Raw genomic sequence first — 114,997 nt, forward strand, 5'->3', positions numbered from 1 at the left:
CGTTGAGTCTATCGGTTTCCGGAGAGCCGATCTCGCCGACGTCCCATTGTCTCGGGCTCACCTGGGGATCTACTGGGCAGGGTCCGGGGCCGGCTCGACCGGCGGAGGCATCACCGACGTGCGCGACGTGCGCGTTCCCGCCCGCCCGAGCATCGACGGCGATGGCGCCGAGGCCTCCAGCGCCGCCGCGAAGTCCTCGCCAGGAATGCGCAGCGCGCGACACTCGGTGCCCGCCACGACCGTCGCCGAGCGCACGGTGCGGCCGAGCAGACCGAGCTCTCCCACATACCCCGGCGCTTCGACATCCGGCAGGTCGACCGCGACGCCGTCGTCGCGCACGGCGCTGACGGTGAGGATGCCCGTCTCGAGCACCCACAGGGCATCCGACGGCTCTCCCTGCCTGATGAGCACGGTGCCGCTCGGCACGTCCTGCTCCTCGGCGCTCTCGGCGAGATGCTCGATGACGCTTCGGGGTGCGCCGGCGAACAGGTCGAGCTGGTCGAGTGTGCGGGTGATCGGCTCCAGCCGCTCCGCCCGCCGCGCGACGTCAGCATCCAGGCGCAGCAGCACCGGCAGGCCGAACAGGGCGAGGATCGGGAACCCGAGACCGATGATGCCGAATGCCCACGCGAGCCCGAACTGTGCGAACAGCACGCTGGCCAGCACCGAGGCGAGCACCGCGCTGGCGAGGATCAGCACGTCGAGCGTGCCGAGCACGCGCCCCAGCACGTCTCGCGGCAGGTCGCGCTGCAGCGTGGTGAACGCGATCACGTCGACGATGACCATGCCGACGCCCGAGATCACCTGCAACCCCACTGCCCCGACCACGGAACCGGCGAAGACGCTCAGCCAGAGCGGCACGCACTGGATGAAGATCGCCACTGTGATCAGCGCCGCGAGCCGCTTCGATGCCGCGAGCCGCTGCGCGATACCCGCCACGATGACGCTGCCGAGCGCGTTCGCGGCCAGCAGCACCGCGTATCCGGTCTCATCGCTGCCCAGGTGCTGCGCCAGCGCCGGCATGAGCACGTTGGCCGAGTTGGCCGCCGCAGAGTCGATGATCAGGAAGATCGTGAGCACGAGGGCCTTGTGGTGCTTCGCGAGGGTGCGCACTCCCGAGACCCACTGCGTGAAGGCGCCGCCACCGGGCTCGGCGCTGCCCCTCGAATGCACGCGCAGGCGATGGTAGATCAGCGCCGCGACGATGAAGCTCGCGGCGTTGACCAGCACACCCCACACCGGTTCTCCGAGCAGCAGCAGCAGACCGCCGACCCCGGGGCCGATGACGACGATGACGCTCTCCAACAGGGCGAACAGGGCGTTCGCGGCCACGAGGTCGGACTCCGGCACGACCTCGGGGATCAGCGCCCCCGAAGCCGGGCGCACCGGAGCGCACACCGCCGTGAGCACCGCGGCGGCGAGCAGCAGCATCCACAGCGGCGCCTCGACCCAGACGATGACCGCGACCCCGACCGTGACGGCGGATGCCAGCCACGCACTGACCATGAGCACGAGTCGCCGGTCGTATCGGTCGGCGAGCACACCGGCGTATCCGCCGACCAGCACCCCGACCACCCAGCGCACGGTGACCAGCGCCGTGACCCAGCCCGCCGACTGCGTGCGGGTGAAGACGTATGCGATGAGCACCACGTTGTACGACCACGACGCGCCGCCGTCGACGATGAACGAGAGTGCGAGAAGGCGCAGATCTCGATGCTTGAGTGCAGCGGTGAAACGAGGCTTCGCCTGTTCGGCCCCCGCTGCGGCCTGACCACTGGACATACCCGGCACCCCACATGCCGACAGGTGACGTCCGCGCGAGATGATTTGCGGACAACGCAGATCATAGACCCGCCCGCGCCCGCCGTACAGTGATTTCTGCGCAGCGCCTCAGAGCGGGTTCAGCGCGGGTTCAGAGCAGCGTGCGCAGGGCCGTCGCCAACCCGCCATCCTCGACGACGCCGGTCAGCTCACCCGCGGCAGCCTGCACCTCGTCGACCGCCTGCCCCATCGCGACAGCGCGCCCGCCGCCGGACAGCGCCCACTCGAACATGCCGAGGTCGTTGCGTCCATCGCCGGCGACCAGCACGCGATCGCGCGGCACGTCGAGGTGGGCGCGCACGCGCTCGAGCGCCGTGCCCTTGTCGACGCCCTGCGGCGCGATGTCGAGCCACGCCGTCCAGCCGATCGCGTAGGACACCTCGTTGAGACCCGCCTCGGCGACGACGCGCTCGAAGTCCGCCTCATCGTGCTGAGGCGAGACGACGACGATGCGCGATACGGGCTGAGCTCCCAGCTCTTCGAAGCTCACCTGTCGGCCGCCGTCGAGCGTCCAGTCGTCCATCTGGGCCGTGTAGAGGCGCTGTCCTGAGCCGAGCTCGACCATGTAGTTCGCCTCGGGCAGTCGCGCGCCGAGCAGCCCGAGCACGGTCGCCGGATCGAACACCTCGACATGCCAGCGCTGCCACTCGCCGTCCACGCGGCGCATGGTGACCGCGCCGTTCGAGCACACGGCGAACTCGGCGGTGAGCCCGAGCATCTGCTCGATGTGCCGCGTGCCCGTCCAGCTGCGCCCGGTGGCGAGCATGACCTCGCGGCCTGTTTCGCGCACCTCGGCGATGGCCTCGAGCACTCCGGGGCTGAGCGACTCGTCCTGCAGAATGATGGTGCCGTCGATATCCAGCCCGACGAGGCCCTGAGCGGTCACTCGGCTCCCTCGTCGGCAGCATCCTGCGCGGTGTCCGCATCGGCGACCCACCCCAGCGGACGCAGCACCTCGAGCCCACCAAGGTACGGCCGCAGCACCTCGGGAACCATCACGGATCCGTCGGCCTGCTGGTGGGTCTCGAGCAGTGCGACGATCCAGCGGGTGGTCGCCAGCGTGCCGTTCAGCGTCGCGACGTTCGCGGTCTTGACCTTCTCGCCCTGGGCATCGGGTGAGGCCTCAGGGCGGTACCGCACGTCGAGACGGCGGGCCTGATACGTCGTGCAGTTCGAGGTCGAGGTCAGCTCGCGGAACGCGCCCTGGGTCGGCACCCACGCCTCGATGTCGAACTTGCGCGCCGCGCTCGAGCCGAGGTCACCGGCGGCGACATCGATCACGCGGTACGACAGCCCGAGTGCGGTCAGCATCTCCTCCTGCAGCGCGACGAGGCGGTCGTGCTCGGCCTCGGCGGCCTCCGGCGTCGTGTAGACGAACATCTCGAGCTTGTTGAACTGGTGCACGCGGATGATGCCGCGGGTGTCCTTGCCGTACGAACCGGCTTCGCTCCGGTAGCAGGTCGACCAGCCCGCGTAGCGCAGCGCTCCGGCGTCGAGATCGACGATCTCGTCCTTGTGGTAGCCGGCCAGCGGCACTTCGCTGGTGCCGACGAGGTACATGTCCTGCGCCTCGAGACGGTAGACCTCATCGGCGTGCTCGCCGAGGAAGCCGGTGCCCTGCATGATCTCTGGGCGCACGAGCGTCGGCACGATCATCGGCGTGAAGCCGTTCGCGAGCGCCTTGTCGAGCGCGAGGTTCATCAGCGCGATCTCCAGACGCGCGCCGATCCCCTTGAGGAAGTAGAAGCGCGCGCCCGACACCTTCGCGCCGCGCTCCATGTCGATCGCGCCGAGCAGTTCGCCGAGTTCGAGGTGGTCGCGCGGCTCGAAGTCGTAGGTCGGGATGTCGCCGACGCGGCGCAGCTCGACGAAGTTCTCCTCGCCGCCGGCGGGGACGCCGTCGATGATGACGTTCTCGATGCGCTCGAGAGCGGATGCTGCCGCCTCGGCAGCCGCGCCGGCATCCTGCTGCGCCTGCTTGACGCGGTCGGCGAGCTGCTTGGCCTGCGCGACGAGCGCGGCCTTCTCCTCTTTCGGCGCCTTGGCGACGAGCTTGCCGAACGCATTCTGCTCGGCGCGCAGCTCTTCGAACGCGGTGAGGGCAGTGCGGCGCGATCGATCCGACTCGATCGCTGCGTCGACGGTGTCGGGCGCGTTGCCGCGCGCGATCTGTGAGCGGCGGACGAGCTCAGGCTCATCACGGAGAAGGGCGAGATCGATCATGCTGCCAGTCTATCCAGCGCCCTCCGGCGCGGTTCTGACACCGTGCAGTTCAGTCGCGGCGTCGTAGAGTGGCCGCATGACAGCATCCGAGGGCGACTCGCGCCACGCGGCCCTCGTACTCAATCCCATCAAGGTCGACGCGCAGCGCCTGCGCACGGCCCTGACCGCCAGGTCGAAGATGCACGACTGGGCGCCGCCGCGCATCTACGAGACGACGATCGAGGATCCGGGCGTGGAAGCGGCTCGCGCCGCGCTCGCCGACGGTGCGTCGGCTGTGCTGGTGGCCGGCGGCGACGGCACGGTGCGCGCCGTGTCCGAGGCGATGGCGGGCAGTGACATCCCGTTCGGTATCCTGCCCGGCGGCACCGGCAACCTGTTCGCCCGCAACCTGTCTCTGCCCCTGACGCAGCCCGAGACGATGATGGATGCTGTCTTCACCGGCTTCACGCACGCCATCGACATGGGATGGGCAGCCCTCACCCGCGCCGACGGCACCAAGGAGGAGCACGGCTTCGTGGTGCTCGCCGGCATGGGGCTCGACGCCGACATGATCGCCAACACGAATCCCGATCTCAAGAAGTCCGTCGGCTGGGTCGCGTATCTCGATGGTGCGGCGCGCTCGCTGCCGGGGGCGAAGCCGTTTCGGATCGTGTTCCAGGTCGACGATGGAAAGTTGCACTCGGCGAAGGTGCAGAGCATGCTGTTCGCCAACTGCGGCGCACTGCCTGCCGGCATCGCGCTGATGCCGGACGCCTCCTTGGATGACGGGCGCATGGACGTGGCGGTCATCCAGCCGAGCGGACCGCTCGGCTGGCTGGGGCTGTGGCGCAAGATCTGGTGGGACAACTCGGTGCTGCGGCGCAGCCGCGCGGGCAGGCTCGTGCTGGAGCGCCGCGGACGTGACGCCTCGATCCGCTATCTCGCCGGTCGCACCGCCGAGGCTGCGATGGTCTCTCCGACCTCGATCGAACTGGACGGCGACGAGTTCGGCATGGCCGTGCGGATGGCCTGTCGCGTACAGCAGGGGGCCCTGCTGATGGTGCTGCCCGCCGGGCACAACACGTCGAACTTCTGACCAGGCGGATGTCCGTTATCAGTCGAGTACGGCGACCTTGCCATCGAGGTTGTCGCCGACGAGGGTGAGCTCGAACGGCCCGTCCTCGTGCTCCTTAGGCAGCAGGATCGTCGTCACCCGCGGTGCGAGGTCCATCGTGCACACGCGGTCGGTGGATTTGAACGTGACGGTTGCGCCGGCATCCGACTGCTCGAGATCGGAGATGATCGGCGGGCAGGTCGACGACCCCCACGTCAGCAGCGCGATCCCGCCGTCTTCGAACCAGCCGGCCGACGGCGTCTGCTCACTGCTCCCCTGGGGCGCCTCGGCCAGACCGTCGACGTCGACATCCGCCGACCGTGCACCGTAGGCGACGGCCAGTTCGACCTCCTTGGTCACATCGACGCCGTCCGGCACGCCGACGAACGCCGCGCGCGGCACGAGGTCGCCGGTGCAGGCCTTCTCGGTGCCGTTCACCAGCGTCACCGAGATCGTCTGTCCGTCTGCTTGGACGGATTCGACCACGGGAACGCAGGTCGATGAGCCCCACGTGACGACCGCGATGCCGCGCCCGCCGTCCAGCCATGCCGCTTCGACCTCATTGAGGTTCGGGTCGGCGCCAGGAGGGGTGGTGGTCTTGCCACCGTCCGCCTTGCTGGTCGGCGCGACCGCTCCTGGCGTCGCGGTGCATCCGGCGACGAGCAGCGCCGCACCCGCAATCGCGAGAGCGGACAGGGCGAGGCGCAGCCGAGAGGAGGTCATGGCTTCAGGGTAGCGGGGCATCGGGTCATCGTCGGGAGCCTTGAGCCGTCGAATTGCCACCCTGTTCCTCGTATTCCACCTCATGTCGCACCGAAGACCGATGCTCAGCCGATGACCGCGACGGTGCCGTCGAGGTTGCCGCCCACGAGCGTGAGTTCGAACGGCGCGCCCCGATCGGCAGGTTCCGGGAGCAGTATCGGCGTCACGCGCGGTGCGTAGTCCATCGTGCACATGTCCGTCGTCGTCCCGAGAGTGACCGTAGCTCCCGCATCCGACATCCGGACATCGCCGACCTCCGGCACGCACGAACTCGACCCCCAGGTCAGCAGCACGATGCCGTCGTCACCGAACCACCCGGCGGACGCGCCCTGAGCGCCGGTGCCATCGGGGCGCTCTTCGAGCGCGCTCAGCCGCAGGGTCTCAGAGGCCGTGCCGCCTTCGACCTTCACCGCCACGTCCTTCGTGACATCGACGCCCTCCGGGACGCCGATCATGTCGGCTCGTGGCCCGAGATCCGCATCACAGCCCTTGCTGGCCTCGGGCGAGCCCGTCAGAGTCACGGTGATGGTCTGGCCATCGGCGGTGGCGTCGACCTGTGCAGGGCGACACGCAGGCGTGGACGAGCCCCAGGTCACGATCCCGATCGCCCGTCCGTCGTCGAGCCAGGCAGCGTCGAGATGGTCGGGCATGACGTCGGCGTGATCGTGTGATGCGGGCGCCGAGTCCGCCCCGCTGGTGGGAGCGGGGGATGCCGGCGACGACGCGCATCCGGTGGCCAGCAGGGCCACGGCGGCGAGCGCGATGGCGGTCGGCAGGGCACGGAGTCGAGAAGGGCTCATACCCGTCAGTGTCGCGCGTGCGGGGAACGTCTCAGCGTGGGATCGCCGCAGGGCTCATTTCGGGGCTCACTGCAGCGCGGAAGTGAGCCGCGCGAGGTTGTCGAGCACCGTGGAGCGCAGCGGCTGCTGCATCCACTCCTCGAGCGTGAGCTCGCGGCTGAGGTCGCGGTACTCGTCTTCGAGCACGCGCATCTCCTCGACGAATTCCTCGCCACGCACGAGCATCGACACCTCCATGTTCAGACCGAACGAGCGCATGTCCATGTTGCTCGACCCGATCACCGCGACCTGGTCATCGATCGTGAGGCTCTTGGTGTGCAGGATGTACGGCTTCGGGTACAGCCAGATGCGGACGCCGGCGCGCAGCAGTGCCTCGTAGTAGCTGCGCTGCGCGTGATAGACCATCGCCTGATCGCCCTGCTCCGAGACGAACAGCTCCACCTTCACTCCACGATCGACCGCAGCGGTCACCGCCAGCAGCAGCGCCTCATCTGGCACGAAGTACGGACTGACCATCATGATGCGATCGGTGGCGGCGTACAGCAGCCCGAGGAACAGTCGCAGATTGTTCTCGGCCTCGAACCCTGGTCCGGACGGCACGATCTGGCAGTCGAGGTCACCCGTGCCCGATTCGACCCTGGTGATGTCGATGCCGTCTGGAACCCGATCCGTCTCGGCGTAGTAGTCGCTCAAGAACACGGCATTCAGGCTCGACACCACTGGCCCGTCGACGCGCACCATCAGGTCGACCCAGTGCAGCCCCTGCTTGATGTTCTTGGGCAGGTTGTACGTCGAATCGGTGACGTTCTGCGAGCCGAGGAAGCCGGACCGGCCGTCGATGACCAGCAGCTTGCGGTGATTACGCAGATCAGGGCGCTGGATGCGGCCGCGCAGCGGCTGCACTGGCAGCATCAGATGCCAGTCGGCACCCATGGCGTCCAGCCGCTTCAGGGTCTCGCGGTAACGCGGCTTCCAGCGGTTGGCCCAGTAGTCGAGCAGCACGCGCACCGGGATGCCTCGGGCTGCGACATCTTCCAGCGCGCGGAAGAAGTTGTCGGTCGTGGCGTCGGTCTGCAGGATGTAGAACTCCACGTGCACGTAGTCCTGCGCCGTGCGGATCTCCTCCGCCATGGCATCCAGGGACTCCTCGTAATCGCTGATCAGGTGCACGCCGTTGTCGCCGGAAAGCGGCAGTGCGCCGAGGTGCTTGTTCATCGCGACCAACGGCGGGAACCATCCTGGGGCGTCAGGACGCAGCGTTCCGAAGTGCAGATAGCTGGCAGTGTCGGAGATGTACTCGTTGATCTGCTCCTGCTTGCGGCGACGCGCGCGCGGCAGCTTGGGATTGCCGATCAGCAGGAACAGCAGCACGCCGAGGACAGGGATGAAGAAGATGGCCAGCAGCCAGGCCATCGCCGAGGTGGGCTTGCGGTTGCGCGGCACGACGATGACCGCGACAACGCGCACGGTGAGGTCGACGATGAGATAGCCGAGCGTCAACCACCATGGCCAGGACTGCGTGTTCACGCACGTACCCCCGTCCGATCCCTACGGATCAGCGTAGCCGCAGCCCGGACATTCGGCGGCAGCGGCGGAAGGGTGAGTCAGGCGTGTGGAGGCAGTCCGCGCGCGGCGCGCTCTTCGGCTTCGATCTGGGAGTACACCTTGCGCTCGGTGCGGTCGAACCGCAGGATCCCGCGGAGCACGATCACGAAGACGATGCTCACGCCGATGGTCGGCAGAATCGACCACGCCGCCGCGACCCAGAAGTTGTCCATGCCTCTATCGTACGCCCCGCGTCTGTGCGCTCCTCCTGCACCGATGGACGGATCCGCGCAGTTGTCCCCAGAAGCTGGGAATCACGCCTTCGCGCGTCTGCAGCGTTCGCCACACTCGCCTCATGACAACCATCATCCACGCGACAGATCCCACCGAGTTCCTCGGTATCGTCCCGGCGCTGGCCGGCTTCACTCCGCGGCAGAGCCTGGTCATGCTGCCCTTCCACGGCGCGCGCACGCAGGGTGCCATGCGCGTCGACCTGCCCGACACCGAGGTCGATCACGATGCGTTCGCCGAGGCAGCACTGCAGGCGCTGCTGCAGGTGCGCGACGTCGATGCGGTTGCCCTCGTCGTCTACACCGACGATGCTCCGCAGCGCATCCCCGACGGCATCCTGCTGCCGTATCTGACCACAGCCGAAGTGCTGGTCGAGGTCGCGCATCAGGCCGGGCTGCGCATCGTGGAGTCGCTGTGCGTGACTCCCGACGGCTGGGCCGACTACCTGGACGAGGAGCCCGTGGTGCGGCCGCTCGATGGCATCCACCCGCCCGCTGACCTGCCCGGAATCGGCGATGTCAGCGGCGATCAGACCGCGGGGGCCGCACTGCCAGCCAGCGACCTGGTCGCGCGCGAGCACGTGGGCAGGGCGCTGCGTGAACTGGAGGACACCCTGGACGGGCACCAGCAGAGCCGTTCGCCGCTGAGCGCCACGCAGAATCCGATGGCGCTGATGATGGCCGACGAGCTGCTCGATGACCTCCCGCACTTCGCCGAGGGCCTGCTGGAGAGCCCCTCGGATGACGACGCCTACGCCTGTGCGGCGCTGCTGTGGTGTCTGAGCCGACCATCGCTGCGCGACGCGATCCTGGTGCAGTGGGCCACCGACCTCGATTTCGGCCGCAGAGCCCTGGACGCGCAGATGCGGTTCTCGGGTGGTCGCGAGGCGGTTCCGGATGCCATCGGGAAGGTGTTCCTCGGACGGGGACCACGTCCTGATCCCGACCGCCTTGGCTGCGCGCTGCAGGTGGTGCGCTCTGCCGCCGCCCGCGCTCCACGCGATGCGAAGGCCGGTGCGCTCACCGCCGCTGCGTGGCTGGCGTGGGCGCTGGGTCGCTCATCGCACGCGGGCGAGTACGTCGATCAGGCGCTCGCGATCGAACCTGGGCACAGCATGGCGTCGCTGATCTCGACCATGCTGGCCGCGGCGGTGCTGCCGGAATGGGCGCTGCAGCGGGCCTGACCGCTACTTGACCAGCGGGCTCACTTCACCAGCGGGAAGAGGATCGTCTCGCGGATGCCGAGGCCGGTGATCGCCATCAGCAGACGGTCGATTCCCATTCCCATGCCACCCGACGGCGGCATGCCGTGCTCGAGTGCTCGCAGGAACTCCTCGTCCACCGGCATCGCCTCGACATCGCCGCGGGCGGCCAGCTTCGCCTGCTCGACGAAGCGCTCCCGCTGGATGACGGGGTCGACCAGCTCGGAGTAGCCGGTGGCCAGCTCGAAGCCGCGGATGTACAGGTCCCACTTCTCGACGACACCGGCGATCGAGCGGTGCTCACGCACCAGCGGAGAGGTGTCGACAGGGAAGTCCATCACGAAGGTCGGACGCACCAGGTCGACCTTCACGAAGTGCTCCCACAGCTCCTCGACCAGCTTGCCGTGCGTGGGGTGCGGCGGGATGTCGACGCCGTTGGCCTCGGCGAACGCGATGAGCTCCTCGACCGAGTCCTGCGGGGTGACGGTGCGGCCCGAGACCTCAGACAGCGAGTCGTACATCGAGACGCGGTCCCACTCGCCACCGAGGTCGTACTCGGTGCCGTCTGCCCAGGTGACGGTGGTGGAGCCGGCGACGGCGATCGCGGCGTTCTGCACGAGTTCCTGGGTCAGCGCGGCCATCTGGTTGTAGTCGCCGTAGGCCTGATAGGCCTCGAGCATCGCGAACTCGGGGCTGTGCGTGGAGTCGGCGCCCTCGTTGCGGAAGTTGCGGTTGATCTCGTACACCCGCTCGATGCCGCCGACGACGGCGCGCTTCAGGTACAACTCGGGTGCGATGCGCAGGAACAGCTCGGTGTCGAACGCGTTCGAGTGGGTGATGAAGGGGCGAGCGGATGCCCCGCCGTGCTGCACCTGCAGCATGGGCGTCTCGACCTCGAGGTACTCGTGCGAGGTGAACGTCGATCGCAGGCTGGCGTTCACGGCGGCGCGGGCGCGCACGGTCGTGCGTGCCTGGTCGCGCACGATCAGGTCGAGGAAGCGACTGCGCACGCGCGTCTCCTCGTTCAGGTCGCCGTAGACGTTCGGCAGCGGCAGGATCGCCTTCGACGCGATCTGCCACTCGTCGACCATGATCGACAGCTCGCCGCGGCGGCTGGAGATGACCTCGCCGTGCACGAACACGTGGTCGCCGAGGTCGACGAGCTCCTTCCAGGCTGCCAGCAACTCGTCGCCGACGTTCGCCAGCGACACCATCGCTTGGATGCGCGAGCCGTCGCCGGCCTGCAGAGTGGCGAAGCAGAGCTTTCCGGTGTTGCGGCTGAACACCACACGACCCGCGATGCCCACGATCAGGCCGGTCTGCGTGTCGGGCTCCAGCTCGCCGTACTCGGCGCGCAGCGCCGGGATGCTGTGCGTGACGGGCACGCCCACCGGGAACGCGCCGCCACCGGCATCCGATCGATTCGCGATCAGCTTGTCGCGCTTCGCGAGCCGCACCGCCTTCTGCTCAAAGACATCGTCCTCGAGGGTGGACGAGGGGTTCGGCGCAGACGCGTCAGTCATGGGTGGGGCTCCTTGAAGAAAATCGTCTCCAGTCTACCGACGAGCCCGCCTGTGCCCCGAGCCCACGGTGCGCGCAGGCTAGCCTTCTCAGCATGCGTCGATTCGTGGCCCTCCTCGCGCTCACCCTCGGCATGCTCGCGGTGCTGCTGCCGGCATCCGCCTCTGCCGACGTGAACGACTTCTCGTACTCGTCCTGGGACGCGCGCTACGACCTCTCGCTCGACGACGAGGGGCGATCGGTCGCGCACGTCACCGAGACCCTGGTGGCCGAGTTCCCCGAATTCGACCAGAACAAGGGCATCGTGCGCGGCTACCCCGAGCGGTACGAGGGCGCCGGCCTCAGCCTGGAGATCGTGTCAGTGACGGATGCCGAAGGCCGGGCGGTCCCGTTCGAGACCGAGTCGGAGGACGGCATGCTGCTGGTGCTCACCGGCACCGACGACTACGTGCACGGCTCGACCACCTATGTGATCGAGTACACGATGCGCGACTTCATGATCACCGGCGCCGGTTCGGGCAACGACGAGTTCTACTGGGACCTGCTGCCCGTCGACAGCACGCAGAACATCGGTCGGTTCCGCGCCGACATCGCCCTCTCCGACGAGCTGGCCGACGGGCTCACCGGCGATGTCGCCTGCTACCAGGGCCGCCAGGGCAGCACCGAGACCTGCACGCTCGATGGGCCACGCGCCGAGGAAGGCGCACACGTGTTCGCTGTCACCTCCGGCGAGCGCGCCGCCGGTGACGGGGTGACCGTCGCGATCGGATTCACCGCCGGCACCGTGACGCAGCCGCCCGCTCGGCAGCCGGATGCAGTCGCCGACTTCGGCCCTGCGGCGCTCGCGGCGGGGGCCGTCGCCCTGGCGGGCGGCGCGTGGGCGTCGTTCGCCGTCTTCGTGCGTCGTCGCCGCACGGCGACGGGCATCGTCGTCGCACAATTCGACGTGCCTGAGGACATGCCCCCACTGGTCGCGGCGCCGCTGATCCCCGGTGCGCCGCACCCGATCCCCGCACAGCTCGTGCACCTCGCCGTGGGCGGCGCGATCCGTCTCGAGGATGAGCAGGGCAGCGACCGCCCGGCCGTGCGGCTGATCGATCGCGGCGCTGCTGTCACCCCTTTGGACCAGGCGACGGTGGATGCTGTCTTCACCGGCGACACCACGATGCGCACGATCCCCCGCAAGAGCACGAAGTTCGCCAAGCGGATGGCGAAGCTCGTGAGTGCAGGCACCAAGGAGGCGGCTGCGCGCGGCTGGACGACCAAGGAGCGCAGTCGCGCCGCGATGGTATTCGGTTGGGCGGCGATCGCGGTGTTCGCGGCGTCGGTCGTGATGCTGATCTGGGCGGCCACCCGCGACCGTGACCTGCTCCCCCTCGGCATCGTCGCCGTCGTGATGACATTCGTTGTCGTGCCGATCACGTCGTTCGCGGCCTTCGGCAAGCACACGGTGTTGACCCGTGCCGGTGCAGAGCAGCACGAGTACCTGCTGGGTGTGAAGGAGTTCATCCGGGTCGCCGAGACGGATCGCCTGCGGATGCTGCAGTCGTATCAGGGCGCCGAGCGGCGCAGCGACGGCGCGGTCGATGTGGTGCACCTGTACGAGAAGCTGCTCCCCTACGCCATGCTGTTCGGCGAGGAGAAGAGCTGGGGCAAAGTGCTCGACACCGCCTACTCGGATGCCGGTGACGGACCGAGCTGGATCAACGTGGCCGTCGGCGTCTCGCTCACCTCACGCCTGTCGAACTACTCGTCATCGGTGACCGCTTCGGCCACGTACACCCCGGCATCGAGCTCAGCAGGCGGATCGACCGGCGGCGGCTTCTCTGGTGGCGGCGGAGGCGGCGGATTCTCCGGCGGACGGTGATGCCAGGGACCTGGGCTGGCCGAAGGTGGCGGGCCCCGCGCCCCCGCCGCTCCTGCTCGCCCGCAGCCCTTCCGCGAGTCTGTTGCCCGGGATGCCTTTCGACGGTCGACCCCCCGGCTCGCCAGACAGATCCAACCCGCGCCATCGGTCGGGGATGCTGTCCGACGGTGGAAGCAGGCTCTGAACAGACAGATCCATCCCGCGCTCCGAGATCCGGCGGGCGCTACTGCGTCGACCGTGTCCGCTCAGAGGCCGGGCGGCAGCGCGAGGGGGTCGGATTCGTCGCGCAGCGCGCGCTCGACAGCCGACGACACCAGCGCCGAGAGGTAGCCGCCCGGGTTCTCGACACCGATGCCGCGCAGCAGCCCGGTCGCCTGCTGCACGATCGAGCGTGAGAACTCGGATGCTGTCGCGATGGCCTCCGCGTAGGCGCCACGATCCTGCTCGGCGATGACCACCGGCTCGCAGCCCATCTCGACGGCGAGCGCCTGTGCGATCGGCAGCACCGCTGCCGGTGCTGTGACCCCGGCGAACGAGGCCTGCAACTGACGCAGGTCGACAGAGGTGCCGTTGAACGTGATCGCCGGATGCACCGCCAGCGGGATCGCGCCACACTCGGCGGCGGGGCGCAGCACGTCGGTGCCGTAACCGGGGTCGGTGTGCAGCACGAGCTGCCCCACCTGCCAGCCACCGATGTCGGCGATGCCCTGCACGAGGCCGGGCAGCTCGTCGTGTGGCACGGCGATCACGACCAGTTCGCTGCGGCGCACCACCTCGATCGCGTCGAGCGCCGGAACCCCTGGCAGCACGGCGGCTGCGCGGTCGTCGTCCGAACCGCTCGTGATGCCGGTGATGGCGTGGCCGACGCCGGCGAGCGCTGCCCCGATGACGGGGCCGACCTTGCCCGCACCGATGATTCCGACACCAAGGCGTCCTGGTGCGACCACGTCAGCCCTGCCCGGGGTGCGACGAAGGCGGCGCAGGCGCGACAGGCGCGGGAGCTGCAGGCGGCGCGGGCGGCGCAGCCGCGGGCGCCACAGCGGGCGGCGTGGGTGCGGTCATCACGGCGGGCGGAGCAACCGGTGCATGCCCGAAGTCCTCGGCCCAGCGGTGACTGTGGTCGCTGGTGACAGCATCCACCGCCGCTCGGGCGACCTCGTTGATCAGCGCCTGCGCGTCGGCGCGGTCGAGCGCTGACAGCGTGGCCGATACCGGGCCCGTGACGGTGTGCGCCTGCATCGATGCGACGTTCTGTGCGCGCGAGATCGGCCCCTGGGCGATCGAGAGCCCCTGCAGTCGAGCGAGGGGGAAGACCGCAAGCTGACGCCACATCCAGCCCTTGCGCAGCAGCAGCCCGCCAGGCACGAGTGTCCAGCCGTGCCGCTTCCAGCTGAACGGGTGACGCCATGCAGCGCGGCGCGGAACGGTGTGGAACGGGTCGTCAGCGCCTCCGCCGATGACGCCGTGTTCCCACAGGTGCGCGAGCTGCTCGGCGGTGATGTCGGGGATGATCAGACCGAGCACCCGCTCGACGTCGGCACGCTTGCCGACAGGCAGCACGATGTTGAACTGCTGCGCGCTGCCGGACTGCGATTGGGTGGCCGACTTGCCCGACATGCGGTTGATCCGCACGGTCCACCAGCCGAACGGACGCCACAGCAGCGATTGCGACACCGAGACGGCGAAGATGCGTCCGGGCGGCAGCGTCTCGGTGGTGGTCGTCAGCAGGCCGAAGGTGAGTCGGATGCCATCGCGCGTCGGCGCGATCGAGTACCGCAGCGAACGGGCGATCTGTGCCCAGGTGATGCCGACGATCGCGATGATCAGCGGGATGCCCATGCCGAGGGAGATCCCGATCATCGCGATGACGATCTCGGTTCCTGCCTCGCCGTCTGCCGTCATGCCGTAGAACGCGGCCGCCATCGTGACGACGTAGATCGCGCCGAAGAAGAGCACCCACAGCACGGCCGACACCAGCTGCGAGCCGACCAGTCGACCGGTGGGGATCTTGACGACGCTCTCAGGAGCGACGTCCGAGAGGTCGACGCCTTCGATGAGTCCGGAGACCCCGGCGTTCATCGAGCCGACCAGCTGCTCGCGCCTGGTTCCCGCCGCCTGCGGCGCCGTACCGCCTGCTGCCACCAGGCGCGCCGAGCGCGCTCCGGAGGCGAGGCGCAGGATGTCGGTGCGCACGGCTTCGGCCTTCGCCGTCGCGAGGTACTCCAGGTCGACGTTCGAGTCGGCCCCGGCACCGACGACCTCGACCTTGGCCAGGCCGATGAGTCGTGCGGGGAAGGGACGGGTCAGGTTCACGCCCTGCACCCGGTCCAGCGGCGCGCGGCGCTGCGAGCGGAACAGCAGCCCCTTGCGCACCTCGACGTGCGACCCGGTGATGCGGAACTGATGGAAGCGCCACATCACCCAGAAGCCGGCGATGAACAGCAGAACCACCCCCGCGACGATGAGCAGCACGAGCAGGATGAGGTTGTTCGCGAGCACCCAGTCGATCGGGTCCCCAGGGATCTCGGTGTACGCGGCCTCTTCGGGCGCGAAGCGCTGTACGAAGAAGTTGATGATCCGATCCCGCATGTTCGAGATCACGATGCCCGCGACGATGATGAGCACGAACCCGCCCTTGAACAGGGGGGTGAGCGGGTGCATCCGGTGCCATTCGCCGTCGGCGAGGCTCGACGATCCGCCGTCAGGCAGAACGTCCGGCGCCGGGGGTGAACCGGGAACGGGTGAGGTGGGGATGCTCACAGGCCGGTCCGCCTGGTCTCTGCGACCTCGATCAGGGTGTCGCGCAGTGCTTCCGCGGCGGGCTGGGTGAGGCCGGGGATCTGCACGCCGGTGGTGGCGGCTGCCGTCACCATCTTCAGCTGCGAGATGCCGAACGCGCGGTCAAGCGGTCCGTGGGTGATGTCGACGAGCTGCAGACGACCGTAGGGCACCGCGACCATGCGCTGCCAGAGGATGCCGCGGCGGAAGACGACGTCGTCGGCGCGCAGCATGTAGCCGATCGCCTTCGCCTGCCGCGGCAGGATCACCATGGTGATCAGGGTGATGACGATGACGATGCTGCCGGGGATCCACGCCCACATCTGATCGAAGCCCAGCGCGAGCACGAGCATCGCCGCCAGCACGACGACGACCAGGATCGTGTTCTGCAGCATCTGCGACACGACGTAGCGCGGTGAGATCTGGTGCCAGGAGCCGTCCAGCGCCAGCGCCGACGAGCTGCGCGGCGTGCGCAGCGCCTCGTACGTGCCCTCATCGAGCGCCGGTGCGGGCGTCGGAGCGGAGGCGTGCGCGGGAGGCGCGGCCGGAGCCGGCGCAGGCGGCGCAGCAACCGGAGGGGCGTCCGGGGCCGGCGCGGCAGCAGGGGGCACCGGAGCGGGCGGCGCAGCCGTCACCGGAGCGGATGCCGGAGCAGGCGGTGCCGGGGGCGCAGCGGGCGGCACCGGTGGAACCCCGTACGGGTTCGAGTCACTCGGCGGGGGCGTCTGGCTTTCGGTCATCAGGATCCTTCGGCAGCGTGCAGAACTGTTCCGCGATGAGCGCGACCCCGACCAGCACAAGCGCGCTGACGACGAGGGCGATCATCGCCACCAACGACCCTACCGGCGCAGGTACCGGACGGGTCGACAGGAACACCAGCAGTCCGCCGCCGAATCCGGCGAGGATGGCACCGAGCAGGCTGGATGCCCGCGCCAGCGTCGCCGCGCGCAACGCGCGGAACGGATCGATGCGCGTACCGCCCCGCGTGCTTCGCCGCACCGGCCAAGCCAGCACGAACACGGCGAGGGCGATCAGCAGCACCAGCACGGGCAGGAACGGCGAGGGGGTGAACGTGGCCCGTCCGTTGATGGTCAGCAGATGATCGAAGCCGAATCCGGCGCCAGCGCCCAGCAGCGCGAGCACGGCGAGCACCGAGAACGACGTGCGCTTCAAAGCTCTGCGCCCTTCAGTCTGCGCACCAGGTCGTCGACCCGGCCGAAGCCTGGCAGCACAGCATCCGCGTCGACGCTCAGCCAGGGCTCGAGGACGAACAGCCGCTCCGCGGCGCGCGGGTGCGGCACCATCAGGTGCTCCGCGTCGCTCTCGAAGTCGCCGTAGGCGATCAGGTCGAGATCAAGCGTGCGATCGTCCCAGCGCTCCTGGCGCACCCGCCCCTGCTCCTCTTCGACGGCGTGCAGCATGCCCAGCAGCACCGAGGGAGCCAGCCGGGTGGTCATCAGCGCGACGGCATTCAGATACGGCGGGGCGTCGGGGTCGGGTCCGTCGAGCTTCACGGCGACAGTCTCGATCGGCTCGGACATGACCAGGTCGTCCACGAGCGGCAGGCGCCGCAGGCGCTCGGCTGCTGCGCGCAGCATCTCGCCGCGGTCGCCCTCGTTGGAACCGAGGGCGATGACGGCGACCTCGGGCTGCCGTCCCGGTCGCGGGTCGGGCATCTCGGGCAGGTGGGTCAGGCGGCGATCCATCAGGCCCGTCCCCGGTTCACCGTCACCGAGACGTCCGAGAACGTCTGCGCGATCGGGGCGTGCGGCTTGTGCACCGTGACCTTGACGTGCTTCACCCGGTCGTCCTCGAGAACGGCATCCGCGATGCGCGCGGCGAGCTTCTCGATGAGGTTCACCGGCTCCCCCGCGACGATCTCGGCGACGCGATCGGCGAGTTCGCCGTAGTGCACGGTGTCGGCGACGTCATCGGATGCGGCAGCGCTTGCCAGCGGCAGGCCGAGGGTCAGGTCGATCGTGAACTCCTGGCCGTCGCGACGCTCGTGGTCGAAAACGCCGTGGTAGCCGAACACCGTCAGCCCGGTCAGGGTGATCTCGTCGAGGAAGTCCATGTCAGTCTGCATCCCGTTCATCTCCCCGTGTGCCGTCCCAGGCCCCCGCGATCGCCAGCGCGTCGCGGGTGCCGGCGACGTCGTGCACGCGCACCGCCCAGACGCCGGCGCGCGCGGCCAGGGCGCTCGTGACAGCGGTCGCGAGGTCGCGGCGCTGCTCGGTCACATCCCCGTCTGCTCCGCCGAGGGTGTCGGCGAGGAACCGCTTGCGCGAGGTGCCGATCAGCACGCGGTGGCCGAGCGCGGCGATGTCGTCGAGGTCGCGGAGCACGTCCCAGTTCTGCCCACCCGACTTCGCGAATCCGATGCCGGGGTCGACGATCACGCGGAACGGTGCGATCCCCGCTGCGGCGGCCGCGGAGACGCGCTCACGCAGCTCGGACGCTACCTCGCGCGCGACCCGGGCGTACTGGGCACGCGCGTACATGTCGGACGACGGTCCGCGCCAGTGCCCGATGGCCACGTCGGCGTCCAGATCGGCGATCGCCGACAGCATCCGATCATCGGCGAGACCGCCGGAGACGTCGTTGACGATCCGCGCACCCGCGCGCACGGCGGCGACGGCTGTGTCGGCGTTGAGCGTGTCGATGGAGGTGGGGATGCCGGCGTCGGTCAGCGCCTCGATGACCGGCAGCACGCGTGCCTGCTCGACCGCGGTGGGCACGCGCTCGGCTCCTGGGCGGGTGGACTCGCCGCCGACGTCGATGACGCCGGCGCCCTGCGCGCGCAGTAGCCGGGCATGGGCGACGGCGCGGTCGGGGTCGGCGTACCGGCCACCGTCGCTGAACGAGTCGGGCGTGACGTTGAGGATGCCCCAGATCGCGGTCATCCCTGCACCCCCGAGCCGGCGGAGGGGCCGATGAGCGAGATCAGCTCGGCGCGGGCGATCGGCTCGGTGTAGACGCCGCGCGCGGCGATCGTGACGGTGGATGCCAGAGGCTGGCGCCCCCCGCGCATTGTCACGCACCCGTGCGAGGCGTCCAGCACGACGAGCACGCCGCGGGTGTCGAGGTTCTCGGCGATGGCATCCGCGATCTGCTCCCCTAGGCGCTCCTGCACCTGCGGGCGGGTGGCGAGCGTCTCGACGACCTTCACCAGCGCACCCAGCCCGACCACCTGCTCGCCCGGCAGGTACGCGAGATGCGCGACGCCCGCGAACGGCAGCAGATGGTGCTCGCAGACCGAGCGGAACCGGATGTCGCGCAGCAGGACGGCACCGGAGGGCAGCGTGTCAGGGGCGGGGCCCCGCGAGACGCTGATGGTGCGCTCGAGATGCACGGCAGGGTCTTCGCTGACGCCGGCGAAGAACTCCGCGTACAGCTCGGCCATGCGGGCAGGGGTCTGCTTCAGCCCAGGACGGTCAGGGTCCTCGCCGATCGCCTTGAGCAGTTCACGGGTGAGCCGCTCGACGCGGACCTTGTCGACGCTCACGTCAGGCCGTCGCCGGTCGAGCCTGTCCGCCGGTGGCCTGCGCAACAGAGGTGCGAGTGGCTCCGCCATCAGCCGTCTGCGCGGCGATGCCCTGATCGGCGCGGCGCGGCACGTCGATGGGAGGCAGGGTCGAGACGGGGCGCTCGGCGCTGGAGAGCCACAGCGGGCGCTCTGGCAGCTTGCGCACCTCGGTGAAGATCTCGGCGATCCGGTTGTGGTCGAGGGTCTCCTCCTCGAGCAGGGCGAGAGCCAGGCGGTCGAGGATGTCGCGGTTCGCGCTGATCACCTTGTACGCCTCGTCGTGCGCCTGCTCGATGAGACCGCGCACCTGCTCGTCGACGCGCTCGGCGATGGTCTCGGAGTACTCGCGTCCGCGGCCCATGTCACGACCCGCGAACGGCTCACCGCCCTCGGAGCCGAGCTTCACAGGGCCGAGCTCAGTGGTCATGCCGTACTCGATGACCATCTTGCGGGCGATGCTGGTCGCCTTCTCGATGTCGTTCGACGCACCGGTGGTCGGGTCGTGGAAGACGAGCTCCTCGGCGACGCGCCCGCCCATGGCGTAGGTCAGCTGGTCCTGCAGCTCGTTGCGGGTGACGGAGTACTTGTCGTCCACCGGCATCACCATCGTGTAGCCGAGCGCCTTGCCGCGAGGCAGGATCGTGATCTTGGTGACCGGGTCGGTGTAGTTCATCGCCGCCGCGGCGAGGGCATGGCCACCCTCGTGGTACGCGGTGATGAGCTTCTCCTTGTCCTTCATGACCCTGGTGCGGCGCTGCGGGCCGGCGATCACACGGTCGATGGCCTCGTCGAGAGCGCGGTTGTCGACCAGCTGCGCGTTCGAGCGGGCCGTGAGTAGTGCCGCCTCGTTGAGGACATTGGCCAGGTCTGCGCCGGTGAACCCGGGGGTCTTGCGCGCGACGACCTCGAGATCGACGGACTGTGCGAGGGGCTTGCCCTTGGCGTGCACCTCGAGGATCTGCTGGCGGCCCTTCATGTCAGGGGCGTCGACGCCGATCTGGCGGTCGAAGCGGCCAGGGCGCAACAGTGCGGGGTCGAGGATGTCGGGACGGTTGGTCGCCGCGATGACGATGACGTTCGCGTTCGGGTCGAAGCCGTCCATCTCGACGAGCATCTGGTTCAGCGTCTGCTCGCGCTCGTCGTTGCCGCCGCCCATGCCGGCGCCACGGTGCCGGCCGACTGCATCGATCTCGTCGATGAAGATGATCGCGGGAGCGTTCTCCTTGGCCTGGTTGAACAGGTCGCGCACACGCGAGGCGCCGACGCCGACGAACATCTCGACGAAGTCAGAACCAGAGATCGAGTAGAACGGCGCGCCGGCCTCGCCGGCGACGGCGCGGGCGAGCAGCGTCTTTCCGGTTCCGGGAGGGCCGTACAGCAGCACGCCCTTCGGGATGCGGGCGCCGATCGCCTGGAACTTGGCCGGGTCCTGCAGGAACTCCTTGATTTCGTGGAGCTCTTCGATGGCCTCGTCGGCACCGGCGACGTCGGCGAAGGTGACCGTCGGGGTCTCCTTGTTGACGAGCTTGGCCTTCGACTTGCCGAACTGCATGACCTTGCTGCCGCCGCCCTGCATGGACGAGAGCAGCCACCAGAACAGCAGGCCGAGCAGCACCAGCGGCAGCAGCAGCGAGAGGAATCCGTCGAACCAGGTGGCGCGGGGCACGACGTCGTTCACGTCGGCGGCCTTGATGTCGGTGGCGTCGATCGCCTCGACGACCTGATCAGCACGGGCCTCGACATAGTAGAACTGCACGCTCTTGGAGCCCTCGAACTCCTTCGAGAGCGTGAGGTCGACCCGCTGGTCTCCGTCGGTGTTGATGACTTCTGTGACCGTCTTGCCGCCGAGCAGATCCAGACCCTGCTGCACCGTGATCTGCTTCGGTGCGGACAGGTTCGAGATCAGCAGGAAGCCGGCGAACAGCAGTACGCCGATCAACGCGATGTAGATCAGCGGATTCTTGGAGACCTTCTTGACATCCATGGTGCGTTCAGCGTACCGCCCGCGCGCTAGGGGGCCGCTGTACGTTCACCGATGGCGTAGCCCTCAGCTGTAGATGTGCGGCGCCAGCACGGCGACGTCGCGCAGGTTGCGGTACCGCTCGGCGTAGTCGAGGCCGTAGCCGACGACGAACTCCACCGGGATGTCGAAGCCGACGTACTTGCAGTCGATCTCGACCTTCGCGGCCTCGGGCTTGCGCAGCAGGGCGAGCACCTCGATCGACTCCGCACCGCGGGATTCGAAGTTCTCAAGCAGCCAGCTCAAGGTCAGGCCCGAGTCGATGATGTCCTCGACGATGAGCACGTGCTTGCCGTGCAGGTCAGTGTCGAGGTCCTTGCGGATCTGCACGACACCGCTGGACTTGGTGCTCGCTCCGTAGCTGGAGACGGCCATCCAGTCCATCGGAGCGTGGAAGGGCAGGGCCCGAGCGAAGTCGGCCATCACCATGACAGCGCCCTTGAGCACACCCACCAGCAGCAGATCCTTGCCCTCGTAGTCAGCGGCCACGCGCAGGGCGAGCTCCTCGAGCTTCGCTTTGATCTGCTCCTCGGTGACGAGGATCTGGTTGAGGTCGTCCTGGATTTCCGCAGCGCGCATGCGAAGAGTCTAGATCGGATGCCAGTGGCATCCCCTCCAAACAGACCAGCAGCGCACTACTCTGAGCAGCAGGAGCGGGCGAGCGCCCGCGGGGAAGAAGGATGACATGGACCTCGACGCGATCCTCAAGCAGGTGCCGATCGATGACATCGCGGAGCGCTTCGGCGTCAGCCAGGACGTCGCGCGCCAGGCGGTGGAAGAGGGCGGCGCTGCCCTTCTCGGCGGACTGGCGAAGAATGCAGAGACCCCCGAGGGCTCTTCGGCGATTGAGCAGGCGCTGAGCCGCCACGAAGGCTTCACCGGGGCATCCAAGGTCGACGACATCGACGCCGCTGACGGCGAGAAGATCGTCAAGCACGTGTTCGGCGGCAAGGAGGAGGAGGTCGTCAACACCCTCACCTCGTCCGAGAAGACGGCCGGCGGCATCGACTTCGGCAAGCTGCTGCCCGTGCTCGCGCCGATCATCATGGGCCTGATCGCCAACGCCAACAAGGGCAAGAGCGCCGGTGGCGGTGGCGGAATCGGCGACCTCATCGGCGGTCTGTTCGGTGGCGGTGGCGGCAGCGCCCAGGGTGCCGGCGGCGGAATCGGCGACATTCTCGGCGGCCTGCTCGGCGGCGGTGGCCAGGGCGGCTCCGGTGGGGGCGGCATCGGCGACATCCTCGGCGGCCTGCTGGGCGGCAAGAAGTAAGAATCGGATGCTGATGGCCCGGTCCCGCTAGGGCCGGGCCATCAGCATGTCAGCGTCTCAGTTGCGGGCGGAGAACACGATCCGCCCGCCGTGGCGGTGCGCCGAGCACCCAGGCAGATCGATCGGGCCCTGCCCGGACCAGTCGATGGCGAGACGTGCGACCTCGAGGGTCTGCAATCGCGTGAGGCTCACGCCGAACTCGCTGTCGACGACGAGCCGGATGATGCGGTTGCGCAGGGCTGCAGGGTTCGCTGCGAGGGCGGCGACGCTCACCGAGATGCCGGCTTCGGCATGCTCGACGATGTCCTCGATCGTCTCGTGGATCATCTCGTCGAACGCCTCAGCGTCCTCGCGCAGCTGCTCGGCGGTGCGGGCCAGCGCCTCGGCGATCCCCGGTCCGAGCTCCGCCTCCAGCACGGGCAGTGCTCGCTGCCGTACGCGCACGCGCGCGTAGCGCGGGTCGAGGTTGTGCGGGTCGTCCCAGAACGCCAGATCGGATGCTGCGCAGAACGCCCGCGTCGTGGTCCGCCGCACGCCGAGCAGGGGCCGCATCCACAGCATCCCCTCCCCGTCTTCGCGCGTCGGTGCCATCCCCTGCAGGCTGGCGGCGCCGGAGCCGCGGGAGAGCCCGAGCAGCACGGTCTCGGCCTGGTCGTCGAGCGTGTGCCCAAGCAGCACGGCGGCGGCGCGCTCGGATGCTGCGAACCCGGCCAGCGCGGTGTGCCGGGCTTCGCGGGCTGCGGCCTCCGGTCCGTCGGGGTGCTGTGCATCGACGTCGACGCGCAGCACGACAGCATCCGCTCCGAGTGCGCGGGCCTGTTCGGCTGCGCGCTGGGCGACAGCATCCGAACCCTCCTGCAGGCCGTGGTCGACGACGGCCGCGACGACGCTGCCATCGACCTTGGCCGCCTCGAAGGCGGTCGCGGCGACGAGTGCGAGCGAGTCGGCGCCGCCCGAGAGGCCGACGACCACGCGTCGACCGGCGAGCGGTGCGAGCGCAGCGCGCACGGCGAGGCGGACTTCGGCGATGGCGGGATCAAGCGAGGGCACGCTTCAACGGTAGCCGTGCGCAACGAGCTTCACGCAAGGCGGTTTGCGCGAAGTAGGCTAGTCCGCGGCATCCACTCGTCTTTTGCAAGGAGAACACCACATGGGCGCACACGACGCCGTCATCGAGATCCCGCGCGGCAGCCGCGTGAAGTACGAGGTCGACCACGAAACCGGTCGCGTGCACCTCGACCGCGTGCTGTACACGACCTTCGGCTACCCCGCCGACTACGGCTACTTCGACAACACGCTCGGCGAAGATGGCGACCCGCTCGACGTGCTCGTGCTGCTCGACCACGCGATCTACCCCGGCGTCGTCGTGAACGTGCGCCCCGTCGCCGTGCTGAAGATGAGCGATGAGGCCGGCGGAGACGACAAGCTCGTCGCCGTGCTGTCCAAGGACCCGCGCTGGGCGCACATCCAGGACATCGGCGACCTGCCGGACTACACCAAGAAGGAGATCGCGCACTTCTTCGAGCACTACAAGGACCTCGAGCCCAACAAGTGGGTCAAGGTCGACGAGTGGGGCGATGCCGCTGAGGCGCAGCGCATCCTCGACGAGGCGATCGTACGCTTCGGCGCCGAAGGCCACTGAGACCCGCGACACCAACGTGAAACCCCCGGTCGGTCGACCGGGGGTTTCGTCGTCTCTGGGCGTCTCGCGCCGCGGCTCAGATCGCGCCGCGTGCCGCCAGGAAGTTGTACGGGTTGGTCGTGCCGCCGCCGGTGTACACCTCGAAGTGCAGGTGGCAGCCCTGGGAGGCGCCGGTGTTGCCGGCGTAGCCGATGACCTGGCCGGCGCTGACGTTCTGTCCGGAGCGCACGGCGAATCGGCCCATGTGCGCGTATCCGGTCGCGATGCCGCCACCGTGCTGGATGCGGACGTAGTTGCCGTAGCCGCCGTTGTAGAACGCCGCGTCGACGCGTCCGGAGGATGCGGCGTAGATCGCCGCCCCGCAGCCGTTCGCGAAGTCGGTGCCTCGGTGGAAGGTCGAGCGGCAGACGCCGTTCTCGCAGCGCGGCGGCCGCGGACCGTAGCCAGAAGAGATGTAGCCGCCGTGCGGGCGGCGCCACGCGCCGGAACCGGACCCGCCGGTTCCTCCGCCACCACCACCGCCTCCGCCACCGCCGCCGCCACCACCGTTGGCGGCTTCCTGCTTGCGGCGTTCTTCTTCTTCCCTGCGGCGACGCTCTTCTTCTGCCTTCCGCTTGCGCTCGCCCTCCTGGTACCCGGCGACCGTTGCGGTCGTCTTGTCCTTGAGTGCGGCCAGCTGGGCCTGCAGCGTGTTGAGGTTGTCCTGCTTCTCCTGTACGGCCGCCTGGGCAGCATCCGCCGCCTGCTGGGCTGCGACCATCTTCTGCTCGGCGATCTTCTGCAGGCGGTCGCGCTCATCCCTGGCCTTGGCGGCCTGGTCGCTCAGCGACTGCGCGGAGTCGCGTGCGGCCGCGGCCTTGTCGGCGACGGCGCGGTTGTACTCGAGCAGCTTGTCCATGCTGCCGAGTCGCGCGAGCAGGTCGTCGGAGCCGGCATCGGAGTTCGAGAGGAACAGTTCGAGGGCAGCGTCGTCACCGCTGTTGCGGTAGATCTGATTCGCGACCTGGCCCGCTTTGCGGGCGCTGTCATCGGCGATTGCGGCCTGCTCGTCGGCCTGCGACTGCAGGTCCTCGGCCTTGTCGGCCTGCGCGAAGTAGTCTTGCTGCGCCTGGTAGAACTCCTCGCCGGCCTTGCGCGCGGCTTCCTCAGCCGCCGCGGCCTGCTGAGTGAGCTTCTCGATCAGTCCTTCGATGCGGGTGATCTCGCCGGACTTCGCCGCCTCGTTCGCCTTGGCGCGCTGGACGTCGTCCCAGCTCGGGTAGTCGGCGGCGTGCGCAGCCGACACGTTGGTCGTGACTCCGAACGCCGTGGCGGCAATCGCGCTGAGCGCACCCACAGTGATGGCGCTGCGACGGGACACCCGCGCGGCCGGCCACAGGGAGCGTCGTTCAGCCGACGTTGGGGCGCAATCGCAGTCTTCAGACGCTGCAGGCGCATCCTTCATCAGATCGTCGTTCACACGGCACCTTCCCCCGGCTTCACAGATGCCACACTAACAACATTCGTCACATCTGCAACAGGCCGACACCTCACGCGGGCACGCGAAGCACTTCTATCGTCACCCCGAAACGCCCGGGATGGAAGAGGACCCGCCCTCGATTTCGTTTTTCGCGCCGGAGTCGCTTATGCTTGAGCGTCGGCAAGGGAACCCCCTGGGAACTCCTGCGGCCCCATCGTTTAGCGGCCTAGGACGCCGCCCTTTCACGGCGGTAGCACGGGTTCGAATCCCGTTGGGGTCACTCTTACCGATACAATTTAAAAAGTATGGCCCTGTAGCGCAGTTGGTTAGCGTGCCGCCCTGTCACGGCGGAGGTCGCGGGTTCAAGTCCCGTCAGGGTCGCTCCAAACGACGGGCCTTCTTTCGAGAAGGCCTTTCGTCTAGGGATGCGGCAGTTCTAAAATGTGCCGCACGGCTCTGTAGCTCAGTTGGTAGAGCGTTCGACTGAAAATCGAAAGGTCACCGGATCGATGCCGGTCGGAGCCACACGGATCATCATTACAGTGATCCCAGAAACCCTCGCCTAGCTTCTACATGGCGAGGGTTTTGCTTTGTCCTGGTGAGGGGTCCGCTTCCGCGTCTGGTCCACCTTCGCCGCACCCGTCCCACTCGCCCCACTCTCCCCTGGCGAAAGGAGGATTTCCGGGCTTCCAGACCTCGCGGACCCAGGAAACTCTCCTCCCATGCGCTCGGAACGTCGCCATGCATCGAGGATGAGCTCATACGCCCACTGCCGCTGCCCGGCGTTGCACGACCCGCGTGCCACACTGTCCCCATGCCCCAGCATCCGACGGACCCGCGCCAGGCGCGACGCCTTCCTGAGACACTCGACGAGTTCCAGCGGGCTGAGGGGCATCCGCAGTTCCGCGTCGATGTCGAGCGCATTCGCTTCTCGCCCTACTACTCGCGGCTGTCCGCCGTGACGCAGGTGATCTCGCAGACCGGGGCGGGGCTGGCCGTGCACAACCGGCTCACCCACTCGATCAAGGTCGCAGCCGTCGCCCGCGCCATCGCCACGCACCTCTCGACCACGGATGACGAACGCGGACGCATCGTCGCCGAACTCGGCGGCGCGCATCCCGTCGTCGTCCAGGCGGCCTCTGCAGCGCACGATCTCGGTCATCCGCCGTTCGGCCACCTCGGCGAGCAGACGCTCGATCACCTCGCCCGCGACCGGTTCGGACTGACCGAGGGCTTCGAGGGCAACGCGCAGACCTACCGCATCCTCACCCGACTCGACGAGCACGACCGTCCAGGCGTCGGCCTCAACCTCACCGCCGCTGTGCGCGCGGCCGTGCTGAAATACCCGTGGCTTCGCGGCCAGGGCGGCACCCGTCGGGGAGGTGCGAGCAAGTTCAACTACTACGCGATCGATCAGCAGGATGCCCGCAGCGCTCTGTCCGCCTACCCGCTGATCGAGCCGGGTCAGCAGACCGTCGAGTGCTCGATCATGGACATCTCCGACGACATCGCCTACTCGCTGCACGACCTCGACGACTTCTACCGCGCCGGCCTGCTCAACCCCGCGACGCTGTCGGCCGAGTTCCGGTCGTGGCATCGCGATCTCGCCCGGCTCCGGGCATCCGACATCGAAGTGCTGCAGGCCGACACCCGCACGCCCGGCCACTCCCTCGAACTGCTCTGGCGCCGCCTGCAGAGCAAGGATGCCTGGATCGCCGACACCGACGCGTTCAGCGAGGCCGTAGCGAAGGTCTCGTCAGAGGTGATCGACGGCCTCGTCGCCGAGCCGTTCGACGGATCGCTCGCCAGCGAGCGCGGCCTCGCCCGCTTCACGACGGCGTGGATCGCCCGCCTGCAGTCGTCGATCGAGGTGCACCCGCACCCCGACATCCGCTGCGGCCACGTCAGCCTCAGCCGTCAGACGTGGCACGAGGTCGCGGTGCTGAAGTTCCTGCACGAGCGGTTCATCCTCGAGCGGCCCGACCTCACCGTCTACCAGCGTGGACAGGCGAACGTGCTCGTGCGGCTCGTCGACGGTTTCGCCGCCTGGCTCGACGACCCGCACGACGCCCGGCGCGCGCCACGTCGCCTCATCGACCTGGTCGACCTCGCCACCGACGACTACCGCGAGCTGCGAGCCGACTCCCTCGAGCTGGTGGAGGCGGATGCCGACCTCGAGCGCCTGGGCCGCGGCCGCGGCATCATCGACTACGTCGCATCTCTCACCGACGCCCAGGCGTCATCGCTCGACGCGCTGCTCGCCGGCCAGACCGAGCGGCTGTGGGACGCCGGGCAGGGACTCTGACACATGTGGATCGGGTGGATGGAGTTCGACATCCTGCTCGGCGACGTGCACTCACTGAAGGAGAAGCGCAGCATCCTCCGCCCGCTCATCGCCGACCTCTCGCGCCGCGCCGAGGCGGCGGTCGCCGAGGTCGGCTCACTCGACCTGCATCGGCGCGCGCAGATCGGCATGTCGGTGGTCGGTGCCGACGCGGCGCACGTCCGCGACGTGCTCGACCATGCCGAACGGATGCTGGCAGAGCAGCATCCCGAGATCACGCTCCTGTCAGCCGGGCGAGGGCTGCACTCCAGCGAGGACTGAGCCCGCCGAGGAGCGATGCGACAGGCCGAGAATCAGACCATTCCGTCGTCCGGGCCAGGGGCGCGCGTGGAGCGACGGGTCTCATAGCTGCCGTCAGGCGCCGCATCCGTGCGCGTGACGACGTCGGTGCGGCGTCGACGGGCCATCATCACGATGCCGACGAGGAACACGACGACACCCGCACCCATCAGGATGTACCCGATCAGATCGAGGTCTGCCCACGCGACGTCGACGTTCAGCGCGAACGTGAGGATGGCGCCGATGACGAAGAGAACGATTCCGGTTCCGATGCTCATTGCTGGACTCCTTCCGTGCGCGGCGGTAGCCGCGGCGTTCCCTCCACACTTGCGGAACGGCAAGGCCGGGCACAGGGGGTTGACAGAGCAGTGACCTGTCCGGGTAGGTCCTAGGCCGGCGTTCCGTCCACCGACCGCTGCACCGGCGGCCGCAGCACGAGTGTCACCACGATCAGCACCAGGATGCCGGCGGTGAGCGTCACCGGAATCGGCAGCACCGGGTCGAGCAGCACCAGCAGCGCCCCCACCGGCATGACGGTGTTCACGACGGGGTCGGCGAGGTCGCGGATGGCGACGAACCATACGCTCAGCAGGAAGACCGCGATCGGCACCGTGACCGTGAACGACGCGGCGAGCGCGCTGAGGTCGGACGCTCCGGTCATCCGGTCGATCTCGACTTCGATTCCTGTCGAGAAAGCCGCTGCCGACGCGAAGATGAAGTAGTGCGTGTAGCCGTAGCGCAGCGAGCGCGGCAGCGAGGTGATCGCGAGGTGATGCGGGGGCCAGAAGTAGATCCACCACATCGCCGCTGTCGCCACGAGCGTGAGAGCGGCGATCGCGATCAACGGACCAAGCGAATCGACTTTCTCGACCGCGCCGATGATCGCATTCGCCGAGGCGAGCAGACTCTCGCCCAGCACGATCAGCGTGAACAGGCTGTAGCGCTCGGTGATGTGGTGCGGATGCCAGGGTGTCGTGCCCCGCAGCTCGGCGATCACCGGCACCGCGATCTCGATCAGCACGAGCACGATGAATGCGGCGATCTGCCAGTCGGCGGGCACGAACAGGAATCCCACCCACAGCACCTGCGCTGCGCCGATCCCGACGGCGTACAGCTGCGTCGCCCGGCGCGCCTCCCCCGCCGACCGCGACGCCCGCAGCCACTGTGCGATCATCGCGACGCGCATCACGATGTACCCGACGACGACCACGGTGAAGTCGGCCTCGCCGAACGCCGGTCCGATGCCGGCCGCCAGCACCAGCACGCCCGCCATCTGCACGAAGGTCAGCACGCGGTACAGCCAGTCGTCGGTGCCGAACGAGGTCGCGAACCAGGTGAAGTTCATCCAGGCCCACCAGATGCCGAAGAACACCATCAGATAGGTGACCAGACCGTCGACGTGGCCGTCGGCGAGTTCGTGGTGCAACTGCGAGGATGCCGTACTCACCGCGACCACGAACACGAGGTCGAAGAACAGCTCAAGAGAGCTGGCGACGCGGTGCGGCTCGCGCGGGTCGCGCGGCAGCATCCGAGTCAGGTGGAACCGGCCCGCCGCATTCTCGCTCACGCGCTCAGAATAGCGAGCGTCAGAGCTCCCCGGGGCGCATGGCCTCCGTGTCGATCGCGCGCAGCACCCGCATGGTCGCCGTGTCGACGGACGGCTCTGCCGGGGCATCCGACGTCTTGCGCCGTCGCGGCGCGTACACGACCAGCGCATGGAACAGGAACCGGGCGAAGAAGGCGACCACCAGCGAGATCGCCGTCGCGAGCACGCTGGAGATGTGCCAGCTCTCGACCATCCATGCCATCACCGGAATGCGCAGCGCCGCCTCGATGCTGTTGAACGATGCGGATGCTGCGAACCGCACCCACAGCCGTGAGGCGTCGTGGCGCTCGGCGCGGAAGACGAACAGCTCCTGCAGCACGAAGTTGCCGATGATCGTGACGGCCGCGCCGATGACGGCCGCCGGCACGTAGTCCATGCCCGCGTGGGTGAGGGCCCACATGATGCCGATGTTGGCGATCGCGCCGATGCCGCCGATCAGTGCGAACAGGCCCATCTTGCCGAACCGCAGCCGGGCGAGATGCACGAGGAACGTCCACCCCTGCCGCAGGCTCGCCTTCGATGAGCCGTGCTGTCTGGCGCCGAACTCCATCGGCACCTCGGCGATCCGAAGGTCGTGCCGCTCGCCCGCTCGCACGAGGATCTCAAGCAGGATCTTGAAGCCCTGCGGACGCAGCACGCCGACGTCGATGCGCGCGCGGTTCACCAGGAAGAACCCGGTCATCGGGTCGGTGCTGCGCCACAGCCGGCGCAGGAACATCGCCTTGGTGATCGCCGTCGCCGCCTTCGAGACGCCGAGGCGCATCGTGGTGCCGAGACCCGCCGAGTCGCCGCCGCCGATGTAGCGCGACGCCGCCACGACGTCGGCATCGCCGCGCGCGAAGCGCTGCAGCATGGCCGGGATGAGTTCGGGCGGATGCTGCAGATCGCCGTCCATGACGACGCAGACGTCATGCGTCGCCTCGTTCAGGCCGAGGACGACCGCGCCGCCGAGCCCGCCGGTGTTGTGCTCGCGATGGATCACGCGGACGGGAAGAGGAGCGGATGCCGCCACCCGCGCGATCTCGTCGGCGGTGCCGTCTGAGCTGTCGTCGACGAAGAGGATCTCGGCGTCGAACGCGGCGAGCGCCGTGGCGGTGCGCTCGATGAGCTCGGCGACATTCGCGCGCTCATTGAAGGTGGGCACGATGACGGTGACAGGGGCCACAGGGACAGCACTCACGTGTTCTCCTCCCCCGGTACAGCGTGCGATGCAGCATCCATCGTTTCACGTGATGCTATGCCCTGCGGAGCCGACGCCCTCGCGCGGCTTTAGGCTGGAACCATGAGCACCCCCGCATCCGACACCATCACCATGTTCGGCGCCGAGTGGTGCGGCGACTGCCGCCGCACCAAGAAGCAGCTCGACGGACTCGGCATCGAGTACACCTACGTCGACCTCGTCGCCGACCCGGCGGCCGCTGACGTCGCCAAGGAGATCTCGGGTCGCATGAACATCCCGGTGGTCGTGTACCCCGACGCCAGCCACCACGTGGAACCGTCGAACGCCGACGTCGAGGCCAAGCTGCGCGAGCTCTCGCTGATCTGATCCGGCATCCGCGTCGCGGGCGGCGAGATCTCGCCGCAAACGACATGGAACCGAATACCACCGCGTCGTACACTGGGTACCATCCCCGAAGGAGACGATGATGACTCAGGATGCGCCCGCGAAGACGGTGAAGCCCGTGAAGACGGCGAAGAAGGATGCCAAGGCATCTGCGACCCCGACTCTGGACGACGCCGAGCGCGCTGACCTCGACGCGCGGATCGCCGACCTGCACAAGGGCGCTCGCACGTGGTCGAGCCTCACGCTCTCCCAGCGGGTGACGCTGCTGAAGGCGCTCCGCACGAGCGTCGCGGCGGCAGCGGATGACTGGGCGAACACCGCCGCCGACTCAAAGGAGCTGCGCGCGAACCACCCGCTGCGCGGCGAGGAGTGGCTGAGCGGGCCGTATTCGGTGCTCGGCGCGCTGGATGCCTACGCCGACACGCTGTCGAAGCTCGCCGACGGCCGCAGCGCCCTCGACGGCATCACCGTCGGCCGCGCCCCCGGCGGACGCACTCGCATCGATTCCTTCCCGCTGACCACCAGCGACAAGTTCCTGCTGTCGGGGTACACCGGCGAGGTCTGGCTGCAGCCCGGCATCACGCCCAACACCGCGCGTCAGGATGCGGGCCTCGCCCAGCTGACCCCGGATGCCCCCGGCGGCGTCGGTCTGGTGCTCGGCGCCGGCAACATCACCTCGATCCCCGTGCTCGACGTGTTCTACGAACTGCTCGCCCACAACCGCGTGGTGCTGCTGAAGGTCAATCCCACGCAGGACCCGCTGGTGCCGGTCTACGAGCGCGCGCTCGCCCCGCTGATCGCCCCCGGCTTCCTGCGGATCGTGCGCGGGGGTGCCGCGGTCGGCTCCTACCTGACCGGTCACGACGACATCGATCACGTGCACATCACCGGAGCCGCCGCGACGTTCGACGCGATCGTGTGGGGCACGGGTGATGCGGGCAAGCGCCGTCGCCGCGAGAACCGGCCGCAGCTGAAGAAGCCGATCACCGCCGAGCTGGGTGGCGTGTCGCCGATCATCGTCGTCCCAGGCCAGTGGACCGATGCCGACCTCACCTTCCATGCCGAGCACATCGTCACGATGCGCTTGCAGAACTGCGGACACAACTGCATCGCGGGGCAGGTCGTGATCATGTCGCGCGACTGGGCGCAGGCCGAGCAGTTCCGCACCGCGCTGCGGCGCGCGTACGCATCGGCGCCGGAGCGCCCGATCTGGTACCCGGGGTCGCCCAAGCGCATGCAGCAGGCCGCAGAGGACTATCCGGACGCCCTGGTGCTCGCCGATCGCCTGCTCGTCGAGATCGATGGGGAGTCGGATGCCACGGCCCTGCAGTCCACCGAGTACTTCGCCCCTGTGCTTGGCGTCGTCGAGCTGGGCGGCACCGGCCAGGACTTCTTCGAGGCGGCCATCGCGCACGCCAATGACCAGCTGGCCGGCACGCTCGGCGGCAACATCATCATCGACCCGGCGACCGAGAAGGCGATGGGCGCCGGTTTCGAGCGCGCCATCACCGAATTCCACTATGGGTCGATCGCGATCAACGCCTGGACTGCGCTCGGGTTCATCGTCCCGACCATGACCTGGGGCGCCTACCCTGGCAACTCGATCGACGACGTGGGCAGCGGCATCGGCGTCGTGCACAACGCGCTGCTGCTGGACGGCGTCGAACGCTCAGTGGTGCGCGGCCCGTTCCGGCCGTTCCCGCGGTCGCTGCCGGTCGTCAACGGCGGCGGGCGCTTCAGCATCCTGCCCAAGCCCCCGTGGTTCGTCTCGGCGCGCACCGGGGCGCAGGTCAGCGAGGGCATGACGAAGTTCCGTGCGGACGGCGGGATGCTGGGTCTGGCCCGCACGCTGCTCGCGGCGCTGCGCGCCTGACGCCGGGCGATCCCGGGCTAGAGCTGGTCGCCGGGGATGGCGAAGGTGTCGCAGACTCCGAGGCCGTTCTGGTAGCCGTTGGCGAACCAGTACTTGCGCTGCTCGCTGCTGCCGTGAGTGAAGCTCTCGGGGCTGACGAACCCTCCTGATTGCTGCTGGATGTGATCGTCGCCCACGACGTAGGCGGCGTTGACAGCATCCGACAGCTGCTGCTCCGTCGGCGGCTTCAGGAACGGCACCCCGTTGTCATCCTTCTGCTTCGAGACGTCCCCCAGCCAGGCGCCGGCGTAGCAGTCGGCCTGCAGCTCGGTCCGAACGCCGTTGCTGTCCGGTCCGGTGCCGTTATTGGGGTACTTGCGCATGACGCCGGTGATGTTCTGGATGTGGTGACCCCACTCGTGCCCCACGATGTACAGCTGCGCGAGCTCGCCTGCCGACGCGCCGAACTGCTGGCGCATGATGGCGAAGAAGTCCGGATCGATGTACACGCCCTGCTCGGGCGGGCAGTAGAACGGTCCGACCGCGTTCGAGGCCGTGCCGCACTGCGTCGGCGTCTGCCCCTCGACCACGGTCATCGTCGGCGCGACGTACCCGTCGACGTGGTCGGCCCAGTAGTCGTTGAGCACGACCTCGGCACCCGCCATGCGGCAGTCGTCGTTGGTGTTGGCGTCCTCACCGGTCTTGCATTCGACGAGGGTGCCCTGCTCACTCGCCGATCCGCCAGATGGCGCACCTCCGCCGCCACCGACCAGTCCCGACAGATCGACGCCGAGCACCGGGCCCAGAAGCAGAGCGAGAATACCGATCACGCCGACACCGACACCGCCACCGATGGCGGCATTGCGCCCGCGGCGTCGGGTGGTGTTGCCCGAGATGTCAGCGTTCGGATTGAAGGTCATAGAGACAAAATAGCGCTGATGCCGTCGGATGCCCGCAATAGGCTTTCAGACATGGCGACGACGATCACGATCACAGGGGCCGGCGGACAGATCGGCTACGCGCTGCTGTTCCGCATCGCGGCGGGCGACATGCTGGGGCCCGATGAGAAGGTGCGACTGCGACTGCTGGAGATCCCGCAGGGATTGGGCGCCGCTGAGGGCGCCGCGCTCGAACTGCAGGACGGCGCGTTCGGGCTGCTGGAGCACGTCGAGGTCACCGACGATCCGGCAGTCGGATTCAATGGTGCGAACATCGCGCTGCTCGTCGGCGCCCGCCCCCGAGGGCCCGGCATGGAGCGCGGAGACCTGCTGGCCGCCAACGCCGGCATCTTCGGCCCGCAGGGCGCCGCGATCGCTGCACACGCAGCATCCGACATCCGCGTGACGGTCGTGGGCAACCCCGCCAACACCAACGCGCTCATCGCGGCCTCTGCCGCAGACGGCGTCCCGGCCGAACGGTTCACGGCGCTGACCCGTCTGGATGAGAACCGCGCCCGCGCGCAGCTCGCCCTCACCCTCGATGCGCCGGTGAGCAGCATCCGACGTGTGCCGATCTGGGGCAATCACTCGGCGACGCAGTTCCCCGACATCTCGCATGCGACGATCGAAGGCCGTCCGGCAGCCGAGGCGCTGCGCGAACGGGTCGGCGACGTGCAGGCGTGGCAGGAGCAGACATTCATCCCTCGCGTCGCGAAGCGCGGCGCCGAGATCATCCAGGTGCGCGGGTCATCGTCGGTGGCATCCGCTGCGAACGCGACGATCGAGCACACGCGCGATTGGGTGCGCGGTACGGATCACTGGACCAGCGCTGGCGTCGTATCGCACGGCGAGTACGGGGTGCCGGAGGGTCTGGTGTCGTCGTTCCCGGTGCGCTCGGTCGATGGCGCCTGGCAGATCGTCGACGGGCTCGAGCTGGACGAATGGGCTCGGACGCGAGTGGATGCCTCGGTCGCGGAGCTGATCGAGGAGCGCGACGCGGTGCGGGCGCTCGGCATCCTCTAAGCACGGACATGCGAAAGGCGGCCGGCGCGATGTGCGCTGGCCGCCTCTCGTGGAACTGCGGTGGTTCAGCTGCCGGCGAGCTGCTGATCCAGGTCCTGGATCGCACGCATCATGCCCAGCAGCGACTCCGACATGTCATTGATGCCATCAACAGCACCCTTCAGACCCGTCGTCAACTCGCCATAGCCCTCACCGAACTTGCCCGACGCGTGCTGCGTCTTGAAGTCCTCACCCAGCAGAGTGTCCACCTGACCCTTCAGGGTGTCCAACTGCCCCTGAATGTCATCACGAGCCTGAGACAGCGAAGACGCCACCTGCTCCATCTCCGCATAAGACGCACCGAAATCGGCCATCGTCAACACCTCCGAAAATCGTTGAGACCGGACCAACCCGGCCCGACACCCACAACACTACGGAAAACCACAACCACCCGTCGATGGGGAGAACTCCCCATCACACTCAGGCAGAATGGATGATGGAGGTGCGGCGATGACCGACGCGATGAACCAGACGGATCCCGGACTGGATGCTGCTCTGACGAGCCCGCTGCACCTGCCGCATGCTGCGGCGACGTGCCCCAAGTGCCTGTCTCATGCCGACCACGACTGGTGGTCGGCACAGCCCGAGGGTGCGCGACTGGTCGGACTGGTCGTGTCCCGCGAGGGGATGCCGTCTGTGACGCAGCAGCGCGACGACCTCACCCGGTTCGGCGTGCCGATCGAAGGTTTCCGCCACCCGGCTCCCGAGATCCTGGAGAGCTGGGGAGACCGACTCGCGCGGCTGATCGACACGCTGCAGCGCGGTGATGTGCTGGTGGTCGCGAACGTGCACGCGCTGGGCCGCGACCGCGACGAGGAGTCCCGCACTGTAGCGGAACTGCGCCGCAACGGGATCATGGTCAAGGTGCTCGGCCACCACGCGCGGCACCTCGCCGACGCCGAGGGCTGAGCGCCGATCGGTCGGCACTGAAAGGACGGCGCTGATCAGCGCCGCGACGGCTGGGCACCGCCGAGGAGCGTCTCGCGCAGCGATCCCCTGTGCTCCGCCGTGAAGTACGCGACGGCGATGAACTCGTCGAACAGTGCCAGCATGAGATTCTGCAGATCGCCCAGCGGGGTCGAGAAGCGCACCATCAGCATCCGCTTCGATTCGGGCACCGGCACCCAGTAGTCGACGATCAGTCGGGAGATCCCGTCCGACTCCCCGCCATCGGCGACCAGATCGACCCGGTGCGTGCGCAGGGCGGGGATGCCAGGACCGCGCACCTCGACCATCGAGCCGTGCGCAAGCGGATCGATCTGCTGCAGCCCCTCGGCCAACACCGCGAGCACCGCCTGCGGTGTCGTCCCGATGGCAGGGCTCATGCGCAGGTCGGCCGGCTCGAAGACCAGCAGCGTCACCGGCAACGGAGTGCCGTGCGCGATCTCGGTGGCGAACATGATGGCGCGGGCCTCGCCCTGCGCGCCCGCCACGACGGCCTCGTTCAGTTGCTGCCGCACTCTCGCGCGCTCGGCCGCACGATCGTCCGCGACTCCGACGGCGTCCGTCGCGATTCTGCGGATGGATGCCCGTGTCGCGTCCTCACCGGACAGATCGACCGAGAACCAGCGTCCAGGCAGCCGGAAGCGCAGCTCCGGACCGCTCACTCCGGTGCCGACCACTCGCCGTAGCGGGCCTTCATGCCGGTCAGGCTGACGCCACCCTGACCGGCGTTCGTCATGCCGAGCGGGCTGAGCTCTGCCGCCGCCGCCCTGAGGTCGACAGGATCCTCGCCATCGTGCGTCGTGACGCCGGCCACCAGCATGATCGTGTTCGGCTCCCACGGCAGCGACTGCCAGATCGCCTTGACGACGACATCCAGCTCGTCGCTCGTGAAGGGCTCTGCCGAATCGGTGACGATGCCGACGCTGAGCCGGTGCCCGAAGCCGTTGCGCGACCGCTCAAGGGAGTCCACTTCCACAACCCTCGGCACAGCCGTCGTCACGGCACTCGCCACGTCACCATAGTCCACAGTCGTCTCCTCTGTCTGGCCGCCGCCCGATGGCAGGATTCCGCAGCCTGCCAGTCCGCCGCTGAGCAGTGCCCCCGTCAGCGCCACCGCGAGCAGCCGGCGTCCGCCGGCACCCCATCGCCTCATGCTCATTCGCTCCAGTGGTAGTACGAGATGTCCGTGTACCCATCATCGTTGAAGAAGTTCGCGAGGTCAGGATGGGTCGCCTGCACGTCGGCGAGGTGCTCCTGATAGGTCTGCGAGTACTTGTCAGCGTTGTGTGCGCCGACATCCACGCCCAGCACCGGGTCCGCTCCTGGAGCATCGACGCGGATCGACGTCCAGTTCGATCCGTGTTCGATGCTGTCGAAGTCGCCGGTGATGGCGTCCAGTCGCGGCACAGGGTCGCCGTTGTGCTGCACTGAGACGACGTCGATGTCGTCGGGGATCGGCATGTGGTCGATGGGGGCGCCTGCTGCCACCACCGCCTGCCAGTTGTAGTCGGAGTTGTACGCGGCGAGATGCCCCGCCATGATGCCGCCCTGGCTGAAGCCGACGAGCATGACCGGGTCGTCAGGACCGACGCCTGCCTGTTCCATCGCCTCGAGCACGGCGCGCTCGTACTGCGTCTGCAGCGCCGGCGTCAGCATGAGGGCGAGGTTGCTGTCGAGGTCGTTGACGGCGCCCTTGTCACCGAACCGCGACAGCCACTCCTGTGTGCTCGGCAGGGTGACGGTGTAGTACCAGCCGTCCGGGCCGAGCACCTTCGTGATCTTCACGACGCTGTCGTCCTCGAGACCGAGCCCGTCGACCTCGCCCGCACCGTCGAGAACGTTCGCGAGGCTCGGATCGTCGGGGAGGTTCTTCTTCTTGGCGTCCGCGTATGGGTCGGCCTCGGTCACCTCCGGCGTGTCCTTGAGCACGTCGGACAGCACGCTCCAGATCAGGAAGGCGGCAAGAACGGCGGCGATCATGGCCCCGATGATGAGGCCGATCGTGCCGAAGAGGGCGCCGATCGCGACGATGAGCAGCAGCACGACGAGGGCGCCGAGGATCGCGATGATCGTGTCGGCGATCTTCTTCAGCAGGTCGACGACGTCCTGCAGGAAGTCGCCGATCCACTCGCCGATGCCGGCAAGGAAGTCGCCGATGTCAGAGAAGAACTCGCCGACGCCGTCCCAGAACCCCTCGTTGGTCGAGTCGATCGCCGCGTCGATCCTGCGGATCGCGACTTCGGCCGCCTCGTTCATGTCGTCTCGCGCGGCCTCGATGCGGTCGCGGGCCCCGTTCACGGCGGCGAGGGCGTTGTCGGCGGCGCGCTGCGCGCCCGGCACCTGATCGCTCAGCGAGGAAGGGTCTTCGGCAGCATCCACTCGATCGTTGAGGTCGTCCAGCGCCGAGTCGGCGCTGCGCTGCGCTGCGAGCGCGTCATCGAGGTCGCTCTGCGCGCGCTCCGCGCGATCGTGCGCGTCAGTCAGCGCGACCGCGTATTCGGTGATCGCATCGGCCGTGCCCTTGTAGCGGGGGTGGATGCGGTCCAGGTCGGAGGAGATCTGCTCGTTCTGCTCGTAGAGAGCGCGGACGGACTTGCCCTCGTCGTCCTGCACGATGCCGCGCAGTTCGCCGATCACGTCAAGGATGACGTCGGCCGAGGCGACAAGGGTCGCGGCGCGCGGGGTCAGCTCGTCCGGCCGACCGGGGAGGACAGTCATCTACTTCTCCCCTTCTTGTGCCATCTGCGTGTCGAGGTCGCGGAAGGTGTCGACGATCGCCTGCATGAAGTCGGCCTGCGAACGCAGGCTGTCGCGCAGATCCTCGCGAGCGATGTCCCACTTGCCGCCGAAGTCATCGATCTTGTCGCTGAGCCCGCCGTGGCCGGTGAGCGATCCGAGGTCGTCGGCGAACGCCTCGGCCTGATCGAACGTCGTCGCGAGGCCCTTCGCCGCCTGCGCAGTGCTTTCGAGTCGGTCGAGATCCATGCGGACGTCGGTCATGATCCTGCACCGCCCTCGTTCACCGCGGCGCTCCGCTGCGCAGCGGCCGCCCGCAGTGCGGTGCCGAGCGCGGCGTCGGCCGCACGCACCTCTTCGCGCAGCGCGGCGGCATCGGCAGCGGATGTGGGAATGCGCACCGTCAGCCCTGCCAGGGCGGTCCTCAGCACCTCATCCGACATCGTGTGACTCCTTCATCGCATCCGACCCGATCGCTCGTCCTCCGCTGAGGACGCGCGAGGGGCCGACCGAACCGGTCGGCCCCTCGGCACTGTTCTGCGCGGTGGTTCAGCTGCCGGCGAGCTGCTGATCCAGATCCTGGATCGCACGCATCATGCCCAGCAGAGACTCCGACATGTCATTGATGCCATCAACAGCACCCTTCAGACCCGTCGTCAGCTCGCCATAGCCCTCACCGAACTTGCCCGACGCGTGCTGCGTCTTGAAGTCCTCACCCAGCAGAGTGTCCACCTGACCCTTCAGAGTGTCCAACTGCCCCTGAATGTCATCACGAGCCTGCGACAGCGAAGACGCCACCTGCTCCATCTCCGCATAAGACGCACCGAAATCGGCCATCGTCAACACCTCCGAAAATCGTTGAGACCGGACCAACCCGGCCCGACACCCACAACACTACGGAAAACCACAACCACCCGTCGATGGGGAGAACTCCCCATCGATCGCGATCAGGCCCAGCGCTCGCCCGCGCGCACGGCTGCGGCTTCGAACCGCTCCACCGTTGCGCGGTCGGCGGCCGGAGTGAACCCCTCGAAGTGCGACGATGCCAGCACATCAGCGGCGGATTCCTCCACGAGAGAGAGCCCGTAGGGCGTCACCGGTCCGAGCAGGGCGCCGACGGCGCCCGCCGCACCCGCGAACAGCCAGCGCCTCGTGGCGAACTGCCGGTCGCCCTCGCGCTGCAGCAGTGCGACGGTGATGCCGGCGCCGAGTTCGTCGGTCTCGATCACCTCGGCAGTGGGCGGGAGCACGGCATCCCGAGACCACAGATACTCCGCCTGCTCCGCCTCGCTGAGTGCGTCCTCGGAGACGGTGATGGTGAGCGGGGCGAGCACGGCCGCGTCGACAGAGGCGACCAGCAGGATGCGACGCTCTGGAGTGGCCAGGCGGGTCAAGTCGACCAGTGCCTTCGCCACCCGGTCGATGGCGGCCTCGTCGAGGTCGGCGCGTGCGCCGAAGGCGTGTGCCGTGTCGTCTGCCCACGGGGTCGGGTCACCGGGCGGCGGCTCGATCGGAATGCAGCGGTTCTCGTCATAGACGATGTCGAGGGAGATCACGGTGCTCCGATCACTTCACCCAGGTGAACGATGCCACGTGGGTGTCGAACAGCAGGTTCCAGGCCAGCAGAGACGGGTCGTCCTCTGGCAGGTCGACGGCGTGTGCGACGTTGACGACCCACTGCACCGCGCGCGTGCGCCGCGAACCCGGCACCGGCGTCATGTAGTTGAGCATCGTCGTCGCGACCTTCTCGCCGTCCAGAGTGACCTCGCGTCGCTCGCTCCAGCGGACGAAGCGCTCGTCGCCGCCCAGCGGCTGCGCGGCGTGGTTCACGATGGCGTCCTCGACGATGGCATCCAGCGGCAGTTCGGGCGTGGCATCCCGGCGCATCCCGACAAGGCTCGCGGCGCCGAGCACCCAGGTCGGAGCCGATTCGCCTGCCAGCGCGTAGCAGAACGCGTTCTGGCGGCGCAGGTTCGCCAGCGTGTCTCGCACCTGCTGCGCCAGGTGACGCGCGAGGTCTGCACGTCCCGCGGACTGCAGTCGCGTGCTCGCCTGTGCGACGAGTGCGTGCTCGTCGTCCTCGCCGAGGTCGTATGCCTGCCAGCCCGCCGGGATCAGCATGCGGTACGGGGGGATCAGCGAGCCGCTGGACGTGCCGCCGAGAAGCTCGTTGCGAAGGTCACCCATGTGATCAGCCTCTCACGCCGTCAGACCATGAACGGTTCGGGCGTCCTGGATCCAGGGGCGCCTGGCGCCTGAATGACATAGTCGGGGTCGACCTGGAACGGATTCTGGTCCGGATCGAACGCGTTGCCCCACGCACCCTCTGCGGTGTCCTTGATCATGCCGACGATGCCGAACTGCGTCGCCCACACCGTGCTGACGGTGTCGAGCGCGTCGATCCCGCGCGATCCCATGTTCAGCCAGTCGTCGGCACCCTTGCCCGAGAGGAACTCGGTGGTGAACTTGCCGACGCCGCCCCAGAAGCCGGAACCCTTGAGAGCGTTCAGACCCGTCGCCCAGTTCTTGACGCTGCCCGCGCCCTGACCGGTGAGGCGGATGAAGTCATCGCTGAACTGCGTCATGACGCTGCCGCCGCGCAGCCCCTTCGCGGCCGGACCGATGAAGGGCACGATCCCGATGATGGCGAAGGTGAGGTCGAGCCAGTCGCCGTCGCCGATCGCGAATTTGGATATCTGCACGATGAGGGTCGCGATGGCGACGATCGCCGCCAGTGCACCGATGATCGGGCCGCCGATGACGATGGCGAGAACCGCCAGGACGATGCCGGCCACTGCGAGGACATCCGCGAGGAAGTCCAGCAGCCCCTTCATGTCGTCCTTCCAGGAGTCCTCGATCTTCCCGGAGACGCCCTCCTTGATGCGGGTGGACGCGTTGGTGAACGCTGTGTGCCAGTCGTCCCACTCGTCGTCGTACCGACCGGCGGCCTCGTCCCAGTCCGCCTTCTTCGCTGTCGCGGCTCCGCGCGCATCCTGTGCGTTCTCGGATGCCGTGTCGTAGGCGTCCTTGTCGTCCTGATCGGCGTCATCGTCAGGCTTGCGCCACGGCACTGCGCCTTCGGCGGAATCCGCGTCCCGGCTGAGCTGGTAGTACTCGCGCCAGAGCTGCTCGAGGCTGGTGACCAGCGGTCCCATCGCGTTCTTGGCCGACTCGAGGTCGGTGCCGTACTGGGAGATGTGCGGGCCCACGGCCAGGTACAGCGCGCTGGCCTTGTCGAGGTCCTTGCTCACCTCACCGGCGATCTCGCGGATCTTCTCGACCGCGTCGCCCTCCATGTCGGCGCCGTCATCGACCAGGCGGGAGATCAGGCGCCACGATGCGGCCATGTCGTTCCCGAGATCCGTGATCTGCTGGCCGCGCGTGGAGACCTCATCGGCGTCGCCTTCGACGACCTCGATCGGATGCCCGTCCGGTGAATAGGGCATGTAGGGCATGACCATCAGCTGTTCCCCCCGTCATCGAACTTCGACGCTGCGTCAGTGTCGAAGTCCTTGAAACCCTGCACGACGTCGTCGACGTGGTCGGCGAGCCCCTTGCAGTTCTCCATCAGATTCTTGCGGCGGTCGTCCCACCTGCCCTCGAAGTCGTCAGCGGCATCGTGCAGCTGGTTCTCGCCGTAGGGGCGACCGACGGCGCCCTGGAGCTCACGCCGCCGCGAACCGGCGTGCTCGAACTCGTCGACGACGCTGCGCAACTGCGTGACGAGCTGCTGCAGCTCGTCGAACTTGACCTTGACTCCCACCGGACGCCCTCCTTGTGACCCGACCCGTTCAGCCTAAGACGATGATTCATGAGTGTGCGATGGGGACCATTCCCCATCGCACACACTCAAGAATCAGGTTGTGGTTCAGCTGCCGGCGAGCTGCTGATCCAGGTCCTGGATCGCACGCATCATGCCCAGCAGCGACTCCGACATGTCATTGATGCCATCAACAGCACCCTTCAGACCCGTCGTCAACTCGCCATAGCCCTCACCGAACTTGCCCGACGCGTGCTGCGTCTTGAAGTCCTCACCCAGCAGAGTGTCCACCTGACCCTTCAGGGTGTCCAACTGACCCTGAATGTCATCACGAGCCTGAGACAGCGAAGACGCCACCTGCTCCATCTCCGCATAAGACGCACCGAAATCGGCCATCGTCAACACCTCCGAAAGTCGTTGAGACCGGACCAACCCGGCCCGACACCCACAACACTACGGAAAACCACAACCACCCGTCGATGGGGAGAACTCCCCATCGATCGCGATCAGGCCAGCCGCTCTCCTTCGACCAGCGGCATCTGCACCGTCACCTGGCGTCCTGCCTGTACGAAGATGCCTCGCCCCTCGGGGAAGTCGGTGCGCTTGACCTTCGGGAAGGGCACCTTGAACACCGAGTCGCCGTCGAACGCGTCGGGCTTCAGGATGATGCCCTTGCGTCCGGATTTGAAGTCGCCGATGAAGCCGAAGCCGCTGGTGACCTGCGTCACGTCCGCATCGCCGACCAGGAAGTGATCGCTGCGGTTGATCGCCTGGAACAGCGCCTTCATCTCGCGCTCGGCCGGACTGTCGGCGAACTGGGGCACATCCTCGATGACGACCATCAGGCGCATCGGGATCGACTCGTCGGCGGCGAGCTCGGCGATCTCCTTCGCCAGTTCCTTCGCGTCGTCCGGTGTGACCGCGCTGCGGGTCCAGTCGGCCCAATCCTTCAGCTGCGCTCGGCGACCGCCGAAGTGGAACAGCTTCACCTCTGGGTCGAATCGGCGCATCGACGTGATCATGGCCTTCAGTGCATTGGTCTTGCCAGACAACGGCGGGCCGGCCACGACGAACGTGCCGACCGGATCGAAGTCGCGCGCCGACAGGGTGTCTTCGGCGATGCCGAGAACAGGGAAGTCCCCGACGCGGTCGGGCAGCTGCCGCACCGACAGCCTGGTCGGGAGCGCACCGATCTCGGCCACCTCGCGGGCCCCGGCGGCACGCAGGTCGGCGGCGAGCTTTTCGAGCAGCTTCGTCTGCTCCGCCACATTCGGCGTACCGCCCAGCGTGGCGATCTGCGTCTCGAGCCCGTCCATGATGGCGCGCCCAGGAGCGGAGCGCTCATCGAGCACGTCCTTCGGGGCGTTCAGCATGCCGTATGCGGACTCGTCAGCCAGGCGCAGCACCACACGGCGCGACACGTTCGCGCTGACGGCTGTTGGCACCGAGCCGCCACGATCCGCGGTGGCGATCACGTGCACGCCCAGCGGGCGGCCCTCGCCGAGGATCCGCATGAACGTCTGGTAGAACGGCATCCGCGCTGTCGTCGACTCCCACTCCGAGCGGAACTGCGCGAATCCGTCGATCAGCAGCAGGATGCGCGACTCGTCGCGCCCTGTGAGCTCGCGGTACTCGGTGAGGCTCGCGGCGTTGGCCGTGCTGAAGCGCTTGCCCCGGTCATCGAGCACCCGAGCCAGCGAGCGCAGGATGCGCTGCACGCGCTCCGCGTCGTCACCGGCGATGATCGACCCGACGTGCGGCAGGTTCTCGAGCGTGCGCAGCGAGCCGGAGCCGAAGTCCAGGCCGTAGACCTCGACGTGGGATGCCGGATCGTAGCCGGCGGCGATGGCCATCGTGCGCAGCACGGTCGACTTGCCGGACCCGCTGGTGCCGTAGATCAGCAGCGAGCCGTCCTTGTCGGGCAGGAAGTACGTCGGCTCCTGCATCTGACGGGAGGGCACATCCATCTTGCCGAGCAGGATCTCGCCGTCGCCGCGGAGCGGCAGATCGCGCAGATCGACGGCGTGCTCGAGGTCGTCGAGCCACGGTCGCCGCGGCGCGGGGATGCCCGCCTGCTCTGAGGCCTTGACCAGCGATGCGACGATGCGCTTCTGGTCGGTCGGCCCCAGATCCTCATCGTGTGAATCGGATTCGGGCTCCTGGTCGGCCTCCCACAGCTGGGTGGAGCCGAAGCGCAGCTCGGCGACCTTCACCTCGGCGGCCCGCACCTCGTCGGTAGTCCATCCACCGGCATATGCCGACTGGAACGGCACGAGTCGCCCTGGGCCCGTCTTCGCGATGCCGCGACCGGGGATCGAGGGCGGGAACGACGCGGCCACCGGATCGTCGACGACGTCCTTCGAATCCGACTCGTCAGCCATGCGCAGCGCGACACGCAGGTTGGTGTTGGCGCGCAGGTTGTCCTTGATGACACCGGCGGGGCGCTGGGTGGCCATGATGAGGTGGATGCCGAGCGAGCGACCGCGCTGGGCGATGTCGACGACACCGTCGACGAACTCGGGCACCTCGCCGGCGAGCGCAGCGAACTCGTCGATGACCAGCACCAGTGCCGGTGGGGTATCGGGGTCGCGGCGCTTCTCGAGCTCGAGCAGGTCCTTGGCCTTCTTGCGGTTGAACAGGTGCTCACGGTGGTGCAGCTCGGCGCGAAGGCTGGTGAGCGCGCGGCGCACCAGGTGCGGGCTGAGGTCGGTGACCAGGCCCACGGTGTGCGGCAGGTCGACGCAGTCGGCGAACGCCGAGCCGCCCTTGTAGTCCACGAACAGGAAGGTGACCCTGTCCGGGCTGTGTGCCGCCGCCATGCCGAGCACCCAGGCCTGCAGGAACTCGCTCTTTCCGGCACCGGTCGTGCCGCCGACGAGCGCGTGCGGCCCCTGCGTGCGCAGGTCGAGCGTCATGGCATCCGTCTGCGACTGCCCGATGATCGCACGCAGGTTGCCGGCCTTCTTCAGCCGGGACTGCGGCGCACCGGAGCGGTCGATGATCGTGTTGTTCTGTCGCCAGCGGTCGATGACCGCGGCGGGGTCGGATGCCACGTCAGTGCCGACCAGCGAGAGGAACATCACGGAGCCGGGAATGTCGGAGGAGTCCTCGACGACGGTGCTCGAATCGACCACAGGGGCGAGGCGCTTGGCGAACATGGTCATGTAGGCGTGCGAGACGCCCTCGACCTGCACGTGCTCGTAGTCGAGGCCGTTGCGGACGGTGCCCACGGTGGCGTTCGCGAGCCCGCCGGTGACATCGATGAAGCTGCGGCACGCCGCCGGCAGTGCCTCGACGACCGGTGCGACGAACAGTCCGTAGACGCCGACGTCGGCGCCGCGCTCGAGGATCTGGGTGAGCCGGGCACGGTCGACCGGTGCATCGTTGGTGACGATCACGAGCACGGCGGTCTGACCGGGGAAGCTGGCCTCTTCAGCCGCGCGCTTGACGTCGGTGCCGTAGTAGGTCGGATCCCAGTCGTCGCCGTACGGCGGGCGGGGCGAGCTCGCCGCCTTCGCGCGACGCATGACGATCTCCTCGAGCCCGCTCAGCAGGGCGGCGCCGGTGGATGCCGAATCGGCCAGCGGCACGTCCTTGAACGGGTTGCGCTCACTGGAGGTGTGCGGCAGCCACTTCAGCCAGTCGAGTTCCTCGGCCCAACCTGGTTCGGTGAGCGCCACGGCGACGAGCTCGTTGGGCGAGTGCATGCCGAACAGCTGCACGGCGAGCCCGCGCAGGGCGTCGCTGGCGACCGAGGTGGGGCCGGCGACGCCGATCGAGCCGACGCTCTGCAGCGACTCGAGGATCGGCACGTCGTCGATCATCTTGTATCGCTCATCGAGGCGATCGACGCGCTCGACATACTCCACCAGCGCTTCGGGGGTCTCGGCGCGCTTGATGTGCGTGCGCGATTCGTCCTCGCTCACTCCGAGTCGCACGGCGAGGAAGTTCCAGTGCTCCGGCCTGCGGGTCCACAGCATGGGACCAAGGCGCATCGCCTCGTCGAAGACGACGGCGACGGCCGGCACTTCGCTCTGGCGCACCTCGCGTTCGCGGGGATGCGCGTGGTAGAGCTTCTCCTCGAGTCGCTCGAACTGCTCCTCGAACGACTCCACCTCCTGCCGGAGCCGCTGACCGATGTTGGTCTTCTGCGAGATGAAGTTTCCGAACATCATCATCGGCGACATGACCATGATCAGCAGCGATCGCGGGTTGTCGAAGATGAAGAACATCGCCGCGCCCAGCAGGATCGGGGCGACCAGCATCGGCCACGGGAACAGCCGCTGCACCTGGTCCTTGGGGTAGCGCGGCTCGTCCAGATCCTCGCCCACGTAGCGTTCTTCGACGCGCGGGCTGCGGTTGAACAGCAGCGCCCCACCGCGCTCGAGCACCGGGTCGACCTCGGCTGACCCGTCGAAGTCGCTGACCAGGCGCACCACCAGTTCGCAGTCGCCGATCGTGAAGCTCTGCCCTGGAATGACGCGAAGGCGCTGCACGAGACCGCCGTCGACGAGGATGCCGTTGGCGGAGTTCAGGTCGACGAGCTCGACGAACGTGGCTGCGACCTCGATGCGGGCATGGCGCTTGGAGACCAGCGGATCGATGAGGGTGATGTCGCTGGTGGCGTCGCGTCCGATGAAGAAGTGCCCCACCGGCAGCGGGAACTCCTGCCCTGCTGCGGGGCCGGAGAGCACGGTGAGCAGGGCGGCCGGCCGGCTGCCGGTCGGCGTGGTCGCCGCACGGTTCTGCCCGAGGTTCACGATCTCAGCGAGGAACCCGGAGCCGACCGGCGCGTCGCCGATGAGCAGGTCGGGGTTGAGTGTGACGAGATCGCTGCTGGTCGGCGGCGACACGGCGAGGCTCAGCACGTCGCCCGCGCCGCGCGGGGTGGCGCGCAGCGGGTCGGTGGTGGCGATCTGCGCAGCCACGTCGGCCACGGTGGCGGTCGAGTCCGCCATGACGACGATGTCTGTCAGCGGTGCACCGGCACGGCGCAGGGTGAGCTTGACCCTCATCGGTTCTCCTGGATCTGTGCGATTGTCATACGCGTTCGACGGTCAGTGAGCGATCGCCGAAGCGCACCACATCGCCGGTCTGCAGTGCGGTCGGGTCTGCTGGCGCCAGAGCGATCTCGCCGCCGGCGCGCAGGATGCTGCTGCCGTTGGTCGATCCGCGATCGACGACCAGCACTCCCCGACGTGCGGGCAGGAACGCCAGGTGCGTCTTGGACACCGACAGGGTGTCGTCGGCCACGGGAACGAGCTGCACGGCGCCTTCGCCGGTGACGGGTGCGGGAGCTCGGCCGAGGAGCGTCGCTCCTCGCACCTCCACGCGCACGCCGGTGTCGAGCACGAGGACGGCACGTGCGGCGCTGAGTGCGCCGGACGGCGTCGGATCGGATGCCACCGCCTGGGCCGCCGCAGGCGCCGGCGCGATCGGGACGGCAGGAGCCGGCGCAGGCGTGACCGGGGCAGGCGTGACCGGGGCAGGCGTGACCGGGGCAGCTGCCGCGGCGGGAGCCTGGGCTGCGGGAATCGGAGCTGGGGCCGCCGGGGCGCGTACGGCCGGTGCCGGTTGTTCCGGGGCGGGTTGTGCCGGGGCGGATGCCCGTGACGCGAACGAATCGAGCAGCTGGCCGGACGCGAGCGGCGGGGGCACAGCATCCACCATCCCGGACGAAGCGGCGGGCGCGACCGGGGCGAAGCCGGGCGCCGGTGCGGGCGGAGCGGACGCGACACCGGGAGTCGCGGGGGCAGCCTCATCGCGCCGCGGCGTCGAGGTGACGCGGTGTGCGCCGATCACGCCGCCGGAGAACCGCCCTGATGGCACGTACTCGGCAGGGGCGTCGCGATTCAGCGGCGTGGCCAGCGACGGCAGCGGAGCCTTCTCGCTGTGCTCGGGGGTCTTCAGCGTCTTGCGCGCGATGCGCATGCGCTTGACGTCGTACGGGTTCAGTCCGCGCCTGATGTCGACCAGCCAGGTCGCTCCGGCCTGATCGAGCCAGCCGCGACCGCGGCGCTCACCGTCGAACAGCGGCGAAAGCGCCACGACCAGGAGCGGTCCGAGCAGCGGGATGAGGAAGGAGGCGGCCAGCACCAGGTAGCGCACGACGGCGCCGCGCCAGAAGCCGGGGCGCTCGAGGGTGCGCACGTTGACCGTCCGGATGCCGAAGGTCGCCTTGCCGATGGTCAGCCCCTTGCGCCCGTGCAGCAGCAGCTGGAGCACGGTGAAGATCGTGACCAGGGCGTTGGAGATCGCGATCGCAGCGATCGGCCAGACCAGGTCGCCGCGCTCCAGCATCCGCGCCGCATCCGCCGATCCGGATGCGATCTGCAGGGCGACCGGCGTCGCGACGAGGACCCCTGGCAATGCCAGCACCAGCACGATGCACAGCTCGAGAGCGGTGGCGAGCACCCGCCTGCCAGTGGGGGCAGGGATGAGCCCGAGGGCTGCCGCGTATGCAGGGTCGGCCCGGCCGTGCACGTCAAGGCCTTCGATGGCCCGCGCGCCGTCGTCGATCTCCCAGATCAATCCAGATCTCCTTCGGGTTCGGTCTGGGGCGCATCGAGCATGGCCAGGTCCTGCCTGGTCACCAGGCGCGATGCCACCGCGTGCTCGACCAGCCGCGCACGGCGGTTGGTGGCGAAGCTGCGCTGCCCGCCGCGCATGCCAGGCACGCCGATGCGGTCGAGCTTGTCGCACACGTTGTCGAGCTTGCGGTTGAAGCGCGTCACGGTCCAGCCGAGGCGCTCAGCGGCCTTCGCCGACGTCGGGATCTCACTCATGCCCGTGCCGTCACGCCGCAGCTGCGGCTCGGCGAGAGCGAGGATGAGCAGCTTCTGGCTGGCCGTCAGCGGCACCTCCCCGATGGTCGAGGCGCCGTCGCTGTCGGACTCGCGCCGCGTCGCGTGGAATGTCGGCTCGGCGGAGTGCACCGTGAACTCGTACGTCGTCGGCCCCGCCGCGAAGACGACCGTCGTCCGCTCGAAGACCAACGGCAGCCGCGCTCCCGGAGCGAGCCACGCCTGCACGCCGCCGGCAGAATCGGTGACCGTCGCCGTGAGCCTGCTGCCGACGTTCGTCAGCCACCACAGCCCGTCGGTCTTCGCGATCTCGAGGAAGGAGCGATGCAGGAACAGGTTCTCGTCCAGCGCGAGGTCGCCCTCCCTGCCCACAGTGAATGCGGCATCCGCGTCGACGGGGAAGTACTCCCCCGCGAACTCGACCGTGACAGCGCTCATTTCACACAATCCCGCACCGGCTGGGAGGGGCGACCGCCGTCGCGCACGAGGGTGACCTCGATGCACGTCTCCTGCGGGTGCGCGCCGTCCAGCTTCACGTTCGTCGACTCGGTGCTCTCGGCGGGCTGCGGCCCGTCGAGGGTGATCTCCTGCCAGATGAACGAGTCGCCCTCCTTCGGGTCGTCGTTGGTCCATGAGAAGCTCACGACGTCGCCGTCGCGCGTGCCCTTCAGATCTGACACCGGCGGGATGATCGCCGATACGACGTCCTGCGGTTCTGGCGATGCGGCTTCGCTGACCTTCGGAGTGGGGATCAGCGCATTCGTGATGTCGTCGCTGAACCAGAGGAAGGCACCAAGCGCCACCACCACGGTCGCTGCCGCGGCGGTCCAGCCGATCCAGCGGCGCCGGCTGCGCACCGTGGTGTCATCGGATGCCGCAGGCGGGGTCGTCGAAGCGGACTCCACAGGTGTGGCGGGGACCGCGGCGGAGCTCGCGACCGGCGCGACCACGGTCGGCGGTCGCAGCTGCGTGCGCTCATCGTCGGCAGCGGGCGGTGCGGCCTGCGGCGATGGACGACGCTGCGTCTGGTCGACGGCGGCAGCCGCCTCTGGGCTCTCGAACAGCGGTACGTTCGCGCGGGGCACGTGGCGCGGCTCGGTCATCGCCGAGGGACGGGTCATGCCGGGCGCATCGGGAGCGATCGAGACGACTTCGCGCACGCGGGTCAGTCCGTCGTCATCGTCCTTGAGCTCGTCGGCCGACGGATGCTCGTCGACGATGTCGATCGGCGTCACCGAGTGCGCGAGTTCGATCTGCACCTTCTGCAGCGCACGCGCGAACGCGACCGCGCTCGGGTAGCGGTCGTCGGCGTTCTTCGACATCGCTCTGGTGAGCACCGCCTGCAGGCTCGCCGGTGAATCGGGGCGTTCCAGGGGCGGCACAGCCATGCGCTCGATGCGCTCGATCAGGTCGGCGCTGGTGTTGCGCTCACCGGGACGCTCGAACGGCGACCGGCCCGCGAGCAGCGTGTAGATCGTCGCACCGAGGGCGTAGACGTCCGTGCGCGTGCCGCTGCGCGGCGGCTCGGCGAACGACTCAGGCGGAGACCACGGGATCGACATGCCGGCCGACTCGGTCACCGCGCCGGCAGTCGACGCGATGCCGAAGTCCGTGAGAGCCGGACGGTTGTACTCGGTCACCAGGATGTTCGCCGGCTTGATATCGCGGTGCAGCACACCGGCGCGGTGTGCTGTTTCCACGGCTCCCGCGACCTGGATGCCGACACGCAGCGCCTCGGCGACCGAGAACGGCGCCTTGCGGGCGCGCACCTGCAGGTTCGGGCGGGGGCAGTACTCCATCACCAGGTACGGGCGACCGTCGCCGGCGACACTGGCCTGATAGATGGTGACGATGGCCGGGTGCGTCGAGAGCATCGCCATCACGTTCGCCTCGTCGGCGAACTCCTGCGCAGCACCCGTCGTGATCCGATCGGCGAGCAGCACCTTCACCGCGACCTTGCGGCGCGGCATCTCCTGCTCGTACAGGAACACGTCGGCGAATCCGCCGGCGCCGAGCGGCTGCAGGTACGAGAAGCCTGGCAGCTGCGGTGGCGGTGACGGCGGCCTGCTCACGCCAGCCCCTCGAAGATGACAGTGACGCCGTCGCCGAGGTCGACGACATCGCCGTCGAGCACGAGCGTGTGCTCCCCTGGGTGCAGTCGCATCGGGTCGACACCAGGGCGGATCAGCGTCGAGCCGTTGGTCGTGCGCAGATCGATCACGACGACGGAATCGCCCTCGGGACGGATCTCGAGGTGACTGCGCGAGATGTCCTGCTGCGGGCTGTCCACCGCGACCAGGTGCGGCATGGTCTCTCCGCTGGCCCTGGTCGAACGCGGCCGGCGACCGATGATGACGGTGCGATCGAGTTCGATGACCTGACCGGTCGAGATGCGCACCACGCCGTGGGACGACGCCGGGCTCTCGGTGGTGGGAATCATCTCGGTCGGCGCGTTCGGGTCACCCGCAGCCGCACCCGCCTCGGCACGCAGTCGGCGCACCTCCGCAAGTGAGATCGTCGCACCGTCGTGGTCGCCGAGGCTCGCGGGAGGCGCCGGAGCCGGTGGCATCGGCGGGGTGAACGGCGGCAGCGGTGGTGCCGGCGGGGGCAGCAACGGCGAAGGCGCCTTGTGCACGGTCTGCTCCAGCGCATCGGCGTCCAGTGCCGGGGTGGCCTCAGGGACGGGAGCGGTCGCCGGTTCGGGAGCGACCTCCGGCGCGAAGGTGAACTCGGTGGGCATCAGCGTGTGCAGCTCGGGGCGGGAGTCAGGGTCCTCAACCGGCGTCTCGTCTGCATCTGCGGGCTCTTCGGCCGGCGCCGGATCGTCGACAAGCGCAGGCTCTTCAGCGAGCACGGACTTTTCGACGAGCACAGGCTCTTCGACAAGCGCAGGTTCGTCCGCATCGACCGCCGCAGCGCCTTCGGCTTCGACGTCCGCCGACGCGTCCGGCTCGCCGCTGCGCACCGACCCCGCCAGAACGACCCCGGATCGGATCGGGTAGGCCACGGCGTCGGACTGCTCGTCCAGCACCAGTTCGAAGCCCTGCGGATCGACCACGAAGCGCTCGCTCCAGGTGCTGACATCGGCGCCCGAGACGGTATCCGCACCAGCCGCGCCGCTGATCCGCACGGTGACAGGGCCCCGCACGGCGAAGCGCACGGCGCCGCCGGGGGTGAGCGCGACGGCGAACGAGCCGAGAGTCGCGATGGATCCGGCGGCGAGCACGTCGATGACCTCGGTGAGCGCGGGGGTGCCTGCCTGCAGCATCCGCGTCAGTCGCACGATGCGCTCTGGTGCGACGTCACCGGGAACCGCGACGATGCCGCCGTCCTCGACGACCACCTGCCACGCCCCCGGTCGGTAAGAGAACTGATTCATCGAACCCCTCCATTCAATGCATCGCGAGGGCGGGTGGCCTCATCGACGTCGTCCGAGAGGACGACCACCCCCGGCCTCGAAGCCACCGCTGTCGCATCGACGACGATGACGGTGATGTTGTCGCGCCCGCCGGCCTCGACGGCCTCTGCGGTGAGCAGTGCGGCCGCCTGCTGCGGGTCGGGCTGCTGCGCCAGAACCTCTCGGATGCGGGCATCCGAGACCTCGGCGGTCAGCCCGTCGGAGCACACCAGCATCCGATCCCCGAACTCGGCAGGGAAGAGCCAGAAGTCGGCGTCGCCGCTGCTGCCGCCGCCGATCGCACGCGTGATGATGTTGCGCCGGGAATCCGTCGCGGCCATCTCGGGTGAGAGCTCGCCCGCATCGATGAGCTCCTGGATCACGGAATGGTCCACCGTGATCTGCTCGAGCTCGCCGTCGGCGAAGCGGTAGGTGCGCGAATCGCCGATGTTCATGGCCAGCCAATAGCCGAGCCCGTCGACCGACGATATGACGATGCCGGTCAGGGTCGTTCCCGCTCGAGACGACCCGGTGGTCACCAGCTCTTCGACGGCGACGCGCGCACGCGCGAGCGCCTGGCGCACGTCGTCGAGTCCCGCCGCCTGCCGCCCGATCAGGCCGGCGAATTCGCTGATCACGGCGGCGCTGGCCCGCTCGCCCGCCTCGTGGCCGCCCATGCCGTCGGCGACGACGAACACCGGTGCGGATGCGAGGTGCGCGTCCTCGTTGAGGGCGCGACGCCTGCCGGTGTGCGTGGCCGAGCCTGAGGCCACCAGCAGCGGAGCGCTCACGCGAAGCCGCCGATCGTCACGATGCGGTCGCCGATCTCGATCGCATCCCCGAGGCGCACGGGCACGCGCTGCCCTGGCGGGCAGGCGATGCGCACGCCGTCACGCACGACGACGGTGCCATTGGTGGACTGACGGTCCATCACCCAGCCACCAGACGGCGCGGCGCCGGCCTCGAAGTGCGTCTTCGACAGTGAGAGCGTCTCGTCGCGCACGGCGACGATGGCGGCACCCGCCTCGGCATCGGGGTTGCGGCCGAACACCGTGCGCCCCGAGACGGACGCGCGCTGGCCGTCGTCCCAGGTGAAGACGAGGCGGTGCCCAGGGATGCTGATGCGCGTCGACTCGATGTCGTCATCGAGATCGTCGGGCGGGGTGGTCACGGACGCCGGAGCCGCGGCGGCCGGTGCGGACGGGGCCGCCGGTGCGGGCTCGGATGCCGGAGTCGCGACGACCGGGGCCACAGGCGCGACCGGAGCGGGCGCCGCGACGGGAGCGGGCGGCGCTGACGGGGCCAGCGGCTGCTGCGTCACGCCGGGGACGAACGAGATCAGCGGGTCGTCGGGAAGGGCGTCAGTGCGGCGCGGGGCGATGACGGTCTCATCCGGCAGCTCGGTCGGCGCGGGCGCTGCGACCGGTGCTGGCAGCGGCGGGGCCGGCGGCCTCGGGAAGCCGGGGGGCACCGCCGGTCCGCCGAACGGCTGCGGCGGGCGCGGCCCGTCCGGCACCGGCATCGGGGGCGAGGTGAATCCGCTGGTCGCCGGAGCCGCATATGCCGAGGGCGCTGCGCGCCTGGCATCCAGCATCACAGCATCCGCTGCCTTGTCATGCCAGCCCTGGAAGCGGCCTGAGCCGTCGAACAGCGGCGAGAAGTAGCCGACGACGATCGCGCCGGCCAGACCGAACACGATGTTGCGCAGCAGCGCCCGCCCGAAGCCGATCGGGCGGCCGTCCTTCGCCGACGCGAGTCGCAGGCCCTGCGCGCGCATGCCGATCGACCCAGTTCCGGCCTGCATCAGGGTGTAGACGACGAACCAGGCGAGCTCCAGCAGGCCGAGCACGGTCAGCAGGATGAGGACCGAGAGCGCAGCCGCCGCGGGGTCGGCGCTGGTGGCGGCGCCGACCAGCATGCCCACCGCGATGATCGAGCCGATCACCGGGATGACTGCAGCGATGAGCGCATCGAGGATGTACGCCACCACCCGTCGCTGGATGGGCGCGACCTCACCGAAGGGAAGCATCGTCATCGGGTCTCACTCTCGGGGTTCTTGCTCTTGCTGTCGATGTTGCCAGGTTCTCGGCGCACGCGCGCAGCCGCGGCATCCCGCAGGCCTTGCATGCCCGCGGTGAACCGGCTGCCTGCCGAGAGCGAGCGGACGCTCAGGCGCGCCTTCATGCGCGCCCAGAAGCCCACGCTGGTGCTCATGCCTCCGACTGCCTCGTCCACCTCGCTCCAGAAGGCGTCCACCTCTTCTGTGGTGGGCTCGCCTGGTCCGAAGACCTGACTGTCTGCGCGGTCGGCGAGCGCTGTGGCGGTCGGCGCGGCGACGGCGGATGCCACCAGAGCGGCCTCCTCGACCCTGGTGCCGCCAGGGGCGAGCCGTGCGCCGTAGTCGACAGCACGGTCGGTGAGCTCGTCCCACCCTCCGCTGATGCGATCCGAGGTGTTCGCCGCGTTGCGACGCGAACGCCGCTTCGCCGCCTTCCACGCGCCGATCACGATGAACGGCGAAAGCAGCAACAGCACAGCGCCAAGCGAGATTCCGGCGATGGCGAGGATCATCCCGATGATTCCGAGAATGTTCGGGGAGTCGTCCTGCGGCTCGCGATCATCCGGCACCGTCGGCGGCAGGTCGACCGGCTCCTGCGGCGGGGGCGGCGGCTGCAGCACCTGCGGCTTCGGGTCGACTCGCGGCTTGGTGTTCTGGTTCTTGGGAACCTGGTCCTCAGGAGGCGTGGGGTCGAAGGTCACCCAGCCGACGCCTTCGAACGGGATCTCGACCCAGGCGTGCACGTCGTCGCCGGTGGCCTCGAAGACCTGCTCGCCATCGCGCTCAGCAGGTGGGTAGTAGCCCATCACCACGCGTGCCGGGATGCCGAGCTGACCCGCGGCCAGCGCCATCACCACGGCGTACTGCTCGTCGTCGCCGACCATCTGATCGCTGCCGATCAGCGTGCTGATGCGCTCGGCGGTGTGTCCGGCCCGCGAGGGCACGTCGGCCTCGAGGCCGTGGCTGAAGAAGCCGCCCTTGGAGAAGTAGGTCTGCAGCGCGCGGGCCTGCTCGATCGGGGTCTCGGCGTCGGTCACCGCCTCGGCGGCGATGTTCGCGAGGTCCTCCGGCGCGTAGGTGGCGGCGTGCGCCTTGACGTTCGCGAAGTCGGCGTCCTTGAGCTGCTCGTCGGTCGGCGCGACAGGGACGATCGATTCGACCGTGTAGGTGTCGCCCTTCTTGAGCGTCGCCGTAGCCACCATCGTGTCGGTGGCGTTGTTGACGTACGTGCTGCGACGCAGCTGCTCGCCGCGCGAGCCGGTGTAGGTGACGTCGTCGAGCGTCGAGACGCCGGGCACCCAGGCACCGCTGTACTGGCTGATCGCGAATCGCAGCATCGTCGGCACACCCTCGGCGTCCGGCGCCATGCCGCCACGCAGGGGCGTGAACGCGCTGGATGATCCCGGGCCGCCGTCGGTGACGTTGTAGACGGTGCCGTCCCACTGATCCATGGCGCCGAGGCGCACGCGTGCGCCCTTGGGCAGTCCCTCGACGGTGAAGAGCGTCTCGGTCTTCTCATCGCGCACGTTCATGCGGAAGGACTGCAGCGGGCTCGCGTAGTCGCGGATGTTGAACGGCGGGATGATCGCGTCGCGAAAGACGTGGCGAGGCTGGGCCTGCGTGGTGACCGCGCTGATGCCGACACCGGCGCCGGCCGCGACGGCGACGATGGCCACCCCGCCGATCAACCGGCGCATGCGCATGTGCGTGGCACGAGTCGGGTCGACCTGTGCCACATCGACCGCGTTCTGCTGCGGCGCCCACCAGGCCCGAAGCGACATCCACACGACGGCGACCGCCGCGAGCACGATTCCCTGGACGAGCGGGAACGCCGGCTCCGGCACGCCGAGGGCGATCACGAACACGAGGGTCACGATGATCGGGATCAGCGCCCAGCCGACCTGACGCAGTCGCAGGGCGAGCGATGCCGCCGTGACCGAGGCGACCAGGCTGATCAGGAAGGTGACGAGCAGATGACCGTCGGACGCTGAGACAGGAGCCACCGTCGTGAGCAGCTGCTTCCACGACGTGATGGCGCCGAGCGCGAGGCCGCCGAGGGTCTGCAGCGTCGGCACCACGCCCGCGATCGTGGTGTACGGAAGGGCCAGTGCCCCGCCGAAGAGGAAATAAGCCGCGATGGTCATGCCCGCGACGATGAGGATGCCCCACCGGCGCCATGCGCAGACCACGGCGATGCCGAGACCGAGCAGCATGCCGCCGATCACCGAGACGAGAAAGCTCGGGCCGGCGAAAGTGGGCCAGAATCCGATCAGTGCGACCAGAAGCAGCACCGCGACGGCGACGATGTCGAGCACCCAGCGGCGCAGCGAGGCCGATGGCGTGGTGGCGGTCATACGAGAACCTTCTGAAGTGCGAGGGGCAGCTGATTCAGCGCGCCGATCGTGATGACGTCCGCGTCGCCGATCCGGCGCAGCGCGGGCTGATCGAGGTCGTCCTGCACGACGATGGCCAGCGCGCGTGCGCCGAACGGCAGTCGGGAGCAGGCCAGGCGAAGATCTTCAGCGCGCACGGCCGAGCCGCACACGAGCACGACGACGCTGGCGAGCGGCATGGTCGCGGCGAGCACGCCGGCGAGGTCGGAGATGCCGCCTTCTCGGGGCTTGGACTGGGTGACCATCGACAGCGAATCGAGCAGGCGCTTCCCGGTGCCGGAGGCCAGCTCGCGGCCCTGCACCCGCACATCGACGCGCTGCGAGTCGCGCAGCGCTCGCAGCCCGATCGAGCCTGCGCTCGAGACGGCGAGTTCGAACTCCTCGTCACTTCGGTAGTCGCCGCGCGAACGCGACAGCCCGATCACGAAGTGCGAGCGCCGGGTCTCTTCGAACTGGCGCACCATCATGGTGCCGGTGCGTGCCGTCGAGCGCCAGTGCACATGACGCAGATCGTCACCGGGCTGATACTCCAGCAGTGCGTGGAACGACACGTCGTCACGCGATAGGTCGGCTGCAGGCAGCCCTTCGAGGTCGCGCAGGAAGCCGAGCGATTGTCCCCCGAAGTGGACGGTCTTCGGATGCACGTACAGATCGACAGGGTCGTCGCGGCGGTGCGCACGCTCGAAGACGCCGAGTGGATCGCCTCGCACCACGCTGACGGGACCGACCTTGACCACACCGCGGCGCTGGGTGGGGATCGCGAACAGCTCTTCGGCCTGCTGCCCGCCCGCGAGACGCTGGATCGAGAAGTCACCGCGTCCGCCGCCCACCGGCAGCACCACGCGGGAGGGCAGGATCGCCCGCTCACCACGGTTCGCGAGGGTCAGCGCGCCGATCGCCCGCTCGCCGACGACGACGCGGGTGCGCGCGAGGTCCAGCGAGACGTCATACGCGGTGCGGCCGACCAGGAAAGCGGCGCAGATCACCAGCACCACACCGAGAACGGATGCGGCGATGACCAGCTCGAGCCAGCCGAGCAGCGCTCCGGTGCCCCAGAGCAGCACGGCGAGTGCCAGCAGCATCCACCCCAGCGGACGCACCACCGACGCGATCAGCTGCAGTCGGTGCAGCGCGCGCGCACCGATCATGGCTGCGACGTCGCGCCAGCCCGCCTCGTGCTCACCCGTGACGGGTACCGCGATCGTCCCTTCCGACATCAGGCCGCCGTTCGCGCCTGCGGAGCCGCGACACCTTCCAGAACGCGACCGATGACGCTGTCGGGCGTGGTCCCGGCGAACTCGGCCTCAGGGTCGAGCAGCAGACGGTGCTGCCACACGGGCCGCGCCAGCATCTTGATGTCATCGGGCAGCACGTAGTGACGCCCGTGGGCCGCTGCCCAGACCTTCGCGATGCGGATCATCGCGATCGCTCCGCGCACCGAGACGCCGAGGCGGATGGCGGGATCGTTGCGAGTCGCCTCTGCGAGCTCAGCGGTGTACCGCAGCACGGCGGATTCGACGTGCACGGTTGCCGCGAGATCGGCCATGTCGGCCACGGCACCGGTGGTGATCACTGCCGTGAGGCCGGCAGACGGGTTGCGCTGCGAAGCACCCGCGAGAATGCGCTCGGCGACGGCGAGTTCGGGGTAGCCGATCGACGTCTTGATGAGGAAGCGGTCGAGCTGCGCCTCGGGCAGCTTGTACGTGCCCGCCTGCTCGACGGGGTTCTGCGTCGCGATGACGAGGAACGGCCGCCCGGCCTCGTGGGTGACGCCGTCGACGGTGACCCGCGACTCCTCCATCACCTCGAGCAGAGCCGACTGCGTCTTCGGCGAGGCGCGGTTGATCTCGTCCGCCAGCACGATCGACGCGAAGATCGGTCCCTTGTGGAACTCGAAGCGGTGCGCCTGCTGATCGTAGATCGTCACGCCGGTGACGTCGGAGGGCAGCAGGTCAGGGGTGAACTGAATGCGCGAGCTGGTGCCCTGCACGGTGGCCGCCAGCGCCTTCGCAAGGCTGGTCTTGCCGGTGCCGGGGGCGTCTTCGAGAAGCACGTGGCCTTCGGCCAGCATGGCCGAGACCACCAGGCCCACCACGTCGCTCTTGCCCTGCAGCGCCTTGTCGATGTTCTCGACCAGGCGGTTGAAGGTGCCCTGGAACCAGGCGGCCTGTTCGGGGGTCATGCTCATGGGTTGATAGTCCTCACTGTGTACTGCGTGCTGTGTACTGCGTGCTGTGGATGATGGGGCACCGCCAGCGCTAATTCCATCGAGTGGCGTCGGCTGTGCCCCAGCCTTCGATGCGCACCGAGAGCGCGTACTTGCTGTTGTAGCCGCCGTGCCAGCATCCGGTGTCGACGTAGCCGTTCGCGGGGACGTAGGACGTCCATCCGCCTCCGAACTTCTGTCCGTCCTCGAGGCACGTCAGCGCGTAGTTGCCTGCCGGGAAGTTGCTGACGTTGACCCGCAGGTAGTAGCAGGTGTCCGGCGAGCACTTGCCCGAGTTGGGGCCGGCGCTGGTCCAGGCCTTAGGCTGCGGCTTCGGATCTGTGCGAGCCGACGCGGTATTCGATTCCGGCGAATTCCCACCGGGGCTCGCGACCGCACGCGCCTTGATCGAGTGCGTCTGGTCGTAGCCGTTGCCGGCCGTCGTCGAGCTGGAGACGGCGACGTTCTGCCAGCCTCCGCCATCGATGCTGACCTGCACGGTCACTGGGCGGCCGTTGTCGGAGTTGCTGCCGTTCCAGCTGAGCTTCACGCCGAGTCCGGCGTTCACGGCCGACACCGTCGGCGCACGCGGTGTGCCGTACGGGTTCGCGGACGCGGCGTTCGACGCTGCTCCGACATAGGTCGAGCCGCTGACGGACGCAACTGCCCGCACGTCGACCCGGTAGTTCGTGCCGTTGTTCAGCCCGGTGATGGTCCTGCCATCCCAGTTGCTCTGCCAGCCGCCACCGTCGAGCCGGTACTGGATGCTGATCTCACCGGCCGTCGCACCGTGGCGATCACCCTGTTGGTAACTGACCTGGATCGCACGATCCTTGGGTTCGGCGGTGAGCCCGGTGGGCGCATCCGGCGCCACGACGCCGCGGCGTGCAGCGGAGGCGTCGCTCCAGTCTCCCCAGCCGGCCTTGTTCTCGGCGCGGACCTTGTAGGTGTAGCCGGTCTCGCTGGTGTCGACCACGATGGCCTGGGACCTGGCATCCGCCGGGGCCGGCACGGTGTTGATCAGAGTTCCGCCACGCAGGACCTGGATCTGGTAACCGCGGATCGCGTCACCGTTGATCGACGGCTCGCCCCATCGGACGTCCATCTGCGCCTGCTTGCCGACCGGCGCCAGCTCGGCCGTCGTCGGCTGGGCCGGTGCGAGTGGCGGACCTGCCGGGATCTCGGCGAGCGACCATCCGCTGAAACTCGACGGATCCGGCGCCTTGTTGTGTGCCTGCACACGGACCGTGTAGCTCGCGCCGTTCTCGAGTCCTTCCCAGACCAGCGAGTTGCCTGTCACCCCGGTCTTCTCCGGGGATCCGGACGGCGGTGCCGGCGAGATCTGCAGCGTGTACGAATCCACCGGGGATCCGGAAGACGCCGGCGTGACCCACGACACCTCCAGCGACTTGTCGCCGAACACCAGCGACGGCGCGCTGGGGGTGTCGGGCCGAACGTCGGGCCGCGCCGGCGGGTTGGAGGCCGCAGACGCCGGCCCCTCGCCCACCCGGTTGGTGGCTGTGACCTGGAAGGTGTACTCGACGTTGTTGGTCAGACCGTCCAGCGTGCACGTCGTCGACGTGCACGTCTTGGTGTACGGGCTGCCGCCGACCGAGGTCACGGTGTACTCGGTGATCTCGGCGCCATTGTTCGCGGGGGGCGACCACGACAGCACGACGGTGCGGTCCTGGATGCTCGAGACTGTGGGCTGGCCAGGGGCATCGGGGATGCCCTGGACCAGCACGGTCACGCGGCCGTCGACCTCACGGTCGGCGTCCTCGGTGACGTCCTGGATGCGATAGCGCACCACCACCACCCCGACGAAGGTCTTGTCCGGGGTGATCTCCAGCTTGTCGCCGACGATCTTCTGCGTTGCCTGGCCGCTCTCCAGCGTCGAGGCCACGAGCTTCAACGGCGTCTCGGGGAACGGATTGATGTCGTTCTCGAGCACGGGGACGGTGATCGTCTCGCCCTGATCGGCCTCGTTGACCGAGTCGGGGCTGGCCACCGGCAGGCTGCGGGTCGAGGCGGCGACTGTCACCGTGACCTGTCCCTTGACGGGGTCCGTCGTGCCGTCGTCGATGCGGAGCTCGACAGTGGAGACGGTGCCCTTGCGCGTGTTCGAATCCGCCTCGACGAGCAGCGTGCTGCCTTCGATGCGCGCTGACAGTCCCTTGGAGGGCTGAGCGGAGATCGAGTAGCTGATCTTGCCGGCATCCTCGGGATCGGGATCGGTGGTGAGTCCGGCCAGGTCGAGCGACGTGGCATCCTCACCGGGCGCGACGTCGAGCTGGCTGTCGACGAACTCGGGCTGCTGGTTCTCTGGCGGCAGCACCTCGATCGGGATCGTCAGGGTGGCCTTGCGACCGTTCGGGTCGTCCGGCCCGGTGCCGTCGGTGACCTCGAAGGTCAGCGCGTCGGGTCCGAAGTAGCGGTCCTTCGACGTGTACACGAGCGTGCGCTCGTCCTGCACCAGGTTGGCACCGTCGGAGTTCACCGCGCTCACCTTGCCGGCTTCGGTGATGCGCACGTCGCCACCGCCGGTGACGACGACGTAGTCCTTGAGCGGCAGCACCTTGGTCTCGCCGCTCTTGACCTCGACGGCCTTGGCCTTGGGGACCGAGGGCGGGATCTCCTTCAACGCCGGCACGAAGACGAATGCCGAGGCCGACAGGCCATCCTGATCGGTGATCGTGTACTTGATGAGCTGGCGCTTCTCGCCCACTGTGACGCGCACAGTGCGATCCGGCATGAGCTCCGCGCCCGCATCGACGGCGACCTTCAGCCCTTCGACCGTGCCATCAGGATCCTCGTCATTGGCGAGGATGTCGAGGTCGACGGTCAGTCCGTCCTTGAGGTCGGACTGCATCACGCGGTCGTCTCGGGCGACGGGCACCAGCAGCGGCACGTCCTCGTCCACGGTGATGAACACGGGCGCTGTCGCGTTCGCTCCTCGTGCGTCTCGGATCGTGTACTGCAGCGACGTCTCGGCCTCGCGGTCGGGCACATCGATGACCACGCGGTCGCCCGATACCTCGGCGGTGAGGCCCTCGACCTTGGGCAGCTCGATGCCGTCCTTGACGAGGGCGATCTTGTCGCCGTCCGGGTCGGAGTCGTTGCCGAGCACCGGCACGGCCACCGATCGTCCAGGACGGACGACCACGGCATCCTTCACGGCGTACGGTGCCTGGTTCATATTCTCGGGCGGGGCGATGCCGACGCGGATGCTCGCGGTGCCCTCCTTGCCGAGCCGGTCGCGCACGATGTAGGTGAAGGCGTCCACACCGGTCGAGTCGTCGAACGCCTCGTAGACGAGGTGGTCCTGCGCGACGCTGGAGATGCGGCCCTTGGTCGGGGCGGTCGCGACACCCACCAGTTCGACCGAGTCACCATCGCCATCGATGCCGTCCAGTGGGATCGCGACATTCGCGGACGTTCCGCTCACGGTGCGCACTGTCAGGTCGCGCGGGCTCGGCGCGGCGTTGCGGTCCTTGTCGATGGGCAGGATCTGCACGGTCACGTAGCCGGCGTCCTTCTGACCAAGCGAGTCGACGACCTCATACGTGATGTACGCGGTTCCCGGTTCGGTGCCGGCGCGGAAGCGCACGGCGTCCTGAGAGACGAAGGCTTCGCCGACCTCGGGCTCGACGAGGGGCTCGATCAGGTCGGGAGCGACGTGAATCGCATCGTCATTCGGGTGCGTGTCGTTGGACAGCACCGGGATGGTGACCACGTCGCCGACTCGGACGAAAGCCTCGTCGTCGTTCGCGGTGGGAGGCAGCAGCTTGGAGGCCGCCGGGATCGGCACGACGATGACATCGCCCTCGGCACTCTGCGTGCCGTTCGAGATGCGGTACCGGATGCGGACCTGCTCGCTGAGCGCGCCCTGGTCGGTGATGCGCAGAGTCTCATGGTTCAGCACCGAGACGGCGATGCCGCTGTGCGGCGGGACGGTGACCGATTGCACGACGAGTACGCCGCCCGCCGGATCGGAGTCGTTCGCGAGCACCCCGATCAGTGCTTCCTTGCCGCTCGGGAGCAGGGCGACGTCGCGCACTGCCACGGGAGGCTGTTCGCTCTCGCTCTTGCCGAGCACGTCGACGCGCACGATGCCGATCGCGCTCTTCACGCCGGCCGAGGCGAGGTACTGCACGTAGTAGGTGCCCTCGGTGGGGGACTGGAACGTGAGTTGCTTGTTCGGGCCGTCCATGGAGACGGTGGCGCCCTTGACCTCGTCGACATGCGTGAGACGCAGGGGCTCGCGCCCGGCGCTGGTGTCGTTCGACAGCGGAGAGACCGTGACGGCCTGGCCCACCCTGGTGACGACGTGGTCGGCGTTGGTGCTCGGGTCCATCGAGCCCTGCGGCTTGACGGTGATGTAGAAGGTGCCGCTCGCCATCTTGCCCAGCGAGTCGGAGACCGAGATCTCGATCTTCTTGCGACCCTGCAGACTCGCGACGGCGCGATAGGTGATCTGGCCGTCGGTGGTGAAGTCGACCTCGTCTCCGGCTGCCGCCGTCACCGATCGCAGGAACACATCATCGCCGTCAGGGTCGAGCCAGTCCGGCAGCACGTTGTACGAAACGGTTCCACCGGACTCGACCGCGAGCTTGGTGACGCGCTTCGGCTTCGGTGCGCCGTTGGTGCTCCAGTCGTGCACGTTGACGGTCACGTCCGCGGTGTCCTTGCCGCCGCGGCCGTCGTCGACCTCATAGCGGAACGTCGCAGAGCCACTGGCGTCTTCGTCCGTCATGATCTGCAGCGCGCCGCCGTTGAGGATCGGCTGCACGTCGCCGACCGACGGCTGCTTCTCAGCCAACGAGGCGACCAGCACATCGCCGTCAGGGTCGTTGTCGTTGTCGACGACGGGGAGCAGCGTCGTTCCGCCTGGACGCACACCGAAGCGGTCGTTCTCGGCCGTCGGCGGGGTGTTCTTCTCCTTGCGGTCGGGCAGAGTCGTCTCGACCGTCTCCTCGGTCGTCTTCTCTTCGTCCTCCTCCTTGCCCTCCGGCGGAGTCAGAACGCTCCAGTCGTCGACCTGCTGCAGGCTCTCGTCCGCCAGCCATGCGGCGCCGGTCAGCGCGTCGTTCAACACGATGACGTCGCGGTTCACCCGGAAGATCAGGCTGTCGGCCTTCTCCCCACCGGGGATCTTCTCGTTCACGTCCGACGCGTCGCCCGCACAATCGCGCACGAATCGCCCCGAGCCTGCCCACGCACCGTAGGTGCATCCGCGCAGCGAGACCGGGTTGGCCGGGTTGCCCTGGCTGTCGGTCGAGACCTCCTGCACATCGCCGCCGTCCAGCGGCACGTGCACGAGGCGCGAGGTGGTGGCCAGAGTGACGGCATCCGCTGCATCCGACGGGTACTGCAGCACCGCAGCATCCGCATCGTCGATCTTCGTCTGGAACCCGCCTGGTGTCTGCACCACTCCCGTCACAGGATCGAGCACGATGGGCACGTCGCCGACAGCCGTGATCGTCGGCTGCGCTCCCTTGCCGAGTTCGCTCAGCGACGACTTCGCCGTGCTGATCTCGCCCTGCGCATCGATCTTCGCGGTCACGACCTCATGCTTGCTCGCAGAGACGGCGAACACCGTGCCGTCGCGGCCGACCGTGACGTCGGCGTTCTTGCCGAGCTTCACCAGCGGGTCCGCCGCCTTCAGGTCGAACCCGGAGAGCTCGCTGACCTGCTTCACCCAGAGAAAGCCAGAAGTGCGGTCGAGGATGGCTGTGGTGGTGCCGCCGAGCGCGACCTTCGCATCGCCGGGGATCGGCGCGCTGTCGGTGAGCGCGACCACGGCCGGATCCACCGCGGTGACGGTATCGTTGCCGCCGTCCACGACGAGCACATTCTTCTCGTCCTGCAGGATGTCGAATTCCTCGCCGCTGGTGCGGAGGCCGCCGTCGATCACCGTCGACGCACTGTTGAAGTGCCCCACCATCAGGCTCGACGTCTTCGTCAGCCACACACCGGCGTCATTCAGGTCGACCTTCGTCGTCGGCAGGCCGTCGTAGGCCATCGCCATGCCTGTGAGTGTGACGGTGCCGATCACCACGCCTGCTGTCGACGCGAGAGTCTTGGGGTGCTTGCGCATCCACTTCATGGCCCTCATGCGGGGAGTCCTCCTGTGATGTTCATCGCTTCGTTCACCAGGCCCACGTACCGCGTATACCCAGCACCATTGCAGAAGGGCGCGCTGCACCACATAGACGAATCCCCCTCCGCTGGCGCTCGCGACGCGCCGGGGTAATACTACCTGCGATATTCTGCGAGGCCCGTCCTGCGGCATGGGGAGAAGTACCCATGCCCCTTTTCAGGAGTCCTGCGCGCGCCAGCAGCCCTCGACGTGGTCGTCCACCATTCCCGCGGATTGCATCAGCGCGTACATCGTCGTCGGCCCGACGAAGCGGAAGCCGCGCGCCCGAAGAGCCTTGCTGAGCGCCGTCGATTCCGAGGTGACGGCGGGGACGTCGCCGAGTTCGCGTGGCCGAGGGCGGTCGGATGCTGTCGCAGCGTCACGCACCGGTGCAAAAGACCACATCAGGGCGTCCAGGTCGCCGTCCGCCATGTCGCGGACGATCGCGGCGTTCGAGATCGTGGCCTCGATCTTCGCGCGGTTGCGGATGATCCCGGCATCCGACATCAAGCGCTCGACGTCGTCGGGGCCGAATGCGGCGACGATCTCGGGATCGAACCCGGCGAACACCTCGCGGAAGCGGGGGCGCTTGCGCAGGATCGTGATCCAGCTGAGACCGGCCTGGAACCCCTCCAGCGCCATCTTCTCGAACAGCGACCTGTCGCCGTGCAGCGGCCGCCCCCACTCCTCATCGTGGTACCGGCGATACTCGTCGTCGTTGCCGACCCAGCCGCAGCGGGCGAGGCCGTCTGAGGCGGTGAGCAGCGAGCTCATCCGGTCAGGCATTCCAGGGGTACGGGCGGTCCTTGTCGAGTTCGGCGTCCCTGCCGACATCCGCCAGGGCCATTCCTGCGGAGCGCACGCACAGCCAGCGCAGGGCGGTGGGGCTGTCGGGCAGGCAGCGCAGCGCGTGCATCACGCCCGGAGCCGCGCGAACGACCGTACCCGCTTCGAGTGGCACGACCTCGTCGTCGAGAACGATCTCGCCGCGGCCGTCGATGACGATGTAGATCTCCTCGAGTCGAGCGTGCGAGTGCCAGTACGGCGACTCCCCGCCGGGCTCGGTGGTGTTCACCGAGATGCCGGCGAACTGTGCGCCGATCTCCTTCTCGATGAAGTGCTTGCCCTTGTCCCCGCCCCAGGCGTCGAGGGCGCCGATCTGCGTCACGTTCGTCATGCACTCAGGCTAGTGGCCGCTTCATGGGCCTGGCACCGCGCGTACTCCTTCCGCGGGAATGTACGCCTGCCGCGGACGGATTCATCGTATTCATCCGCGACAGGTGCACAAGTCCGCGCGAAGCGCTCAGTTCAGGCGCGCTTCTGCTTCTTCTTGTGCAGAGCCTTCTCTGACACCGGCGCTTCTCCGGATGCCTGCAGCGCCGCGTAGTGCTCACGCGCCTCATCCTGCCTCTGCTGCTCAGCGCCGCTCGCGATGGGTGCGCGCACGTGCTCCGGCTCCCAGCCGAACGCGTTCACCAGGTCGAGGGCGTGCGGCCGCAGTCGCTGGCAGAGGCGGTCGATGTAGCGCGAGACGGATGCTGCCCGCTGGGCCGACAGGCGCCCATTGATCAGGTACCAGGCCAGGTGCTTCTCGATCAGCTGCAGTCCGAACAGGTCGCGCAGCCACGTGAGCACCTCCTTCGTGCCCTGATCCTCTTCTGGGACGGTGTTGACGGCGTCGGTGAACGCCTCCCACTGCAGCAGCTCGCCGTGGGCGCGCGCGGCTTCGATGAGCTCGGCCTGGTTCTCGTTGAACAGCTTCTCGCCGAGGACCTTGTCCTTGCCTGCCGGGCGCAGGCGGCCGGCGATGTCGGCGACCATCTGCTCGACCCGGTCGGCCAGCAGCTCGTGCTGCTGCTCTTCGCGCAGGCCGTACTCGACGGAGCGTGCGGTGGAGCCGAGGTCGGCGACGGCCTGACCGAACTGGCGGAGCCCCGCGCCGTGGAAGACCTTGCCAGCGGTCTGCAGTGCGGCGTAGCGCGCGAGCGCCGCAGCATCCTTGTCCTTGAACTGCGCGGCGAAGTCGGTGAGCAGCCGCTTGCCGACCAGCTGCAGCAGCACGTTGTTGTCGCCCTCGAACGTCACGTAGATGTCGAGATCGGCGCGCAGCCCGACCAGGCGGTTCTCGAACATGAAGCCGGCGCCGCCGCAGGCCTCACGCGCCTCCTGCAGGGTGTCCAGCGCATGCCAGGTCGACAGCGGCTTGAGTGCCGCAGCGAGCGTCTCGAGATCCTCACGGTCGTCGGGGGTGTCGGTGCGTCCCGAGAAGACGCCGTCGAACTTCTGCAGGAACTCGTCGTGCGCGAACAGCTGCGCGTAGGTCGTCGCCAGGCGCGGCAGCAGGCGACGCTGGTGCTTGCCGTAGTCGAGCAGCACGGTCTCCTGGCCGTTGGCGCCGTCGAACTGGCGGCGCTGCGTGGCGTAGGTGATCGCGATGTGCAGGCCGAGCGCAGATGCCCACGAGGCGGCGCCGTCGAGCGACACCCGACCCTGCACGAGCGTGCCGAGCATCGTGAAGAAGCGGCGGCCAGGGCTGTCGATCGAGCTGGTGTAGCTGCCGTCGGCGGCGACGTCGCCGTACTTGTTCAGCAGGTTCGTCCGCGGAACGCGGATGTGGTCGAAGGAGAGCCGGCCGTTGTCGATGCCGTTCAGTCCGCCCTTGAGCCCGTCGTCCTCGCGCGTGATCCCCGGCAGGTCGTCGCCGTCCTCGTCGCTCAGAGGCACATAGAAGCAGTGCACGCCGTGGTTGACGCCGTTCGTGATGAGCTGCGCGAACACGGTCGCCGCGATGCCGTGCAGCGCGGCGTTGCCGAGGAACTCCTTGGTCGCGCCGCGGAACGGCGTGTTGATGACGAACTCCTCGGTGGCCGGGTCGTAGGTGGCCGTGGTGCCGACGGCCGCCACGTCGGAGCCGTGGCCGATCTCGGTCATCGCGAACGCCCCTGGAATCTCGAGGCTCATGATGCCTGGCAGCCACTTCTCGTGGTGCTCGTCCGTGCCCAGCTGCAGCACCGCAGAGCCGAACAGTCCCCACTGCACGCCCGCCTTGATCTGCAGACTGGGGTCTGCCGCCACCATCTCCTCGAAGCCGGCGACGTTCGCGCCGTTGTTCGCTTCGCCGCCGAACTTCTTCGGGAACGCGCGGTGCACGGCGCGGTTCTGCACCAGCAGGTGCAGTTGCGAGAGCACGCGCTCACGGTGCTCGTGCATGCCGAGGCTGTCGTCGCGCCAGAACGCGGAGTCCTTGATCAGCTCGCGGGACTGCCGACGGATGTCTGCCCAGGTGCCGAGCAGAAGATCGTTCACGCGCTCGACGTCGATGTGCGGTTCGGACTGGTTCGAGGTGGATGCGGGACGGACGGCGGCGTCGACCATGTTGAGTCCTCTCGGTGGACGGTGGGGATCCCCCAACGGTAGGACTTCAACAATAACTCTCGAAGTGACCTGTAGGGGTCTCACAACAGCATCCGCTGGCGACGCCGCCGGTCGTTGTCAACTCACGACAGAATCGTCACCACGCGGTCTCGATCGTGCCGTTCGATTCGATGACCTCTCGCGCCTGATCGCTCGTGAATGCCTTCTTCAGCGCGGCGGTGGCCGCGGAGTCGGCGTCCTTCTGCTGCACGACGAGGTTCAGCGCGAACGTGTCGTCGAGCTCGGTGATCAGGCCGTCCTTCTCAGGCGTGAGCCCGAGTGCCTTGATGTGCGATGGCCACTGGAAGACCAGGTCGGCCTCTTCGTATGCGGCGTTCAGCGAGGCGATGGGCACCTGCAGGAATTCGAGGTTCTTCGGGTTGTCGGTGATGTCCTTGACCGTCGATGCGTACGGGTCCACCGCCGGGTCGAGCGTGATGATGTCGTTGCCGGCGAGCAGCTTCAGCGCGCGGCCGGTGTTCGACGGGTCGTCGGGGATCGCGACGGTCGCGCCATCTGGCAGGTCGGCGATGTCGTCGAGCGTCTTGGAGTAGAACGCGATCACGAAGTTGTACACCGGCTGCACGCCGACGAGCGTGCCGTCGTTCGCCTCGTTGAACGTCTGCATATAAGGGATGTGCTGCGAGAAGTTCGCGTACACGTCGCCGCTATTCAGGATCGTGTTCGAGGTGACGTAGTCGCCGACCTCGACGAGCTCGACCTCGTATCCGTCCTCGATGGCCTCGCCCGCCGCCTCGACGACGTCGGTCATGGGCGACATGACCGCCGCGACCTTCAGCACCTTGGGTGCGGCGTCGCCGGCATCCGACTGCTCTGGCGAGCCGGCGCAGCCGGTGGCGACCAGCGAGATTCCGATGACGGCTGCCAGCAGACCGGCACGTGACTTCTTCATTGCTCTGTTCTCCTTGATGGGACTTGCAGGTTTGCGGCTCAGCGGTGATCGAGCCGGACGGACGTGCGGTGGCCGATCGCCTGGATGGCCAGCACGCACACGATGATGATGACGATCACGAAGTACATCAGGCTGTCGTTGTACTCCTGGTAGCCGTAGCGCATCGCGAAGTCGCCGATGCCACCTCCGCCCACGACGCCGAGCACGGTCGAGTACGACAGCAGGCTGATCGCGGCAGAGGTGAGCGCGTAGACGAGACCTGAGCGGGCCTCGGGCAGCAGCATCAGGAACACCGTCTGCGGCACGGTGGCGCCCGATGCCTGGGCGACTTTCGGGATGCCACGGGGGATCTCGCGCAGGATCTGCTCGGTGAGCCGCGCGTAGATCGCGACGGCGACGACGCACAACGGCAGAGTGGCGGCCTGGGTGCCGAAGCTCGTGCCCATGACCAGCCGTGTGAACGGGATGAGGAACACCGCCAGCAGCAGGAAGGGAAATGAGCGGACGACGTTGATGTAGAGGTTCGCGATGGTGTTGATCGCGCGGTTCTGCGCCAGTCCCCCGCGCTCGGTGAGGTAGACGATCGTGCCGAGCGGCAACCCGATCAGCACCGCGGCCAGCAGCGAGACCAGCATCATGTAGCCGGTCTCGGCGAGCGAGGTCGCGATGTCCTCGCCGTACTCGGCGAGCAGATCGGTGAACCAGGTGACGACTCCGGTCACGACTTCAGCTCCCGCTTGACCTGTTCGTAGTAGGTCGGCAGCGAGCGCGTGCCGGTGCTCTGCACGGCGAAGACCTCGCGCAGGCGTCCCTTCTCGAGCAGCGCGGCGCGGTCGCAGATGGCCTTGACCACATCGAGGTCGTGGGTGATGACGACCACCGTCGTGCCGAGTTTGTCACGGGCATCCGACAGCACCCGCAGCACGTCGCCGGTCGTCGACGCATCCAGTGACGAGGTCGGCTCGTCGCACAGCAGCAGCGACGGACGCGAGACCAGGGCGCGCGCGAGGCCGACGCGCTGGCGCTCGCCGCCGCTGAGCTGGGCCGGGTAGTGGTCGGCGCGATGGGCCAGCCCGACGAAGGAGAGGATCTCGTCCACGGCGGCGTTCTGCTGGCGTCGAGTGGAGCGCCGTCCGCCGTCGCGGCGGGCGAGGCGCAGCGGCAGCCGCACGTTGTCCCGCACCGTGCTGTTGCTGAGCAGGTGCACGCCCTGGAAGACGATGCCGATGTCGCGGCGCAGGGCGCGCAGCGCTGCCCTGTCGAGGCCCGCGACGTCGGCGCCGTCGACCTCGACGGCGCCCGCGGTGGGTGAGCCCAGGCCGTTCACGAGTTCGAGCAGGGTCGATTTGCCCGCGCCGCTCTCGCCGATGATGCCGAGGATCTCACCGCGTCGGATGCTGAGATCGATGCCGTCGAGTGCGGGCGGCGCATCGTCGCGGAACTGCTTGGTGACGTCGCGGAACTCCACGAGCGCGGGGGTGGCAGTGGCCATCGCGGTGGATCGACTTTCGGATCGGGGACGAGCGCGGCGGCCCCGAAGAGGGCCGACAGCCCTTTCTGTACGCGATCCAATTATAGTTCAGGTATGGCATTGAGGTACCGGACGGAAGCGATCAACACAGACGGCGGCGATGCGAGCAGCCGGGTCTCGGACGGCATGGAGGTGTCGGTCTCGTCGCCGCTCGGCCCGAATCCGGACCCGGATGCGACCAACCCCGAGCAGCTGCTCGCCCTGGCCTGGGCCACCTGCCTGAACTCCACCGCGCAGGCCATCGTCAAGCGCCAGCGCCGCACGGCCGTGCGCATCGAGGTCGAGCTGCACTCTGTGGAGAACGGCATCGGCTACGAGTTCCACGTCGACGCCTTCCTGTCGGCCGAGGGCGCCTCGCCCGAAGAGACCGCCGACCTGCTGGCGGCTGCGAACGCCCGCTGCCCTGTGTCGAAACTGCTGGCAGGTTCGTCGACCGTCGCCGTGCACGCCGAGTCCTACACCGCCGCGCTTCCCGTATGAGTTTCTGTCGCCTGATCACCCGATAGGCGACAGAAACTCATACGGGAGCGAGCAGCGGGTGCCGTTCTGAGCCCGGAACCGGCGAGGGCCGGAGCCGGCGTGAGCTCTGCCGGCGTGAGCTCAGATCGTCAGCCCGTGGCCGAAGCGGAACAGCGGGTCGGCGGTGTCGAACGGCACGTCGGGACGCGAGGCCTGCACCGCGGCCATCGACCTGGGCAGGTCGAACGGCAGACGCCCCTTGGCCTCAGCGGCACCCGTCAGCACATCCAGCAGGGCTGCGCTCGAGGCGCCCCAGTTCACCGTGAGGGCTGCGACAGCATCCGAGATCCCGGTGAGCACCGCCGGACGATCGGCGAGCACATCCACGATCGTCGGCACGGCCGCCGCCACCTCGCGCACGTGCGCGACGACGTCGGGAGCAAGCTCGAGCGAGCCGGCGTGGAAGAAGTTCTCGAACACGCTGCCGCGGTCCTCGAACGGCGCCTGCAGACGCAGCACGGCGACATCCGCCTCGGCGGGCGTCGCGACGACCTCACCGTACGCGCCGGCGACCTCGGCGTCGATGCCCTCGACGTACAGCCGCGCGCCGCGAGCGATCGGCAGGGCGCCCGCGTTCGTCAGGACGGTGATGGATGCCCGCTGCGCGGCCTCTCCGGCAGTGCGGAAGTCCTCGCGTCCGACGATCCCGTTCGCCGCGGCCTCATCGACCAGCGCGTTCTCGAACAGACCGAGCGCGAACTTCTCACGGAGGAGTCGGCGTGCCGAGACGTCAAGGCGCTCCTCGGTGACCTCGCCCTCGGCGACGAGCTCGAGCAGCAGCTCTGGGCAGTCCTCTCCGCCGAATTGGTCGGCACCGGCATCCAGCACCTTCTTCATGCGCTCCTTCGGCGTGAGGTGCTCGACGCCCCACGCCCGCGCCGGGAACGGGTGCCCGAAGATCTCGGCGTCGTTGATCAGCCCCCAGTCGGTGCAGACCACGCCGTCGAACCCGAAGCGCTCGCGCAGCAGCCCGGTGATGACCGACTTGTTGAAGCCGAAGCCGACCTCTTCATGCTCGGTGCCGACGGGCATGCCGTAGTACGGCATCATCTGCCTGGTGCCTGCCGCGATGGCATCCTCGAACGGCTTCAGGTGCAGCTCGAACTCGCCGCCGGGGTAGACCTGCTCGCGACCGTACTCGAAGTGCGGGTCCTCACCGTCCTTCTGCGGGCCGCCGCCAGGGAAGTGCTTGGTCATCGTCGAAACCGAACCCGGTCCGAACGACTCGCCCTGGAACCCGCGGATGTACGCCGCACCCAGCTGGCCTGCGAGCTCGGCATCCTCACCGAAGGTAGCGGTCTGGCGCGCCCAGCGCGGCTCGGTGGCGAGATCGACCTGCGGGTGCAGGGCGACGCGCAGGCCGACGGCGGTGTACTCCTGGCGTGCGATGTCGGCGAAGCGCTCGACGAGATCGGCATCGCGGATCGCGGCGAGGCCCAGCGTCTCGGGCCACTGCGAGAAGGGACCGGCGAGGATCGATGCCCCGGGGTTCTCGCTGAACGAGTGGCGCGGATCGGTCGAGAGGGTGACGGGGATGCCGAGGCGAGTGGATGCTGCCAGCTGCTGCACCTGGTTCTGCCACGCGGCGATCTCGCCGCCGGTCGGTGCGGCGCCCAGCAGGTTGAAGTGCGACATGCGCTTGCCCTCGACGAACTCGCGAGCTGTCGGCGTCTCGAACACCGGGTTCTTCTCGTCAAGCCCGCCGATGGCGATCATGGTGTGGAAGAAGAGACCCGCCTTCTCTTCGATGGTCATCGCATCGAGCAGCAGCTGCACGCGCTCGTCGATGGGCAGGTCGGCGTTCAGCCAGGGCCGCTCGGCGGTGATTTCGGTCATGGTCACTTGACTCCCTTGATTCGGTAGACGAGCACCGCTCCGGCGAGCGCGACGAGCGCTCCGAAGAGGTACCACGTGGTGTAGCCGCCGATCGGCGTGGTGGCGCCGAACGCGATGATGGCTGGGGCGATCGCGGGGGCGATCGACTGCGGCAGGGCATTGGCGATGTTCAGCACGCCGAGATCCTTGGCAGTGTCATCGGGGTTCGGCAGCACCTGCGTCGCGAGAGCGAGGTCGACTGAGAAGAACGACCCGGCGCCGAGTCCGATGATCGCCTGGGCGATGATGAGGACGGGGATGCTGGGTGCGACGGCCAGGATGACGAGGCCCACGACCATGATCGCGCCCGCGACGGCCACGAACGGGCGGCGCTTGCCGACGCGGTCGGAGAGGATGCCGCCCAGTGGCGACGAGATCATCATGGCCGCCATCGAGGCGAGGTTCGCCAGCAGGATCGTGCCGATGGCATCCTGCTCGCTGAGCTGGAACCGCTCGACGAGGTAGAACGGCAGGAAGGTCGCGATGCCGGCGTAGCCGAACATGACGAAGAACTTCGTCAGCCAGGTCCATCCGAAGTCGGGGTGCTTGACGGGGTTGAAGACGAACGAGCCGAGGAAGGCGCCGATCGTGAGGCGCGCGGTGGGACGCTCGGTGAGCACGCGATCCTTCAGCATGAGCGCGAAGATCACGGCCAGCACTGCGGCGATGACGGCGGGCACGACGAAGCGCTCGAAGTCGCCTGGCAGGTAGTTCATCAGGAAGCTGCCGCCGAGGATGCCGAGCGGGGTGGTGATGCCGACGATGCCTGACACCTTGCCGCGGCTCTCGACGGGAACCTGGTCGGGCAGGGTGGCGTTGGCGGCTGCGAGTACGGCGTTCATCGCGGCCTGCACGATGCACCACGCGAGGAGCACGATCCAGATCGACGTCGCGAGTCCGATCAAGGCGAATCCGGCGAGACCGACGACGGCACCGCCGACGATCCACGGCCGGCGCATGCCCCAGCGCGAGGTGGTGCGGTCGGAGAGACGCCCGGCGAGGGGGTTCGCGAACAGCGCGAACAGCGCCCCGACGCCCAGCACGAGACCGAGGTTCGCCTTGGCGGTGTCCGCATCGGGTGAGAGGTGCTGGATCTTGAACGCCATGGAGACCATCACGGGTGTCAGCAGCGCGAGGAAGATGCCGAAGTTCACGCCGGCCAGGCCGAGGGTGAAGCCCCGGGGCGTGCGCGTCGGCGTCGTGCCTGGAGCCTTGAAGCCGGTGGTGCCGGCAGCAGCGGCCTGAGCGGCCGGTGACATCTCTGTCATGGGAGTCCTTTCGGGCGGGATGTCGCGTCGCCTCTGACGCGTCGGCGTCCACTGTACTCCAAACCCGACCAATTGGTAACTGAATCTCGACCGATTGGTAAATGCGGGATGATGGAACAGGAGGAACCATGGCGAGCACGGAACGCGGCCCGCGCGGGCGCAGCACAGCGGAGACACGCGCGCGCATCGTGTCCGCTGCCCGCGCACTGTTCGTCGAAGACGGCTATCGCAGCACATCGCTGCGCGACATCGCGGCGTCCGCAGGAATCAGTCATCCTGGTCTGCTGCGGCACTTCGCGTCGAAGGACGAACTGCTCGTGAGCGTCATGACAGAACTCGAGGCGGACAACGAGACGTTCTACGCCGAGCGCGCCGCCGCAGCCGAACCCGGCGCGGTGCTGTTCTCGGAGCTGGCGCGGCGCAATGCATCCACCCCCGGCTACCTCGAGCTGTTCGCAGCGCTCAGCGGGGAGGCGTCGACGCCGACGCATCCGGCGCACCAGCACATGCACGATCGGTACCGCCGGCTCGATGAGATGGCGGGCGAGGCGCTGGCGGATGCCATGGAGCACGGCGTCATCGCCGACGACCGCGACCCACACGAAGAGGCCATCCGCCATTCGGCCGGCTGGGATGGCATGCAGCTGCTCTCGCAGTACCTCCCCGACCGGGTCGACGTCGTCACGATGCTCGCCTCCCGAGAGGACCTCTGGGCGTATCCGCTCGGCTGGCGCGATCCGGATGACCCGGAGCCGTCTCCGGATGCCACCCCCATCCCGCCGCTGATCGTCCCGCCCGAGCCCGCGCCGGAGCCGGCCGCCGGCTACGCCGTCGGTCGGCAGCGCCGCGAGCGCATCATCGCCGATGCGACCACGCTGTTCGCCAGCGAGGGCTATGGCGACACCAGCCTGCAGGATGTGGCGGGCAAGGTCGGCGTCGCGAAGTCGACCCTGCTGCACCACTACCCGACGAAGGAGGCGCTGCTGCGGGCCGTGCTGCAGAGTCGCGACCAGCGCGTCGTGTCGCGCACGACCTACCGGCAGGCTTCCCGCGCCGCCGACGAACTGCGTGCACTGCCGGTGGGCGCGGCCGAGAACAACGCCGAGTCCGCGGGCCTGATCGAGGTGTATGCGGTGCTCTCGAGCGAGGCCGTGCCTGACGGGCATCCGGCACATGAGTACTTCGCCGACCGGTTCACTCGCGTGATCGGGACGTTCACCGAGCTGTTCCGCGCGGCGCAGGCCGACGGCGATCTGCCCTCACATCGCGATCCCGCGCAGGAGGCGATCTGGCTGGTCGCCCTGTGGGACGGCTTGCAGTTCCGGTGGCTGTACGACCGCGACGCCGTCGATGTCGCCGAGCATCTGGCCGCGCACCTGGCCGACGTGCTGCCCGAGTAGCCACGACGGCCCCGCACAGCCGTGCGGATCAGTGCGCGGCGATCACGGCGAGCACTGCGTCGCCGTAGGCGTCCTTCTTCTTCTCGCCGATGCCGCTGATGCCGTCCAGCTGCGCAGCCGACGCCGGGCGCAGCTCTGCGAGTGCGCGCAGCGTGGCATCGCCGAACACGATGTACGCCGGCTTTCCCAGCTCACGGGCGGTCTCGGCGCGCCAGGCGCGCAGCGACTCGAACAGCTCGCGGTCGCCCTCGGCGACAGCATCCGACGCACTCGTCTTGCGTGCACGCGACGCGGTGACCCGCCCGATCGTGTCACGGCGCAGCGGCACAGGCGTGTCTCCGCGCAGCACACCGTCGGCAGCCTGCCCCGGCGCCAGAGTGCCGTACTCCCCCTGCGCCACCAGAACGCCACGGGCCAGCAGCTGCCGCACGACACTGCGCCAGTCCTGATCCGAGAGGTCGGCGCCGATGCCGTAGGTCGCCAGTTGATCGTGCCCCATCTTGCGGATGCGATCGGTCGATGCCCCGCGCAGGATGTCGATCAGCTGCCCGGCGCCGAACGCCTGGTTGCGCTCGCGCTTCAGGCGCACGATGGTCGAGAGCAGCTTCTGCGCCGGCACCAGTCCGTCATAGGTCTCTGGCGACTCCAGGCACGTGTCGCAGTTGCCGCACGCGCCGGACTCCTGCCCGAAATACCCCAGCAGGTTCTGCCGTCGGCACTGCACCGTCTCGCACAGCGCGAGCATGGCGTCGAGGTGCTGTCCCATCCGCATCTTGAAGGTGCGGTCGCCGGGGCTCTGGTCGATCAGGCGGCGCTGCTGCACGACATCGCCGAGCCCGTAGGCCATCCAGGCCACTGAGGGCTCGCCGTCGCGGCCGGCGCGACCGGTCTCCTGGTAATACCCCTCGACGGACTTCGGCAGGTCGATATGGGCCACGAAGCGCACGTCGGGCTTGTCGATGCCCATCCCGAACGCGATGGTCGCGACCATCACGACGCCGTCCTCGCGCAGGAACCGCGACTGGTTCGCGGCGCGCACCTCAGCCGGAAGTCCCGCGTGGTACGGCAGTGCGTCGAGACCCTTGGATGCCAGATGCGCGGCGGTGTGCTCGACCGACTTGCGGCTCAGCGCGTACACGATGCCGGCAGCGCCCTCGGGCTGCGAGCGGATGAACTCGACCAGCTGCTTGCGAGGATCGACCTTCGGCACGATGCGGTACTGGATGTTCGGCCGGTCGAAGCTGGCGACGAAGTGCTCGGCCCGATCGAGGTGCAGGCGCTCGGTGAGCTCCTGGTGCGTGGCGCGCGTGGCCGTCGCGGTTAGGGCCATGCGCGGCACCCCGGGGAACCGCTCGGCGAGGTCACCCAGCGCGAGGTAGTCGGGCCGGAAGTCGTGACCCCACTGCGACACGCAGTGCGCCTCGTCGATCGCGATCACGCTGAGCACGCCGCGCTGCAGCAGCCGCGTGGTGGCGGCAGACGACAGCCGCTCCGGCGCGACGTAGATCAGGTCGAGCTCGCCGGCGACATACGACCGCTCCACCTCGCGTCGCTCATCGATCGACTGCGTGGAGTTGAGATAGGCGGCCCGCACGCCGTTGGCGCGCAGCGCGTCGACCTGATCGTGCATGAGGGCGATCAGCGGACTGATCACGAGCCCGGTGCCCTCGCGCACCAGCGCCGGCACCTGGTAGGTGATCGACTTGCCGCCGCCGGTGGGCATCAGCACGACAGCATCCCCGCCGCCGATGACGTGCTCGACGATCGCCGCCTGGTCACCGCGGAACGCGTCGTACCCGAAGACGGTTCGGAGCGCATCGGCAGCCGTCGGATGCTGGGAAGGCGTGGCCACGGGGGCAGCGGATGCTGCGGAGGGAGCCCCACCAGCAACGGGCGTCACGGGCCCCTGACCCCAATCCAGCGGCGGCTCCCAGCCGTCGGCCGGCGGCTCCCAATCGAGTTCGCCCGGCGTCTCCCACGGCTCATCGGGGTACGGCACATCCTCGTACGGGTCGGGGCCCCACCCGGCAGGGGATGTCTGCGTCATGCCTCCAGCGTATCCAGCGCAGCAGACATCCATTCCCGCCCTCCACAGCCCCATCCCTCCGCTTCGGGCATAGGTTGGGGAGACATCGAAGGAGGAGCAATGCCCGAACTGACCGTCACCCGCAACGATGACGCCTCACGCTACGAGATCCACTCCGACGGCACCCTTGCGGGATTCGCCGAGTTCGACCGGCGCCCCGGCGAGATCCGGTTCATCCACACCGAGATCGACAACGCGTTCCAGGGTCGTGGCCTGGCCGGCATCCTCGCGGCCGAAGCCCTGGCCGACGCGGTCGCGAGCGGCGCCACGATCGTCCCCTACTGCCCCTACATCGCGGGATATCTGAAGAAGAACGAGGTTCCCGGCGCGCAGATCCGCTGGCCCAACCCCGGCTGAGCATTCCCCCGGCCCGCGCCAGCCCCTGGTCGGCGCGCCGCCCGGTAATCTTGGAGAGTGGCATCCCGAACGGCGCTGAGCACGCGCACTCTTCTCGTCTGCGCCGCCATCGGCGTCGCCACTGGCATCCTCGGCGGCATCGCCGGCCTGCTGACTCCCGTCGTCCTGATCGGCGCGCCGTTCCTGTACGGCCTGCTGCTGGGGGCCCACGTGCTGCCTGGCATCATCGCCCAGGAAGTGCTGCGCCTGCCGCTGGTAGCCCTCGTGACGCACGTCATCGCCGCGCTGATCTCCAGTGCCTTCAACCCGGCCTGGGCGCTGCGCTTCATCGGCACGGCCCTGCTGTTCGGAGCGATCCAAGAGGGCGTCGCCGCCCTCACCCGCTACAAGTCCTGGGGACGCTGGCGGTTCTTCGTGTCAGCGGTGATCATCGGCATCCTCGTCGCCGTGGTGGTGTGGTTCGCCGCGCACATGGATGCCCTCGATCCGTGGGCACGCGTGGCGTACCTCGCCGTATCGGTGCTGGGTCCGGTCATCTGGACCGCGATCGGCATCGCCGTCGGCAATTCGCTTCGGCGCGCAGGCGTCGCGCCGAAGTAGAACCGATCCGGCGCGGCGTCTCAGCCGATGTCGCCGGTCGAGCCCAGCACGAGACTCGCGCGGCGGTGGCCGCCCTCGAGCCGCTCGGATGCTGTCGCACCGCTCAGGAGCCCTGCGAGGTACCCGGCGGCGAAGGCATCGCCCGCACCGACAGCTTCGACGACCTCGGTCGGGATCGCGGGCACGAAGACCGTGCCCTCGTCCGAGAACTCGGTCGCGCCGATGTCGCCGTCCTTGACGACGAGGGTCGCGGCCCCTGGCAGGTGCGCCCTGGCATCCGACGCCGTCTCGCAGCCCCACAGCGTCTCGGCCTCGTCGCGGCCGACGAAGACGAGGTCGGCACGGTTCGCGAGGCGCTCCAGCACCGGCGCAGCCTCGGCCGCCGACCACAGCGCAGCGCGGTGGTTCACGTCGAAGCTGACGATGCCGGGGGCGCCCGACATGCGGTCGAACACGACCTCGATGAGCGCGGCGCACGAGGCCGACAGCGCCGGGGTGATGCCGGAGATGTGCACGATCTCGGCCTGCTCCAGCGGGATTTCGGCGATCGCCTCCGGGCTCATCCGCGAGGCGGCGGAGCCGGCGCGGTAGTAGAGCACGCCCTGGCCTGGGTCCTTGAAGTAGACGCCGGTGGGAGCCGTCGAGTCGGTGCCGACCCAGTGCGTGTCGACGCCGCGGCCTGCGATCGTGTCCAGCACGCGCGCGCCGAGCACGTCGTCGCCGAGTGCGCTGACCCAGGCGGCCTGCTGCCCGAGGGCTGCGACATGAATCGCGACGTTCGACTCGGCGCCGCCGATCGACAGCTGGAACTGCTCTGCGGTCAGCAGCGGCTCGGCAGCGGTCGGGGCGACGAGCGCCATCGTCTCGCCGATCGCGATCAGTCTGGGCGTGATCAGTCCAGGGGTGGGAGTCTGTGCAGTCATCGGGATGATCCTCTCACCTCGCGGCGTGCAGTCCGTTCACGGTGACGGTGTCCGCTGATCAGCGCGCGACGACCGGTGCCAGCGGCAGTCCGCCGCATGCCTCGTCGATGCGGATCAGCTCGTTCCACTTCGCGGTGCGCTCGCCGCGCGTGATGGATCCGACCTTCACGATGTCGGCGTTCCAGCCCGAGGCGAGGTGCGCGACCGACATGTCCTCGGTCTCACCGGATCGCGCCGATACGATCACGGCCGCTCCCGCGGCGCGGGCGGCCTGCACAGCTGCGGCGGCGCGCGAGACGGTGCCGGCCTGGTTGACCTTGATGAGCGCTGCACCGATCTGCCCGGCAGCGGCGGCGGCCTCGATGCGAGCGGCATCCGTCACGAGGAAGTCGTCTCCCACCACCACGGCGCCGAAGCTTTTCACGGCGAGGGCCATGCCGTCGGCGTCGTCCTCGCCGGCCGGGTCCTCGATCGTCGCCACAGGGAACTCAGCGCACAGCGCCGCGAGCTCCGCGATCCACCCCTGGGTGTCGTACTCGATGCCGCCGACGCGGTAGACGCCGTCCGCATGGAACTGCGTGGCGGCGATGTCCAGAGCGATCGCCATGTCGACGCCTGGGCGGAGCCCTGCGAGCTGCATCCCATCGACGAGCACCTGCAGAGCATCGCGGGTGTCGGCGACCTCTGGCCAGTGCCCGCCCTCATCCGCGACGCCACGCGGTTCCCCGCGCCGGCGCATCACGTCGCCGACAGCGCGGTAGACCTCGGCGATGTCGCTGAGCGCGTCGGCGATGGTCGTCGCCGACAGCGGGTAGGCCATGAAGTCCTGCACGGCAACGCGGTTGGCCGCGTGCGCCCCGCCGCCCATGATCTGGATCTGCGGACGCGGGATGTGTGTGATGTCGCCACCCAGCTGAGCCCACAGCGGACGATCGGATGCTGCCGCCGCAGCATGCGCCACGGCGAGCGATACGGCTGTCGTGGTGTTGCCTCCGACGTGTGAGCGCTGCGGGTCGACATCCGCCGCATCCAGAGCCGCATCGATCGTGGCCTGATCGGCGACGAGCATCCCGCGCAGCACTGGGGCGAGCACGTCGTGCACCTGCGCGACGGCCTTGCGCACGCCGAGGCCGCGCAGCCTGGTGCCGCCGTCGCGCAGCTCGATCGCCTCGCGGCGCCCTGTGGAGGCCCCGGCGGGCGCGATGCCACGGCCGACGGCACCACCGGAGGTGACGACTTCGGCTTCGATGGTGGGCAGACCGCGGGAGTCCCAGACCTCGCGGGCGCGGACGTCGACGATCACATCAGTCATGTTGTTGGGGTCCTTCAGACGGTGGTGGGAGGGCAGAGCGCGGCGAGGGCGCGCTGACGGACGGTGGCGCGCGCGCGCCGGTCGAGATACTCGACCGGCGAGGCGCCGGCGACGCGGGCGAGCTGCAGGGCGGGCAGGATGCGGTCGATGCGGGCGTCGATGTCGGAGCCCGGCTCCCAGTCGACCTGCTCCAGATACGCGGCGCGCAGCGCGTCGGCCGCGAATTCGAACTGCGCGGCCAGCTCAGGCAGGTGCACGGCCTTCAGTACCAGGTGGTTGAGGCAGAACGCGACGTCGAACGCCGGGTCACCCCAGGTCGCGCATTCGGCGTCGAGCAGCACGGGCGACGCGGCGCCGATCAGGATGTTCTTCGGGCTGACGTCGCCGTGCACGAGCGCACGGCGGTTGGACTGCAGCAGGGCGATGACCTCTTCGATGGCATCCGTCGCCTCCGGCACCGCATCCGCGGTGCGGCGCAGGTACGGTTCGATCCGCAGGGACTCGAACAGGTCGTCGTTGGCGAAGTCGGCTGCCAGATCGGATGCTGCCGCGCTGGCGCTGTGGATGCGACCGAGCATCCGCCCGACCGCGGCAGCCGTTCCCGCATCTACGTCTCCGGCGAGCAGCTGCGTCTTCCAGTTCGGGTACTGCTCCGGTGCAAGATACTCCAGCGCGATCGCGTAGCTGGCGTCATCGGTCGCCAGTACCTTCGGCACAGCATCCGGCACCACGGTCGCGGCGTAGCGCAGCCAGCGTGCCTCCGCCTCGCCGCGCTCGATCGGCGCGCTCCACTCGGCGTCGACCTTCAACTGCGCAAGCGCGCGCTTGAGGACGACCGTGCGCCCGCCGATGCGGACGAGGCGGATGTCAGAGGATACGCCGCCGGTGAGTGGCACGAAGGTCGCGTCGTCGGCAGCATCCGCCGGATCTACTGGCACCAGCCCCATCCGCACCAGCAGCGCGCGGTCGTCCTCGTCGGTCACTGTCGTCTCACGCCGTGCGTGCGGCGGGGTGGCCGTATGCCGACTGCTCGAGGCCGCGGATGTAGCCGATCGCGAAGAGGCGGCCGAGCATCTCGTAGCCGGGTGCGTCGTTGGACTCACCCTCCAGCGTCGGGACGTGGTCGGGGCGCATCGAGCCTTCGAATCCGATCTCGTGGTACGCCTCCACACACGCGGGCATGTCGGTCTGACCGTCGTCGTGGAACGTCTCGCGGAAGTCGGCGACCGTGCCGCGCACGTCACGGAAGTGCACGAAGGGGATCTTCGCTGTGCCGAACTCGCGGATGACGTCTGGGATCGACGTCTCCCCCGAGATGACCTCGGGCATCAGGGCGAAGTTGCCCTGGCAGAAGGTGGTGCCGTTGTAGTCGGAGGGGGCGATGTCGAACAGGCGGCGGAAGTCCGCCACCGAGCTCATGATCCGCGGAACGCCGCGGTCCATGCCCTGGGGCGGGTCATCAGGGTGCATCGCCAGACGCACCCCGGCCTTCTCTGCCTCGGGGACGACGGCGGCCAGGAAGTACTCCAGCGCCGACCACATGTCCTCAGCCGTCACCTCGCCCTCGGGCAGCAGCGCCGCCCTGGCCTGCTGGACCTCCTGGTTGTACCCCGTCACCAGTGCGCCACCGCGGTCCTGCAGTGCGGTCTCGGTGCGCCCCCAGGTGGTGATGGCCATCCAGTTGTAGGCCATGGTGGGCACGCCGAGCGCGCCCAGAGCCCGGATCTGCTCGATGAACTGGTCGATCTGCTCATCGCGACCGTCCTGGCCGAGGCGGATCTTGTCCATCGGCGCGGTGTCCTCGGTGGCGATCAGCGTGAAGCCCCACTTCTCGTAGATCTCCTTGTTGTGGCGCAGCGCCTCGAGGCTCCACGGCACATCGCCCCGGTCGTCGATCGTCCAGCCGGCGCTGCCGACCGAGGCGAACATCCGCTGGTCCTGCTCACCGCCGTTGAGTGCGGCGACGACGTTGTTCACGCCGGCCTGGCGGATGAGCTTCCACGCCGATGCCGGACGAGGAGGGAGGAATTCACTGAGCTGGATCATGGGGTTCTTTCGTGTGGAGCGTGTTCAGGATTTGGCGGGCAGGGACGCCGCGATGCGTGAGAGCAGTCCGCCGTCGACGCGCATCTCGGCGCCGGTGACGAAGCTGGCGTCGCTGCTGGCGAGGAACGAGCACACCGCGCCGACCTCGGCGGGGGTGCCGACGCGGCCGAGCGCGTGCATCCGACCCCATTCGGCGATGGTCGCGTCCTCGCCGGCGTCGGTGCCGTCGGACCAGGCGCGCGCCGAGGTGCGCAGCATCGGGGTGTCGATCGATCCGGGCAGCACCGCGTTGACGCGCACGCCGTGGGCGGCCTCGTCGACGGCGAGCGCGCGGGTCATCGCGTTCAGCGCACCCTTGGTGGAGGTGTAGCCGACGACGTTGTTCTGCGTCGCGACGCCCTGCACGGAGGAGATCAGCGTGACCGTGCCGGCGTTCTTGCGGATCTCCTCGATCGCGCAGTGCACCGCGAGGAACGAGCCGCGCACGTTCACCGCGAACACGCGATCGAAGTCCTCCGGCGTCGTCTCGAGGGCGTCGCCGTAGGTCTGGATGCCCGCGGAGGTCACCAGGTGGTCGATGCGGCCGAAGTGCGTCAGCGCAGCATCCACCATCGCGCGATGCGTCGCTTCGAGCGCGACGTCACCGACGACGCCGATCGCGGTGCCACCGGACTCGGTGATCTCGCGCACGACCTCGTCGACGTTGCTCTGGGTCATGCCGTGCACGACCACCGATGCGCCGTCGGCGGCGAATGCCTCGGCCGCGCCTCTGCCGATGCCGGCCGAGCTGCCGGTGACGATGACGACTTTGCCCTCATGCTTGCGCTGCATTGTGCTGTTCTCCAATGGGGTGGTTCCGGGTTCGTGTCGGCCTGGTCAGAGCACGCCGAAGCGCGCGAACGCCTCGGTGGCGCTCATGCCCTCGTCGATGGCCTTCGCGACCAGGTTCTCGGTGCTGGCCTTCGCGAGCGAGGCCTCGATGACTTCATCCTCCACGTCGCGGGGGATGACGAGCACGCCGTCCATGTCGCCGAACACCAGATCGCCCGGTGCGATGCGCACGCCGCCGACCTCGACCGGCACTCGGTAGTCACGAACGGCTGTGCGCACTGAGGAGTCCTGGGCGTAGCCACCCCAGCTGAACACCGGGAAGTCGCGCGGCAGGATCTGCGCGGTGTCGCGGTGGTAGCCGTCGACGACCGCGCCGACGGCGCCGCGGTGCTGCGACGTGGCGGTGAGCATCTCGCCCCACATGGCGACGGACTGCACGATGCGCGTGCCCACCCAGACCTCGCCGGGTTCGAGCTGGTCGAGTGCCTCGGTCATGTATCCGAAGGGCTTCTGCTGCGCGCCGTACACATCCGAGACGAGTACCGGCATCGCGCGTCCGGCGATGCGCATGTGGGGCTGCATGGGCTGGATGTTCGGCGGCAGGAACTGGTGCGTCCGCCCGACCGTGTCGAGGATGTCACCGACCACCGCGGTGTAGAGCGTGGTCTTCATGAGCTCGAACAGCTCAGCATCAGTGCGGGTGGTCAATGTTTCTCCTTGAAACCGGTGGCCTATGGACACGACTCTACATACTTGTATACTAGTCCGCAAGATAAGATCGAGGGAGGAGGAAACACATGTCGAACGCACCAACCGAAGCGTCCGTCCCACGGACGGCATTCACCAGCCCCTTGCAGCCGCTGACGGCTCCCCGTGCGAGATATCGCATCTCGGACGCCGTGTTCACCTCGCTCAGCGAGTCCATCCGTCGGCTGCAGCTGCCCCCGGGCTCGCCGATCTCCGAGCCGGGCATCGCGGCGTCGCTGCAGGTCAGCCGCTCTCCCGTGCGCGAGGCCATCACGCGCCTGGTCGACCTCGGTCTCGTGACGGTCGTTCCGCAGGTCGGCAGCCAGATCGCTCCGATCTCGATCCGCGAGGTCGAGGAGGCGGTGTTCATCCGCCGTGCCCTTGAGACGAGCGCGTTCAAGTACGCGATCGCCGACGGCGTGCCAGACGTCACCGAGATCCAGGCGCACGTGGATGCCAACGCCGCCGCCGCGAAGGCCGGCGACCTCGAGACGTTCTTCGACACCGATGAGCTTCTGCACCAGACGGTGTTCGCACTGGCCGGTGTGCCCCGCCTGTGGGATGTCGTGCGCGGCACGAAGATGCAGCTCGACCGGCTGCGTCGCCTCAACCTGCAGGCCGCGCTCACCAACGGCGAGCTGCTCGTCGAGCATCAGCAGCTCGTCGACGCGCTCGTCGCGCGCGATCTCGACGCCGGCACACGGGTGATCGACAAGCACTCGACGCGCGTGCTCACCGACACGGTGCGCCTGCGCGCCGCCAACCCGACCTTCTTCGCCGAATAGCGGCATCCATCACCAACTGAGGAGAATCAGTGTCCGAGAACGCCAATGCCGTCGTGAACCCTCGTGTGGTCGTCTCGCGCCGAGCGATCTGCGGAGAGGGCCCGTACTGGGACACTGTGAGCGACACCGTGGTGTGGGTCGACATCGTCGGCAAGCAGGTGCTGCGAACGACCATCGGCGCCGAGACGACGGTGGTCGACTATCCGGAGATGGTGGGCGCCGCCGCGCCCCGCGAGAACGGCGGGCTCGTCCTCGCCGTCGAGTCCGGCTTCGCCGTGTTGGATGCTGACGGCGCCGTCACCCACCGGTTCGACATCCTCTCCGACATCGTTCGGATGAACGACGCCAAGGTCGACCCCGCCGGCCGCTACTGGGCGGGCAGCTGCGCGATGGACTTCGCGGCGGGCAAGGGCGGGCTCTGGCGACTCGATGAGGATCTGCACGCCGAGCTGATCCTGCCGGGCCTCACGCAGCCGAACGGCATCGGCTGGAGTCCGGACGGCACGACGATGTACCTCGCCGAGACCCAGGACCGCGTCATCCTGCGCTTCGATTTCGATCCCTCCAGCAGCACGATCACCAGCGAGCCGACCGTGTTCGCAAAGGACTTCCCCGGCTACCCAGACGGACTGTGCGTCGACGCCGACGGACACCTCTGGCTCGCCGAATTCGGCACCGGCACCGTGTACGAGCTCGACACCGAAGGGGCGGTGCTGCACACCATCCGCATCCCCACGGCACAGCCGACGTCGTGCGCGTTCGTCGGCCCCGACCTGCGCACCCTCTGGGTGACCTCAGCTGCTGACGGACAGGACGACGACCCGCACGCCGGGTCGGTCTTCGAGATCGCCGACCACGGTGCCACGGGTCTGCCCGTCGCGCTGTTCCGGGGCTGAGGCGCGCATGACCCTCACGCTCACCTCGACGATGTTCGAGGTCACCGTCACTCCCGAGCGCGGCGGCGACATCGTTCAGATCGTCGATCTCACCACTGGCATCCCCACCCTCAGCGTGTCGCCGACGGCCGACACGACGACGACCTCGGCCGCCGCGTTCGGCGGCGACTCCGCCACGCAGTGGACCACCGGCTACCCTGGCGGCTGGCAGTTCCTCACCCCGAACGCGGGACCTGAGCGCGTGCACGACGGCGTGCTGCAGGGCTACCACGGCGAGTCGGCCCTCTCCACGTGGGAGGTGCTGCGGGCCGACTCATCGACGGCTGAACTCACCGCCCGCCTCGTCACCGCGCCGTTCGCCCTGCACCGCCGCATCGAGGTCACAGGCGACGGACTCACGGTCACCGACACCGTGCGCAACCTGTCACCCGACGACGTCAGTGCGCGCATGCTGCACCACCCCGCCTTCGGCAGGCCGTTCCTCGACGAGCACAGTTACCTCGTCACCGACGCCGACACGCTGCTGACGGACGCGAATGCCCCCGGCACTCTCGCCGGCGCAGACGTCTCCGGCCGTCCTGACTCCGTACTCACTCCTGGCCCTGTGCCCGGCAGCGTCGCGCTGCCAGGTCCAGGGTCGCGGCAGGCGCTGTTCGGCGGACTCACCGATTTCGCGTCACCCGAGGTGGCCGTGCAGTTCGCCAGCCCCACGCACGGTTTCGCCATGGAGCTGAGCTGGCAGCGGGAGGCCTACCCGATGGCGTGGCTGTGGTTCGAGGCCAATGCGGGCACCGGCTTCCCGTGGTTCCGGCGCATGTACGCCATGGCCGTGGAGCCGGGCAACGTGCTGCCAGGCGAAGGCACCTCGGCGTCTGGCCTCGTCCGCGGTGGCGATGGCACCGTCGTGCCCGGCGGTGGCGAGTTCGTCTCGACCGTGCGGGTGCGCCGCCTCGCGCTCCCCTGATCTCCCCTTTCGCGTCGGGCCCTGCTCGGCATTCTGACCACCCCGTCGGGTTCACCTCGACACGTCTCTCATCGAACGGATCATCATGCAGTTCCAACGACTCGGGCCACTTGGCGCCGAAATCCCCGTCGCCGTCACAGGCGGCCGCACCCTCGACCTTCGCCCGCTGACGGCCGACATCACCGGAGACTTCCTCGCCGGTGATCCCGTGGCGGCGGTCAACGCGGCGCTCGACACCCTCCCCGAACTGGCGGATGCCGACGCGCTTCGCGTCGGCGCCCCGGTCGCCCGCCCGAACTCGGTGTACTGCATCGGGATGAACTACGCCGCGCACGCCCGCGAGGGTGGCTCGGAGCCGCCCGAGCGGATCGTCGTGTTCATGAAGCCGTCGCACACCGTCGCCGGCCCCGACGACGACTTCCCCGCCTCGCGCGGAGCCGAGAAGCTCGATTGGGAGGTCGAGCTGGCGCTGGTGGTCGGCCGCCGTGCCTGGAACCTCGGTCCGGATGACGACGCGATGGGTGTCATCGCCGGGTACACCGTGGCGAACGACCTGTCAGAGCGCACCTGGCAGCTCGAGGAGTCGGGCGGTCAGTGGTCGAAGGGCAAGAGCGGCCCCGGCTTCCTGCCGCTGGGCCCCGTGCTCGTGCCCGCTTCTGAGGTGGACCCAGGTGACCTGCGACTGCGGTCATGGGTCAACGGCGAGATCCGTCAGGACTCGAGCACCAGCGACCTGATCTTCGACGTCGAGACGATCATCCGCGACCTCAGCACCTACACCGTGCTCGAGCCGGGCGACGTGATCCTCACCGGCACCCCTGAGGGCGTCGCGCTCTCGGGCCGCTTCCCGTACCTGCAGGTCGGAGACGTCATGGAGATCGAGATCGACGGCCTCGGCCGTCAGCGCCAGGCGGTCGTCGCCGAGGGAGCTGCACAGTGAGCGACCCGCGGTTCAATGGACTCGTCGCGGTCGTCACCGGCGGTCAGTCCGGCATCGGCGCGGCCTGCGCCGATCGGCTTCGAGAGCTCGGGGCCGAGGTCGCCGTGTTCGACCGCGATGCAGCCGCCGGAGACCTCTCCTTCGCCGTCGACGTGACCGATGAGCAGGCAGTGGCGGATGCTGTCGCATCGGTCATCGCGCAGACCGGGCGCATCGACATACTCGTCAACAGCGCCGGAATCGGTGCTGCCGGCACGATCGCCGAGAACGACAACGCCGAGTGGCGCCGCGTGCTCGAGATCAATGTGATCGGCACCGCGAACGTCATCCGCGCCTGTCTGCCGCACCTGATCGCTTCGCCGTCCGCGAGCGTGGTGAACGTGGCATCCGCCGTCTCGCTCACCGGATTCCCGAACCGCGTGCTGTACACCGCGAGCAAGGGGGCTGTGCTGTCGATGACCCGCGCCATGGCCGCGGATCACCTGCGCGACGGCATCCGCTTCAACGCGGTGTGCCCCGGCACGACCGAGACCCCGTGGATCGGACGGCTGCTCGACAGCGCTGACGATCCCAGCGCCGCGCGTGCGGCGCTGGAGGCTCGCCAGCCACACGGCCGGCTGATCGCCGCTGACGAGGTCGCCGAGGCGGTCTCGTACCTGGCGGGCCCCCGGTCGGGCTCGACCAACGGCGTCGCCCTCTCGGTGGATGCGGGAATCGAGTCGATCTACGTCGCCGACTGAGCGCGGACGCACGACACGAAAAGCGGGTCCGGATGGCAGCATCCGGACCCGCTTTCTCGTGCACTGCGCCGGAAAGACAAGAAGGAAGGCTCCCGGGTCACCCCGGGAGCCTTCTCGTCTACCCGTGCATCAGCTGATGCTGGACTCCTTCAGACTCGACAGGAATCGCACCGTGCGCTCGTGCTGCGGGTTTCGCAGCAGCGAGTCGCCCTCGCCCTGCTCGACGATCTTGCCGGCATCCATGAACACGATCCTGTCGGCGACCTGGCCGGCGAAAGACAGCTCATGGGTGACGACGATCATCGTGACGCCTTCGCGAGCGAGGTCCTTCATGACGCCGAGCACATCCTGCACGACCTCAGGGTCAAGCGCTGACGTCGGCTCATCGAACAGCATCACCTTCGGCCTGGTCGCCAGCCCGCGAGCGATCGCGACGCGCTGCTGCTGACCGCCAGAGAGCTCACTCGGGTAGCGCCCCTCGAAGCCGGCGAGTCCGACCTTCGCGAGCAGCTCGAGCGCGTACGCCTCCGCTGCCACCTTCGAGACACGCTGGGTGCGGCGCGGCGCGAGAGTGATGTTGTCCAGCACCGTCAGGTAGGGGAACAGGTTGAAGTGCTGGAACACCATTCCGACCTCGCGGCGAACCTGGCGGATGCTGCGCTTCGTGCCGTCCAGCGCCACTCCGCCCACGACGATCGATCCGCCGTCGTGCGGCTCGAGCGCGTTGATGGTGCGAATGAGTGTCGACTTGCCTGACCCCGAGGGGCCGATGACGGCGACCGCCTGGCTCTCGTACACGTCAAGGGACACCCCTGCGACGGCCGTGACTGAGCCGTACTTCTTCACGACGTCAGTGAGTTGGACGACGGGAGTGGACGTGGATTCTGAATTCCTCATTGTTCTTCCTCTCAGCTCCTTGACGGGGCCGTGGTGACGGCCGGTGGTTCTTCTGTCTCGAATTCGGAATGGTCACGCCGCCGCCCGGTGCGGTCGATTCGCGACTCGAGTACCGAGCCGATGAAGGCGACGCCTCGGTTGATCACGTAGTAGACGACGCCGAGCACCAGGAACACCAGCCAGGTCTCCCCTGTCGCCTGGCGCACGGTGAGGGCGACGGAGGTCGCCTCCACCACGCCGATGCCGCTGGCGAGCGTGGTGTCCTTCACTGTGACGATCCACTGCCCGACCATCGACGGGAAGGACACTCGGAATGCCGAGCGAGCCTCGACGAAGCGCATGCGGTCGAAGAGCCCGAGGCCCAGCGCTGCGGCCGCCTCGGACTGTCCGCGCGGCACGCTCTCGATGCCAGCACGCACGTTCTCCACCTGGTAGGCGCCGATGAACAGGCTGAGGGCGACCACGACAGCCGCGGTCGTCCCGAAGCTGACGTTGAATGCGGCACTGACCCCGAAGTACAGCAGGAAGAGCAGCACCAGCGGCGGGATCGAGCGGAACAGCTGCACGTAGATGTTGATGACCACCCGCACCGCCGCTGCCCAGCGCGGCGACTCCGGTCGCCTCGCACTGAGGAACCCGCAGAGCACACCGATGATCGTGCCTCCGGCGATGCTGAGAGCGCTGAGTTGGAGCGTGTAGAGCAGCGCCTCGAGGAAGACTCCCAGGTACGGCATCATGCTGGCCATGTCACACCACCTTCGCGTTCTGCTTGATCACTCGCTTGCCCAGCGCCCGCCATGCGAACCCCACCACCTGCACGATCACGACGTAGACAATCGCGACGGTGATGAACGACTCGAAGTAGCGGAAAGTCGTCGAGCCTGCGGTGTATGCCAGGCTGGTGAGCTCGCCGGCGCCGATCAGCACCGCCAGCGATGACCCCAGAATGCAGGCGACGAGCTGGTTACCGATCGCGGGATAGGCAGTGCGCAGCGCCTCCGGCAGAAGGATGCGCACCCACCGTGTCGTCGCGCTGAGGTTCAACGCCTCGGCCGCCTCGTAGCGACCTTGCGGGATGGCATTGAGTCCACCGCGATAGATCTCGACGAGGTACGCCGTGGAGTTGAAGGACAGGGCGACGACGGCCGCCACCCAGGAATCGGTCTTGATGCCGATCTGCGGAAGTGCGAAGAACACCACATACAGAACAAGGAGCACCGGAACATTGCGGAGCACATCCACGTAGAGCCAGGTGCCCCACCGCAGGATGCCATTGCTGCTCATTCTCGCCGGCAGGAGAATCGCCGCGAGCACGCCGCTGATCACGAACGCTGAGAGGCTCAGAGCCATGGTCAGTCCGAGTGCGCTGAGGAAGTCCTCGCCATAGGGCAGAAGTGCACTGAAATCAAAGGTCACTGGGTGGGGCTCCTTTGCACGCGGGGCGCGAACTCAGTTCGTGAACCAGTCCGGGCGCGCGTCTGCGGGCATCTCGTAGCCGAACCACTCGGTGAAGGAGTCCTCGAGCGTGCCAGCACCCTGGTACTCCTTGAGGAAGTCGTTGACGAACTCCTTGAGGTCGGTGCTGCCCTCCTGCATGCCGACTGCGATGTGGTTCGTGCCGAAGACGCCGTCGAGGATCTTGAACTCGCCGGGGTTCTTCTCGATCAGCGGCATGTAGTAGAACGGCGTCTGCGTGATGGCGTCTGCCTGTCCTGACTTCAGCGCCTCGAGGCAGTCGTCGGGGCCGGGAAGGAAGAGCGTGCCGACCTCTGGAAGATCTGCTGGGACCAGATCCGTGGAGGTGCCGCCCTGGCCGATGCAGGCGGTCTTCGAGGGGTCGTTGAGGTCTTCGCGGGAGTTGATTCCGCTGTCTTCGCGCACGAGATACATGCCCGGGTTCCACACGTAGTCGGTCGAGAAGTCGACGACCTCATCGCGCTCGGGAGTGTTCGAGAACTCGCCGATCGAGACGTCTGCCTTCTTCGACTGCAGTGCAGCAACGCGGCCAGGTCCGTCGACGGTCGTGAACTCGACCTTGACGCCGAGCTTCTCAGCCAATGCGTGAGCGAGATCGACGTCGAAGCCCTCCTGCTCGCCGCTGGTGCCGATGCTCGTCCAGGGTGCGTCACCGGTCAGGGTCGCGACGCGAAGCACGCCCGAGTCCTGAATGCTCTTGACGGTGGGAACACCGGATGCGCCGGCACCGCCCCCTCCGCTCGAGCAGGCTGAGAGCACCACAGCAGCGCAGACGGAAGCGATGATCACGCCGGCGGCGCGACGGATGGTGGGCTGCGTATTGGTCACGAGCGACCTCCTTTGGTCTTCAGATGTGTGAGCGATCCGACCGGCGACATCGTCGCTCTGGCCTCGCATACTTGTATACCAGAGAACTAGTATGCAAGTCACGTTATCATGTAATTACATCACCAGTCAGCCCCCAGACGGATGCCCCGTGCCGGCGTCAGACGCGGACGAACTCGACGATCGAGCTCAGGAAGTCGCGCTGTGAGAAGCGCAGCGAGTCGTTCGCGGCAATGACCAGGGCATCCTCGTGGAACGAGAAGCCGCGGTGGCGCAGGTAGGCGCCGCCGTATTCCTCGCCGGTCGCCACATCGCGGTAGCGGGCATCATCCTCGAGCCCTCGAAGAGTGAGGTGCCGAGGACTGCGGTCCAGCGAACGGCGGGGTTCGTAGCAGAACACCACCACGCGATCATCGCGTACGTACTGCACGGCAGAGCGGTCGCGGCCGGGCATCCCACCGAGACGATGCAGGTCGCCGAGTTGGACGACCTCGCGAATGCGCTTGTACTGCGCGATCAGCGCGGTCGAGGTCTCGAGTTCTTCGGCGCTCCAGCCGCTCAGATCGCCGCCGATGCCGAGGGCCCCCGCCATCGCGACGTGGAACCGGTACTCGAGCGGCACCTCGCGGAACGTCAGCGGATTCGGTGAATCGGTCACCCAGTTCGTCATGCCGATGGCGGGATACAGCTGACTGAAGCCGTGCTGGATCGGCTGTCGATCGATCGCATCGGTGTTGTCGCTGGTCCAGAACTCGTCCACGAGCGCTGCCATCGCCAGGTCGACACGGCCCCCGCCGCCAGCACACGATTCGATGCGCAGGTGCGGGTGCGCCTCGCGCAGCCGGCGCATGATGTCGGTCACGCCGCGCGTGTGCTCCACCCACAGGGAATCCTGGTCAGACGGATTCTCGGGCCAGCCGGCCTGGGTGAACGGCCGGTTCATGTCCCACTTCAGGAAGTCGATCCCGTTCTCTTCCACGAGCCGGTCGAGCCATTCAAGCGCCCAGACGCGAACATCGTCGCGGGCGAAGTTGAGCACCAGCTGGTTGCGGCGCTCAGCCCGGTGGCGGCCGTCGAAGTGCAGCACCCAGTCCGGGTGCTCGCTGTACAGCTCGCTGCGCGGGTTGACCATCTCGGGTTCCACCCAGAGCCCGAACTGCATGCCGAGCGCAGCGATCTCGTCGCGCAGTGGCCGAAGGCCATCGGGGAACCGCCGTGGATCCGGCCACCAGTCCCCCAGCCCACCACGGTCGTCGGTGCGCGTACTGAACCAGCCGTCGTCGACGACGAACAACTCGACGCCGAGCGCGGCGGCCTGTCGCGCGAGCGCGACCTGCCCCTCTTCGGTGACGGCGAACTCGGTCGCCTCCCACGAGTTGTAGAGCACGGGATTGAGCTGATCGCCGCCGGGGCGCAGCTGCTCCCGGACGAATCGATGCCAGCCACGAGAAGCCGCACCGAACCCGCCGCCACTCACCTGCCCGAAGGAGGACGGTGTCGTCAGCGTCGATCCCGGATGCAGTCGCTGCACGACACCGTCATGACCGAGTCCGGTGCTGACTGACACCCCGCCCTCGGCGCGGCGCTGCACGGTGAGTCGCCAGGTTCCGCTCCACCCCAGCGCGATGGAGCGCACCAGGCCGACGTCCTCGGTCGCGGTGCCGTCGTCGAGCATCACCCACGGGTTCGCGCCGTGGCTGGTCGTGCCGGTGCGACTGGTGAAGGTGAGTTCGCCGACGGGCAGCGCTTTGCGCTCGAGCTGGGTCTCGCCTGCCCAGTACCCGCTCACTGCCGAGTAGCGATAGTCGTCCTGATCCTCGATGAACCAGTTCGCGGAATCGGCACGGTGCAGCAGGGCGTCCTCCGGTGCGGAGGACGCCAGTGAGAGCTCTGCCCACCGCTCGATGACGTCGGTGCCGGCGCGCAGCCGGTAGCAGAGCGTCACCGCCAGGGCGCCCTTCGAGTCGCGCAGTGTCAGCCGCAGCGTCGCCTCGCCGGTCGTCGGATCGTGGACGATCTCATCGGACTCGACGGCGATCTCCGGGGCGCGATCGGCCCCGGGAAGCACGATGTTCAGCCCGGCGACGCCCCACCGCGATCCTCCGCCGACGAGCACCTCCTCCTCGACCTCCGACGGCCTCGAGCCGTGGCTGTGCAGGCTGCGCGAGCGCATCCCCACCGCGATCCGACTGCGGTCCGCGTCGGGAAGACGCGGACCCCAGTAGCGCTGCGTGGGGATGCCCTCGCCGGAGATCCCGATGGCGTAGAGCGTGTTCTCGGTCTCGAGGAACCAGGCGTCCGCCGAAGCGGATCGGGTGATCTGCATGACGTTCGCGGCGACCGTCACGCCTGCGCAGCGTCGGTGAGACTGCCCGCGCCGGTGTCGATGCCGTTGATCGTGATCGGCCAGACGAAGGCCGGCATGCGGAAGTGGTGCGACTGGTCGCTCAGCTCTGCGGCATCCATCGTCCGGAATGAGCGCAGGCCGTACCGGAAGGTGTTCGACCCGGTCTGCTGCTGCGCGAAGTTCGTGTCCCAGTAGTTGTTCACCGGCCACGCCAGCAGCAGCGGATCCGCGACGCGCGGCACGGCATCCATCGGCTTCTTGAAGCCGAAGTCACCGAACTGCACACCAGGGGCATCCGGCAGGAACATCGCGACGCCACCGGCGTCGTCCCACATCACGGCCATCGTCTCGGCCGTGGCCCAGTTGCGGCAGGCCCCTGGCAGCTGGTCGTCGTCGAGCCGCACGAACTGGCCGGCGGTATCGAACCCGGCCTGCCACCCGCTGCCCATCGCCAGCGGCACCGCGAGGTAGATCGCCTGCGGCTCCGCCGACGCCTCGAGCTCCATCGTCACCTCGACGTGCAGCGTCGGGTCATCTGCGTGCAGCGTGATCCGCTGCACCAGCGTGTGCATCCCCGGCGCCTCGAAGTGCCGGGTCAGCGTGATCGCGCCCGGCGCCTCTGCGACGGTGCACGAGGTGACCCGCGACGCGGGCTCGTGGATGGGATCCCACTCCTCGACCCAGCACGACTCGTCAAGCTTCTCCTTGTCGAGGTCGCGACGATAGTACGACTGCCGTGTGCCGTCGACCAGTGCATCAGGCCGTTCCCGGATGAACGAGAAGAGGTCCACACCGCGTCGGGGCGCGAGCAACTGCGTGTCCCGCACGACGTCGCGCAGCGACAGGATGCGCCCAGAGCCGGTCTCGTAGCGCAGCTCGAAGAACGGCGACAGGATCGTACCGGTCTGCTTGGAGCGCACGGTCTCGGTGGCGAAGTTCAGCTCCCGCCCACGCTGCGACGTCGTCGTGACGGTGTGCGAAAGGTCGGGTGAGGCGTCGGATGCCGGGACGAGCTCGCCGAGGCCGATGCTCTTCCACGAATGGGCCGGCAGCGTGATCGGCGCGAAAGCGCGCGCGCCGGCACCCGGGAACTCGTGCCCCCAGGAACGCCCCTGATAGTGCATCCGACTCGCACGATACGTGCGGCCGATCGCGTTCTCGGAGTCGGCGAACCAGGAATCCGGCAGCACCGGGTTGACGGTGACGGAGTACGGCGCGGGGTTCGCGAGCAGCACGCCCTTCACACCCTTGTCTGCCGGCGGGTTGCCGGCAAGCTTCTCGAGGGCGTCGAGCACCGCGAACGCGGCGGCCTCTTCGCCTTCGAAAGCTGCAACGTCCTTCATCGCCTCGCTGGCCTGCGCCTGCGGGTGGGTCGGGTCGCCGTCGAAGTAGCCCCAGGTGTGCTCGTCGTAGAGGTCGATCTTCTCGCGCGCCAGGTCGAGCTGTGCGTGGCCGGCGCCGTCGAGCAACACCGCACCGGCGTCGACGAGGGCCTTGGAGAGCTGGTTGCTGGCGGTGGCCCGCGGGGCGCTGCCGTAGCCGAAGCTCCAGTAGTCGGTCCAGTCTCCGCGCATCTGCGGCAGCGCGGCATCCGGCACCTGCATCGCCCGCTCGCGCAGGTCCTCATAGGTGACGTAGCGGATCGCGGGGCCCGCCTGCGCCTCGTTCCAGCGCCGGATCAGCGGCGGCATGAACGGGTTGGGCGGGGCGTTGTCCCACAGCACGGGCGAGCAGGTGCTGGTGAGGTAGACGAAGTCGAGCGGGTAGTCGATCTCAGTGAGGCGCGCGTGCACCTCACCCCAGCCCTCCTGCATGCGCTCCACGGAGTCGTCCCACGCATAGAGCAGCTGGTCGAACATCGTGTAGTGGTTGCCGTTGAACACGCGCAGTTCGCGGCCGGACGGCGCTTCCCACAGGAACATGCCGGGGCGGGGTTCGACGGCCTTGCCGAGGTGCGGGTTGATCGCCATCACGAAGAAGTCGATGCCGTTGTCCATCAGCTCGTCGGCCAGCGGCCACGGGATGCCGTTGACGTCGTGCTGGCTGGCGACGTTGATCGTTCCGCCGAGCTCGGCTTCGAGGCGCTTCTTGCCGTCGAGCAGACGGTTCAGGCCCTTGCGATCGGCGAGCGCGGCGATGTTCCACCGCAGCGCCCCGATGCCGATCCGCCCCTCGTCGTACAGCGCCTTGAACCGGGCGATGTCCGTCGCCGACGCCTGCGCGAACCAGCGCTCGACGGGCTCGGTGACCTCGCATGTCCACTTCGGCCGAGCACCGGCCGGCATGTCGGCGGTGTCTTCGAGCCAGTCCAGCGCTTCGTCGATGTACTCGACCTGGAAGTTCCACATCAGCGGCTGCGAGTGGGTGTATCCCACGTCGAGGTGACTGTGTGCGAGAACGAGGATCTCTGAGATCGGCTGGCGACCACCGATTCCGGTGGTGTCGGTCGAGGTCACTTGGATGCTCCTGACATGAGTCCGTGGATGAATTCGCGCTGGCTGACGAGGTAGCCGACCAGCGGCACGATCGCTGCGAGGAACATGACTCCGAACAGCTGCGCGTAGTTCGTCGAGTACTGGCCGAGCGAGATGTAGATGCCGGTGGTGATGGTCTGTCCCTGCAGCGGGCCGAGGATGAACAGCGGGTTGAGGAAGTCGTTCCAGACCCACAGGCCGAGGAAGATGCCGACGGTGGCGGTCGCAGGGCGGACGAGCGGCATCACGATCTTCCACCAGATGCGCAGGTCGGATGCACCGTCGACGCGCGCCGCCTCGATGATCTCCTGCGGAACGCCCCGAAGGAACCCGACGTACACGAACACCGCGAACGACATGTAGCCACCGCCGATGTTCGAGAGGATCAGACCCGCGTAGGTGTTGGCCAGGCCGATCGCCTGCAGCAGCTCGACGACCGGCAGCAGCACGACCTGCGGCGGCACCATGAGCCCGAGGGCCACGACACCGAGCAGGATCGCCTTGACCCGCGGCGAGCGCTGCGAGATGTAGAAGCTCAGCGCAGAGGCCAGCGGGATGAGCACGATCAGGGTGAGCGCCGTCACCAGGATCGAGTTCATCAGTCCGCCCTGGATCAGCTGATCGGGGCGCTTGATGGCATCGAGGATGTTGTCGAAGGTGAACGGGATCGGCGGCGAGAGCGGGCTGCCGAGGATCTGCTCCTGCGTCTTGAACGCGCTGGAGAAGGCGATGTAGATCGGCAGGATGAACGCGAGGGTGACCAGCCAGGCGCCGATGAGCTGCCCCCAGGTGCTGAACGGCTTCTTCTTGCGCGGCCTGGCGTCGGGGCGGGCTTGGATGACGGCCCTGGTGTCGGGCTCGGTGACATCGAGGTTGCGGGCAGTGCGGACGGTGCTCACAGCTGGGCCTCCCGGCGGCGAAGGACCGCGGTGACGCCGTAGGCGACGATTGCGGTCAGGACGAGCAGCAGGATGGACAGCGCCGACGAGTAGCCGAACCGGTTGCTGGTGAAGCCGACGTTGATGACGTACATGGCCACGGACTCGGTGGAGTTGGCAGGGCCGCCTCCGGTGAGGACCGCGATGATGTCGTACAGCTTGAATGTGGTGATCATGCACAGCACGACGCAGATCGTCATGCCGGGGGCGATCATCGGGTAGGTGACGTGCCAGAAGCGCGAGAAGGGACCGGCGCCGTCCATGCGCGCGGCTTCATAGAGCTCGGCGGGGACCGCCTGCAGCGAGGCGGTGTAGACGACCGTCGTGAACGCGATCGTCACCCACGACACGACGACGCAGATCGACATCGTGGCGAGTTCCGGCGTGCCGATCCACGAGATGGGCTGGTCGATGAGGCCGGCGCCTGCCAGCACCGAGTTGAGCAGGCCGTCCTGAGTGAGGATGCTGCGCCAGATGAATGCGACGATGACACCGGAGAGCACCTGTGGGATGAAGACTAGGGTCCGCATGATGCGGAAGTTCGGCGTGGTCTTGTTGAGCAGGATCGCGAAGAGGATGCCGAAGGCGTTCGAGAGCACCGTCACGACCACGACGACGACGAGCGTGAACCACAGGCTGCGCGCGAGGTTCGGGTCGTTGAACATCTCTTTGTAGTTGTCAAGCCCGACGAACGAGCTCTCGGCCTGCAGAGGGTTCCGGTCTGTGAAGCTCATCATGATGCTCCGCAGGATCGGATACATCAGGAACAGCAGGTACAGGCCTATCGCGACCCACGCGATCGGGGCGAGCCCGAGCAGGCGGCTCCCGAAACGGGTGCGAGCAGTCATCTTCGGTCCTTTCGTTTCTTGCACACAGATCACGAGGTGCCGTCCGGCGGATGCACCGGACGGCACCTCGTCATTTCTGCGTCGTGTTACTTCGCGACCTTGTCCCACTCGGTGTCGAGGGTCGCGAGCTGGGCCTTGACGTCCTTGTTGGAGAAGAACGACTGCGACAGGGCGTAGAACTTGTCGTTCATGCCGGGCGCCAGCGAGTTGTCGTCGTTGACCCAGCCGAAGGCCGCGACCTTGAGGTTGTCATCGGTGACCAGCGGGTACGTCGCCTCGAACACCGAGTTGACCTTGACGTCGAAGTCGTCCATCGTCAGGTTCTTCATCAGCGGGAACGAGCCGTCGCCCTCGACGAGGGGCTCGAGGCTGGACGGCGCGAGCGACCAGGCCTTGGCGAACTCCATCGCCTTGTCGACGTTCTTCGACGTGGCGCTCACAGCGGTGGTGCCGCCGACGTTGAACGGGACGACGACCTTGCCGTCTTCGGTCGGAAGCGGGAAGGCACCGAGGTTGTCAGCCTGCTCTGGCGTGATGTAGCCCGAGCCGGTGAACCAGCTGCCCATGATGTACATGCCGCTCTTGCCATCGAGGAAGTTGCTGTTCGCCGTGGCGAAGTCGACGCTGAGTGCACCGGCGCTGAACGCACCCTGATCGATCAGGTCGACGTACTTCTGCATCGCGTCGACGAACTCGGTGTCGACGAACTGCGTCTTGCCCTCGTAGCGCTCCTTGATCCAGTCAGGGTTGCCGCCCATGACGTCGGCGCTGGCGAGTGCCACGATCGGCATGCTCGCTGCCCACGGCTCGGCGCCGGCGATCTCGATCGGGGTGACGCCGGCATCCTTGAGCTGACCGACAGCCTCGACGAAGCCGTCGTAGTCCTCGGGAACCTCGATGTCGTTCTCGGCGAAGATCGTCTTGTTGTAGTAGACGAGCGGCAGCACCTGCGCGTTGGTCGGCGGCACGTAGGTCTTGCCGTTGATCTCAGCGCCGCGCGGCAGCACGAAGTTCTCGTCCAGCCAGTCCTGATCGAACGGCTTGAGGAGTCCCGCGGCCTCGAAGTCCTTCGGGCTGATGGATGCCAGCAGGTCGGGGAACTGGTTGGTCGCCTGCAGCTTCTTCGCGTAGGCGTTGCGGTCGGGGTCCGGGGTGACGATGCGCTTGATCGTGACACCGTCGACCTCGGCCTCAGCGGCCGCGATCGACTTGTCCCAGAACGCCGCTGTGACGGCCGGGGTCTCGAACGTCATGAACGTGAGCTCGACGTCGCCACCGGCCCCGGCACCCTCGGTGGGTGCCGTGGTCGAGCAGCCGGTCATGGCCAGTGCCGCGGTCGCGCCGAGCGCGGCGAGGCCGAGAATACGGGAACGCTTCATTTCATCCTCCTTGATTGCACTCCTGGCCGGTCGATCGCCCGGGGAGCTGGTGCGTTCGCGCGGAGATTTCTCCCCGCGCTTCGGGTATTGCTGTGGTTGTTGAGCGAAGGGTTGAGCACGGGACATTAAGCCCAAACCTTGCACTAATCAAAGAGTATGGAGGCAAACATCGGATGTCAAGCGCTGGCATACAAGTATGCATGATCGAGACATGCATGAGGGGAGGAGCCGCGGAACCGCGCCGCCCCTCCCCTCACGACGTCGATCAGCGGGTGAGCTTCACGACTTCAGTGACATCGAGGATCCGTCCCCCGTCGCGGTAGACGAGGTAGGCGAACAGGTCACCGGTGAAGCCGTCCAGGCGCGCTCCGTGCTTATTGAACTTGGCACTGGATGCTGCCTTGAACGTGCCAGGAGCGCCGGACTTCGAGGTGTACATGGTGTACCCCTTGCCATTCGCGCTGCGGATCGAGAAGTCGACCATCGCGAAGTTGCCATTCGACGACGCGGACGCCTTCAGCACCTTCGGCTCGCTCGTGCGGGGCTTGACCTTGTACGTCTCACCCTTCTCCGTGGCGAACGAGATCGTCTTCTCGGTCTCCCAGTTCGGAGCCGTGCCCGCATTGGTGGTCACCTGCACACCCTTCGAGTCGAAGACGTCAGCGCCTTCAGCCCAGGGCGAGGCGAGCGTCAGCGACTTGCCGACCTTGCTCGTCACAGTGACATCGCCGATGCGGTCCGATGCGCCGTCGTAGGCGGCGGTGAACTCGAATCCGCCCTCGGCCAGCAGACGTCCGAACGAGGCATCCTCACCCTTGACCCAGTTCGGGAAGACCTTCGTTACGCCCTGGTCGGTGATCAGCAGCATGTTGTTGATCGCCGCCGTGGCACCGATCTTCTCCACACCGTGATTGCCGTCGTTGATTCGCAGGTTCGGCGCCAACTGTGCGTTGATCGTCGTGGTGAGGTTCGACAGGACGTCCTCGGCGGGGTACCTGTTCTGCACGGCGTCGTTGAAGATGCGAGGGAAGTTGTTGATCTGCCGCCACGCGCCCGTGCCGAACACGTCGATCGTGTTCCTTGCGATCTGCTGCTCGGCGTCGGTCGAGTAGTAGCCGAGTTGGCCGCCGGGAACAACGATGTCGAGCGGGATGATGTTGCCGTCCCCGGGGACCGGGTTCGCCAACGGGACCCACTTGCCGCCGCGCCATTCCTGCTCGGCGAGCGAGTACACCTGCTTGTCCTTCCAGGTGCTGGTCGGCTGCGCCGCCAGATTGTCGCGCAGATCCTTCCAGCCGGGCCGCCGATCGGCATCCCGATCCAGCAGCTCACTTGCGTGGATCAATTCATCGAGCACGTTCTTGAACGCGGCGAGTTCGACCGCGGGGTTCTGCGCCCACGATCCCTCGTTGTACCCCGCGAACAGCGTGTACGGCTTGGCGGACTTGTCGATCCAGGCGTCGTAGAAGTTCACGGCGCTCACGAGGTAGTCGTAGACCTTCTCATCCAAGTACTTCTCATCCTGGGTGTAGTGGAAGTACTGGATGAGGGGATAAGCACTGTACGACGCATTCAGCGCCTCCGAGAGGTAGGTGTCGTCGGTGACCATGCCCCAGGGGCCGATGCCCACTGGGAACAGCAGCGCATCCTCGATACCGCCCTGAAGGTCAGGCCTGCCATCCACGTAGCCCGCGTTGATGCGTCGGAGCTGATCGACATCGGCCGCACGCCGCTTGCCCTCGTCGACGAACCCGAGCATCGCGTCGACAGCGGGCAGCGTGAACTCAGGACGATTGCTGGAGTTGGCGCCGTAGAACGTCGCGATGAAGTTGTAGTTCAAGTGATAGTCCGAAGACCAACTCGGAGTGTCAGTGGTGTGCCAGACGCCGAACAGACCCGGCGCCAACTCGCCCTCGCGGGAGGTACTGCCCAGCAGGTACTGCGCGCCGTAGTAGTAGCGCATCACCTCGGGACGATTCGGCAGGTCGACGTAGGAAGCAGTCCAGTACTCCTTCCACCAGTTCGCCCGCTCTTCGTCGAGCGCCTTGACGGACGCCGGCGTTGCGGCGTCGTCGAGCAGCGCGAGCGCCTCGGTGGCGGGCTCAGCTCCGTTGAGCTCGCCGTCATGCGCGAGCGTCTGTCCGCCACCGCCGACAGCCGTGACGATCTTCACAGACGCCCCAGGCTCGAGCAGGAACGATGTAGTCGCCTCGCCACTGCCATCCGCTGCCGCTTCGGCCTCCGCACCGAGGACGGATGTGGCCAGCGCGGCCCGCGAAGTCCAAGACTTCTCGTTGAGAGGAGCATTGTTGAAAGTCGACCGAGTGGCGAGGGCGATGCCGTCCTCGACAGCGCTCGTCGCCGGGTAGTTCACGTTGCCCTTCTTGCCCCAGGTCGCGACCTCGAGGTTCACGGGATCCGTGCCCTTCGAAGTGACCTCCGTGACCATGACGTTCTCGTTCGGCGCGAGCCACGACTCCATCGAGACTGGAACGCCGCCGATGGCCATCTCAGTGTCGACCTGAGCGTTGAGAATGTCCTGCTTCTCCTTCGTCACGACACCCTCGCCGGTGGGAGGCTCCGTCAACTCTCGCGGCTGCTCGAACAGCTCCAGTTGTCCGATGCGCGCTCGCGGGTTCGGGTCGGAGTTGCTCGCCTGCAGCGGCGCAGTGACAAGCAGGCGGAAGTGAGAGCTCGTGACTGGGGCTTCGAGGTTCTGCTCGAAGACGTCGGCCTTGTTGCCAGTGACGGCTGCGACGTCAGTCCAGGTGGCGTTCGCGCCGCCGGTCTCACTCACCTGCAGCGCGAAGTCGCTCGTGTTGTTCTGGGAGTAGCCCGCCCGCACTGCTCCGTCGTTGCGCAGCAGCCAGCTCTGAACCGTGATCGGCTGAGGGAACGAGACCTCCAGCCAGTGAGTCTTGCCGACTGGAGTCACCCAGCCGTAGCCGTTCGGGCTCGGGGTGAACGTGCCACTGACTGCAAGCGCCGGGGCGAAGGCGTCGTGCTGACCGCTGGCACGCACGGCGCTGTAGCCAGGGGCGAGGTTCGTCGGCTGTTCTGAGGCGTCCTCCTGCGCCTCACGGATGGTGACACCTCCGATGGGCAGCGGCTTTGTGGTGTTGTCACCGCTGCCGAATGAGCCCCGCAGATTGCCCGCCGAGATGAAGTCCGACTTCGAGAGCAGGAAGGTCTTCTCCCCCGCGGCCCCGTACGACGTGACACCGAGGTCGCCGTTGCCGAGCAGGGCCGTATTGGGCATGCCGTTGGCGATGGCACCCTGGTAGCCGTCGCCGGTCCATTCACCGTAGATGCCTGCGATGATTTCCTGGATCCGATCCCAGTCCGCCGTCGTCGAAGTGGATTCCGGCGCGGCGTTGGCAGCCGCGGGAAGGGCCGCAGCGGTCAGCGCACCCACCCCCATGCAAGCCGCGAGCACAACCGCGCCGGCCCGGCGCAATCGATGTGACGTCGTCATACAGATCCTCCTTGATTCGCAGACGCCCTGTTGCTCATCGGGTCCAATTAACCCAATGAATGGCGTTAACTGATCAAGCTAGCGACCTTAAACATCGGATGTCAAGGATCACTACAGAACGGGCCAGCGCCGGAAAAGGGCTGCCTCAGCGCGCGATCAGCAGGGACGACGGGGTCGGCGAGAACACCGAGTCGAGCACGAGGCACGCGCCACCGAATGCGGTGATGCTGCCGTCGACAGACGCCGTGCTGAACACGATCCGGTTCCGCCTGCTGCGGAACTCGGAGGTCGCCACGGTGCTCTCGACGGCCGGCAGCACGTACGGTGCCATCCCGTCCCAATAGGTGCCGCCGAGCACGATCTCATCGAGGTCGAGCACGTTCACCAGAGTGAGGATCGCGGAGCCGAGGTTGCGGCCCGCTCTGTGCAGAATGCCGAGCGCGCCAGGGCTGCCGTCCGCAGCATCCGCCAGCAATCGCTCGTAGTTGTCGTCCATCGCCACCTCTGCAGGCAGGACGCCTTCGTCGATCGCCTGCTCGACGAGGAAGGGCGGTGTGACGAGGTGTCCGAGCTGCTGCGACCGGGCGCGCGGGATGCCACTGGCGTTGACGATGATCCGGCCACCGTCACCGGCGTTGCCCGATTTCCCGCGGTACACGCTTCCATCGAGCACCAGGCCGGTGCCGACGCCGAGGCTCATGTAGATGACGGCGAAGTTGCCGCGATCCGTGTCGCCCATCCAGTGCTCCCCCGCCGCGAATGCGGTGACCGCAAGGTCGAACACGACCTGCATGCCCGTCGCCTCGGCCACAGCATCGCGCAGAGAGACATTCCGCCACCCCACCATGTGCGGCGGATCAAGGATCACACCGCGCTCGGCATCGATCGGTCCGGGTACTCCGATACCGACGCCCATGACGAGATCGCGATCGATGCCGGCGGACTCGATCAGAGCATCGATCTCGGCGACGATGTGCGCGATGACGGCATCGGGGTCGGGCGACGGCGGGCGGGTCTGGGCCTGCGCGATCACATCGCCGGCGAGGTCGACGAGGGCGCACTCGACGAAGACCGGGTCGAGGTTGACGCCGATCGCGTAGCGACTGCGCGGGTTGAGCTTCAGCATGGTCGGCGGCTTGCCCCGCCCACGCACCTGCGTGCCGGCTTCGACGACGAGTCCATCATCGATGAAACGGCGCGCGGCGTTGCTGATGGTCTGCGGCACCAGACCCGTGATCGCGGCAATGTCCGCACGGCTGATCCCCTCAGGCGATCGCCGGATCATGTCCAGGACGACGTTCTGATTGAACGAGCCGACAGCGGGGAGGTTCGTGCCTCTTCTCACTTTTCCCCATTCGGTCGGCTTACGTCAGCATACCGAGGGAGCTTCAGATTCGAAGACCGTCAAGCCGCGGAAGGCTCGCGGGGCTCGGCAATGCGTCTGCCGTGTCAATCGGGAATCTGCGCGCTGACCTCGCGAAGCACAGCAGCAAGGCTGGGGATGGCAGTCGCCCGCTGACGCAGCACCTCGGCGAGTGGGCGGTCCAGGTCTTCGCCGTACAGTTTGGTCGCAGCGCCGAGGTGCTCGACCATCGCGGACCGCGCAGCTGCAGCATCCTGCGCTTCGATCGCCTCGAGCACGACATCGTGCAGGGGCGCCCCGACGCCCCGCACCTCACGGTCGGTGAGGCTCCTCAGCATGATGCCGTGTGTGAGGTTGCGGATCGATCCGAACATCATCTGCAGCACCGGGTTGTGCGAGGCGACCGCAATCGACTCGTGGAAGGCCAGATCGATGTCCGCCGCTCGTGCAGCGGGCACCTGATCGAACCCCGAGAGAAGCTCGCGCATCACCGTGAGGTCTTCTTCGGTGCGGCGCTCAGCAGCCAACGCGGCAGCCTCGCCCTCGAGCATCGTTCGCGCCGCGACCAGGTCGCGCGCGCTCACCGGAGAGCTCCGTACGAGCATGTCGGCACTGCCGCCTTCGCCTGCGGGGTTCAGGCGCCGCACGAAGCTGCCGCGTCCCGGCGAGACGACGATCAGCCCGCGCTCGCCGAGCACTCGCAGCGCCTCACGCACCACAGGCCGCGACACCGCGACGGATTCGGCGAGCTTGCGTTCGCTGGGGATCTTCGACCCGACCGCCCAGCGTCCATCGATGATCTCCTGCTCAAGAGCAGCCACGATGTCGTTCACACCGACCGGACCCTCTTGGGCGAGGTGCGTCAACAGACTCATAGGAGCACCCTACCTTTCGACTCGATCTCAGCTACGAGACTCAGCCCTTGACCGCGCCGGAGGTGAGACCCTCGATCAACTGCTTGCGCAGCAGGATGAAGAGGATCACGGTGGGAATCGCCGCCAGCATCGTGCCCGCGAGGATCATCGAGTAGTCAGTGGCGAACGATGTCCTCAAGGAGTTCAGCCCCAGCGTCAGGGTGTACCTTCCCGCGTCATTCATGACCGTGTTCGGCCAGAGGAAGTCGTTGTAGGCCTGCAGGAACATCCAGACGAACAGAGCGCCGATCGCCGGACGGATGATGGGCAGCACGATGCGCATGAAGATGCCGAACTCGCTGACGCCGTCGATTCTCGCGGCCTCGCTGAGCTCATCGGGAACGCCGACGATGAACTGCCGCATGAGGAAGACACCGAATGCCGGGCAGAGAAAGGGAATCACGTACGCCAGATACTGATTGGTCAGCCCCAGACTCGACACTTCGACGAACAGCGGGATGAGAATGACTGCGAACGGAATCATGAGCGCACTGAGCACCATGCCGAAGATCAGACCCTGACCACGGAACCGGTACTTCGCGAGGCCGTAGCCAACCAACGCGCACGTGAACGTCGCCACCACACTGGATACCGTCGCGATGACAAGGCTCGTGATGAACCACTGCGCGAACGGCACCTCTGTGAGCAGGTTCTTGTAGTTGTCGAGGGTCGGATCGGCGGGGATGAGCCCGGAACCGGGGGCGAAGAGGTCGCCGGTGCGTTTGAAGGAACCAGAGAGTCCCCACATCACGGGCGCTATCGAGAGCAGCAGCCACACGGCGAGACCCACATAGGTCAGAGCCCGTCGTGCCCGCTCTCCGCCGCGCGCGGAACGGTATCGGTCCCGGCCGCGGCCGGCCTCTGGAAGCACGGTCGCCACCGTGTCCAGCGATTCTGCTCGTTGACTGAGGATGGTCATTCCCGCTCCGTTCCAATCCCGAATGCCCACGTCAGCAGTCGACCGAGACCGAAGATGACGATGAACAGCACGACGCCGCATGCCGCGGCAAGACCGAAGTAGCCCTGCTCGAAGGCGACGCGATAGAGGTACATGGTGACGCTGATGGAGGCCGTACCCGGTCCTCCCTTTGTGAGGATGTACGGCTCCTCGAAGATCTGAGCCGACCCCGCGGTGACGATCACCGCGACGAACGCCATGACCGGCTTCAGGCCAGGCAGTGTGACGGCGGTGAACGCGCGGAGCGGTCCGCCCCCGTCCAGTGCGACTGCTTCGTAGAGCTCGCGCGGCACCCCCTGAAGCCCCGCGAGGAAGAAGATCACTAGGTAGCCGGTGTATCGCCAGACCATGACGATGACGATCGACACCTTGACCCAGTCAGGGTTCTCGAGCCAGCCGATCGGCGGAATGCCGATGAGCGCCGTGAGAACTGCGTTCAGCAACCCGGCGTTCTTGTCGAAGATGATGTTGAACACCAGCGCCACGATCACCGGCGACAGGATCATCGGCAGGAAGTAGACGGTCTGGAAGAGATTTCGGAAGCGAATGCCACGCTGGTTGAGCAGGGACGCGACGAACAGCGCAAGCGGGATGATCAGGAACAGCGATGCCGCCATGTAGATGGCGGTGTTGCCCGCTGCCGCAAGAAAGTCGGGGTCTGTGAACAGTGTGACGTAGTTGTCGAATCCCACAAACGTCATAGAGCCGAGTCCGGCCCACGAGTGCAGGCTCAGATACACCGCGAAGATCGCGGGGCCGACTGTGAACCCGAGAAAGACGAGCACGAACGGCGAGACGAAGAAGTACGGCGCGGCCTTCTCGCTTCGCCAGGTCGTGCGGGCGGGAACGACCGACCTCGGGCGGCGCTCGGTGGTGGTGATGGATGCCATGAGTATCGAATCCTCGTTGTGAGTACGTCGCCCGGTGCGGATCTCCCGCACCGGGCGACAACGATCACTTCTTCAGCTTGTCGACGATCTGCTTCTGCGCTTCCTTTGGCGTGAGCTTGCCGGCGAACATGTCACTGACGGCGATGTTGGCCGCGGCCAGGAAGTCCGAATACCGCAGGTCCTGCTGCTGGGTCGGAAGCTGCGTCGAGAGCGGCTTGTAGACGTCCATGACCTTCTGCCCACCGAGGTAGGCGTCCTCCTTGTTCAGCACCTCCGGCACCTCCCAGGCGGACTTGAGCGAGGGAAGGTAGCCGAGCACCGAGAACCGCTCGATCTGACCGGACTCGGTGCCGTACGCATCCTGCAGCAGCGCCAGCGTCGCCTCGGTTTCGGGCCGGTCCTTGGTCACCGCGAAGCCCGTACCGCCCGAGACGCTGGTCGGGAACCCGCCGCCTGCGAACACGGGCGGGTTCTCGATCATCCACAAGCCCTTCTGCTCGGGAAGATTCGGCACGAGGTAGAACGGGTTGAACCAGTCCGCCTGCCAGAAGGCGGCGATCTTGTTGGACTTCATCATTCCGACACCAGGACCGCCCCAGAGGTCGGTCGTCAGCGCGAACGTGCCGTTCTGCACCCCGTCGTGCAGCAGCTGCAGGACTTCGAGAGCCTCGGGCGAATCGACGGTCTGGTTGCCGTCCTCGTCGAATGCCTGCCCACCGCGCTGGAACAGCAGGTTCGGGAAGATCCCAGCGTCCGTGGACCCCAGCAGGCCCATGTGAATCCCGTTCTTCTTGTTCTGCTCGCCGCCGACCTTCACGAAGTCGTCCCAGGTGTCGGTCGCTGGAATCGAGTACTTGTCCCACAGGTCCACGCGCTTGTAAGTCGTGGCGATCGTCGTGGCCGACTCCATCGCATAGATCTTGCCGTTGAGGCGGTACGGGTCGACACGCGCCGCGATGAACGCGTCATCGGGCGCGCCCATCTTTCCGCTGAGATCGGCGAACACGCCCTCTGCGATGTTGTTGCGCATGAAGCGGGAGAACTGGCTGATCTCGATGCCCATCAGGCTCGGCACGGTCGACTTCGCCGCGTAGGCGGCGAGCGCCTTGGTCCAGATGTCGCTGGAGACGACCTCGGAGACCTTGTAGTCGTAAGGACCTTCTTTGGACAGGCTCTCAGCGCGAGTCCTGAAGAACGCCGGATAGTTCTTGTCGTTGGTCCAGACGGACACATCGACCTTCCCGGAGGTGACGGCTTCGCCGCTGGCGGGGCTGCTGCATGCGGCGAGCAGCGGCCCGAGTGCGGCGATGCCGGCAACGCCCGCGGCCCCCATCAGGAAACCGCGGCGGGAGAGGGAATTGAACTTTGGTGAGGGTGACATTGTTCTTCCTTTCATCATTGAAACGAGCTGTGAGGAATTCGGGGACTTTTGAATCAGCGACGCGACTGCGGCCACACGCGCAGCGCGCCCACGGCCGCGGACTCGAACGGGCCCGGCGTGACGGTCGTCCCTCGCGCCGTGCCGAAATAGTCGTCGATCACGTCAGCGGGAGATCCATCCGGATGGGTGTAGCCCTGCTGTGGCACGGCGGCGAGGCCGACCGACTCGGCTGCCACTCGATCCGCGGCGCCGGTCCACTCCGGGAGCGACTCGATCGACAGCATCCATCCGCCGGGCAGCTGCTCCAGGTCAGTGGCCAGTGCGACTTCGTGGGCGGCTCGATCACGGAGTGTGATGACGGCGTTGCCCGAGAATGTGCATGGCAGGTCTGCTTCGGCCTTGTCGTATTCCGCGAGGTCGACGTCCGAACTGAGGATGTTGTTCACCCAGTGCGCATCACCGACCGAGCACACGCGGTGCATCTCGACGAGCTCCGTGCTGTGCGGTCGCATGAACGGCGTCTTGCGGTCGTCGTGGAGCACCTGGAGCCGGCCGAGCATGAGGTTGTGCGCCACCAGCATGCCGCGAGAGTTCGACAGCAGGCCCTTGCGTGACAGCATGATGTTGTTCACCAGCTGGATCGGCCCGTGGTTGACCTCGGTGAAGATGTCACGCATGTTGTCGTGCATGAGGTTGCCCGAGACCACAGTTCCCTGCGCCATCCAGTCGAGCCAGATCGCGCCAGGCTCTCCGCAGCGGTAGAAGTGGTTGCCTCGGATGACGACATCGATCGCACCGTGCAGCTTGATGCCTGCCATCTCGGCACCGGACCAGATGCCCTGCGAGTTGCAATCGTGGATCTCGTTGCCCTCGATCACGCTGAACGCGCACCCGAGAGAGCCGACGATTCCCACCTGCCCACAGTGATGGACGCGATTGTTGCGCACCGTATGCGAGCCGATCGTCTGCTGTGACCAGCCATCGCGATCCAGTGCATCGGTGATCGTGTCGTAGTAGCCCTCGGTCGTTCCGCGCTCACCGTCGAACTCGTCGCGGTTCTTCGCCAAGGCGATGCCTGCGCAGCGGGAGTAGCTGATCTCGTTGTCCTCGATCACCCACCCACGGCTCCAGTAGGCGGTCACCATCCCCTCTTGCCCAGCCGTCGGCGATACCCAGTTCGTTGCGGCATTGCGGATGTCGAATCCGCGCAGCGTGATGTAGTCGATGTGCTCGGCCGAAGGCGTGAAGACCGTCGACCGCACCGACACCTCGACATCGGCCGCATTCGGGTCGACGCCCGCGGGGAACCGCGCGGTGATCGTCGTCGACCCTTCGGCATCGTAGGTTGCCGGTTCGAAGGCCCCGTGCCCCTCGATGCCGTAGACCTCTGCACTCGGGCGTTCCTGCAGCCCGTCGACGCTTGATGTCCAACCCAGACCGATCCCGGATTCCAGGGCCGCGAGCTCAGCCACCTCGGGCAGCCACGAGCCGTCGAGGAACACGTTGCCGCACCGATGAATCCGACCGTTGCCGTTGAACCAGTCGCCGTGCACGACCTCTGCGTAGGGATGGAAGTCGCCGAAGTGGGAGTTGGGCACGACGAGATGCCACAGCCCTTCGCCTGATGGGGACCAGGAGTCGAAATGATCCGAGCCGGTCAGCACGACCTTTGCCCCGGCCGCGGCGGCGTAGGTGATCGGCGCGTCGGCCGTTCCACCCCGCGGGGGATCGATGCGCTCGCGATACACGCCCCCTGCGACGAGCACGGTGTCGCCCGCCTGCGCACGTGCGGCCGCCGCCGAGACAGTGCGCAGCGGCTGAGCGAGTGATCCGTCCTGTGCATCATCTCCGGTAGCCGAGACGTGGAGCGTCGTCGCCATGTTCTCCCTTTCAACGTCGAACGAGGTTGCCATCGGCGACCACGATCGGCCGCACAAGAGTGAATCTAACAACCTTTGGTCAAACTGGCAAGACCGGTATGAACAGTAGTAGGGTCGAGCCGTACCGACGTCATCAACTGACGCCGATCACCCACTCGGAAAGGGCGAGTATGAGAATCACCCGCATTGAGACGCTCCGTCCCGCGGTCCAATCGAATCTGCTGTTCGTCCTGGTCACCGCCGACGATGGAACAGTCGGGCTCGGTGAGTCCTTCTTCGGCGCGGCCGCCGTCGAGGCGTACATCCACGAGACTGCGGGCCCCATCCTGCTCGCCATGCCCGATGCCAACCCCGAAGCAGCCTCGGCTGCGATGCGCCCCTACTTGGGGTTCCAGGGTGGCAGCATCGAGACCCGCGGCAACGCCGCGCTCGAGCTCGCGCTGTGGGATGCCCTCGGCAAGCGATCCGGCCTGAGCCTGAACCGCCTGCTGGGCGGCCCCGTCCGCACTGAGCTGCGCACGTACAACACCTGCGCCGGCGCCGACTACGTGCGCACGACCACGCAGCAGAGCTCGAGCAACTGGGGTCTGCGCGGCGAGCAGGCCGGCGAGCTCGACGATCTCGACGCCTTCCTCAATCGCCCTGGCCGGCTCGCCCAGAGCCTGCTGAGCGAGGGCATCACCGCGATGAAGGTCTGGCCGTTCGACCGCGCCGCCGAGCGCACGCACGGCACGGACATCTCCTCGGCAGAGCTCGACGCAGGCCTCAACGTGCTCGCGGACATCCGGGATGCCGTCGGCGATCGCATGGACGTGATGCTCGAGCTGCACGGCCTATGGCACCGTGCCCCCGTCACTCGGATCCTGAAAGAGGCACAGCAGTTCAACCTCTTCTGGGCGGAAGATCCCATCCGCCCAGACTCCATCGACGCGCTCCGACGACTCAGAGACGACATCTCCGTGCCAATCGCCACCGGCGAGACGGCAGGAGGCCGCCGCGGCTTCATGCCATTGCTTGAGGCGGGCGTCATCGATTACGCAACGGTCGATGTGCAATGGTCTGGGGGTATCAGCGAAGCCCGCAAGGTCGCCGCACTCGCCGATGCCTACGGGGTGCCGATCGCCCCGCACGACTGCACCGGACCCGCCACGCTGGCCGCCTGCGCGCACCTGACGGCAAGCCAGCCGAACGGACTCATCCAGGAGACCGTCCGGGCTTTCCTGCGCACCTGGTATTCGGACTTGGTCATCGGGCTGCCGGGGATGAGCGGTTCAACCATGGCGGTGAGCGACGAACCCGGCCACGGCATCTCGATCCGCCCGGAGCTGCTCGGCACCAGCGCCTTCACACGTCGCGTCTCCGCGAGCTGAGATTGGCAGGATGGCTAGCATGCGCGCACTTCGATGGCACGGCAGACGCGACTTGCGGGTCGACGAGATCGCACGACCGACAGCGGGCACACATCAGGCAGTCGTGCGCGTGGAGAGGGTCGGGCTTTGCGGAACCGATCTGGAAGAGTACCTGCACGGGCCGGTGGATATCCCCTCGGGCACCCCGCATCACCGTTCGGGTGCGATCGCGCCGCTCACCATCGGACATGAGGTCGTCGGCATCGTCGCTGAATGCCCGAGCGATCCCTCACTCGTCGGACAGCGCGTGATCCCCGATGTGGTCGAAGGATGCGGTGAGTGCTTCTGGTGCCAGCGGCATGAAGAGGGCCTCTGCCCTGATCTCGTGGTGCTCGGCCAGCACGCCGATGGCGGCCTGGCGGAGTACATGGTCTGTCGTGCGGCCACCCTCGTTCCGGTGCCGGACACGCTCTCACCCGACACCGCCGCGTTCGCCGAGCCGACGGCGGTCGCCGCCCGCGCGGTCGCCAAGGCCGGCGATCTGCGTGGCACGACAGTCATCGTCGTCGGAGCCGGAGTCGTCGGCAATCTCATCGCGCAGGTCGCGCGTGGCCATGGCGCGCTCGTCATCACCCAAGACCCCGCACCGCACCGCCGCGAGATCGCCGCGACGATGGGCTTCGCGACGGCCGCAGAGCGCCACGAGTCCGCGCAGTTGTGCGCCGAGCACAGTGCCGGCCGCCTGGCCGATGTCGTCTTCGAATGCGCGGGGCGACAGCAGTCCCTCGACGATGCCATCTCGTTGACTCGCCGCGGCGGCACGACCGTGCTTGTTGGACTCGATCCCGAACCCGCGGCCTTTCCGTGGCGCGATGTCGTCCTCGGCGAGAAGCGACTGATCGGCACGGCAGCGCACATGTGGGACGTCGACGTGCTCGCAGCCGTGCGGCTGCTGGCATCCGGCGTCGTCGACCCGAGTCCGCTGCTGAGTCGGGTGGTGGCGATGGATGCTGCCGCAAGCGCCTTGGATGAGCTCGCCGCCCCGAACCACCTGGCGAAGGTGCTGGTCGACCCGCAGATGCACAGCGCAGAAGGAGCGAACGCATGACATCCATCGAAGTCCTGCAGCGTGCCGAGGCGATCGTCGGCGAGGGACCGGCATGGGATGCCCGCAGCCAGACTCTGCATTGGGTCGACATCCTCGCCGGCACCGCACACGCGACGACGCTTGAGGGCGTCACCCGGTCGTTCTCGGTCGACGGGCATCTGGCCGGCGTGCTGCCGACGGAGGATCCCGATCAGCTGCTGCTGCTCATGCGCGACGGCTTCCGGCTGCGCAAGAGCGACGGCACTCTGCGTGATCTCGCACTCCCCCTTGCGGACCTGCCCGGCATCCGATTCAACGACGGCAAAGTCGATCCGCGTGGTCGCGCCTTCGGCGACACGATGGCGTACGAGTGGCAGGGCGGCGACCCGATCGGCGCGCTGTACCGACTGGACGCGGCGCCCGATGCCCTCACCGCGGCGAACCCCGCAGCGAGTGTCACCACGATC

At 67.9% G+C, this 114,997-nt stretch carries 101 protein-coding genes and 3 tRNA genes (1 of these 104 cut by a window edge); 26 read left to right on the forward strand and 78 right to left on the reverse strand.

Going from position 1 to position 114,997, the window contains the following annotated elements:
• Positions 1-69: 69 nt before the first annotated feature.
• The 3 genes from MNR00_RS14610 to serS form a co-directional block, all read right to left on the reverse strand.
• A complete protein-coding gene (locus MNR00_RS14610) occupies positions 70-1,782 on the reverse strand; it encodes an MFS transporter (RefSeq protein WP_241926639.1) in 1,713 nt (570 codons plus the stop codon).
• Positions 1,783-1,912: 130 nt separating this feature from the next.
• Positions 1,913-2,707 (reverse strand): HAD family hydrolase, encoded by a 795-nt coding sequence (locus MNR00_RS14615; protein WP_241926640.1) that lies wholly within the window; start codon positions 2,705-2,707, stop codon positions 1,913-1,915.
• The gene (serS, locus tag MNR00_RS14620) at positions 2,704-4,044 is read right to left on the reverse strand and encodes a serine--tRNA ligase (RefSeq protein ID WP_241926641.1); all 1,341 of its coding nucleotides are present in this window, start codon (positions 4,042-4,044) and stop codon (positions 2,704-2,706) included. The genes MNR00_RS14615 and serS overlap by 4 nt, the downstream gene beginning before the upstream one ends.
• 76 nt (positions 4,045-4,120) lie before the next feature.
• Between serS and MNR00_RS14625 the strand changes: the two genes are divergently transcribed.
• Positions 4,121-5,119, forward strand: coding sequence for a diacylglycerol kinase family protein (locus MNR00_RS14625; RefSeq protein ID WP_241926642.1), 999 nt, complete (start codon positions 4,121-4,123; stop codon positions 5,117-5,119).
• A gap of 18 nt (positions 5,120-5,137) precedes the next feature.
• On the opposite strand, the gene MNR00_RS14630 is transcribed toward MNR00_RS14625, so the two are convergent.
• From MNR00_RS14630 to MNR00_RS14645, 4 genes are all read right to left on the reverse strand, one after another.
• Positions 5,138-5,860 carry a hypothetical protein gene (locus tag MNR00_RS14630; protein ID WP_241926643.1) on the reverse strand — a complete coding sequence of 241 codons (723 nt, stop codon included), beginning with the start codon at positions 5,858-5,860 and terminating at the stop codon, positions 5,138-5,140.
• 104 nt (positions 5,861-5,964) lie between these two features.
• Positions 5,965-6,699 (reverse strand): hypothetical protein, encoded by a 735-nt coding sequence (locus MNR00_RS14635; protein ID WP_241926644.1) that lies wholly within the window; start codon positions 6,697-6,699, stop codon positions 5,965-5,967.
• Positions 6,700-6,765: 66 nt separating this feature from the next.
• A complete protein-coding gene (cls, locus tag MNR00_RS14640) occupies positions 6,766-8,226 on the reverse strand; it encodes a cardiolipin synthase (RefSeq protein WP_241926645.1) in 1,461 nt (486 codons plus the stop codon).
• Between the two features lie 77 nt (positions 8,227-8,303).
• The gene (locus tag MNR00_RS14645; RefSeq protein ID WP_241926646.1) at positions 8,304-8,477 is read right to left on the reverse strand and encodes a hypothetical protein; all 174 of its coding nucleotides are present in this window, start codon (positions 8,475-8,477) and stop codon (positions 8,304-8,306) included.
• A gap of 122 nt (positions 8,478-8,599) precedes the next feature.
• Here MNR00_RS14645 and MNR00_RS14650 point away from each other — a divergent pair, with 122 nt between their 5' ends.
• Complete coding sequence (locus MNR00_RS14650; protein ID WP_241926647.1) at positions 8,600-9,718, forward strand: DUF4192 family protein; 1,119 nt, start codon at positions 8,600-8,602, stop codon at positions 9,716-9,718.
• Between the two features lie 20 nt (positions 9,719-9,738).
• On the opposite strand, the gene lysS is transcribed toward MNR00_RS14650, so the two are convergent.
• Positions 9,739-11,259, reverse strand: a complete 1,521-nt coding sequence (gene lysS / locus MNR00_RS14655; RefSeq protein ID WP_241926648.1) for a lysine--tRNA ligase — start codon at positions 11,257-11,259, stop codon at positions 9,739-9,741.
• 92 nt (positions 11,260-11,351) lie between these two features.
• Here lysS and MNR00_RS14660 point away from each other — a divergent pair, with 92 nt between their 5' ends.
• Positions 11,352-13,124: a DUF2207 domain-containing protein gene (locus MNR00_RS14660; protein ID WP_241926649.1), complete on the forward strand. Its 1,773-nt coding sequence runs from the start codon at positions 11,352-11,354 to the stop codon at positions 13,122-13,124.
• A 245-nt stretch (positions 13,125-13,369) separates the two neighbouring features.
• Here MNR00_RS14660 and MNR00_RS14665 read toward each other — a convergent pair whose 3' ends face one another.
• From MNR00_RS14665 to hpt, 10 genes are all read right to left on the reverse strand, one after another.
• Positions 13,370-14,071: a DUF2520 domain-containing protein gene (locus MNR00_RS14665; RefSeq protein WP_241926650.1), complete on the reverse strand. Its 702-nt coding sequence runs from the start codon at positions 14,069-14,071 to the stop codon at positions 13,370-13,372.
• A gap of 1 nt (position 14,072) precedes the next feature.
• Positions 14,073-15,884 carry a PH domain-containing protein gene (locus tag MNR00_RS14670; RefSeq protein WP_241926651.1) on the reverse strand — a complete coding sequence of 604 codons (1,812 nt, stop codon included), beginning with the start codon at positions 15,882-15,884 and terminating at the stop codon, positions 14,073-14,075.
• Positions 15,881-16,642 (reverse strand): PH domain-containing protein, encoded by a 762-nt coding sequence (locus tag MNR00_RS14675; protein ID WP_347271915.1) that lies wholly within the window; start codon positions 16,640-16,642, stop codon positions 15,881-15,883. The genes MNR00_RS14670 and MNR00_RS14675 overlap by 4 nt, the downstream gene beginning before the upstream one ends.
• Positions 16,611-17,075, reverse strand: coding sequence for a DUF3180 domain-containing protein (locus MNR00_RS14680; protein WP_241926652.1), 465 nt, complete (start codon positions 17,073-17,075; stop codon positions 16,611-16,613). The genes MNR00_RS14675 and MNR00_RS14680 overlap by 32 nt, the downstream gene beginning before the upstream one ends.
• Positions 17,072-17,608 (reverse strand): 2-amino-4-hydroxy-6-hydroxymethyldihydropteridine diphosphokinase, encoded by a 537-nt coding sequence (gene folK / locus MNR00_RS14685; protein ID WP_241926653.1) that lies wholly within the window; start codon positions 17,606-17,608, stop codon positions 17,072-17,074. The genes MNR00_RS14680 and folK overlap by 4 nt, the downstream gene beginning before the upstream one ends.
• Positions 17,608-17,976 carry a dihydroneopterin aldolase gene (gene folB / locus MNR00_RS14690; protein ID WP_241928865.1) on the reverse strand — a complete coding sequence of 123 codons (369 nt, stop codon included), beginning with the start codon at positions 17,974-17,976 and terminating at the stop codon, positions 17,608-17,610. The genes folK and folB overlap by 1 nt, the downstream gene beginning before the upstream one ends.
• 1 nt (position 17,977) lies before the next feature.
• Positions 17,978-18,805 (reverse strand): dihydropteroate synthase, encoded by an 828-nt coding sequence (folP, locus tag MNR00_RS14695; RefSeq protein ID WP_241926654.1) that lies wholly within the window; start codon positions 18,803-18,805, stop codon positions 17,978-17,980.
• Complete coding sequence (gene folE, locus MNR00_RS14700) at positions 18,802-19,407, reverse strand: GTP cyclohydrolase I (RefSeq protein WP_241926655.1); 606 nt, start codon at positions 19,405-19,407, stop codon at positions 18,802-18,804. The genes folP and folE overlap by 4 nt, the downstream gene beginning before the upstream one ends.
• A 1-nt stretch (position 19,408) precedes the next feature.
• Positions 19,409-21,412: an ATP-dependent zinc metalloprotease FtsH gene (gene ftsH, locus MNR00_RS14705; protein ID WP_241926656.1), complete on the reverse strand. Its 2,004-nt coding sequence runs from the start codon at positions 21,410-21,412 to the stop codon at positions 19,409-19,411.
• Between the two features lie 63 nt (positions 21,413-21,475).
• Positions 21,476-22,027 carry a hypoxanthine phosphoribosyltransferase gene (gene hpt / locus MNR00_RS14710; protein ID WP_241926657.1) on the reverse strand — a complete coding sequence of 184 codons (552 nt, stop codon included), beginning with the start codon at positions 22,025-22,027 and terminating at the stop codon, positions 21,476-21,478.
• A gap of 106 nt (positions 22,028-22,133) precedes the next feature.
• Between hpt and MNR00_RS14715 the strand changes: the two genes are divergently transcribed.
• Positions 22,134-22,718: a DUF937 domain-containing protein gene (locus tag MNR00_RS14715; protein ID WP_241926658.1), complete on the forward strand. Its 585-nt coding sequence runs from the start codon at positions 22,134-22,136 to the stop codon at positions 22,716-22,718.
• A 57-nt stretch (positions 22,719-22,775) separates the two neighbouring features.
• Here the strand turns inward: MNR00_RS14715 and tilS are convergent, their stop codons facing one another.
• Complete coding sequence (gene tilS, locus MNR00_RS14720) at positions 22,776-23,768, reverse strand: tRNA lysidine(34) synthetase TilS (RefSeq protein ID WP_241926659.1); 993 nt, start codon at positions 23,766-23,768, stop codon at positions 22,776-22,778.
• Positions 23,769-23,868: 100 nt separating this feature from the next.
• Here tilS and MNR00_RS14725 point away from each other — a divergent pair, with 100 nt between their 5' ends.
• Entirely contained in the window at positions 23,869-24,360 is a 492-nt protein-coding gene (locus MNR00_RS14725) for an inorganic diphosphatase (protein ID WP_241926660.1), read from the forward strand.
• Positions 24,361-24,436: 76 nt separating this feature from the next.
• Here the strand turns inward: MNR00_RS14725 and MNR00_RS14730 are convergent, their stop codons facing one another.
• Entirely contained in the window at positions 24,437-25,720 is a 1,284-nt protein-coding gene (locus MNR00_RS14730) for a M23 family metallopeptidase (RefSeq protein WP_347271916.1), read from the reverse strand.
• 306 nt (positions 25,721-26,026) lie between these two features.
• Here MNR00_RS14730 and MNR00_RS14735 point away from each other — a divergent pair.
• From MNR00_RS14735 to MNR00_RS14755, 5 genes are all read left to right on the forward strand, one after another.
• A tRNA-Glu gene (locus tag MNR00_RS14735) sits at positions 26,027-26,099 on the forward strand.
• A gap of 27 nt (positions 26,100-26,126) precedes the next feature.
• Positions 26,127-26,200, forward strand: a tRNA-Asp gene (locus MNR00_RS14740).
• A gap of 71 nt (positions 26,201-26,271) precedes the next feature.
• A tRNA-Phe gene (locus MNR00_RS14745) sits at positions 26,272-26,344 on the forward strand.
• Positions 26,345-26,633: 289 nt separating this feature from the next.
• Positions 26,634-28,124, forward strand: a complete 1,491-nt coding sequence (dgt, locus tag MNR00_RS14750; RefSeq protein WP_241926661.1) for a dGTP triphosphohydrolase — start codon at positions 26,634-26,636, stop codon at positions 28,122-28,124.
• A gap of 3 nt (positions 28,125-28,127) precedes the next feature.
• The gene (locus MNR00_RS14755) at positions 28,128-28,424 is read left to right on the forward strand and encodes a DUF503 domain-containing protein (protein ID WP_241926662.1); all 297 of its coding nucleotides are present in this window, start codon (positions 28,128-28,130) and stop codon (positions 28,422-28,424) included.
• A 32-nt stretch (positions 28,425-28,456) separates the two neighbouring features.
• On the opposite strand, the gene MNR00_RS14760 is transcribed toward MNR00_RS14755, so the two are convergent.
• The 3 genes from MNR00_RS14760 to MNR00_RS14770 form a co-directional block, all read right to left on the reverse strand.
• The gene (locus MNR00_RS14760; RefSeq protein WP_241926663.1) at positions 28,457-28,720 is read right to left on the reverse strand and encodes a DUF6458 family protein; all 264 of its coding nucleotides are present in this window, start codon (positions 28,718-28,720) and stop codon (positions 28,457-28,459) included.
• A gap of 110 nt (positions 28,721-28,830) precedes the next feature.
• On the reverse strand, positions 28,831-29,970 hold the full coding sequence (locus tag MNR00_RS14765) for a low temperature requirement protein A (RefSeq protein ID WP_241928867.1): 1,140 nt from the start codon (positions 29,968-29,970) through the stop codon (positions 28,831-28,833).
• 58 nt (positions 29,971-30,028) lie between these two features.
• Positions 30,029-31,228: a glycosyltransferase family 2 protein gene (locus MNR00_RS14770; protein ID WP_241926664.1), complete on the reverse strand. Its 1,200-nt coding sequence runs from the start codon at positions 31,226-31,228 to the stop codon at positions 30,029-30,031.
• 102 nt (positions 31,229-31,330) lie between these two features.
• On the opposite strand from MNR00_RS14770, the gene MNR00_RS14775 reads away from it, so the two are divergent.
• Both MNR00_RS14775 and MNR00_RS14780 read left to right on the forward strand, forming a co-directional pair.
• Positions 31,331-31,594, forward strand: a complete 264-nt coding sequence (locus MNR00_RS14775) for a glutaredoxin domain-containing protein (protein WP_241926665.1) — start codon at positions 31,331-31,333, stop codon at positions 31,592-31,594.
• A gap of 100 nt (positions 31,595-31,694) precedes the next feature.
• Entirely contained in the window at positions 31,695-33,485 is a 1,791-nt protein-coding gene (locus MNR00_RS14780) for an aldehyde dehydrogenase family protein (protein ID WP_241926666.1), read from the forward strand.
• Positions 33,486-33,502: 17 nt separating this feature from the next.
• On the opposite strand, the gene MNR00_RS14785 is transcribed toward MNR00_RS14780, so the two are convergent.
• A complete protein-coding gene (locus tag MNR00_RS14785) occupies positions 33,503-34,384 on the reverse strand; it encodes a neutral zinc metallopeptidase (RefSeq protein ID WP_241926667.1) in 882 nt (293 codons plus the stop codon).
• 51 nt (positions 34,385-34,435) lie between these two features.
• Here MNR00_RS14785 and MNR00_RS14790 point away from each other — a divergent pair, with 51 nt between their 5' ends.
• Positions 34,436-35,425: a malate dehydrogenase gene (locus MNR00_RS14790; protein WP_241926668.1), complete on the forward strand. Its 990-nt coding sequence runs from the start codon at positions 34,436-34,438 to the stop codon at positions 35,423-35,425.
• A 65-nt stretch (positions 35,426-35,490) separates the two neighbouring features.
• On the opposite strand, the gene MNR00_RS14795 is transcribed toward MNR00_RS14790, so the two are convergent.
• Positions 35,491-35,778, reverse strand: coding sequence for a WXG100 family type VII secretion target (locus tag MNR00_RS14795; protein WP_241926669.1), 288 nt, complete (start codon positions 35,776-35,778; stop codon positions 35,491-35,493).
• Between the two features lie 136 nt (positions 35,779-35,914).
• Here MNR00_RS14795 and MNR00_RS14800 point away from each other — a divergent pair, with 136 nt between their 5' ends.
• The gene (locus tag MNR00_RS14800) at positions 35,915-36,373 is read left to right on the forward strand and encodes a recombinase family protein (RefSeq protein ID WP_241926670.1); all 459 of its coding nucleotides are present in this window, start codon (positions 35,915-35,917) and stop codon (positions 36,371-36,373) included.
• A gap of 35 nt (positions 36,374-36,408) precedes the next feature.
• On the opposite strand, the gene MNR00_RS14805 is transcribed toward MNR00_RS14800, so the two are convergent.
• The 28 genes from MNR00_RS14805 to MNR00_RS14940 form a co-directional block, all read right to left on the reverse strand.
• On the reverse strand, positions 36,409-37,086 hold the full coding sequence (locus tag MNR00_RS14805; RefSeq protein ID WP_241926671.1) for a hypothetical protein: 678 nt from the start codon (positions 37,084-37,086) through the stop codon (positions 36,409-36,411).
• Positions 37,068-37,568, reverse strand: a complete 501-nt coding sequence (locus tag MNR00_RS14810; protein ID WP_241926672.1) for a hypothetical protein — start codon at positions 37,566-37,568, stop codon at positions 37,068-37,070. Before MNR00_RS14810 ends, MNR00_RS14805 begins: the two co-directional genes overlap by 19 nt.
• Positions 37,565-39,127: a hypothetical protein gene (locus tag MNR00_RS14815; RefSeq protein ID WP_241926673.1), complete on the reverse strand. Its 1,563-nt coding sequence runs from the start codon at positions 39,125-39,127 to the stop codon at positions 37,565-37,567. Before MNR00_RS14815 ends, MNR00_RS14810 begins: the two co-directional genes overlap by 4 nt.
• On the reverse strand, positions 39,128-39,409 hold the full coding sequence (locus MNR00_RS14820; RefSeq protein ID WP_241926674.1) for a hypothetical protein: 282 nt from the start codon (positions 39,407-39,409) through the stop codon (positions 39,128-39,130).
• Entirely contained in the window at positions 39,406-39,588 is a 183-nt protein-coding gene (locus MNR00_RS14825; RefSeq protein WP_241926675.1) for a hypothetical protein, read from the reverse strand. The genes MNR00_RS14820 and MNR00_RS14825 overlap by 4 nt, the downstream gene beginning before the upstream one ends.
• 106 nt (positions 39,589-39,694) lie before the next feature.
• The gene (locus MNR00_RS14830; RefSeq protein WP_241926669.1) at positions 39,695-39,982 is read right to left on the reverse strand and encodes a WXG100 family type VII secretion target; all 288 of its coding nucleotides are present in this window, start codon (positions 39,980-39,982) and stop codon (positions 39,695-39,697) included.
• 110 nt (positions 39,983-40,092) lie between these two features.
• Positions 40,093-40,701: a hypothetical protein gene (locus MNR00_RS14835; protein ID WP_241926676.1), complete on the reverse strand. Its 609-nt coding sequence runs from the start codon at positions 40,699-40,701 to the stop codon at positions 40,093-40,095.
• 10 nt (positions 40,702-40,711) lie between these two features.
• Complete coding sequence (locus MNR00_RS14840) at positions 40,712-41,332, reverse strand: hypothetical protein (protein ID WP_241926677.1); 621 nt, start codon at positions 41,330-41,332, stop codon at positions 40,712-40,714.
• 20 nt (positions 41,333-41,352) lie between these two features.
• Positions 41,353-42,606, reverse strand: coding sequence for a hypothetical protein (locus tag MNR00_RS14845; protein ID WP_241926678.1), 1,254 nt, complete (start codon positions 42,604-42,606; stop codon positions 41,353-41,355).
• Positions 42,606-42,908: a hypothetical protein gene (locus tag MNR00_RS14850; protein WP_241926679.1), complete on the reverse strand. Its 303-nt coding sequence runs from the start codon at positions 42,906-42,908 to the stop codon at positions 42,606-42,608. Before MNR00_RS14850 ends, MNR00_RS14845 begins: the two co-directional genes overlap by 1 nt.
• A gap of 105 nt (positions 42,909-43,013) precedes the next feature.
• On the reverse strand, positions 43,014-43,301 hold the full coding sequence (locus MNR00_RS14855; RefSeq protein WP_241926669.1) for a WXG100 family type VII secretion target: 288 nt from the start codon (positions 43,299-43,301) through the stop codon (positions 43,014-43,016).
• 110 nt (positions 43,302-43,411) lie between these two features.
• Positions 43,412-47,920: an FtsK/SpoIIIE domain-containing protein gene (locus MNR00_RS14860; RefSeq protein WP_241926680.1), complete on the reverse strand. Its 4,509-nt coding sequence runs from the start codon at positions 47,918-47,920 to the stop codon at positions 43,412-43,414.
• 25 nt (positions 47,921-47,945) lie between these two features.
• Positions 47,946-49,436 carry an RDD family protein gene (locus MNR00_RS14865; protein ID WP_241926681.1) on the reverse strand — a complete coding sequence of 497 codons (1,491 nt, stop codon included), beginning with the start codon at positions 49,434-49,436 and terminating at the stop codon, positions 47,946-47,948.
• Positions 49,433-50,146 carry a hypothetical protein gene (locus MNR00_RS14870; RefSeq protein ID WP_241926682.1) on the reverse strand — a complete coding sequence of 238 codons (714 nt, stop codon included), beginning with the start codon at positions 50,144-50,146 and terminating at the stop codon, positions 49,433-49,435. Before MNR00_RS14870 ends, MNR00_RS14865 begins: the two co-directional genes overlap by 4 nt.
• Positions 50,143-51,780, reverse strand: a complete 1,638-nt coding sequence (locus MNR00_RS14875; protein ID WP_241926683.1) for a serine/threonine-protein kinase — start codon at positions 51,778-51,780, stop codon at positions 50,143-50,145. The genes MNR00_RS14870 and MNR00_RS14875 overlap by 4 nt, the downstream gene beginning before the upstream one ends.
• Entirely contained in the window at positions 51,777-53,087 is a 1,311-nt protein-coding gene (locus MNR00_RS14880) for an FHA domain-containing protein (RefSeq protein WP_241926684.1), read from the reverse strand. Before MNR00_RS14880 ends, MNR00_RS14875 begins: the two co-directional genes overlap by 4 nt.
• Positions 53,084-53,896, reverse strand: coding sequence for a protein phosphatase 2C domain-containing protein (locus MNR00_RS14885; RefSeq protein WP_241926685.1), 813 nt, complete (start codon positions 53,894-53,896; stop codon positions 53,084-53,086). The genes MNR00_RS14880 and MNR00_RS14885 overlap by 4 nt, the downstream gene beginning before the upstream one ends.
• A complete protein-coding gene (locus MNR00_RS17215) occupies positions 53,893-55,140 on the reverse strand; it encodes an RDD family protein (protein WP_277884360.1) in 1,248 nt (415 codons plus the stop codon). The genes MNR00_RS14885 and MNR00_RS17215 overlap by 4 nt, the downstream gene beginning before the upstream one ends.
• Positions 55,137-57,518: a transglutaminase domain-containing protein gene (locus tag MNR00_RS14895; RefSeq protein ID WP_241926686.1), complete on the reverse strand. Its 2,382-nt coding sequence runs from the start codon at positions 57,516-57,518 to the stop codon at positions 55,137-55,139. The genes MNR00_RS17215 and MNR00_RS14895 overlap by 4 nt, the downstream gene beginning before the upstream one ends.
• Positions 57,515-58,774 carry a DUF58 domain-containing protein gene (locus MNR00_RS14900; protein ID WP_241926687.1) on the reverse strand — a complete coding sequence of 420 codons (1,260 nt, stop codon included), beginning with the start codon at positions 58,772-58,774 and terminating at the stop codon, positions 57,515-57,517. Before MNR00_RS14900 ends, MNR00_RS14895 begins: the two co-directional genes overlap by 4 nt.
• On the reverse strand, positions 58,774-59,745 hold the full coding sequence (locus MNR00_RS14905) for a MoxR family ATPase (RefSeq protein ID WP_241926688.1): 972 nt from the start codon (positions 59,743-59,745) through the stop codon (positions 58,774-58,776). Before MNR00_RS14905 ends, MNR00_RS14900 begins: the two co-directional genes overlap by 1 nt.
• 70 nt (positions 59,746-59,815) lie before the next feature.
• Positions 59,816-65,878: an Ig-like domain-containing protein gene (locus MNR00_RS14910; RefSeq protein WP_241926689.1), complete on the reverse strand. Its 6,063-nt coding sequence runs from the start codon at positions 65,876-65,878 to the stop codon at positions 59,816-59,818.
• A gap of 201 nt (positions 65,879-66,079) precedes the next feature.
• A complete protein-coding gene (locus MNR00_RS14915; protein ID WP_241926690.1) occupies positions 66,080-66,676 on the reverse strand; it encodes a DNA-3-methyladenine glycosylase I in 597 nt (198 codons plus the stop codon).
• A gap of 4 nt (positions 66,677-66,680) precedes the next feature.
• Positions 66,681-67,079: a cupin domain-containing protein gene (locus MNR00_RS14920; protein ID WP_241926691.1), complete on the reverse strand. Its 399-nt coding sequence runs from the start codon at positions 67,077-67,079 to the stop codon at positions 66,681-66,683.
• Between the two features lie 131 nt (positions 67,080-67,210).
• Positions 67,211-69,277 (reverse strand): acyl-CoA dehydrogenase, encoded by a 2,067-nt coding sequence (locus MNR00_RS14925; protein ID WP_241926692.1) that lies wholly within the window; start codon positions 69,275-69,277, stop codon positions 67,211-67,213.
• A gap of 136 nt (positions 69,278-69,413) precedes the next feature.
• Positions 69,414-70,229, reverse strand: coding sequence for a MetQ/NlpA family ABC transporter substrate-binding protein (locus MNR00_RS14930; RefSeq protein WP_241926693.1), 816 nt, complete (start codon positions 70,227-70,229; stop codon positions 69,414-69,416).
• A 38-nt stretch (positions 70,230-70,267) separates the two neighbouring features.
• A complete protein-coding gene (locus MNR00_RS14935) occupies positions 70,268-70,951 on the reverse strand; it encodes a methionine ABC transporter permease (RefSeq protein ID WP_241926694.1) in 684 nt (227 codons plus the stop codon).
• Positions 70,948-71,721 (reverse strand): ATP-binding cassette domain-containing protein, encoded by a 774-nt coding sequence (locus tag MNR00_RS14940; RefSeq protein ID WP_241926695.1) that lies wholly within the window; start codon positions 71,719-71,721, stop codon positions 70,948-70,950. Before MNR00_RS14940 ends, MNR00_RS14935 begins: the two co-directional genes overlap by 4 nt.
• A gap of 93 nt (positions 71,722-71,814) precedes the next feature.
• On the opposite strand from MNR00_RS14940, the gene MNR00_RS14945 reads away from it, so the two are divergent.
• Complete coding sequence (locus tag MNR00_RS14945; RefSeq protein WP_241926696.1) at positions 71,815-72,240, forward strand: OsmC family protein; 426 nt, start codon at positions 71,815-71,817, stop codon at positions 72,238-72,240.
• Between the two features lie 120 nt (positions 72,241-72,360).
• Here MNR00_RS14945 and MNR00_RS14950 read toward each other — a convergent pair whose 3' ends face one another.
• Both MNR00_RS14950 and MNR00_RS14955 read right to left on the reverse strand, forming a co-directional pair.
• Positions 72,361-74,115, reverse strand: a complete 1,755-nt coding sequence (locus tag MNR00_RS14950) for a glycoside hydrolase family 3 N-terminal domain-containing protein (RefSeq protein ID WP_241926697.1) — start codon at positions 74,113-74,115, stop codon at positions 72,361-72,363.
• 2 nt (positions 74,116-74,117) lie between these two features.
• Positions 74,118-75,422 carry an MFS transporter gene (locus tag MNR00_RS14955; protein WP_241926698.1) on the reverse strand — a complete coding sequence of 435 codons (1,305 nt, stop codon included), beginning with the start codon at positions 75,420-75,422 and terminating at the stop codon, positions 74,118-74,120.
• A gap of 128 nt (positions 75,423-75,550) precedes the next feature.
• On the opposite strand from MNR00_RS14955, the gene MNR00_RS14960 reads away from it, so the two are divergent.
• Complete coding sequence (locus MNR00_RS14960; RefSeq protein ID WP_241926699.1) at positions 75,551-76,822, forward strand: TetR/AcrR family transcriptional regulator; 1,272 nt, start codon at positions 75,551-75,553, stop codon at positions 76,820-76,822.
• Positions 76,823-76,850: 28 nt separating this feature from the next.
• On the opposite strand, the gene recQ is transcribed toward MNR00_RS14960, so the two are convergent.
• Positions 76,851-78,869 (reverse strand): DNA helicase RecQ, encoded by a 2,019-nt coding sequence (gene recQ / locus MNR00_RS14965; RefSeq protein ID WP_241926700.1) that lies wholly within the window; start codon positions 78,867-78,869, stop codon positions 76,851-76,853.
• A gap of 99 nt (positions 78,870-78,968) precedes the next feature.
• On the opposite strand from recQ, the gene MNR00_RS14970 reads away from it, so the two are divergent.
• Together MNR00_RS14970 and MNR00_RS14975 are read left to right on the forward strand one after the other, a co-directional pair.
• The gene (locus tag MNR00_RS14970) at positions 78,969-79,265 is read left to right on the forward strand and encodes a GNAT family N-acetyltransferase (RefSeq protein ID WP_241926701.1); all 297 of its coding nucleotides are present in this window, start codon (positions 78,969-78,971) and stop codon (positions 79,263-79,265) included.
• Positions 79,266-79,322: 57 nt separating this feature from the next.
• Entirely contained in the window at positions 79,323-79,865 is a 543-nt protein-coding gene (locus tag MNR00_RS14975; RefSeq protein WP_241926702.1) for an ECF transporter S component, read from the forward strand.
• Between the two features lie 20 nt (positions 79,866-79,885).
• Here MNR00_RS14975 and MNR00_RS14980 read toward each other — a convergent pair whose 3' ends face one another.
• From MNR00_RS14980 to MNR00_RS15005, 6 genes are read right to left on the reverse strand one after another with little or no spacing between them, the layout of a single operon-like run.
• Positions 79,886-80,788, reverse strand: a complete 903-nt coding sequence (locus MNR00_RS14980) for a sugar kinase (RefSeq protein WP_241926703.1) — start codon at positions 80,786-80,788, stop codon at positions 79,886-79,888.
• Positions 80,789-80,846: 58 nt separating this feature from the next.
• Entirely contained in the window at positions 80,847-82,100 is a 1,254-nt protein-coding gene (gene eno / locus MNR00_RS14985) for a phosphopyruvate hydratase (protein ID WP_241926704.1), read from the reverse strand.
• Between the two features lie 14 nt (positions 82,101-82,114).
• The gene (locus MNR00_RS14990) at positions 82,115-83,083 is read right to left on the reverse strand and encodes an aminoglycoside phosphotransferase family protein (protein ID WP_241926705.1); all 969 of its coding nucleotides are present in this window, start codon (positions 83,081-83,083) and stop codon (positions 82,115-82,117) included.
• Between the two features lie 7 nt (positions 83,084-83,090).
• Positions 83,091-84,146 carry a mannonate dehydratase gene (locus MNR00_RS14995; protein WP_241926706.1) on the reverse strand — a complete coding sequence of 352 codons (1,056 nt, stop codon included), beginning with the start codon at positions 84,144-84,146 and terminating at the stop codon, positions 83,091-83,093.
• A 24-nt stretch (positions 84,147-84,170) separates the two neighbouring features.
• A complete protein-coding gene (locus MNR00_RS15000; RefSeq protein ID WP_241926707.1) occupies positions 84,171-84,977 on the reverse strand; it encodes a glucose 1-dehydrogenase in 807 nt (268 codons plus the stop codon).
• A 45-nt stretch (positions 84,978-85,022) separates the two neighbouring features.
• Positions 85,023-85,685 carry an RraA family protein gene (locus tag MNR00_RS15005; protein WP_241926708.1) on the reverse strand — a complete coding sequence of 221 codons (663 nt, stop codon included), beginning with the start codon at positions 85,683-85,685 and terminating at the stop codon, positions 85,023-85,025.
• An 89-nt stretch (positions 85,686-85,774) separates the two neighbouring features.
• On the opposite strand from MNR00_RS15005, the gene MNR00_RS15010 reads away from it, so the two are divergent.
• The 5 genes from MNR00_RS15010 (at position 85,775) to MNR00_RS15030 (ending at position 90,049) form a co-directional block, all read left to right on the forward strand.
• Entirely contained in the window at positions 85,775-86,509 is a 735-nt protein-coding gene (locus tag MNR00_RS15010; protein WP_241926709.1) for a GntR family transcriptional regulator, read from the forward strand.
• 29 nt (positions 86,510-86,538) lie between these two features.
• Positions 86,539-87,405, forward strand: coding sequence for an SMP-30/gluconolactonase/LRE family protein (locus tag MNR00_RS15015; RefSeq protein ID WP_241926710.1), 867 nt, complete (start codon positions 86,539-86,541; stop codon positions 87,403-87,405).
• A 7-nt stretch (positions 87,406-87,412) separates the two neighbouring features.
• Positions 87,413-88,369, forward strand: coding sequence for a DUF4432 family protein (locus MNR00_RS15020; RefSeq protein ID WP_241926711.1), 957 nt, complete (start codon positions 87,413-87,415; stop codon positions 88,367-88,369).
• Between the two features lie 85 nt (positions 88,370-88,454).
• Positions 88,455-89,309 carry a fumarylacetoacetate hydrolase family protein gene (locus MNR00_RS15025; RefSeq protein ID WP_241926712.1) on the forward strand — a complete coding sequence of 285 codons (855 nt, stop codon included), beginning with the start codon at positions 88,455-88,457 and terminating at the stop codon, positions 89,307-89,309.
• On the forward strand, positions 89,306-90,049 hold the full coding sequence (locus MNR00_RS15030; protein ID WP_241926713.1) for an SDR family oxidoreductase: 744 nt from the start codon (positions 89,306-89,308) through the stop codon (positions 90,047-90,049). The genes MNR00_RS15025 and MNR00_RS15030 overlap by 4 nt, the downstream gene beginning before the upstream one ends.
• Before the next feature lie 129 nt (positions 90,050-90,178).
• Here the strand turns inward: MNR00_RS15030 and MNR00_RS15035 are convergent, their stop codons facing one another.
• From MNR00_RS15035 to MNR00_RS15110, 16 genes are all read right to left on the reverse strand, one after another.
• The gene (locus tag MNR00_RS15035; RefSeq protein WP_241926714.1) at positions 90,179-90,946 is read right to left on the reverse strand and encodes an amino acid ABC transporter ATP-binding protein; all 768 of its coding nucleotides are present in this window, start codon (positions 90,944-90,946) and stop codon (positions 90,179-90,181) included.
• 11 nt (positions 90,947-90,957) lie between these two features.
• Positions 90,958-91,692: an amino acid ABC transporter permease gene (locus tag MNR00_RS15040; RefSeq protein WP_241926715.1), complete on the reverse strand. Its 735-nt coding sequence runs from the start codon at positions 91,690-91,692 to the stop codon at positions 90,958-90,960.
• A 1-nt stretch (position 91,693) separates the two neighbouring features.
• On the reverse strand, positions 91,694-92,362 hold the full coding sequence (locus MNR00_RS15045; protein WP_241926716.1) for an amino acid ABC transporter permease: 669 nt from the start codon (positions 92,360-92,362) through the stop codon (positions 91,694-91,696).
• Between the two features lie 33 nt (positions 92,363-92,395).
• A complete protein-coding gene (locus MNR00_RS15050; protein ID WP_241926717.1) occupies positions 92,396-93,250 on the reverse strand; it encodes a transporter substrate-binding domain-containing protein in 855 nt (284 codons plus the stop codon).
• Between the two features lie 157 nt (positions 93,251-93,407).
• A complete protein-coding gene (locus tag MNR00_RS15055) occupies positions 93,408-95,594 on the reverse strand; it encodes an alpha-galactosidase (protein WP_241926718.1) in 2,187 nt (728 codons plus the stop codon).
• On the reverse strand, positions 95,591-98,050 hold the full coding sequence (locus MNR00_RS15060; RefSeq protein ID WP_241926719.1) for a hypothetical protein: 2,460 nt from the start codon (positions 98,048-98,050) through the stop codon (positions 95,591-95,593). Before MNR00_RS15060 ends, MNR00_RS15055 begins: the two co-directional genes overlap by 4 nt.
• Positions 98,047-98,967: a carbohydrate ABC transporter permease gene (locus tag MNR00_RS15065; RefSeq protein ID WP_241926720.1), complete on the reverse strand. Its 921-nt coding sequence runs from the start codon at positions 98,965-98,967 to the stop codon at positions 98,047-98,049. Before MNR00_RS15065 ends, MNR00_RS15060 begins: the two co-directional genes overlap by 4 nt.
• Complete coding sequence (locus tag MNR00_RS15070) at positions 98,964-99,854, reverse strand: sugar ABC transporter permease (protein WP_241926721.1); 891 nt, start codon at positions 99,852-99,854, stop codon at positions 98,964-98,966. The genes MNR00_RS15065 and MNR00_RS15070 overlap by 4 nt, the downstream gene beginning before the upstream one ends.
• 86 nt (positions 99,855-99,940) lie before the next feature.
• Entirely contained in the window at positions 99,941-101,233 is a 1,293-nt protein-coding gene (locus tag MNR00_RS15075) for an extracellular solute-binding protein (protein WP_241926722.1), read from the reverse strand.
• A 265-nt stretch (positions 101,234-101,498) separates the two neighbouring features.
• Positions 101,499-104,708 (reverse strand): hypothetical protein, encoded by a 3,210-nt coding sequence (locus tag MNR00_RS15080; protein WP_241926723.1) that lies wholly within the window; start codon positions 104,706-104,708, stop codon positions 101,499-101,501.
• Positions 104,709-104,853: 145 nt separating this feature from the next.
• Complete coding sequence (locus tag MNR00_RS15085; RefSeq protein WP_241926724.1) at positions 104,854-106,053, reverse strand: ROK family transcriptional regulator; 1,200 nt, start codon at positions 106,051-106,053, stop codon at positions 104,854-104,856.
• A 104-nt stretch (positions 106,054-106,157) separates the two neighbouring features.
• Positions 106,158-106,946 carry an FCD domain-containing protein gene (locus MNR00_RS15090; protein WP_241926725.1) on the reverse strand — a complete coding sequence of 263 codons (789 nt, stop codon included), beginning with the start codon at positions 106,944-106,946 and terminating at the stop codon, positions 106,158-106,160.
• A gap of 40 nt (positions 106,947-106,986) precedes the next feature.
• Entirely contained in the window at positions 106,987-107,904 is a 918-nt protein-coding gene (locus tag MNR00_RS15095) for a carbohydrate ABC transporter permease (protein WP_241926726.1), read from the reverse strand.
• The gene (locus MNR00_RS15100) at positions 107,901-108,833 is read right to left on the reverse strand and encodes a sugar ABC transporter permease (protein WP_241926727.1); all 933 of its coding nucleotides are present in this window, start codon (positions 108,831-108,833) and stop codon (positions 107,901-107,903) included. The genes MNR00_RS15095 and MNR00_RS15100 overlap by 4 nt, the downstream gene beginning before the upstream one ends.
• A gap of 64 nt (positions 108,834-108,897) precedes the next feature.
• On the reverse strand, positions 108,898-110,214 hold the full coding sequence (locus tag MNR00_RS15105; protein WP_241926728.1) for an ABC transporter substrate-binding protein: 1,317 nt from the start codon (positions 110,212-110,214) through the stop codon (positions 108,898-108,900).
• 53 nt (positions 110,215-110,267) lie between these two features.
• A complete protein-coding gene (locus MNR00_RS15110) occupies positions 110,268-112,094 on the reverse strand; it encodes a right-handed parallel beta-helix repeat-containing protein (protein WP_241926729.1) in 1,827 nt (608 codons plus the stop codon).
• 59 nt (positions 112,095-112,153) lie between these two features.
• Between MNR00_RS15110 and MNR00_RS15115 the strand changes: the two genes are divergently transcribed.
• The 3 genes in view from MNR00_RS15115 to MNR00_RS15125 are tightly spaced (at most 19 nt apart) and all read left to right on the forward strand, a layout consistent with a single transcriptional unit that may run on beyond the window.
• Positions 112,154-113,464, forward strand: coding sequence for a mandelate racemase/muconate lactonizing enzyme family protein (locus MNR00_RS15115; protein WP_241926730.1), 1,311 nt, complete (start codon positions 112,154-112,156; stop codon positions 113,462-113,464).
• Between the two features lie 19 nt (positions 113,465-113,483).
• Positions 113,484-114,551 (forward strand): alcohol dehydrogenase catalytic domain-containing protein, encoded by a 1,068-nt coding sequence (locus MNR00_RS15120; RefSeq protein WP_241926731.1) that lies wholly within the window; start codon positions 113,484-113,486, stop codon positions 114,549-114,551.
• Positions 114,548-114,997: the 5' portion of an SMP-30/gluconolactonase/LRE family protein gene (locus tag MNR00_RS15125; protein WP_241926732.1), read on the forward strand. 459 nt of this gene lie beyond the right edge of the window; the window shows 450 of its 909 coding nt (coding positions 1-450); its start codon is at positions 114,548-114,550; the stop codon falls past the right edge of the window. Before MNR00_RS15120 ends, MNR00_RS15125 begins: the two co-directional genes overlap by 4 nt.

Origin of the sequence: Microbacterium sp. H1-D42 (assembly GCF_022637555.1) — a bacterium.
Lineage (GTDB): Bacteria > Actinomycetota > Actinomycetes > Actinomycetales > Microbacteriaceae > Microbacterium.

What these genes read in the sequence shown, in the direction of transcription:
- MNR00_RS14820 (WP_241926674.1), bottom strand. Translation starts at nt 39,409, where the DNA reads ATGACCGACGTCCGCATGGATCTCGACCGACTCGAAAGCACTGCGCAG.
- MNR00_RS14760 (WP_241926663.1), bottom strand. Translation starts at nt 28,720, where the DNA reads ATGAGCATCGGAACCGGAATCGTTCTCTTCGTCATCGGCGCCATCCTC.
- MNR00_RS15080 (WP_241926723.1), bottom strand. Translation starts at nt 104,708, where the DNA reads ATGACGACGTCACATCGATTGCGCCGGGCCGGCGCGGTTGTGCTCGCG.
- MNR00_RS14765 (WP_241928867.1), bottom strand. Translation starts at nt 29,970, where the DNA reads ATGCTGCCGCGCGACCCGCGCGAGCCGCACCGCGTCGCCAGCTCTCTT.
- folP (WP_241926654.1), bottom strand. Translation starts at nt 18,805, where the DNA reads ATGACCGCGATCTGGGGCATCCTCAACGTCACGCCCGACTCGTTCAGC.
- MNR00_RS14905 (WP_241926688.1), bottom strand. Translation starts at nt 59,745, where the DNA reads ATGAGCATGACCCCCGAACAGGCCGCCTGGTTCCAGGGCACCTTCAAC.
- MNR00_RS14855 (WP_241926669.1), bottom strand. Translation starts at nt 43,301, where the DNA reads ATGGCCGATTTCGGTGCGTCTTATGCGGAGATGGAGCAGGTGGCGTCT.
- MNR00_RS14610 (WP_241926639.1), bottom strand. Translation starts at nt 1,782, where the DNA reads ATGTCCAGTGGTCAGGCCGCAGCGGGGGCCGAACAGGCGAAGCCTCGT.
- MNR00_RS14895 (WP_241926686.1), bottom strand. Translation starts at nt 57,518, where the DNA reads ATGACCGCCACCACGCCATCGGCCTCGCTGCGCCGCTGGGTGCTCGAC.
- MNR00_RS14800 (WP_241926670.1), top strand. Translation starts at nt 35,915, where the DNA reads ATGACCGACGCGATGAACCAGACGGATCCCGGACTGGATGCTGCTCTG.
- MNR00_RS14945 (WP_241926696.1), top strand. Translation starts at nt 71,815, where the DNA reads ATGGCATTGAGGTACCGGACGGAAGCGATCAACACAGACGGCGGCGAT.
- MNR00_RS14840 (WP_241926677.1), bottom strand. Translation starts at nt 41,332, where the DNA reads ATGGGTGACCTTCGCAACGAGCTTCTCGGCGGCACGTCCAGCGGCTCG.
- MNR00_RS14915 (WP_241926690.1), bottom strand. Translation starts at nt 66,676, where the DNA reads ATGAGCTCGCTGCTCACCGCCTCAGACGGCCTCGCCCGCTGCGGCTGG.
- MNR00_RS14635 (WP_241926644.1), bottom strand. Translation starts at nt 6,699, where the DNA reads ATGAGCCCTTCTCGACTCCGTGCCCTGCCGACCGCCATCGCGCTCGCC.
- MNR00_RS14755 (WP_241926662.1), top strand. Translation starts at nt 28,128, where the DNA reads ATGTGGATCGGGTGGATGGAGTTCGACATCCTGCTCGGCGACGTGCAC.
- MNR00_RS14790 (WP_241926668.1), top strand. Translation starts at nt 34,436, where the DNA reads ATGGCGACGACGATCACGATCACAGGGGCCGGCGGACAGATCGGCTAC.
- MNR00_RS14925 (WP_241926692.1), bottom strand. Translation starts at nt 69,277, where the DNA reads ATGGTCGACGCCGCCGTCCGTCCCGCATCCACCTCGAACCAGTCCGAA.
- MNR00_RS14960 (WP_241926699.1), top strand. Translation starts at nt 75,551, where the DNA reads ATGGCGAGCACGGAACGCGGCCCGCGCGGGCGCAGCACAGCGGAGACA.
- MNR00_RS15010 (WP_241926709.1), top strand. Translation starts at nt 85,775, where the DNA reads ATGTCGAACGCACCAACCGAAGCGTCCGTCCCACGGACGGCATTCACC.
- MNR00_RS15035 (WP_241926714.1), bottom strand. Translation starts at nt 90,946, where the DNA reads ATGAGGAATTCAGAATCCACGTCCACTCCCGTCGTCCAACTCACTGAC.
- MNR00_RS15090 (WP_241926725.1), bottom strand. Translation starts at nt 106,946, where the DNA reads ATGAGTCTGTTGACGCACCTCGCCCAAGAGGGTCCGGTCGGTGTGAAC.
- MNR00_RS15120 (WP_241926731.1), top strand. Translation starts at nt 113,484, where the DNA reads ATGCGCGCACTTCGATGGCACGGCAGACGCGACTTGCGGGTCGACGAG.
- MNR00_RS14880 (WP_241926684.1), bottom strand. Translation starts at nt 53,087, where the DNA reads ATGAATCAGTTCTCTTACCGACCGGGGGCGTGGCAGGTGGTCGTCGAG.
- MNR00_RS15040 (WP_241926715.1), bottom strand. Translation starts at nt 91,692, where the DNA reads ATGGCCAGCATGATGCCGTACCTGGGAGTCTTCCTCGAGGCGCTGCTC.
- MNR00_RS15020 (WP_241926711.1), top strand. Translation starts at nt 87,413, where the DNA reads ATGACCCTCACGCTCACCTCGACGATGTTCGAGGTCACCGTCACTCCC.
- MNR00_RS14625 (WP_241926642.1), top strand. Translation starts at nt 4,121, where the DNA reads ATGACAGCATCCGAGGGCGACTCGCGCCACGCGGCCCTCGTACTCAAT.
- MNR00_RS14660 (WP_241926649.1), top strand. Translation starts at nt 11,352, where the DNA reads ATGCGTCGATTCGTGGCCCTCCTCGCGCTCACCCTCGGCATGCTCGCG.
- hpt (WP_241926657.1), bottom strand. Translation starts at nt 22,027, where the DNA reads ATGCGCGCTGCGGAAATCCAGGACGACCTCAACCAGATCCTCGTCACC.
- MNR00_RS17215 (WP_277884360.1), bottom strand. Translation starts at nt 55,140, where the DNA reads ATGACGATGCTTCCCTTCGGTGAGGTCGCGCCCATCCAGCGACGGGTG.
- MNR00_RS14630 (WP_241926643.1), bottom strand. Translation starts at nt 5,860, where the DNA reads ATGACCTCCTCTCGGCTGCGCCTCGCCCTGTCCGCTCTCGCGATTGCG.
- MNR00_RS14715 (WP_241926658.1), top strand. Translation starts at nt 22,134, where the DNA reads ATGGACCTCGACGCGATCCTCAAGCAGGTGCCGATCGATGACATCGCG.
- folK (WP_241926653.1), bottom strand. Translation starts at nt 17,608, where the DNA reads ATGGATCGCCGCCTGACCCACCTGCCCGAGATGCCCGACCCGCGACCG.
- MNR00_RS15095 (WP_241926726.1), bottom strand. Translation starts at nt 107,904, where the DNA reads ATGACCATCCTCAGTCAACGAGCAGAATCGCTGGACACGGTGGCGACC.
- MNR00_RS14830 (WP_241926669.1), bottom strand. Translation starts at nt 39,982, where the DNA reads ATGGCCGATTTCGGTGCGTCTTATGCGGAGATGGAGCAGGTGGCGTCT.
- MNR00_RS14675 (WP_347271915.1), bottom strand. Translation starts at nt 16,642, where the DNA reads ATGACCGAAAGCCAGACGCCCCCGCCGAGTGACTCGAACCCGTACGGG.
- MNR00_RS15070 (WP_241926721.1), bottom strand. Translation starts at nt 99,854, where the DNA reads ATGACTGCTCGCACCCGTTTCGGGAGCCGCCTGCTCGGGCTCGCCCCG.
- MNR00_RS14900 (WP_241926687.1), bottom strand. Translation starts at nt 58,774, where the DNA reads ATGTCGGAAGGGACGATCGCGGTACCCGTCACGGGTGAGCACGAGGCG.
- lysS (WP_241926648.1), bottom strand. Translation starts at nt 11,259, where the DNA reads ATGACTGACGCGTCTGCGCCGAACCCCTCGTCCACCCTCGAGGACGAT.
- MNR00_RS15075 (WP_241926722.1), bottom strand. Translation starts at nt 101,233, where the DNA reads ATGAAGCGTTCCCGTATTCTCGGCCTCGCCGCGCTCGGCGCGACCGCG.
- recQ (WP_241926700.1), bottom strand. Translation starts at nt 78,869, where the DNA reads ATGACGCAGACATCCCCTGCCGGGTGGGGCCCCGACCCGTACGAGGAT.
- folB (WP_241928865.1), bottom strand. Translation starts at nt 17,976, where the DNA reads ATGGACTTCCTCGACGAGATCACCCTGACCGGGCTGACGGTGTTCGGC.
- MNR00_RS14785 (WP_241926667.1), bottom strand. Translation starts at nt 34,384, where the DNA reads ATGACCTTCAATCCGAACGCTGACATCTCGGGCAACACCACCCGACGC.
- MNR00_RS14950 (WP_241926697.1), bottom strand. Translation starts at nt 74,115, where the DNA reads ATGACCGAAATCACCGCCGAGCGGCCCTGGCTGAACGCCGACCTGCCC.
- eno (WP_241926704.1), bottom strand. Translation starts at nt 82,100, where the DNA reads ATGACTGATGTGATCGTCGACGTCCGCGCCCGCGAGGTCTGGGACTCC.
- MNR00_RS15025 (WP_241926712.1), top strand. Translation starts at nt 88,455, where the DNA reads ATGCAGTTCCAACGACTCGGGCCACTTGGCGCCGAAATCCCCGTCGCC.
- MNR00_RS14995 (WP_241926706.1), bottom strand. Translation starts at nt 84,146, where the DNA reads ATGATCCAGCTCAGTGAATTCCTCCCTCCTCGTCCGGCATCGGCGTGG.
- dgt (WP_241926661.1), top strand. Translation starts at nt 26,634, where the DNA reads ATGCCCCAGCATCCGACGGACCCGCGCCAGGCGCGACGCCTTCCTGAG.
- MNR00_RS14845 (WP_241926678.1), bottom strand. Translation starts at nt 42,606, where the DNA reads ATGGTCATGCCCTACATGCCCTATTCACCGGACGGGCATCCGATCGAG.
- MNR00_RS14920 (WP_241926691.1), bottom strand. Translation starts at nt 67,079, where the DNA reads ATGACGAACGTGACGCAGATCGGCGCCCTCGACGCCTGGGGCGGGGAC.
- MNR00_RS14825 (WP_241926675.1), bottom strand. Translation starts at nt 39,588, where the DNA reads ATGTCGGATGAGGTGCTGAGGACCGCCCTGGCAGGGCTGACGGTGCGC.
- MNR00_RS14910 (WP_241926689.1), bottom strand. Translation starts at nt 65,878, where the DNA reads ATGAGGGCCATGAAGTGGATGCGCAAGCACCCCAAGACTCTCGCGTCG.
- MNR00_RS15105 (WP_241926728.1), bottom strand. Translation starts at nt 110,214, where the DNA reads ATGTCACCCTCACCAAAGTTCAATTCCCTCTCCCGCCGCGGTTTCCTG.
- MNR00_RS14860 (WP_241926680.1), bottom strand. Translation starts at nt 47,920, where the DNA reads ATGAGGGTCAAGCTCACCCTGCGCCGTGCCGGTGCACCGCTGACAGAC.
- MNR00_RS14870 (WP_241926682.1), bottom strand. Translation starts at nt 50,146, where the DNA reads ATGAGCGCTGTCACGGTCGAGTTCGCGGGGGAGTACTTCCCCGTCGAC.
- MNR00_RS14980 (WP_241926703.1), bottom strand. Translation starts at nt 80,788, where the DNA reads ATGACTGCACAGACTCCCACCCCTGGACTGATCACGCCCAGACTGATC.
- MNR00_RS15110 (WP_241926729.1), bottom strand. Translation starts at nt 112,094, where the DNA reads ATGGCGACGACGCTCCACGTCTCGGCTACCGGAGATGATGCACAGGAC.
- MNR00_RS14815 (WP_241926673.1), bottom strand. Translation starts at nt 39,127, where the DNA reads ATGACTGTCCTCCCCGGTCGGCCGGACGAGCTGACCCCGCGCGCCGCG.
- MNR00_RS14645 (WP_241926646.1), bottom strand. Translation starts at nt 8,477, where the DNA reads ATGGACAACTTCTGGGTCGCGGCGGCGTGGTCGATTCTGCCGACCATC.
- MNR00_RS14955 (WP_241926698.1), bottom strand. Translation starts at nt 75,422, where the DNA reads ATGACAGAGATGTCACCGGCCGCTCAGGCCGCTGCTGCCGGCACCACC.
- MNR00_RS14940 (WP_241926695.1), bottom strand. Translation starts at nt 71,721, where the DNA reads ATGGCCACTGCCACCCCCGCGCTCGTGGAGTTCCGCGACGTCACCAAG.
- MNR00_RS14725 (WP_241926660.1), top strand. Translation starts at nt 23,869, where the DNA reads ATGGGCGCACACGACGCCGTCATCGAGATCCCGCGCGGCAGCCGCGTG.
- MNR00_RS14775 (WP_241926665.1), top strand. Translation starts at nt 31,331, where the DNA reads ATGAGCACCCCCGCATCCGACACCATCACCATGTTCGGCGCCGAGTGG.
- MNR00_RS14650 (WP_241926647.1), top strand. Translation starts at nt 8,600, where the DNA reads ATGACAACCATCATCCACGCGACAGATCCCACCGAGTTCCTCGGTATC.
- MNR00_RS14795 (WP_241926669.1), bottom strand. Translation starts at nt 35,778, where the DNA reads ATGGCCGATTTCGGTGCGTCTTATGCGGAGATGGAGCAGGTGGCGTCT.
- MNR00_RS14930 (WP_241926693.1), bottom strand. Translation starts at nt 70,229, where the DNA reads ATGAAGAAGTCACGTGCCGGTCTGCTGGCAGCCGTCATCGGAATCTCG.
- MNR00_RS15000 (WP_241926707.1), bottom strand. Translation starts at nt 84,977, where the DNA reads ATGCAGCGCAAGCATGAGGGCAAAGTCGTCATCGTCACCGGCAGCTCG.
- MNR00_RS14970 (WP_241926701.1), top strand. Translation starts at nt 78,969, where the DNA reads ATGCCCGAACTGACCGTCACCCGCAACGATGACGCCTCACGCTACGAG.
- MNR00_RS14780 (WP_241926666.1), top strand. Translation starts at nt 31,695, where the DNA reads ATGACTCAGGATGCGCCCGCGAAGACGGTGAAGCCCGTGAAGACGGCG.
- MNR00_RS15100 (WP_241926727.1), bottom strand. Translation starts at nt 108,833, where the DNA reads ATGGCATCCATCACCACCACCGAGCGCCGCCCGAGGTCGGTCGTTCCC.
- ftsH (WP_241926656.1), bottom strand. Translation starts at nt 21,412, where the DNA reads ATGGATGTCAAGAAGGTCTCCAAGAATCCGCTGATCTACATCGCGTTG.
- MNR00_RS14810 (WP_241926672.1), bottom strand. Translation starts at nt 37,568, where the DNA reads ATGAGCATGAGGCGATGGGGTGCCGGCGGACGCCGGCTGCTCGCGGTG.
- serS (WP_241926641.1), bottom strand. Translation starts at nt 4,044, where the DNA reads ATGATCGATCTCGCCCTTCTCCGTGATGAGCCTGAGCTCGTCCGCCGC.